This is a genomic window from Bacillus sp. FSL H8-0534, from assembly GCF_038005885.1.
GTDB classification, from domain to species: Bacteria; Bacillota; Bacilli; order Bacillales; family Bacillaceae_G; genus Bacillus_A; species Bacillus_A pseudomycoides.
On the sequence record NZ_JBBOUC010000001.1, the window covers coordinates 1 to 115,343 of the forward strand.

Consider the following 115,343-nt stretch of genomic DNA (forward strand, 5'->3'; position numbering starts at 1 on the left):
ATCCTCTGTATTCATGCAGGGGATTTATTTGTAAGGAATATTACGCATGATTCTAATTTACTAGAAGGTATATTTTATTTTGTAAAATAGGGGGAGAAACAAGTGACGAAAATAGCAATTGTTACAGGAGCGACACGTTTAAATGGAATTGGAGCAGCGATTTGCAAGTCGCTTGCTCAAAATGGCATTGATATTTTTTTCACGTACTGGCCTCGGTATGATAAGGCAATGCCGTGGAGTATGAATGATCAGGAACCATTTTTATTGAAAAGAGAGATTGAAAATTTTGGTGTTCGCTGTGAAATGGCTGAGGTAAATTTAGCTCAGTCCTATGCACCTAACCGCTTATTATATATGGTATCAGAACGATTAGGAGAACCGTCTATTCTGATTAACAATGCTGCGTATTCTACGGATACAAATGTTGAAGGGTTAGATGTAGAACAGTTAGATAAACATTATACGGTCAATGTGCGCGCTACGATGCTATTAAGTACATTATTTATTAAAAATTACACGTTTGAAACGAGTGGAAGTATTGTCAATCTTACCTCTGGACAATCGCTTGGACCAATGCCGAATGAACTTGCTTATATAGCAACGAAAGGAGCGATTGAAGCTTTTACTACTTCAGTAGCACCAGTTGCAATGAAGAAGGGGATTACTGTAAATGCTGTTGATCCAGGACCAACCAATACAGGGTGGATGACAGAAGAAATGAAGGCATATTTAGTAACCAGATTTCCTGCTGGAAGAATAGGAGAGTCGGTGGATGTAGCACGTTTAATAACGTTTTTAGTAAGTGAAGAAGCAAAATGGATAACAGGACAGATCATTCATTCGAATGGTGGATTTTATTGATAATTTATAATTATATTATGTAAACAAAAATGTTGAGAAATAATACGAAGTGAGAAATATTTTATGAATTTATTTTCTGTGTAAAATAATTGTATTGTCAGAAAATGGGGACTTCTGATAGTGAAAAATGTAATTGTGAATATATGGGTTATTTTTCGTGGTTCTTTATAGGTCAATACATCCTCCGATTTTTATTGAAGAAAGTATCGTATAAAGCATGTTATATAGAGTAGAAAAAACGCGGATTTTAAAATTAGATTCATAGTTAAGTGTCGTATAAATATGAAGATTTCTGTCGGAAAGATGATGGTTAGAACAAAAAGGAATTTTTATGGATAAATAGAATCGTAAAGAGGAGGATAAAAATGTAAATATAGGAGGCTTTTTATGAAAATGAAAAAAATAACAATTGCATCACTAGCAATTGGTACAATGCTCTCCATTACAGCTTGTAATACCTCCACAGAAAAAGATCAAGTGAAAAAGGAACAAACGAACGCGCAGGAAGAAGCGAAAACAACGAATGCTGATGAAACATCTACAATGAAAAACGATGAGAAAGAAACAAACACATCTACTAACGAAAAAACAGAGAAAGATCAAAAGAATTCCAAAGAATCATCTGGAACTGAGAGTAGTGCGAAAACAACAAATGAGAAAACGAAAGAAAAAGAAACAAGTACAAAAACAACAGACCAAGCTACTAATGGAAAAACTGAAACGAAAGATACAAATAAAGGCGTGGCTGTGAAAACGAATGTGAAAGCAGTTGCGCAACTTATTGACAGTTTGGATAAACAATTAGCTGCAAACCCTAAGTTAGATACAGTGAACAAACTAGGGAAGCAAATAAATGAAAAATGGGATGTAATCGAAAAAGAGTTAGAAGCGACTCATCCAACTGATTATAAAACAATTGGACAAAGCATGTATCCTTTAATTGTTGCAGCTGAAAAAGAAAAAATAGATGTGAAACGAATAAAATCATTAACGACGAAAACAAAGCAAGATTTGAATCAACTATTAAACAAACTCTCATAATATAATTTGGTTATAAAATAGAATATTTTATAGAAAAGGAGAAACAATATAGGTTTCTTCTTTTATTTGTGTCTATTAAAGCTCGAATTTTCATACTATAAAACGTACATATGATGAAGAAGAAACAATAATTTTTGGATTAGCAGGTAGAAATTTTGCGAAAAAAATTCCGTTCCTACATATTTTAGCCGGTATAGTTTGAAAGTTCTTCAAGAAGATCAAGTGGTAGTAGAAAGTCAGCACTCAAGACCAATTCCGGAAGCTTTAAAAATGGAGGCACATGTATACGCAGATGCAGCGCAAATGAAGTTTAGGCAGAGATGGTTTCAATTTTTAACAAGTGAAGGACGAAATTGCTATTTCGATTGATAAAATAAGAATACCATAAAATTGTTATGTAAACTTTATTTGGAATTATAGCTAAAAGATTATTTAGAAAAAAGTGGCCAACCTTTTAGTAAGCCGTCCTCTTTTGAGATACCCGAATTGGAAAAAGTATATATAAAAATAAGTATGATTTAAATACATTTTTTAATTAATAGGACAGGATAGTTTAGAACAATTATTGAAGAGTGAACCATTGTTCTATTTATTCATATTATCCGTATGATATTAATAAATAGAACAAAATGGAGGAAGATTAATGAAAGTAATTGTGTACACAAATTACGGTCCCCCCGACGTTCTTCAACTGAAAGAGGTAGAGAAACCTGTTCCTAAGCAAAATGAAATACTGGTCAAAATAAAAGCAACAACCGTAACAGCAGGAGATATTCGATCACGGAGTTTTACGGTTCCTCCTTCTGTTTGGTTACCAGCTCGAATCACACTTGGTTTTAGCCAACCTAAAAGAAAAATATTAGGAATGGAGTTAGCTGGAGAAGTTGAGTCAGTAGGGAAAGATGTCAAGCGGTTTAAGGAAGGAGACCAGGTTTTTGCGGCTACCCAAGTGGGTTTTGGTTCTTATGCCGAGTATATTTGTTTGCCTGAAGATGGAGCAGTATCTATTAAACCTTCTAATATAACCTATGAGGAAGCCGCTGCCATTCCAATTGGGGCACGTACAGCCTTGTTTTTTCTTAGAAAAGCTAACGTTCAGAGCGGTCAAAGTGTTCTTGTCTATGGAGCTTCTGGAAGTGTAGGAAGTTATGCGGTACAGATTTCTAAGTATTTCGGAGCAAAAGTTACAGGGGTGTGCAGTAACACAAATGTAGAATTGGTAAAATCTCTGGGAGCCGACCAGGTGATTGATTACACTGCAAAAGATTTTTCTACTACAGACGAGACTTATGATGTTATCTTTGAAGCGGTAAACAAAAGCACATTTTCAGATTGTATCAAATTGTTAAAGAAGGACGGTACCTATATAAATGTCGTTGAACCGTTGCCAAGTGTTCGAATGCTATGGACTAAATTGACAAGTAGTAAGAAACTAATATTAGGTCAAAATGCACCTGAAACTTCCGAAGCATTAGACTTCCTTAAAGAACTTGTTGAGACGGGGAGGATAAAAGCGGTTATTGACAGGTACTATTCGTTTGAAGAGATTGTGGAAGCTCATAGATATGTCGAGCAGGGACACAAGAAGGGAAATGTTGTCATAAATGTGGAGCATAATAACAAATCCTAATAAATAAAGAATGCTCTGAGGTGAATAACAATTTTTTTGGCAGCTGCTAAACAGTATGGCATTTATACATGTGATTAAACCTTCTAATAACACAAAAAACATTGATATAACAATAAAAAAGAAGAGCGAATTCATGTGCGAATTGCTCTGTTTTTTTATCTACTGCGGATACTTCAAAAGAGAACGGCTTAACCTTTTAGGAGGCTACTTTTTTTAAAATAGTCCTTTAAAGTTCCATCTTCAATGCAAGATAGGGGGAGCTTTATTTCGGTACCTTCCTTCATATTACGTAAAACAATGGTTTCTGTAGAGATTTCAGTATCACCGATAATAAGCACGTAAGGGATATTCTCTTTATTTGCGTAATTAAGGGACCGTTTTAATTTACGTCCAGCAAGTTCCAGCTCAACTTTGAAGGTACTTTTAGAACGCAAAAGTTGTGTAATTCGTAAACATTCCACTTCGGTGTTAATAGGAATAATGAAAATATCAGCACAAGTAGATTCCGTTTCTTTTTGCGTAAGAGCTGTATAAATAACATCCAAGCCAAAGGAAATCCCTACTGTTGGATAGGATGTATTGTCGTTACGAAAGGCTCCAATTATATTATCATAACGTCCGCCACTACCAATACTTGAAGTAATGCTTCCATCTGTTAAAAAAATTTCATAAACTGTGCCTGTATACATTGTAAGTCCTCTTGCTAAGAATGGATTGAAAACAGTATTGTCTTGGATACCAAGTGCAAGAAGGTATTGTTGTAATTGCTGTAGTTCATTGATTCCTTCCGTAACAAGTGAATTTGAGAAAATTTGTTTAAACTCATTAAGTTCTAATGTCATACAAGATTCAACTGTATGACAAACAACCTCTATAGTGTCATTTACTATTCCACGGCTTTGTAAATCCTTCCGTACACCGTCAATTCCGATTTTTTCAAGTTTATCTAATGATAAAATAACATCGTTTGTTTGTTCATCTTGAATTTCAACTGATTTAAGAATACCTGTTAATAACTTCCGATTATTATATTGAATTGTAACATCTAAGTTTAAAGTTTTGAAAAGATCAAATGCCATGGCCATTAATTCAGCTTCAGCAATAACAGATTCTACGCCGACTATATCAACGTCGCATTGAATAAATTCACGAAACCTTCCTTGTTTTATTGGTCCATCACGAAAGACCTTTCCAATTTCATAGCGTTTAAAAGGCAGCCTGATATCCGGATTCATTGCTACTACTTTTGCAAATGGAATCGTTAAATCATACCGAAGAGCGATTTCACGATTTCCTTGATCACGTAGTGTGTACATTTCTTTTAAAATTTCAGCACCGCCTCCATATTTATAAGCCATAAGTTCATACATATTTAATGTAGGTGTTTCAAGCGGTTTACAACCATATCGTTCAAAAGTCTCTTCACAAGCACATTTAATTTTATTTCGTAACAACTGTTCCGCGGGTAAATAATCTTTTGTTCCTTTTACATTTCTTACATCCATTTGAATCACTCCTTTTTTAAATTAAAAAAAGCTATGCAGGTATAAAAATACCCACATAGCTTTATGAATGCTTCGTGGGTAACAGGAAAAGCCCTGTACCCACGAAGAAAAAATTCTTCGGATACACGGCATTATGTATGATGATGATGAAGTTGGAAAGAAGTATTAGAATTAAACATATTCAATCTCTCCTTAAGTTTTTTCAAAAGTATAACAAATGATTTTTGAAATATCAATGTTTTTTGAAAATAAAAACAAGATTAATGGATGAATTAATCCTACTGTATATAAACAGTTTGAGTCATAGAATATGCTTGTCATTACTTGTTAAAAAATAGCAAAGTAAGCTACAATACTTATGTATTTGAAATTATATTTCCAACGTCTTTATCTCAATTCATATATTAAATAGTACATATAAATTTGTTGCAGGAGGATTTTAGCACAATGGAATACAAAACGAATGTAATGCGATTATTAGATAAGAAAAAAATCAATTATAAACATTATAGCTATGTGGATACTGATGCGATTAGTGGAATAGATGTTGCTTTGGTATTAGGACAATCTCCTAATCAAGTATTTAAAACACTAGTCACCATGGGAAAATCAGGGCAGCACTATGTTTTTGTTGTACCTGTCAATAAAGAATTAGATTTGAAAAAAGCAGCTTCTAGCATTCGTGAAAAATCAATAAGCATGCTGAAATCTAAAGATTTACTCTCGCTCACCGGCTATATTCATGGTGGCTGTTCACCGATAGGGATGAAAAAATATTTCCCTACGGTCATTGATAATAGTGCTATGGAGTTGGATACAATGATCTTTAGTGCCGGGAAGATAGGGTATCAAGTTGAACTAGGACTAGATGAATTTAAAAAAGTAATTCGCTTTGAACTACACGATATTGTAGTTGAGTAGTATATTATTAATTCCGATGATTGAGTTGGAGATATAATAGATCCATGTACTGGAATGTAATAAAAAGAGCCATTTGGCTCTTTTTATTATTTTATCCCGCATTAACGGGCAGTAAGACCCCCACCTCAAGATTCAGAGAGAAACGAGGAAGATAGGTCGGGGATCAACTGTCCGTAAAAGCCCGATTGGTTCAACTAATAATCAGTGGGGGATGAAGAAAACCCCCACTGATTAAAGTTTCACTTTATTGAGAAGGCTTGCTCTTCTTAATGGAGTGAAGATAGTGGGGCTAGGTACTGAAATTTAATTCGTATTATTTTGGAATTTCGGTATCTTTTTAATGCCTTCGGTTCCTATGATACTGCCAATAAGTGCAATTAATACGCTTGAAGAAATAAATTTGACTACATAATAAATTCCTGTTCCAGTAACCAAATCTAAGATTAAAAACTTTTTTATGGTTGAGCCTTTTATTATATGAATAACAATTTGATCATTTTTTCTATTCAATATTGTCACACCCTTATCCTTTTACAGAATTTGTGAGCGGGAAAGCCCACGTGCTTTAGCTGTGGGAGTGGTCAAAAGGAAAGGTTGTCATATTCACTCATGACTACATAATAGTTATCTAATTTCAGTGTTGATGATTAAAAAGTAAAAAGAGGTTAACTAGCTTTTTAACAAAAGCTTCATTATAAAAACAAAAGAGCAGCTAGCAAAAGCTAACTGCTCAGCCCCCAGGGAAAGGGAGAAAAGATTGTAGGTACTACAAAATTGTATAAAAGCTATTCACCAGCCTTTATACAGTATGTACGGAATTTGAAATATTATGCAGATGGGAAAGAAGCTATAGTATACAAAATTTCGCAATATAAGACAGGTGAAAAATAAAACGACAAGAATATGTAACATATATTGAAAAAGAAGAGAGGGAGAAAGATGTGGAGAACGACAGATCTTTGTGATGCTTTTGAAGGAGACGTACAAGTATGTAAGCCTATTTTTCAATCATATGGGAAGAAAGAACGATTTCATGGAAAGATTGCTACGGTTAAAGTGAAAGATGATAATGTATTAGTAAAGGAAGCACTGCAAACTTTACCAGAGGGGACTGTGTTAGTAGTTGATGGAGGTTCTTCTACGAACTGTGCGTTACTTGGAGATAACTTGGCAAACATTGCAAAGGAACGAAATATAGCAGGGATTATTGTATATGGATGTGTTCGTGATTCTAAGGAACTGCGAAACATAAATATTGGTATTTTAGCATTAGGTACAATGCCGAAGAGAAGTAGAAAAGAAGGAAAAGGAGAAACAGAAATTCCTTTGCAATTTGGAGAAATTGAGTGGATTCCTAATCAGTATGTGTATGCTGATGAAGATGGTATTATAGTATGTAAACAACCGATTCATAGTAACCTGTAGTAGCTATATAATAGAAGCTTTATAATTTAATGTAACCGGCTATTATTCTTAGAAAATAAATCAGAGAAAACATAGACAAAATCTCGTGTCAATAGTAAAATAATACAGAAATTTATAATTTGATGAATGTATAGGTATGTCGTTTATACGATAACTTTAAAAGGAAATTGGTGGAAATAAAAATGGGTTCGCCGCTAAAAGTGAATGTTATCACAATGATACATTCATCAGCTACAGGATCTTTCCTATACAAATACAACCGCTACCTATGCGGATAGGAGGAGGTGTTGTGCATTTTGGTTTAGCACTCACGGTAGAGTGCTATTGCACGCCCTTGAAGGGCCTTTTTTTATGTATATGTAAGCAAAGGGAGGAATAACCAAGGATGGCAATGATAAAAAAATGGCTGCTTACGTTGATAATGGCAGTGGCATTAGTATTTGTTTCATTTACAAATACTGTACATATTACGTTTGCTGAAGGGAAAACAGCAACACTTGCGATCATTGGGGAATCGCAAAAAGGAGTTATTTTATGTCCGAAAGAAGTGTCAATTGAAGATGGGGAAACAGCCTATAGTTTGTTACAAAAAGTTATGGGGACTAAAGTAACAGCTGAGAATACGAAGTATGGTATGTATGTTAAAGGTATTGACGGTTTAATGGCTGGTGATATAAGTGCTACAAGCGGATGGGCATATGATGTAAATGATCAAGCTGCCATGGTAGGGGCAGATAGTTATAAATTAGAATCTGGAGATGTTGTTGCATTTCGTTTTGTTGTAAATTGGGACAATATGAGCATAGAAAAGTTGCAACAAGTACTCGATAAGAATGGAACTTGTAAAAAAGATTCAGGTACAGCAAAACCAGAGGGACAAAAACCAGAAGAACAAAAGCCGGATGGACAAAAGCCTGAGGAGAAAAAACCAGAAGAACAAAAGCCAGATGGACAAAAACCTGAGGAACAAAAACCAGAAGAACAAAAGCCGGATGGACAAAAACCTGAAGCTCAGAAGCCACAAGAACAAAAGCCTAATGAGTTGAAAGAGCCAATCAAAAATGAATTACTAATGAAGCAATTAGATCAAGCGATTGCTAAAACATCAAAAAAAATGATGGAAGATGGAATCGATAGTGATTGGGTAGCAATTGCACTTGCTCGTTCAGGAAATAATATTCCAGTAGAAACAAAGATTAGTTATTTACAATCTTTAACACAAAAAGTGGAAAAACGTGTGGAACGATTTAGCGCTACAGATATAGCAAGGACTGTTTTAGCGGTATCAGCGGTAAATGGAAATCCAACAAATGTTGCAGGAAAGAATTTAGTTCAAAAACTATATCAATCTGAAAAACTAAATTCTGTTACTGGTTATACATTTGCTTTACTTGCACTTGATACAAAAAAATATGAAGTACCGGCTGGAGCAAAGTGGAATCGTGCGGCTTTAGTAAAAGAGATTTTAAATGGACAGCATACAGACGGTGGTTGGACATACAATGTTGAAAGTAGTAAGAAAGAAGCTAGTAATATTGATGTAACGGGTATGGTTTTATCGGCATTAGCGCCATATCAGAAACAACCAGAGGTAAAGCAAGCTGTAAAAAAAGCAGTAAAATATTTATCAAATAAACAATTGAACACTGGCGGATTCGAAGCTGATGGCCAAGAAAATTCTAATAGTGTTGCACAAGCAATTATTGGACTTGCTATTACAGGGATTGATCCAACTAGTGAAGCATTTACTAAAAATAATGTAAACGCAGTTCAAAATTTAATATCATACCAACTTGCAAATGGTGAATTTAAATGGTTGCCAAGCGACGAAGAGGGTAGTAGTATGGCTACTGAACAAGCACTTTTAGCACTTGTTCAATATAAGGCATTTGTAAATGGTAAAGGTTCTATATATGATTGGACAAATTCATCAACTGAAGATGATATAAACTTAGTTGATGAGCCGAAGGAACCTGTAGTGGATGAGAGCAATGTGATTGAAAAGCAAGAAGTCATTCAAAAACAAGAGAAACAAACAAACGATGAGAACTCTCGTGTTGTTACGAAAGATAACACAGTAAATAATGAAAAAACTGCGAAAAATCGTCAGTTACCAAAAACAGGAGCATCTGCTTGGGATACTGCTATGCCAGTAGGAATGGGCGTATTATGTATCGCTTCAGCATATGTTTTATGGAGACGAAAAGCAGCTTAACAAAAATTAGGAGCAATGATTTGCTCCTAATTTTATTAGGAAAGGTGAGAAAAACATGAATATGATGAAATGGTTATTCTCAGTTGTCCTTTCATTTGGATTGCTTGTTGGATGTAGCCAAAATGAATCGAAATCTGAACAAAAAGCAATTTCAAAAACGGAACAAAAAGAGAAACTGAAACAAGAAGAGAAAAAGGAAGAAAGTAAACCGGAAGAACAGCAAGAATCAGTAGAGAAAAAGCAACAAGAAGAGCTACAAAAGGACAATCAGGAACAAAAATCGCAAGAACAACCTGAAATAAAGAACGAAGAGAAAAAAGAGCAAGAACCAGTTGCTCAGCAAAAACAACAAGGACAAACAAAAGCGCAGCAAGAACAACCTGAGCCAGCGAAAGCGCCAGAAGCAAAAGAAGAGGCTAAAGTAGTAAATCAGCCGAAAGAAACACCGAAGCAGGAACAGCAGAAAGATCCCAAGGCTAAAGTAGTACCAAAGCCAGAACCTCAACCTCAACCTCAACCCGAACCAAAGCCAGTACCAAAACCAGAGGAAAAGCAAGTTACCATTTCTGTACATGGAGATCAGGGGTATTTATTAGGTGCGAAAAAAGTAGATATGCAAGAAGGAACTACAGTTTTTGATGTACTAAAGAATACGGGATTGGAGATTGATTCAACTGGATCTGGAAATAGTAAATATATAAAAGGAATCAATGACTTATATGAATTTGACAAAGGACCGAAAAGTGGATGGAAATACCGTGTCAATGGTACTTTTCCAAACCGAAGTGCAGGTGCATATAAAGTAAAACCAGGAGATAAAATCGAATGGGTATATGTGTTAAATTAGGAAAGGGCTTTAGGTAAAGGTTATGAAAATCATTTTTTCTTCTTTACATCCTTTTGTGAATTTTTTCTATTATATTGGGGTGATGATACTATGTACGATGTGTCTTCACCCTCTTTTTTTAATGGGTGCGATTATTATGATTGTACTGTTAAACATCATGCAAGGAAATGGCGAGAAAATAAGAACAATGTTACCAAGCACATTTGTTTTCTTTGTAATGGTGATTGTGTTAAATCCTTTGCTAACGCATAGGGGAGCGACGACATTGTTTCGTTTAGGGGATAATCGAATTACATTAGAAGCGTGCATGTATGGGTTAATAATGGGATTATTATTACTTACTATTATGTTCACATTTACTTCCTACAATGACATGATTTCAAGTCATAAATTTTTGTATTTATTTTCACGGATTTCACCGAAAGTGGCGCTATTGACAATGATAACAGTGCGTTTTGTTCCTTTATTCATCCGGCGTTTAAGACAAATTACACTTGTTCAAAAAACAAAAGGTGTTCAATTAGATTCAGGCTCATTCATAGGGAGAATCAAAAATGGAATGAAACTCTTGCAGGTGTTGCTTGTTTGTTCTCTAGAAGATGCATTACAAACGGCAGATTCTATGCAAGCGCGTGGATTTGGAGTGACGAAGCGTAGTACGTACATTCGATATCGAATGGAAAGGAAAGATTGGTATATACTTGCCTGTTTAGTGATTTTATTACTAAGCTGTTTTGTGTTTAATTATTGTGGTGCTGGTAAACTATTAATCTATCCAAGGGTGGAATCACTTGTATTTCAGCAATATGATGGACTATTATTCGTGTTATTTATACTGTTTATTAGTTTACCAATCATAATGGAAGGGAGGGAATGGTTATGGTGGCGCATGCAGAAATAAAAAACTTAGCATTTACGTATGCTGATGAAAAAGTACAAGCATTAACAGGCGTTTCCTTAGCGGTTTCTCAAGGTGAATTTATTGTGCTCGCTGGTGGTTCAGGATGTGGTAAGACAACACTTTTGAAACATTTTAAGAAAGAGTTACTCCCAATTGGAAAGCGCACAGGTAGTATGTATTATAATGGAACTTCTTTACTGGAGATGCCAGACTTATTGTCAGCACAAGAAGTGGGAATGGTGTTTCAAAATCCAGAAAATCAACTTGTTATGGATACGGTAATTCAAGAATTGGCATTTTCTCTTGAAAATGTTGGTTTAGAGACAAGTATAATTCAAAAGAGAATCGCTGAATTAATTAGTTTTTTAGGTTTTCAAGATTTGTTACACCAGTCTGTTCACACGTTATCGGGAGGACAAAAACAACTTGTTAATTTAGCGGCAGTTCTTGTTTTGCAACCTAAATTGTTACTGCTTGATGAACCGACAGCACAGCTTGATCCAATTGCAGCAAAAGATTTTTTAGGGTTATTGAAACGAATTAACGAAGAACTCGGGATTACAATTATCATGAGTGAACATCGTTTAGACGAAGTAATGCCACTAGCAACTCGAGTTGTGTTTATGAATGCTGGGGAAATTATTTATGATGGAATTCCGCAACAGGTTATATCTAAAATGTGGACAGTAGAAGAATTCCGACCGTTTATTCCTCAAATTCCAAGATTGTTTTTAGAATGGAATGTAGAGCAAATACCCTTTACGGTAAAGGGAGCACAAACACAAATTCATTCCGAGTTACCTATCGAACATGAAGTGCCAGTTATATCGCAAACAGAAAAAAAAGAAGTGATTTTACAAGTAAAACATATATCCTTTCAATATGAAAAAAATAGCCCTTTTATTTTACGGGACTTAACCTTATCAATTGAACAAGGGAAGTGGACTGCGCTTGTTGGGAAAAATGGTACTGGAAAATCAACACTTTTAACCATCTTGGCAGGATTAAACAAAACTAGAAGAGGAAAAGTACGGTGGAACGGAACGGAGATTCATAAAATTGATTCAAAGGAACGATTTAAAAGAATAGGTTTTGTATCGCAACATCCATATTATCATTTTACATTTGAGACGGTGTGGGATGAAGTTTTTGAAAGAGCAAATGAATTATATGGTGATATAGGGAAAAAAATCGCAGGAGATATGTTGAAAAGATTTTGGCTTCATTCTATTCGAGATCGTCATCCACATGATTGTAGTGGGGGAGAACAACAGTTAATCGCACTATGTACGGCTTTATTATCGAAGCCAAATTTATTATTACTAGACGAACCGACAAAAGGGCTTGATCCAGAAAAAAAAGAAAAATTAGGTGTGCTGTTTCAAGAGTTACAAAAAGAAGGAACAACAATTGTGATGGCAACACATGACATTGAATTTGCAGCTAAATATGTTGATCATTGTATGATGTTATTTGATGGGAACGTAATTATGGATGATACACCAAAGAAATTCTTTAGTGATAATTTCTTTTATACAACATCTATTAATCGTTTTATTCGCAAGCAATTACCTTATGCATTAACGTGGGAGGATGTGTACAAATCGTGTCCAAGCGATATTTTGCTCTCATAATGCTTAGTTTCATTATTGTAATAAGTACGCTTCTCTTTACTTCTTTTGTAACAGATAAATATTATATTTGGTGTAGTTTATTTTTATTATCCATTATCATGTTACCTTTTTATATACGATTTGAGAGGAAAGCATTTGTTTCACGTGAAATAGTCATTGTAGCTGTTTTAGCAGCAATAGCAGCAGTTAGTCGTGTACCGTTTTCCATTATGCCGAGTGTACAACCAACATCTTTTGTTATTATTGTATCTGCAATTGTTTTTGGAAGTGAAACAGGCTTTATGATTGGGGCAACGGCAGCACTTGTATCTAATATATTTTTAGGACAGGGGCCTTGGACACCGTGGCAAATGTTTTCTTGGGGAATGATAGGCTTTATAGCTGGTTTACTTCGAAATACATTTATAATGAGAAAGTTATGGGGGAGAGTCATCTATGGGTTCATAGCCGGCTTTGTTTTTGGCTGGATTATGAACTTGTGGGGGATACTTGGCTTTTTAGAAGGATTAACATGGAAAGACTTTATTGCATACTACGCTGCAAGTTTTTACTTTGATCTAGCTCATGCACTCTCAAATGTAATTTTTCTTGTTTTGTTTAGCTCATCGTGGATTAGAATTATTACAAGGTTTAAAAAGAAATATGGAATTTTAGATGATGATAAAGAGCTATTATCTCAAGTAAACAAAGCATAAGTACATATCATAAAGCATAAGAATATAAAGTAGGGTCGCGACTTACATATTCGTTTGCCTCTTTCATGCTTCTTACCACTGGTGAGAAGCATTTTTTCATACATATTATATTGTGAAAAATGTCAAGAAATCGATTTAATATGCTTCGATTTTTATATGAGATTTTTTATATAATAGTAAATGAGAAAAAATTCAAAGAGGAGATGCCTTATTCATGAAGCTAGTTGTTCCAAAGCAGCACGGTGCATGGGGGATGCTGCTGATTCCATTTATACTTAGTGTAATACTTGGTAAAGCTACTTTCTATCATATTCCACTCTTTATCGCTTGGTTATTTATCTATTTAGCAACATATCCATTTTTAATGTACATGAAGCAACCGCGAAAGAAAGCATTTTTACATTCAGCAATTATTTATTTTATTATTGCATGTGTCTTCGGTATACTATCTTTACTATACGAGTGGAGAATTCTTTTCCTCGCAGCTGTTATGATTCCGCTCTTTTTTGTGAATATATATTTTGCTCGTCAAAAAAGGGAACGAGCTTTAGTAAATGATATTTGTGCAATACTTGTTTTCTGCACGGGCGGTTTGATTAGTTATTATTTTTCAATGAAAACAATTGATGAAACAGCATGTTGGATTGCAGCAACTTCTTTTTTATACTTTTTAGGTAGTACATTTTATGTGAAAACTATGATACGTGAAAAGAATAACCCGACATATCGTTATGTATCATGGGGATATCACATTTTCTTAACTGTTGCATTGTTTGTAGTAAACCCATGGCTTTCTCTAGTTTTTATACCTAGTCTAGTTCGAGCAATTATATTATATGGTAAGAAAATATCTATTTTAAAAGTAGGGGTTTTAGAAATCGTTAATTCTGTATATTTTTTAATTGTCACGGCAATACTGTTTTAGTATGCCATTTGAGTTACATCCCATCTAGTAAATAGATGGGATGTATTTATTCTTGTTCCAAAATATGAACCGCATGATCACATTTTTGTAAGGCGTGCTCCACAGCCTGTAAGGATTGTTCTATACGTTCTCGATTATCACTTTTTTCGACTGTTTGTAATGCGTTTTCTAAAGATTGTTTTGCTTCATGTAAAGAATGATAAGAATCTTGAACATATCCACGTGCGTTTTTGCTCATTATATATTACTCCTTTATCCCGCTATTTGTGGGCAGTAATACTCCTACCTCAAAATTCGGTGAAAGAAAAGAAGTTAGGTGGGAGTTAAACTGCCCGTAAAAGCTCGATTGGTCGGGCTAATAATCAGTGGGGGATGTAGAAAACCCCCACTGATTAAAGTTCCACTCTATTGCATACACTTCTAGTATGAACGTTAGAAAAGAAAATATAACTTGTTTTAAATGTTTTATCCCTGCTATTACAGATAGTAATGGTTCAATTGATTAAAGTTTCACTTTATATGATTTGACAATTGAAATGAAAATGGCTATAGTAGGCTATAAAGTGAATATTTTCTTATCCAGAGAGGTGGAGGGACTGGCCCGATGAAACCCAGCAACCGCGATGCAGGTGCTAATTCCAGCAGAACATATTTGTTCTGGGAGATAAGACGAAGATATATACGTAACTTCTTCTTATCGAAGAGGTTTTTTTGTTGCAAAAAAACCGATTCTAAAAACAACAGAATAAGAAGAAAGGGGTTGCAATTGTACTGTGACACTTGAAAAATACGTAAAGCTGCGTAATGCAGTATATGAATATATGATGGAGCAAGATAAACCAATATCACTATTAGATATTCAAGAACATATCGTTTCGCATCATGAAGGAAAATTCACGAAAAAAATGTTACACCAATTTTATTTATCAAGGTTATTAGACGAATTGAAACTGGATGGGAAAATTACTTTAGCTGATGAAGAATACCTCTATGCTGAAAAAGGGGTATATTATAAGGCGCGAAAAGGGAGCTAGGCTCTCTTTTTTCATGCTATAATTTATCTGAAAATTAAAAGGAGTATGTAGAGTAAAAGACTGCAGAAGCAGCCTGATACAAGGGAATGGTGTTGAGTGTGTAGTGTCAAAAGTTGAATATGCCCTGAAAGAGGCATTTCATTCGGCTAAAAACGAAAAGAGACACCTTCGCCGAGTAGGTGTCAGTTGTTGTGTCATGTAGGCTTGCTACTTGACATGTATTAGAATATCATGCAAACCAGGCGGAGTCAAAAGGGAATTTAAGGAAAGGTGTTGTTTGGAGATGAATGTACTAATCATATATGCACATCCCAATCCATCTAGTTTCAATGCAGCTATATTAGAACATGTACAAAAAGGACTGCAAAAAACAAATCATTTTGTTACATTGCTTGACCTATATAAAGAACAATTTAACCCAGTACTTATTTTTAATGAAGATAAGAGAAGACGTGATTTAGCATATGAAGAAGAGACAGAAAAATACAGAAGATTGATCAAAGAGACAGATTTTTTTATTTTTATTTATCTAATATGGTGGTGGGGAATGCCAGCTATTTTGAAAGGGTTTATTGATCGCGTTTTTGTTACAGGATTTTCTTATAAATATGAAGGGGCGTTACCAAAAGGATTACTCATAGGAAAAAAAGCATGGGTTATTAATACTTTAGATTCGCCGTTATGGTACGTGGCACTCTTATATCGCTCTGCTGATTGGGTGATTATGAAAAAGGGGATTTTACGATTTTGTGGTATACGCCAAATAAAACGTTCAGTCTTTCAATCTGTAAAAACAAGTAAAGCGATAAAACGGGAAAAGTGGCTGCTAGAAATGCAAGAAAAGGCTAAAAAATTATGAGTGAAATAGAAAACATAATGAGATGCTGTAATCGTACTGATGAATTGTTCCGTACATATATTGCTTGTTTGCTTCAATTGAAACACCATAGCGAGATGTTTCAAAAAGTGTATCAAGAACTAAGAGTTGATTATTTAGTAAGGGGAATTTGTGAACGGGAAGTCGATGGGGTTATTAAAGAAAGTAAGGAGTATAAGATGTATGACTTACCCAAAGCATTACGGTGGGATCTTTTACGAGCAAACCCTTCGAGTATAGAAAATGTATGTACAGAATTATTTGGGTACGGGAGTTTAAATTTCACTACTAGGGAATGGGGAAATGTGATTATATGTATTGAAAATGAACAATCACAATAATAGTTATTATGTAAAAAAGCTAGTATAAAACTAAGTCATATCGTTTTCAAATCAGCGAGGGGAAAGGGTTACTTTTTCGTTTTTATTGAGATTGTGTAGAAATAATAAAGTTATTTCATTTTTCTTCTAAGAACACTCCCCTTCTGGCAAACGATATATAGGAAATTTTTTTAGTTGTTTCGTAATTGTTTTATTTAGTATCATTTTGATTTAAATAAAAAGAAAGCATAAACTGATGATTACCCCTGCATATAGTAAATTAACAACACAAAACCCTATCATATCGCGCACCTAAACCAACAATGGCTAATACAGGTAATGCCCAGAAAGGCTGTATTAAGTTCGTCCAAGCATCGCCCCAAGCGATTGCCATCACAGTTTTCGCGGTAGGTACACCAAGTTCCGTGCCAGCTGGGATCATTTTAGGGGCTTGAACGACTCATTGTCCGCCTCTAGATGGAACAAAAACATTTACAATTCTCGAGCTTAAAAATGTGAATAATTGAATGTTTTGATGAATCATAAATAAAGAAAAGCTTTCACTCCTGTGAAAGCTTTTCTAAGTGTTTTGCAATTTGTATATACATATTGGAGTAAGTAGAATGGACATCACTGCTCGGACTAGCATTTGATGAAAAGTGTACAATCACCATATTTGCATTTGGATCGATATAGAGGCATTGTCCGTAACTTCCTAACACTTCAAAAGCGCCCTGTTCGTTATGAGGAATCCACCATTGATTATGATAAGAAATAGGTGCACCTGGCCCGATTGCTAATTCGCCTTCTTGTACGCTCTTTACACTTTCCGAAATAGAGGAAGGGAGAACTTGCACGTCATGATAGCGACCGTTATGTAAAATCAATTGCCCAAATCTGGCCATATCTCTTGCAGTGGCATTTAAACCGGCGCTTGCCTGTTCAACTCCTGTTTCATCCGTAATATAATACGCATTTTCTTCCATACCTATTTTGGACCAAATTCGTTCACTTACATTTTCGGCTAATGATTTGCCGGTCACTGTCCGTATAATCCAGCCGAGTGTTTCAGATGAGCCGTTATTATATGAAAATGCAGTTCCAGGTGATGCTGTTTCTTTTGCTTCTCGTAACATATCATAAATTTTCATTGGGCCATCATAGTTTTTAGCACGAGGAAGAATATTACTAGCTAAATATAACTGTGCATCTTGATTTTCTAATCCCGGTTGTATATACCCATGTGTCGGGTATTCAGCAGAAACCTGCATGTCCATTAATTGTTGAATTGTTGCTTTCCCGAAAGGTGTATTTCGTAATTCTTTGACATATGTTTCAGCGGTCTTGTGTACATTGATGAGTCCTTCTTCGGTTAATGATTGTACAAGTGCACCAGTAAATACTTTTGCTAAAGAGGCCATTCCATGCGGCCCATTTTGTTTATATCCATTGAAATAATGCTCGTAAACAAGTTTTTCGTTATGTACAATGACAAATGCATCTGTTTTATTCTCATCTAATAGTTTTTTTAAAGGAATATTGCCTCCATTTTCCTTTTTAACAGAAAAATCATCTAAGTTTTGTAATGCAGTAGGGAATGGGGATACTTGCTCAGGATTATTTTTCACTTCGCTCGTTAACGTTAATTCTTTCATATGTGTGTATGACCAACGTAAGTAGGGGTCTTGTAACCAGTTTTCCTTTGTCACGTTCTCTTTAGAAGGAGAGACTTTGTTTTGTTTGAAAAATGCAAATCCAAGCCCAGTTACTATAAATAGTAGTGTAAGTATGAGCAATAAAAGGGGAGATTTTTTAAAGTTCATCTATGTACCTCCTTGTTATTTCTACAGTAAGTATACGCTCGTTTTCTTAGAAATACAAAATAAGGAAAGTAAACAGAGGAGTTTACTTTCCTTATTAACATTAAGCTGATAATTTTCTGTCTGTATGTTGCTTTTTGAACTTTTGTTTTCTGCCATGTAGACCATAATAAATAAGTAATGTGAATGCAACGATAATGGCAGCAATGAAATACATATTATGATAACTTGATTTTGCAGCTACTATACCTAATATGAAAGAACCGAAACCAATACCGCTATCAAAGAATGAGAAATAAGTGGCTGTTGCTGAGCCGCGTCGATGGTTTGGAGCCGCGGAAATAGCAATGGTTTGGAAACTTGGAATTAATGTTCCGTAGCCTAAACCAATTAATACACCTGCACCAAGGAACCAAAATGACGTTTGTGCTTGGCTTAAGATGAACATTCCAATTGTAAAAATAATAATCGAAGGATAAACAAGTATATTTTCACCGAAACGATCAAATATTTTCCCTGTGAATGGACGAGAAAGTACAACAACGAGTGCGTACACAATAAAGAAGTAGCTTGCAACTTCTCCTAAACCAATTTCTTTTGCATAAATAGGAATAAAAGATAAAATGCCACTATAAGAAAATGCTAAAACAAATCCTGTTAGAGCAATTGGAACTGAAGAAGGTTCAATTAAATCTTTCCATTTCATTCGTTCACGTTTTTGTTTACTTACTGGCTTTTCATGTGGAATATTAACAAGTAAACCTAATAGAAATGCTAGTAATGAAAATACAGAACAAACGATAAATAGAATAGTAAATGAAAAGTGCGAAATAATCGTTAAACCTAAAAAAGGACCGATTACCATCGGCAGACTCATAAATACACCAAAATAGGCAAGTGCTTCACCGCGGCGATGCGGTGGTGCGACATCTGTTACAATTGTACCTGTTGCTGTAGTCGCCATTCCAAACCCAATCCCGTGAAGGAAGCGCAGGGCAAGTAATAAAAATAAACTTTGTGCACCGAAATACATCACGGTAGCAGCTAAAAATAACGAAAGTGAAATAAATAATATTTTCTTTCTCCCTAAATCGTCAAGCCACTTTCCGGTAAATGGGCGGCATAGGACAGAAGAAATAAGGAATACTGTTGCGACTAAACCAATTTCTTCTGGTTTTCCTTTCAATCCGTCTATTACATAGACGGGCAGGGTGGTCATAAGCATGTAAAACGTTAAAAAGAGAAACAGACTACTAAAACAAGTTCCAAGGAAGTCCTTCGTCCAAAGTCTCTCACTTTGCATCGTCATCCCTCCAATTAATCATCTAAATTTTTAATAATAGCTTCTAGTACTTGAAATGCTCGCTGCAAGTCTTCTTCATTAATATCCTGCAACGTTTTTTCTTCAAAAGTATCAACTTCTTCTTGCCATACTGGAATCATTTCTAATGCTGTTTCTGATAAGGAAATGAGCTTTTCACGGCGATCTTTCCCCTCAGTTCGAATGATCCATCCCATCGTTTCCATACGTGTTAATGTACGAGTCATCGTTGGAGATTCAACGTTTAAGTATTGACATAGCTCAGTTTGTGTACAAGGCCCCGTTTGATTGATTCGGAAAATAACAGCCCATTGTGCACTAAATAAACCTGTTGGTGACACACGTTCATTAAATTTCTTAGTAAACTTTCGAGAAGTTTGACTGACAATGTGAAAAAAATGTTGTTTTTCGTCCATGTATTTAATCCTTTCAAATTAGTTACCTAGCTAACTATATACCTCTTTACCATAATTGTCTAGCAATAGATATGTTGTTTTATGTAAAAATTTTGTATCGTTTTCGTATTGAGAACATACATTCTATATGGTATTCTGAAAATAAGTTTACAATTTTCTTTCTATTATAGTTGGATGGGGGAATGTGTGATGATTAAGCCTGCAACAATGGAATTTGTTTCGTTATCAAATGGAGAAACAATCGCATACCAAGAAATTGGAAGGCGAAATAAAGAAATACTTATACTCATCCACGGGAATATGACATCTTCACAGCATTGGGATTTAGTCATTGAGAAATTACAAGATGAATATCATATTTATGCCATTGATTTAAGAGGCTTTGGGAAATCAACATACAATAAGCCAATAGATTCATTGCAAGATTTTGCAGATGATGTAAAGTTATTTATAGACGAGCTACAATTGAAGAAGTTTTCACTGATGGGCTGGTCAATGGGTGGTGGCGTCGCAATGGAGTTTACGGCTTGCCATACGGAGCTTGTAGAGAAACTAATTTTGGTAGAATCAGTCGGAATGAAAGGATATCCGATCTTTAAAAAGGATATTAATGGTCAGCCTATCGTATCCACGTTATTAAAAACAAAAGAAGAAATTGCACAAGATCCTGTTCAAATTACTCCTGTACTAGATGCCATTAAAAATATGAACAAGCTCTATTATCGAACGGTTTGGGACTTACTCATTTATACACATAACAAACCAGATCCAGAGCGCTATGAAAAATATTTAGATGATATGTTAACGCAGCGTAATTTTGTTGATGTAAACTATGCTTTAATTACATTTAATATTTCAGATGAACATAATGGAGTCGTTCCTGGAAATGGATATATCCACCGTCTGCAAGTTCCAACTCTTGTCGTACAAGGAGATCGTGATTACGTTATACCGCAAGTGGTAGGAGAAGAATTAGCAAAACATCTCCCGGATGCTGAGCTAGTCATATTAGAGGATTGTGGGCATTCGCCGTTTGTTGACTGTTTAGATGAATTTACGCAGCATGTTACAATTTGGTTAGAGAAATAGTACATTCCCAAAGACCCCAATGTTACATATACTATAATATTTGTATCTAAAGGGGAATTTGCAATGAATGTTTTTACAGAAAGAATACATGAACCTTCTCTTATATTTCACTCACCATATAGTAGTCATGCATATACAAAAGTATTTGTCCATCCTATGTATATACAAGTTTATGAGCAACCTTTTGCTCCACAATCGCAAGTACAGCTTATACCAAGTGTTGCTATGTATAATTTCTTTTATGGTCCTATCTTATATGGAAGTCCGTTTTTTAAACATTTTAATCATATTGTAAAAGCACAAATTTGGGATGGCTAAGAAGTTAGAAGAGTAATCTTTTAACTTCTTTTTTATGTTGATATTCACACAATCATTCTTGAAAAAAGTTTATCCCGCTATTTGCGGGCAGTAAGACCCCCACCTCAAAATTCAGCAAGAGCAAAGAAGTTAGGTGGGGGACGGGCTGTCCGTAAAAATCCGATTGATGAGGGCTAATAATCAGTGGGGATGAAAAAAACCCCCCACTGATTAAAGTTTCACTTTATAATGAAAATTGGTGAGCTTGAAAAGGGAGAGGGAACAGGATGTCAATACGATTTACATTTTGGATTATGGTGGGGATTGTTGCGATTTCTGGATTATCGCAAGGGATGCTTCTACCAGCTATCGCAATGATTTTTGAACAAGAAGGAATTCGTTCCAGTATTAATGGAATCCATGCAACTGCGTTATATATTGGAATATTATTTATTTCGCCATGGCTTGAAAAACCGATGCAACGGTTTGGAATGAAGCCAATTATCGTAATCGGTGGATTTCTCGTTATCATTTCATTATTCTTTTTTACACAAACATTTTCATTCTGGATATGGTTTTTACTTCGCTTTCTAGTAGGAATAGGGGATCATATGTTACATGTTGGAACGCAAACGTGGATTACAACGACATCTGATCCAAGTAAAATTGGAAGACAAGTATCTATATATGGAGTGTTTTTTGGTATCGGTTTTGCAGTAGGACCATACTTAGCGAGTACTGTTCAATATGGACTTGCAACTCCATTTATTGTATCGACGATTCTTTGCTTAATAGGGTGGTTGCTATTACTTCCAACTAAAAATGCTTTTCCAGCTCAAGATGAAACAGGGAAAGAAAATGAATCATCGCTTTCTCGTTATAAGCAAGTATTTGTACTTGCGTGGATTGCACTTATGGGACCTTTGGCATACGGTGCGTTAGAAGCAATGCTGAATAGTAATTTGCCAGTATATGCACTTCGAAAAGGTTGGTCTGTTTCTGATGTATCCTTCTTATTACCCGCATTTGCAATCGGGGGAATTATTACACAAATTCCACTTGGTATATTAAGTGATAAATATGGAAGAGATCGCATTTTAACGTGGACATTCAGCATCAGTACAGTAGTTTTCTTACTTGCTGCGGTGTTTGACGGGTATTATTGGATTGTATTTGGGTGCATGCTCTTAGCTGGAATGGTAATCGGTTCATGTTTCTCATTAGGACTTGGCTTTATGACGGATTTATTACCAAGACACTTACTGCCAGCAGGGAATATATTATCCGGAATTGCCTTTAGTATAGGAAGTATTATGGGACCTGTATTAGGAGGCGTATTTATAGAAAAAATACAGTATACAAGCTTTTTTATAGCAGTTATGATAATAATGGCAATTATTGCACTTCTATATATCACATATATGAAAAGTCAATTCGCATCAAGAAAAATAGAAAGTAGGTTAGGGCATGACAAAACAACCTAATAAGAAAAAATTTGAAGTACAAGAGAACGAAAGCATTACAGATTGTTTAGCACGTATGGAACGTGAAGGATATGCACCTTCGCGCCGCATGGAAGAGCCGATCTTTCATGAAGTGAAGAAAGATGGACAAACAGTTGTAGAACCGTGCGGAAGAAAAATTGTTTTTGAAGGAAAGTTGAAATAAGGAGAGGTTCTTTGTACTGAACCTCAAAAGTTAGACTTTAATCGGAGTGATTCCTCACTCCGATTTTTCTTTTCGTTTTAATCCAGTTTCGATACGATTTCAAGTATGACTCTTGGGGTTTTATGGAATCATAGTTTGATCCAGTAACGCTGAACAATTTCGCCAGTATTCTGGGAAATTACTTCATCTTCTAAGATACCTCCAACTTTTTGAATGGTTTTGGCAGAGGCGATATTTGCTTTGTCACAAGTTATCAACACTTTCTCCAATCCTAATTTTTTCGCTTCAAATAAGGAAAGCTGAAGTTGCCCAGTGGCGTAACCCTTTCGACGTTCGCCCGGGTGCACGCTATAACCGATATGTCCGCTCTCCATCAGTAATTCTGGTGTTAATCGATGGCGGATATTGATGAAACCGATTAATTTCCCCTTTTCAATGCTCAAAAACTGAGTAGATGGAACTCGATTTAGTGGTAAATTTTCTCCCTTTTCTTGGATTGTGACTTTTTCAAGCCATCCGTCAAAGGAATCAAATTGTTGTAAGGAACAACTACCATGCGGTTGTTCTCTTGCATCTAGGAATGCTTGCCGATAAGCCATGATTTGTTTGCTATGCTGGTGTGTTGGTTTCACTAACTGCATTGTCATCATCTTTCTCCTATATCATTTTTTTACATTACACTGTCTTACTTACTTGCTCTAACTCATTATAGTTTATAATATTTAGAATAAATCGAACAGAGTAAGCAGGGGAGTAGTTTAATTTTCTAGCACTAAACCTTTCAGACAGTTTCATCCATTGACTAACCAGTTCAAATGAAGGAATACCGTATTTTTTCAAAAGAGTAGAATAACCATAACTCGAATTAAGAGATTCTTCAACAAGACGCATTTTTAACCTGCTATTCGCTGGCAGTAAGTATTCTACTGATGGAAGTTTCTGGGTTGTATAGCTTTATAAAATTACTTGCTATTTACAAAGTGGGCATGATGAAGTGTTCTATCTTAATAGATAGTGAAATGACTATCATTTTTTGGTAAAATATTGATATAAAAAAAGATTCATTATATATTAATAAATCAGAATATAATCGCAAGAAATTCTATACGAAATATATTGAAAAATATATTATCTTATCAAGGTAAATAAGGGGGATCATGATGTCGGGAAGTTTGGTGGATTCGTTTTTAGAGTTTTTCGGGTATACAGAAAGTAAACGGAAGCGTGATCAATATGATAAATTGCATGATTACTTAAAAAGTAAGGAAAAAGAATTAGAAAAATTGATTGAAGAGATTGAATCAGCAAAGAAAAGGTATGATGCGAAAAATGGTGGATTATCATCTGATAAAATTCCAGCTCGTGAATTTGAAGTAAAACGTCCTCAAAAGGATCAAGAATACTCCAAGACAATCAGTTATTTTCGCGAAGCCCTAGGTAATGTAAGGTCTGCTAAAAGCAGGGCATATCAAAAATGGGAGGAATATAAGGCACAAGCAATTTCAGAAGAACAAACAGCTGCAGCAGCTATAGAAGCAGAAAAAAATAAGTTAAAAAACTCTTAGAGATAGTGGAGTAGAAAATTGTATAAAGTATTGAAGGAAAAGGGGAATGGGAATGCATCGTCAAGAAATTGAGATTCATGGAAATGAAATATCGAGTGCCATTTCTTATGCAGAGCAGATTGAAAAGGGAGTAAAAGAATCACTCCAGCAAGCAAATGAACTAAAATCACATGTAACCGGTTCTCGTTGGAATGGGAAAACACGAGATGCCTTTTTATGTTATTTAGAATTGCTCATCCAGTACAATTCTGAAGTCGCAGATGCACTTGAAGGACAGACAAAGGCGCTTAAGGAGCTTGATAAGAACATTCATTCCTTTACAAATAGGGATGAAGTAGAAAATATAAAAAGATTGAAATAGAGAGGAGGATAAAACAGATGGGAAGAGAAGTGTGGAGCTTTACACCTGCTGAACTGTACACATTAGCTGGTGCAGCTGGAGTCACGTACATATTTGGCTTACAAGAGCGTGAAATTCTTGCTTTAACCGATGAAGATTGCATAACGAAAGCAACAGCGGAATTGAAAGAGAAAGGGCTTATTACAGAGAATAATGGGCTGACACCAGCGGCTTTTCAGCTGATTGAATTACTGAGGGCATATCAAGAAAGCCAAGAGTATACGCGAATTAATAATCTATTAATTGGATTTTTGCCACAAGATAAAGACAGAGTAGCTGTCTTAACAGAACGAAAACAAAATGAAGAATATGAAATTCATTACATAGCGAAGCGAGATGTCTATTTTTCATTATTAGAACGGATTCCGTTTTTAATGCGAAAACCAAGAGAAATTGAAGATACCTTTTTTACAAAGAAGATGACAGAAAAAGAGCAGCGAACATTTGAAGAAATGGATTTATCTGAAAAGGATTTACTAGCTATCGAAACAGTGTCTCGCCCGCGGAGCCGAAGAGCAGAAGATAGAGGGAAATGGGAATGCTTCTTGTACTTTACAGAGGGGGAAGACTTTATTCAAATAGAAGTAGAACGTAAGCGTTATGAATGGGCTAGTCTGTATGCGGTGAACAAGAAATTATATGATGTTTTAAAAATGCCGTATAAGAAAATAAGTGATCCACGACAATTCTCGTTAGGAGGACGAAATTAATGCAAATACCAATGGAAGATGGCGGAGCAAGTAGCAGTTCAGAAATTGTATTGAATTATGATGAGATAGAAGACATTATAAGACGTCTTCAAAGCATATATAACATTTATTCAGGTGCTATAGCGACAAATGCGAAAAATCTAGAGAAGTGTCAATTCTATCTTGAAGGAGAAGCGATGCGAGTTATAGACGTGTATCCGAAAATATTAAATAAAATATTGGAACTAGCAGACCATTATAACCGAGCGGCATCCATTGTAGAGGTTGTTCGCCAAGAAATGAAAACACAAGATGAAGAATTACATAATAAATTACAACCTCAAGAATAACTACGGCTGATATGGGAATGGGGGATGGAAGAAAAATGGATGTTAGTTATAAGCCGAAAGATTGGGTAGATATGAAAGATGGCTTGAACCAAATCACAAAAGATACATTCGTAAAATTACATCAAGCGAATGGTCTTTTAAAAGATGTACAGGAAAGAATACATGACCTTGATTCAGATGGAAGTATTTATTTTCATCATAAAGATCAGACTGAAACAATTGCGGAATTACATGTTGCATATACGACTCTACAAAAATATTGTGATGACGCAGGGCAAGTCGTTTATGATCATATTGATAAACCATTTTTAGTAACAATGGATCAATTTGCACAAAAAATGAGAGATTTATCAATTAAAAACTTTGAAACTACAAACCGAATTGGCTCTACAACAACAACTACAGTACCAGGTTCATATAGTTACGGTAACACACCGCAAACGATCACAACAACAAAACCTAAAATAACGGTGGATGATATTTTCAAAGACTCACGTGCATTTGATAAAGTTCTTCATGCTGAATATGAAGAATGGAAAAGAAAAGATCCAAACATGAAGCTTGAATATGAAGAATACAGAAAACGTGTTCCTTCGACGCGAGGGTTTGAATACAGATCAATAGAGGATGAGCAAAAACAACTAGAGGCATGGCGTGACTTTGGATTAGGAGTTCTAACAGTCGGAGCAATGTTCATTTGTCCACCATTAGGGGTTGCAGCATCACTGGTATTTGGCGGGCTCCAAGTAAAAAGTGCCCATGACGGAGAAGACTGGGGAACACACCGGAAATTAAGTCAAGGAGAAAAAGTAGAAAGATATGTTTCAGGTGGCCTTGATGTTTTCACGGGTGGTGTCGGAGGAATTGTAAAAGGATTCAAAACCCTTGGATCATTTGGGAAATTGCAAGGGGAAGTAAAGAGTTTCAACCCAAATGTAGGGAAAAATATGGTACAATCATTGCAAGACGGAAAAAATATTACGCTTGACCGCATGAGACTAGCAGGCCTAAAAGCAGAAAAATACGGAAATGAAAAAATGTATCAGCTTGGCGGAAAAATGGCTGGGGGTGTAGATTATGTAACAGCTTCCTTCAAAGGCGTTGAAGCAGCTGGAGACGGTACATTGATAGGGAAGAAAGTTGGCCCAGGGAAAGTTACTGAGTGGGTTAATGCACGCCATGCAGAGAGCAGTAAGTTTATGGATGGTAAATTAGATTTCGCTAATTGGGATACAAAAAGAGTTAGTGGGAATGTATTTAAATTTGATAAAAATGGAAATAGAATAATGCGAGTAGCTGATTTTAAAGCCTATAGAGAGGGGTTAAGTAAACAGGGAATTGAAGTTGTAATTGATAAAAAAATAGTACCAAGAGGAAAAGCAGGTGGTTTCGATCCTGAGACAGGTAAAATTTATTTTAGAGGAAGACCGTCACAAATCGCTGCTTATCATGAAAATGTACATGCACAACAATGGTTAGAGTTGGGAAAAGAGAATTACTTGAAACAAACCGTTTTACAAAGAGAAGAGCATGTATACAATAAAATTATGGAGAATAGAGCAAACTTCACAAGGGCTGAGATAATTGCTACTGAACGTTATATTTATTCGCTTAGAAATGGACATTGGCCACCGTATGGATGGCCACCTGCTGATTCTGAAATATTTAAGGGGTGTTTAGATGAGTAATGAACCAAAACTAACTGTAACGAAAGCACTACATGTTGCACAAGAATATTTAAATGAACGTAATAAGAATTACCTTCCATGGACAATAAATAATGATACAAGTCAATCAATTCAATTTTATAATAAGTTTTTTGCAATTGATGGTTGCGTATGGCTTGCTGAACTAGATTTTCAGGATTTTGACAAATTTTTGGTTATTTCTGATAAAAAAAAAGCTATTGAGTTTTTAATAATAGGAGTTGATAAAAACAAAATACCAAGTATACATCCTAAATTAAATATAGACAGAGTGATTCAAATTTCTCAAGATTACAATGATGAGAATCATTTGGAAGGGGTACTCCCTACAAATATTAGAGAATCGATAGCTTTTTATGAACGTTATGATGGTTTTAATGGCTATGCATGGCAAGTTAAAATAAAGGTACCACCTTCACGTTTTGGTGGTGATGATAATGTGTCTCTTATTATTTCTGATGAAAAATCATGTGTTGAATATATATATGATCCATCAGGCTACCCTGTAACTCCGCATTTAGATGATGAATCAGATGAATATGATGAGTAATCAATTAATATTTCGCAGAAATAATGAATTATCAACCATGGAGTACCAGCTTAAAGACAAAGTCTTCATTGAGACTGAATTTGAGTCAATATCGTGGACATAAAAAAGTTGAATTTAAGCGATTTCTTTAACTCAATTTTTTATTGCCTGAGGAGTTTTATAATGGGTGTAAATATAGATTCGCTTACAGTTATAAAATCTCTCAATGTATTGCAATGATGCTAGAGTTGCTTGCTTAAACGTGACATATTGTGTGCAGTGTACTTCTTTTTTTAGAATGGCATGAAACGACTTGATACAAGTGTTATCCATACGGACACTTCCTCTTTGAAATCTATTGTAAAAAGTAAGAACTTCATGAAATTGAGTCCATAGGACCATACGGATATACATGAACTTAAAGCACTTGATTGTCTACTAAAGGCAACAAGTGCTTTTTGCGTTTAAGCATAAAATTTAAAGGGTTCATTATAATTTTATAAATGCACCAAGTGTTAAACTTTTTATAGTAATTTTTATGGTTTGTAACGGCTATATACAGTGTATGACGGCTGTAGAGAAAATTGTAAAAGAATCAAATTAATAATTAGCCTTGCGTTATGACCAAAAAGATGAGATGAGGAAACTACTTTTCATTCAAATATAGTACAATCATTGCAAGACGGAAAAAATATTAGGCTTGACCGCGTGAGACTAGAAAGCCTAAAAGCAGAAAAATACGGAAATGAAAAAATGTATCAGCTTGGCGGAAGAATGGCCGAGGGTGTGGATTATATAGGTAAAAGTATTGGGAAAGTTCCTGCAGAAAATGGAAATGTGCTTAAGACGAAAACAGTACAATCTTTTGAGAATTTAAATCTGAATGGCGAAGCTAAAAAGCCTCTTAGCAATTTAGAGGAAGCACATGAATGGGGAAGTAAGCATTTTGATAATTGGATAGAATCTTTAACTGAAAGTGAAAGAAGTGCTATTAGACAATATACTGGGGATGATTATAGAAAAATTAATAATTATCTTAGGGGAATTGCAGACTCTTTGAATGATGTAGAATCAAGTGTAATTGATAATATTAAAAGCGGTTTAAATAAAGCAAGTGTTCCTTACGATATACAAGTATATCGTGGAACTGATTTAAAACCATTTAAAAATCTATATAAAATAGATGATGAAGGCAAAATTGTGGTAGACTCTTTAGTAGGGAAAACAGTTAAAGATAATGGATTTGTCAGTACTGCAATGGTGAAAGAATCATCTTTTGATCATATGAATGTTTCGTGGGAAATTAATGTTCCTAAGGGAGCTAATGCAGCTTATGTAGGTAAGATTAGTTATATCCCTACCGAAGCAGAATTACTTTTTAATTCAGGACAAGAGATGGTTATAAAAAGTGCAAATGTTGATAGTGATGGAAAGATACATTTGATTTTAGATTTAATAAAGTAGGTGATAGAAATGGCTGGCAGAAGAATGATTGATAGATGGGAAGATGATAATAAGTCTTTTCTTAGCTTGAGCATTAAACAAAGAGTTTTCCCCACAATATATGGTGGAATTACTGGGGATCTTTTAGGCGTTCCAGTTGAATTTAAGCAAAGAGACACATTTTATATAGATGAGGTGAGTGGATATGGAACCTATAACCAACCACCTGGAACATGGTCAGATGATACCTCTTTGACTTTTTGTCTAATGGAAAATCTGATAAAAGAAGAAAACATAAGTATTTTAATGGATAAATTTATTAAATATAAAAAGGAGGGATATTGGACTCCGTTTGGAAAAATGTTTGATATTGGAAGAACTACAAATGATGCTATTATTCGTTTTGAAGAAGGATATTCACCAGAAAAATGTGGTGGAAAAGCTGAGTTTGATAATGGTAATGGTGCAATAATGAGAATAGCACCATTGGCTTTTATACTATATAATGAGTTTGACTTTATAAAAAAAGTAGAAATGATAAAAAAATATACTGAAATTACTCATGCTCATCCTCGTGCTATAGTAGGTTCCATTATTTATATTGAATGTTTGATAAGGCTTTACCATAATGATAATCCTCAAGAATCATTAGAAGTAGTTAAAAGGCTATTTGATAAAAATTTTGATAAAAGCCATAAATACCAAGATGAATTGAAACATTATTCAAGGCTTTTTGAAAATGATTTTTTTAGTATACCTATAAATGAAATCTTATCAGATGGATATGTAGTGCATACTTTAGAGGCTGCCATTTGGTGTTTGGGAAATTCAACATCATTTAAAGAAGCGGTTTTAAAGGCAGTGAACTTGGGTGGAGATACGGATACAGTAGCTGCTATAACAGGAACATTAGCAGGAATGTATTATAACATGGATGGAATTCCAGAAGTGTGGTTAGAAAAAATAGTAAGAAAGCAAGATATTGATGAATTGATAAAAAATTTCTATAAGTTTTGTGCGGATAAAGCAATTATAGAAGAATATGGTAGTCTCTAAAATAAAGAGAAGTAAGGCGAAAAGCATTAAATAAGGATTTATAATCCAAATATTTAATGCTTTTTGTTTATTACGAGTTAATTTTTTAATCCTAAGGAACTATTAAAGTTAGAAGTAAGACAAGGGTTAGTGAAAACTTAAAGGCAGGGTTTGAGGCATATAAGAAGGAGCATCTGAAAAGCATCATGTCCTGTATGGATCTGAGTCAATATATTGGGCACAAAAAAATTAAATCTAAGCAACTTACAGGGGTAATAGAGACAAATGCGAATGATAGAGGTGTATCCAAAGATAGTAGATAAAATATTGAAACTAGCAAAACATTATGAGCGAGCGGCAGTGATTGTAGGAAATGTTTGCGAAGAAATGAGAAAACAGGATGAAGAATTGCATAATAAATTACAACCTCAAGAGTAACTTTACCTGATATAGGAATAGGAGATGAGGAAAATGGATGTTCACTATAAGGTAAGGGCTTGGCAAGATATGAAAGACGGTATGAATAAACTCACAAAAGATGCATTTGTCAACTTACGTCAAGCTAATAATCTTGTAAAAGATATTCAGGAAAGAATACAAGAACTAGATTCAGATGGAAGTATTTATTTTCATCATAAAGATCAGCTTGAAGCAATTGGTAAACTGCATAATGCCTATACGGATTTGAAGGACTACGAGGTGAATCACTATGTACGCTTAAACCACCGCCAGACCCAGAGGTGAAACGTATTTTAGATGAGGTGGGTGTAAAAGGGATCTAATATAAGAATGGAGTTCCTGATTTTTCACCAGTATCAAAAGCTCAGATGGAAATTGACCGTATGTACGGTGGGACTGGTAGCAAACACGGAAATAAAGCTAGACGGTCTAATTTTGCTTAAGCAAAATTAGCTGAGCAGCTTAATAAATCTCCTGAATTAGCGAGCAAATTTGGAATGAAGCTAGGGAATATTACAGCAAGCGATATAGAAGATTTCCGACTCACAAACAATTTAACATGGTATGAATTAAATGATGTGAAAATGATTCAACTTGTACCTTCAAGCATAAACAGTACATTTGGACATCTTGGTGGGGTTGGAGAGATAAATGCAGGGAGGATTTGCTACAAAATAGAAATGTATTAAAGGAGAGTGCAAAATGATAATAAATGATGCAGTTTTTGGGGAACTCGAATATGACTATGTATGGTTTAAGGACACTAATGTTGAGTTTTGTGGAAAAGAAGTTGAAATTTCTTTATCGGTAAGCGGTGAAAAGGATGGTAAATTTTTAGAAAAACAATATATAGCATATAATTCATTCATTCAAAACTGGGAGCAACTACAGCATAACATTTTACAACCCTTGTTAGATTATTACAAACAAAAACGAAATGAACTTGGTTATGATGATACGTTTAATGAAAATTATCCTTTGATTGAAACGATTGATCAACTTCTTGATAGAATAAGTTTAGTTGGAATTTCTGTACTATATGCGAAAAGCCTTGAAGGTAGATATATTGGGTTATCCTTCGACTGTACGTGGGATACAGAAAATGGGTTAGGTATACTGCTAATAAATGAAGAAGTGGGTAAAGTAGGATATCAAGATGTTGCAATGTAAGTGAAGTATTTCTCCAAAAGAGAGAACTTGTTATGACGTATAAAAGATGCCATGATGTTACTATGAAATATTGATACTTATAAACACTTAAAGCACTTGATTGTCTACAATAGACGACGAGTGCTTTTTTGCGCTTTAGCATAGAAAAGATACAATAAAATTTAATGCTGTTTTATAGATTTTAATGACTATGTACAGCGTATGACGATAGTAGAGACAAAATTGTAAAAAGGATCAAAGTAATAACTATCCTTGGATTATTAGTGAAATTTGTGCCGGAGAAACTACTTTTCATTCAAATATAGTACAATCATTCCAAGATGGAAAAAATATTACGCTTGACCGCGTGAGACTAGAAAGCCTAAAAGTAGAAAAATCTGAAAAAGAAAAAATGTATCAACTTGGCCAAACAATAGCCGGGGGTGTAGATTATGTAACAGCTACACTCAAAGGCGTTGAAGCAGCTGGAGACGGTACATTGATAGGGAAGCAAGTTGGCCCAGGGAAGGTTACTGAGTGGGTTAATGCACGCCATGCAGAGAGTACTAAGTTTATGGATGGTAAGATTCAGGGGATTGAGGCTTCGCTTGCGGAGAGGATAAGAAAAACTGGAATAGGTGTTACTGGTGAAGGGATTCCTATAGAAGAAGTAAGTGAAAAGGTACTTAAAGAAATTCATGTTGATAAAAAGGCAGCATATGGTTATTCACCTAATGAAGGTACAACATATTCAAAGTATGATTTTACAGATATAGAGGCAACTAAAAATAATCATATTATTAGAAAAGAATACCTAGAACAATCACGGAAGATACAAGGAGAAATTGATTTAATGGTTGTAAATGGAGCCAGTAAACAAGAAATAGCCAATAAAGTGGTCGAAATGAGAAATCAAGATAAAATATTGTCAAGAGCAAAAATGAACCCAGAAGATTTAGCACCTATTGAAGCAAGGAATATGAAAATGTATGGAAATAAGGTAGGTCCGGATGCAACATGGTTATTTAAATCTAAGAAGGCTAAGTTGGAAGATTTGAAATTGAATCCTACTGATGATGAAGTATGGGATGCAGTTATAAATGGTTCTATGAAAAAAGATGATGTATTGAATACTTTGTTAGGATTAAAGCATTAAAGGAGGATATATAGTGTGATTATTTTAAGGAATTATTTTGATATAGATTCAAAAATAGTATTGCATGACAACGAGTACAAAATAGAGAATATTAATAGTATTATAAATGGAGTTGGAGGGATAACGGATAATAATATATTATATGGTTTATATGTTTATAATAAAAAATTATTTTTTGTAATAAATACAAAATCATATGAGCTTAATAAAAATAATATCAATTGTAGTAATAAATACATTACTAAAACTGATAGATTATTTATTATATTAAGTTCGAATCAAAAGGTATGTGAAATTCAATATGAACCAGTTGTTGACCCAGGAATGATGTATTATGATATTGACGAAGAGGAATTTGATGTTTTGTTATATATTAGTAGTTTGTTAAAGGATAATGAAACAATTAGTAAATTTGTTGAGGCAATGAGTAAAAGGGGTTAATTGCTAGTATAGATTTTGATAAAAAAATATAAAATAAGATGTATTATTAAGGTATGTGTGAATTTGAGTCAATAGCGTGGACACAAAAAAGTTAAATCTAAGCGATTTCTTTAACCCAATTTTTTATTGCTTGAGGAGTTTTATAACGGGTGTAAATATAGATTCGCTTACAGTTATAAAATCTCTCAATGTATTGCAATAATGCTAGAGTTGTTTGCTTAAACATGACATATTGTGTGCAGTGTAATTCTTTTTTTAGAATGGCATGAAACGACTTGATACAAGTGTTATCATACGGACACTTCCTCTTTGAAATCTATTGTGAGAAGTAAGAACTTCATGAAATTGCGTCCATATGACCATAAGAATATAAATGAACTTAAAGCACTTGATTGTCTACAATAGACGACGAGTGCTTTTTTGCGCTTTAGCATAGAAAAGATACATTATATTTTTATAAATGCATGAAGTGTTAAATTTTAATGCTGTTTTATAGATTTTAATGGCTATATACAGTGTAAGACGATAGTAGAGAAACATTGTAAAAAGTGTCAAAGCAACAAATAATCTTAGAGTACTAGCAAAATTGTGAGATGGAGAAATTAGTTTCAACCTAAATGTAGTGCTCTCATTACGAGATAGCAAAAATATTACGCTTGACCGTGTGAGACCAGAAAGCCTAAAAGTAGAAAAATCTGAAAAATAAAAACTGTATCAGCTTGGCAAAAAAATAGCCGGGGGTGTACATTATGTAACAGTTACACTCAAAGGCGTTGAATTTACTGAAGACGGTACATTGATAGGGAAGCAAGCTGGCCCAGGGAAGGTTACCGAGTGGGTTAATACGCGCCATGCAGAGAGTACTAAGTTTATGGATGGTAAGATTCAGGGGATTGAGGCTTCGCTTGCTAAGGGTACGGATAATCTTAAATTTAAAGAAGGCTACTATGTTGAACATTTGCAAGCGCAAAATGCGAACCGGTTATCTGGGGAGAAAGTTCCAGAAGAGGGGATAAGAAAAGCTGGAGTAGGTAAAACTGGTGAAGGAATACCCTTAGAAGAAGTAAAGCCAGATGTACTTAAGCAGATACACCCTGATGATAATGGAGCATATGGGTATTTACCAAATGAAGGTACTGCATACCATAAACCAGAATATGATTTTACTGATGTTGATTGGGTAAAAGGAATGAAAAATGTTAGGAAGGATTATCTTGAAGCATCTAAACAATTAGAAATTGATATTAAAAGAATGACTTCGGAAGGATTTTCTAAAGAAGACATAGCAAAACATGTTGTTGATGCACGTAATCAACAGAAAGTTACAGCTAGAGCAGACATGACAGCAGAAGAAAGAGCAGGATTAGAAGCGAGGAATATGGAAAAATATGATAATCCAATAGGTCCAGATTCACAATGGTTATTTAATAAAACTAAGAAGAAATTAATTAAAGAAGGCACATATATAAATGACGACGAAATTTGGAGTAGTATTATTAAAAAATCCATGAAAAAAGATGATGTAATAAATACACTATTAGGGTTAATTCATTAGGAGGAGTTAGTTATGATATTTTTAGATAATTATTCTAAAAAGAACACATATATTAATATAACACCAGAAGGATATTCACTAGTTGATGCAAATAGTATAAATGATATAGAAAATGGAGAAGGTGGATTTAGTGAAGATGGTGAGCTATTAGGGCTATATATTGACGATGGCAAATTATATTTCCAATATAATGATAAAAGGTATGAAACTAAGCCAGATGAAATAAATTGCACAAATGAAATATTAGATGATGGTAAGCGTAATTTCAGAATGAAAATAAAGGAAGTCCTTGTCTGTAATATTATATACAAACCATATATAAGCCCATTCGTTTTAACCTTCGGAGATGATGAAGATGAATTTGATTTTTTACTTTATTTAAGTAATTTAATGGCAGATGAAAATTCTATTATAAATTTTATTAAGGGCATAAATAATTTAAAGCAATATTATTCTAATATCTAAGAAAGAGAAATTCTATTTTACAAATAGTTTTTTACTGCAAAATTAAGTAGTACCTAGATGCATAAACTAACAGAATTAATAAATGGTATAAAAACTAGGAGAATACTATATATAGATGAATTCATAATTGTAATAATGCAGTGAAAAGATTAAATGAATCAGCTGAAATTTAAGTAGGCTGATTCATTGTTTTTTTAGTAGTTAACATATGCTATAAATATGGACAGTTTCATAAAAGAGTTTTTAAGAATATGAATAAAAAATGACTAGTTAAAGGTTATTAGATTATAACTCCAATTTCAGGATGCTAACAGATAAAAAATTGGCATAGAAATCATATAATAAATCCAAATATAGGGAGTATGCTCCCTTCATATGAGATTTAACGATTGATAAATATAAAACTCGAAATATCATCGGCATGAAAGAAACAATTGCTGTTCCTATGTCCAAACGACAGAGCGCGTCAAAGACAAAATCACTATGAATGATATCTTCATTTCCAACAATGTGTTTACGACCATTATGATAATTTTATGATTAGAACGGAAAACCTACAAGGTGGCTTTGCTGAACCTTGTGATAATTGTAGTAGAACGTTTTCTGGATTCTATAACATTGATTACTAGGAGGAATGAAAATGAAAATATCAAATAAGACAATAGAAGAATTAAAAAAAGCGGGATGGTACGAGGGGAGAAAAATAGACATATCAGAAAATGTAAAGTTTCTTGAAGAAAGAGGCTTTGAAGTTTTTGAAAGTGCAAAAAAATTTATGGAGGAGTTTGGAGAATTACGAATCAATGTTGAAAAGATTCGTTCAAATGGGTCTAAGACAATATCTGAACATACCACTTGTATTAAGGAAGTGATAGGTGTGTTAGATAGTTCGTGTTTTGGCTTAGATGATTTTATTGATGATAAAGTTATTCCTATAGGTTCACTATATGATTTCGGGCTAAATTTATACATATCGGAATCAGGAAGAATATTTGAATCAACAGGTTGGGTAGGAGACAATGCTTTGGAGGCATTTGATAATATTATTCTTGGAAAAGGAACAGTGATTTGGGATAAATTTGAAGGATAATAATAATTTTCTAATGAAAAATTATGTCCTAACCTACTGCATAATTGTAATTAAGCAGTGAGTAGGTGGAAGAGTAATAGAAAAAAATTAAAAAGTGATTTTAAGTTGATGGAACTGAAAACTAGTTTTAAAATACCTTGCCACTTAATCATCTTTGTAAACGTCAAGTAACTCCAAAATATACAACAAAGGTTGATTTTAGAGTTACTTTTTGTTTTCTTCACTTTTTTCGGTACTTTGCAACTAGATGGTAAATCCATTGACCACGGTAAGACTTTATCAATTTCCTCTTTATTGTTTAAATCGATATTTGGGAGCGTTTCAAACAAATATAGAAGATAATGATAGGGACTTAAATTGTTCTCTTTTGCGGTTTCAACCACACTATACATGATGGCACTTCCTCTAGCACCTCTCGGTGTATTTGAGAACATCCAATTTTTTCTTCCGATCACAAATGGTTTAATAGAGCGTTCACTTTTGTTATTATCGATTTCTAAACGACCGTCTAATAAAAAAGCTTCAAGATGATTCCATTGATTCAAACAATAAGTGATAGCTTTTCCTAGAGCGCTTTTTGGTAAAACACGATCTTTCTGTTCATGAAGCCATACCGAAAAAAGGTCCAGAATGGGCCTGCTTTGCTTAAGACGCTGCTCATATCGCTCGGTAGGGTTGACATGTTTGAGCTTCCTTTCGATCGAATAGAGTTGATTACAGAAGTGCAAACCTTCGCTCGCCTTCACTTTTTTCCCCTTCTGTGAATCAGGTAAAGCCTTTAAGGCTTCATCAAACTTCCGTCTGGCATGCGCCCAACATCCCACAAGAGTGACATCCGGTACTTGATGATAACCACTATATCCATCTACTTGTAAATACCCTTGAAAACCAGTTAAAAAACGCTTCGGATGTTCTCCTGCTCTTGTGGGCTGATAGTCATAGAGAACAATAGAGGTATCCTCTCGTCCTGTACGATATAACCATAGATAGGACTTGGTTGTTGCGGCCCGCTCGGGTTCGCGTAAGACTTGGAAGGTTATTTCGTCCGCATGAAGAATAGTTTGAATAAGTAGATGTTCATGCATCCTTTCATATAAAACCGCTAACCATCGATCAGCCCCATATAATAACCAATTTCCCATCGTTTGTCGTGATAAAAAGATCCCCATTCGCTCAAAATGCTTTTCCTGACGATAAAGAGGCAACCCTTCTACATATTTTTGTGTCATAGTATAGGACATAATCGATGGGGAAGCGATACTTTTAGGAAAGGCAGGAGCTGGCATCTTGGCCGTTACAATCGGTGTGGATACCTCGTCTAATTCACATTTACGACAAGCGTATACGTATCTCTTATGTTCTGTTACCTTTACTTCCGCAGGAACAATCGTCAGTTCCTTTCGGACTTCTACACTCATCTCATGCAAAGCACCACCACAGCACGAACAAACCTGTTCCTCATCAAGTAAACGATATTCAACCGTTTCAATCGGAAGGTTTTGGACAGACTCAGCCCTATGACCACGTTTCTTTTTGCGACGATAGGTAATCGTTTCAACAGCTGGTTCGGGTGTTTCAGAATCACTTTCTTTCTCAGCCTCATTAAACAGTTCTAAAGCGAGTTGATTATTAGGTATTTTTTCGCTAGACGTACCAAACCGTTTTTGTTGACTCAAACGAAATTATTCTTCATACCATCTCACTTTTGCCGTGAGTTCTTCTACTTGAGCTTGAAGTGATTCAATTGTAGGTTGATTTGAATGAGAAAGTGTTGTTTTCATAGATAAGCACATTCGACAAAATCATCCAAATTCCTTTTCATATATGATTTTTATAAAATGGTTCTCGCATGTACAGCTTGATGCCCTTGTTTTTGGTGAAAAGCAAATCCGTCAAGAAGCCATCTCAATTGTCGCTTTGATATGGTAAGAACGTTCCCTTTTCCAATCTGCGATAGTGTAACCAGAAACCATTATGTTCCCAAACAAGAATTTTTAATTTATCGCGTGAGCGATTGCAAAAAACAAATAAACAAGAAGAAAAGGGATCTAACTCAAATTCTTCTTTTACAATAGCCGCTAATCCATCAATCGATTTACGTAAATCTGTTGCTCCTTGTGCAAGATATACTTTTTCAATCGATACTTCTGATATCATTGTTGTTTCACCGTCTGCATCACTTGTAGGAGTACCTGTGGAGTAAAGGGCACATCCAGTTCAATGGTTGCTTCTTTCATATGAATTCGAATGATGGCACGTATTTTTTCTTCTATGACAGGGACATTCATAGAGAGCCAATCCACACGCTCATTCTTATTCTGATTTTCTGTTTGAGGTGATAATTTTTTCAACCAATAGTAAAGCCGATGAGCCGGTAGGTTCTGTTTTTTACACCAAGCAACTTTTGATAATCCACTGTTTTTATAGTCTTGAATATAAGCTTCTCATTCTTTTTCTAATAGGTGTTTTCCCATAAAAAAACCTCCACATGTAGTATGTAAGGAGATTTTCTCATGGGTTATTTACAAATGACAGGTGGGGAATATTTGACGCTTACTCTTCAGACGAGGTTGTACACATTTTAAATAATAATGAACATATACTCCTTAAAATTGGAAATGAAATCAGTTCATTAGAAATTAAAGGGAAAATGAATGAGATTAGCGCCATAACAGGTTACTCAAAGAATATATCTGAAGCTATTGCAGAGATTAGAATTAAAGAATTAATAGGTAATGATCCCTTAGTACATTCTCAGCTTAAGAATTCTATTGAACAATTTAAAGATACCATTCAGCCTATTTTAACAAAAAAGCAAAAAAGAGGTAATGGGGGTAATTACTCAATGATAGATGTTAAAGTAGGAGACCTAAACACGAAGATTAAATCTTTCAGTAAGTTTTCTAGTCTAGATGATATTGGGAAGGGCGGGAGTTTATCTCCTGCAGAAGTGAAACAATTTGTAGAAAATGAAAATATAGCTCTGTTAAAACCTGAAGATAAAAGAGTTTTCGAGACATCAAAAATAGACAATCAAGATGCACTCTTTGATACAAAAGCTAAATTGTTAGAAAATATCGCCGGAAAATTAGGTGATAACTATGATGTCAAAGGCAGCATTGATTTATATACACAATTATCACCATGTGCTAGTTGTAGAGGAGTAATTTCGCAATTTATGGATAGATATCCAAATATTAAAATTAACCTTAATTATGATAAACAATATCATAATTAAATCTGAAATGGGGGATCGAGAATATGTTTACGGAATACCTTCTTCATTATGAGAGAAGTAATATCGAAGATGAAGTTTTAATTCAAATGGCTAAGGAAATAAATGTTACAATTACAGAAGAGTTCATAGAAGATAAGCTTTTTTTTGGAGGAGAATTTTCTCCAAGTGATTATGGAACTGGTAAAGTATATATTTTGAAAAATGAAGAAACAGAAGAATTCATAGTAATTGATACATTTTTAGTTCCTGACGATCAATTTGAAATGATGTATATCGGAGTAAGATGTGAAACAAGGAAGAAAGAAAAGGTAAAAGATCTTTTACTAGGTTGTTTTGAAGAAGTATCTACAAAACCATTAGGACAGTATTTTAAGATAATAGATAATGATTTACTTTTACAAATATCTAAAATGGATAAGATAGACAGAAGTATTTATTATAGTGACAAGAAGTTTGGGATATACGAAATTGAAGTTGAGCTTATTCCTAATATATGATTACTCTAAATGAAGGCCTTCTAATACGTTCGTGTAGATTCTCTCAATAATTTTTTGGACAGTTTTGAATTTGAAAGGGGTTCCCTAGAAGGTTTAATAACCATGGGGTAGCCTCTTTTTTATCCCTAATTACCACGTATATCAGATTTAACTTGGCGTCATCATCAAATACCTGGAAAAATGCAGTTAGTAATATATGATACTCACAGTGTAAATCATTTAGGTGGAAATAGACTTTGGGGAGGTGGAGTTAGATGACAAAAATACAATGGGATTTTAAAAGAGATGAAGTAAGTGAGAAGGATAGTGTAGAAGTTAGTCGGAAAATTGGAGTGGCTTTTCCGAATGATTATATTGAATGTGTAAAAATAAATCATGGGGCATATCCGGAACCAGAAGTATTCCATGTAAATGGACAAGAACGTGTTTTCGGATCATTATTAAAATATAATTCAGAAAGTCACACGGGAATTTATAATATTTACAATGAATATAAAGATACATTACCAAAGGAACTAGTACCATTTGGAATTGATCCAGCTGGAAATTTAATCTGCTTTGATTATAAAAATTATGAAGACAATCCAATTGTTGTCTTTTGGGAACATGAAGATGCATGGGAAAAAGAAGCACCGATGGAAAGTGAAGGGATTACTGCGGAAGAAGCAGAGGAAGTAGCAAGAGAAAATGTATTTTATGTAGCAAGTACTTTCACTGAGTTTTTAAACAAATTACATGATTAATAGGTATTCAAAATAAAAGGGCTGTTCCATAAGTTGGTTTCACTTGCTTATGGGATAGCCTCTTTTGTTTTAGTGTAAAAATAGTTTCAATCAACAATTCATATAGGTAAAATAATAATTAGATTATTTCCAGCTGGTCAGATTAAAAATAGAAAAACATAGAAAAAACAAAATGTATCAGCTCGGCCAAAAAATAGCGGGAGATGTAGATTATATAACAGCTACACTCAAAGGCGTTGAAGCAGCTGAAGACGGTACATTGATAAGGAAGCAAGTTGGCCAGGGCGGCGAGCGCAAAATGCGAACCGGTTATCTGGGGAGAAACTCGATAATCTTTCGCTGAATATAGAGAAGAAAGCATCTGTGGGAAATGAACCTGTATTGGAAAAGAAATCGGCGGAGTTTTTTGATGAGTTGAATTTGAAGAGTGAGCAGAAAGTTCCTACGGAGGGATTGGATAAAACTTTAAATAACTATCGACGATTGAAGGATAAAGCAGATGCATCTAGAAGTTTATTGCCACCTAAATATCAAAAAGAGGATATGACAGGATTTAAACTTGGTAATACTGCTTATGCTGAGGTAAATATCAAAAATCATTTTGAAGGAGAATTAAAATCCTTTAGCAAATATGGAAACCTTAACAAAAATGGAGAGGTAACGTCAGTACCTGGCTGAGTTTCTTCGAAAAAATTAGAAGATAGAAGATACTATAAAGATGTGCTTAAGGTGAATTCAGACAATCAAATTGATTTAGAGAAAGGATATTTAAGGGATAAAGACACAGAGTATAAGATAATAGAAGGTATTAGTGATAAACTGAAGGATAATTATGATGCTGAAGGAGTAATACATTTATATACAGAAAGAGATGTATGTTTAAGTTGCGATAATGTATTAAAATCTTTTAGTACAGATTATAAAAATATTACCTTAAATATTTATGATGCTTTAGGGAATATATATAAGCTGAGAAATGGTAGCATCATTACAGATTAATTTTATTGAGGAGAGAGGATATATGGAACAAGGTTTTTTAGTGCAATATGAATATGAATTTCCTAACGAATATACTGATGAACTAGTGGAGCAAATAGGCGAGATAATGGGAATTCCCATTGATTTAACAAGAGAAAATAAGATGGAGCACATACAAGATTATGAATCTGAAACAGAGATTATTCGTTTAATAAAGAGTCTTAAAGAACCAAAAAGTTTTATTTTGATTAAATTTAATAAAAAAGATTGGTACTATGCAATTGTGATAAGATGTCGAGAAAGTATACATCAAAGAGTTAAAGAAGTTTTGCTTGATTTGAATGAACAAATTATAGAAGAGTACGGTGATACACCTTATGAAAAAATTGAAAATGTTATATCTAATAAAGATACATTACTAAATAAGTTTTTGGAAAGATACAACTTTTCTATTGATTAAAGAATGCGCTAGTCGAGCGTTTCACAAGGGTTTTGTTTAAATTGATCTAATAAATATTTTCTAACGATATAAAAGATTTACGGGGTAGAAGTAAGTTTATACAGTGCAATCAATAAATTAAATGTAAAAAATTGATAAACATATTTGATGAAATTTCAAAGGCTTGTTCCAACTTGAAAAGGAGAAGGAATGAGCTTTTTGTATGTCAAAAATCAAAAGAAGAAAGGGGAATGGCCAGACAAGTATAGGAAAATGAATTAAATGGAAAAGGTAGACATAGAGTATGGGAAGTTAAAGGAAAACATGATTAAATATTGCTAATATCTTCATTTCCAACAACTTGTTTATGAGCACTATAATAATTTTGTGCTTAGAACAGAAAACTTACCAGGTGGCTTTGCTAAACCTTGTAAGAATTGTAGTAGAACGTTTTTGGATTTCTATAATATTGATTAATAGGAGGAATGAAAATGAAAATGAAAATATCAAATAAGACAATAGAAGAATTAAAAAAAGCGGGATGGTATGAGGATAGAAAAATAGACATATTAGAAAATGTAAAGTTTCTTGAAGAAAGAGACTTTGAAGTTTTTGAAAGTGCAAAAAAATTTATGGAGGAGTTTGGAGAATTACAATTCAATGTTGAAAGGATTTGGCCAGATGGGGTTACTAAGGACATATCTGAACATACCACTTGTATTAAGGAAGTCATAGGTGTGTTAGATAGTTCGTGTTTTGGCTTAGATGATTTTATTGATGATAAAGTTATTCCTATAGGTTCATTATATGATTTCGGGTTAGATTTATACATATCAGAATCAGGAAGATTATTCAAATCAACAGGGTGGGTAGGAGACAATGCTTTGGAGGCATTTGATAATAATATTCTTGGAAAAGGAACAGTGATTTGGGATAAATTTGAAGGGTAATAATATTTTTCAATGCAAAATTCTGTCCTAACCTACTGCGTAACTGTAATTAAGCAGTGAGTAGGGGAAAAGGAGCAGAGTGGTAGATAAAATTAAAAAGTAGTTTTAAGTTGATGAAACTAAAAAAAAGTTTTAAAATATTCTGCTATTTAACCACCTTTTGCTCTAAATTAAAGATGTAATGAAAAGAAGAAATAGATTTATATTATAACTAAGAATAGAACCAATGTTTCTAATAGAAGAAGCGTTGGTTCTATTTTTATGCAAAGAAGCTGGGAGGATTAATAATAATGTATCTGAATGTAGAAAGAAAAACAGATATGACCATATACAAACGTAAAAATAGTTAGAGAAAATCTGGATTCAAGGCTGCAGCCAGCAGGAGCTTTTAAGTGTAGAGTATAATGCAGGTAAAGAAGGAAAAGGCTTTAGTTATAAAGTCTATCAAAGAGGGGATATTGATTGGAATATGGTTCGAACAAAGGGAGTGGGTCCATTATTTGAAACATCGACTAGGTATCATAACATTAGTAATGCCAAAAGGGCACCATTACATCCGTATAAAGGGAAGTTAAATCCATTTTATCCCATGGATGAGCCAATAAGAAGAGCACTCAAAAAGTAGATTCTATAAATTATTGGAAATCTAGAGGGAATGAAGTTTTAGGAGGGAATTACAATGAATGCTTTGCCTGATGAATTAGACCAAGCTCTTGAAGAAGATATTTATAAACGTGAAGATAAGAATAAAGTGAAGGAGACATTAACTAACCTAGGTGTAGAAGTATCTGATACATTCAGAGAATTTTATTATCGATATGCAGGACCTTTTTGGGAAGAACACGTTCCTTACGAGTTACTAGATGTTGTAGATGAAGAGAATAGTATTGAATCATACACAATTATTGCTCGAAATGAACATGGATTTCCTAAAAAGTATCTAGTTTTAAGTGAAATGTCAGCAAATGCTGTACTAGTACTTGATAGTGTAACTGATAAAGTTTACTCGGTTAATTTTGAAGGTGGAGATGAGCTACTTTTAAGCGGAGAGTTAAAGGAAACTTGGCCAGCATTTTATGTGTTTTTAAAAGAATATTTTAACTGTTAGATGGAGATTAAGTTAATGTTGGATAAAATGATTTTATTCATGATGCTAAGTAGGCGCAAGGGGTTATAGTAACTTTATAAGCTTATATATGTATGAAAACGATAAAGCTCTTTAAACATACAGGTGAAGAGAATTTATTTGAAGTTGATAAAAAATGAATCAGTTGTTTAAAAGTAGAGACTCATGATGGTTGTACCATCATGGGCTACTATATGCAATGATTTAATTGAAAGAGGAGTACAAGTTTAGACGAGACGACATTTTACTGGGTAACAAATACAATGACATGGAAGTTAAACTAACGAACTCGTACAAAGTCGTAAGTATTAATGTATTACTTGTTACAACATGTAATAGGTGTCATACTGTCGCTATAAAACTTACGAACTTAAAGCGCTTGATATGAACTGCACCCCAATTGTTAGTCGTGTCTAACAATTGGGGTGCAGTTCATTGTCTACAATAGACGACGAGTGCTTTTTCGCGCTTTAGCATAGAAAAGATACATTATAATTTTATAAGTGCACTAAGTGTTACATCTTTGTTGCTGTTTTTATAGATTATAATGGCCATGTACAGTGTACGATGATAGTAAGGAGAAAGTTGTAAAAAGGATCAAAGTAACAACTGGCCTTGGATTATTTGTGAAACTGTCAGCTGGATGCGGTACATTGATAGAGAAGCAAGGTGGTGGACACCAGGGAAGGTTACCGAGTAGGGTTAATGCACGCCATGCAGAGAGCGGTAAGAAAATCAATGATGAGATTCAGGGGATTGAGGATTCGCTTGTGGAGAGAATAAAAAATGGTGGTTTAGGTAAGGAGGATAGTGGTGTTGCAGGTAAAATAGATCCTCTAAGTAATCCTAAAATAGCAAAAGAAATTGAGGCTAACTCTGATGCTGTTTATGGATATTCACATAAACAAGGGTCGCCTATAGATAAATTCTGAATCGATTAATCTAGAGGAAGTTGCTTTTGCAAGAACTTGAAGTATCTTAAGAAATTGGAATAAAAAAGCAATCAGCTTACAAATGAGGTAGGTTACTAAACTTCAAAATGAAGGAATGTCGATTGAAGAAATTGCAAGAAAGAAGGTTGAAAAGCGAAATTTGGATAGAATACAATCATATCTTGATTCCAATAACCTTGAGGGACTAAATGTAATAAAAGTATGGTAGAGAGAAAGAACCTACACCAAAACAACTTTTTGACAAATATGGTTCATGAGAAGATGTAATATACGGCAGCACAAAATCAACTCCAGCAATAGATGTGTTAATGGGTTTGTATAAGTAGCAGGAGGTTATGATTATGATTGAGGAAAAACAAAATCAAAATACACGGTGGTATGTGGATAATAATTTAAGAATCCGCATACAAGAAATAGAGGATGGAAAGGCGAAACTGTGGATGGCAATTGATAAGTTAAACATTTGTTTTACATTGATTATGTATGATTTTATGGATTGGTGTGAGCGAGAGATAAGTATAAACTTGGAGATTGATAAGAGTTGGAATAATCATAGAGGTTTTATTATAGACAGAAAAGACCAAGTAATAATTATGTCGGAAATAAAAAGGTTCATTAATGAATTTAACGTAAAACCTAATGAAAATGCTGACCAGTTTTCAGATAATGAGTGGTATGCATAAATATGACCTTTTTCTGATGCTATAAAATACTTGGAAAGCAGAACTTTTAGCTAGATATTATTTTTCTAACAAAAGAATCCGGGAGTTAGTCCTCTGGATTCTCTTTCATAATCTTATTATCTTTAAGTTCGTTTGAATCTTTACGTACAATTTTATTCACAGTGCCAGGAAGGATTGAACCAGTATATAGTGGGAAACCTATAAAACGGGATTCGTTCATGGTGGAATATCATATTCAAGGAAAGGAACCGGTTATGCGTGAAATTTTAAATAAAGCAAGAGGATAATACTATGTCATAGAAGAAACTGCTCGAGAAAATATTTTTATATAGCGGGATCATTTACTGAATTTCTAAAAAATTATTTTATGATGAAGATGATGAGTAATATTAAATAAGTAAATGCGGTAATAAAGACATCTAAACAATTTAAGTTATTTAGGTGTTTTATTTTGTAAATTAGAGATAACATAATAGGATAAAAATGGAAAATGTATTAAGGAAGAGTTAGAATTTGATGAATAGGTTTATAGGTATTAATAATTTTCTTGATTAAAATAAAAAAATGAACTGTTCAGTTGGAGTATGTAGATTTTAGACCTTCTCAAACTAGTGACCTTAATAATAGATATTGTTCAAAAAATGTATCGGCTCGGCGGGAAAATGGCCGAGGGTGTGGATAATGCATTTGCCTTCTTCAAGGGCGTTGAACCAGTTGGAAGCGGTGCATTGGCAGGGAGCCCAGGAAATGTTACCAAGTGGGTTAATACGCGTCATACTGAGAGTAGTAAGAAAATCAATGATGAGATTCAGGGGATTGAGGCTTCGCTTGCTAAGGGGCAAGCGCAAAATGCAAACCGGTTATCTGGAGAGAAATCAGGCAATCTTTCGCTGAATATAGAAAAGAAAACATCTGTGGAAAATGCGCCAGTGTTTGAGAAGAAATCGGCGGAGTTTTTTGATGGGTTGAATTTGAAGAGTGGTTCGAAGGATTTAGAATTAAAAGAATCTACTAAGGGTAATCTTGATTTTAAAGAGTGGGAAGATATGCCTGTTGGTGGTCAAGCTCGTCTAACAGCTGATGGATTAAGAATTATGAGTATTCGAGATTTAAAGAAATTTAAGAAAGACATGAATGAAATCGGTATTAAAATTATTCTTGACAAAAAGGAGAAAATTCTCCCTAGAAATGTTGCGAGGGGCTTTGACCCCTATACTGAACAAATGGTTTTGAGAACTGACGCATCACTTTTAAGTGCCCTTCATGAATCCTACCATGCTAAACAATTTAGAGAACTTGGACAAGAAAATTATTTGAAACAATCAAGATCAGAAAGAGAAGAGTACGTTTATAATGAAATTATGAAGAATAAGGAAAAATTTATTGCTGAAGAGATATATGAAGCACAAAGATATATTTTCTTCATTAGAAACAAACAATGGCCATTACCTAATTGGAAAGGATATGAGAAATAGTGATGGAACAAAAGGAAACAAATATAACTGCAAGTCAAGCTATTCAAATTGCTAAGCGATATCAGAAAAAGCATAATATACATGGGATCATACATGAGGATATAGAAAGGTCCGTAAGATTTTATAGTGAATTTTATAGAATTAAAGGAAGTGCTTGGCTCGTTTTGGCAGATATCACACCCAAGACATATGAAGGTGATGATGAAATTATTTTTGTTGTTTCTGATGAAGAAGGTGTTGTAGATCATGTTCTAGACCATAACGGGATACCTCATCGTTATCATCTATCAAGTAATAGAGATTATACTGATGAGGAGTTTGAAGCCATTTTTAATGACGATGAGATTAAGTAAAAAGTACTTATTTATTTTTGGGCTACCAAGTAGTGAATAGATCTTTTTACTAAGAATATAAGGAAATAAATATGTAGAATGAAGAACTCATGATGGTTAGGCAATTATGGAATTATATAACGATATTTATTTATGAAAATAAGAACGATACGTAGACGAAAAGCAATTTTAAATATACGACTTATTTTCGCAGAGAACAAACCATAAACTTACGAAATTAAATAGGACCATTGGTTTGAGGATAAGAATTGTAACAAATTAATTCATATAGTTAGCAAAAAAGCACTTGATTGCGAAAGGCAACGAGTGCTTTTTGCATTTAAGTATAGAATTAAAAGATTCATTAAATTTTTATAGTTTGTAATGGTTATGTACAGTATACGGAGATAGTAGAGGAAAATTGTAAAAGGGGTCAAAGTAATAATAAACTTTGGATTATTAGCGAAAAGGTGAGATGGAGAAACTACTCTTCATTCAAATATAGTACAATCATTCCAAGACAGCAAAAATATTAGGCCTGACCGCGTGAGACTAGAAAGCCTAAAAGTAGAAAAATACGGAAATGAAAAAATGTATCAGCTTGGCGGAAAAATAGCCGGGGGTGTAGATTATGTAACAGCTACACTCAAAGGTGTTGAAGCAGCTGGAGACGGTACATTGATAGGGAAGCAAGTTGGCCCAGGGAAAATTACCGAGTGGGTTAATGCACGCCATGCAGAGAGTACTAAGTTTATGGATGGTAAGATTCAGGGGATTGAGGCTTCACTTGCTACGAGAATAGGGAATGCTGGTTCAGGAGTTAGTAAGGAAGTTAGTGGAGTTAAGGGTATGGGTGAAAATATTATTTTTAAGCCAGGATATGATACCCATTTAATAGAGGTAGAAGGTTTCAAGGCAAAACCAACAATTGGTGTTAAAGGAGGTCACAATTTGACAATTTCAAGAAATTTGTTTTGGATAATTTCGGCAACCAAATAACGGATATCAATCAAGCTATTGTAACCAAGACACCTCACCAAAATATCGATGGTATATACGAGATAAAATATAAACTACCAGCTTATGATGGATTGAGTACGGCAAATGGTGGAAAAGGGAATTTTACAGGTCAGTGGAAAGAGTATAAGAATCCTAAAACTGTTTATGACCCTAATGTAATTTCTGATGAACAAATATTAAAGTGGGGGAGGGAGGCGATGGCTGAAGGAATAAGCAATAACAGAATTTAAATAGATTCTCGGCCTAATGCTGTTTCCAATGAAGTTGTTGGATATGCAGATATAGGAGGAGAAAAGTTACAATTTATAGGGTATATTGATAAAACAACTGGAGAGGTTAAAAATTTCTTCCATGTGTTTCCTAAACAATAGTCTAAGGAGAATGTTGATAATGGATGATGAAATTTATTACGTAGAAAATTTTGAGGAAAAAGTTCAGAATATGGAAGCTTATTTTAATACCATTGGAGACGGATATTTCTTAGAAGCATTACATCATTTTAAACTTGCTAAAGGATTTGGAATTGGATTTACAAGTTGCTACTTTGCTACCGAATGTCAACTACATGATGAGGAGTATTTTGGAGATACTGGAGTCAACTTTACTACGATTCCGCCAGTAACAAGTGTGGAAGTCTATGCAATTGTAGACTATGAAACATTTTATAATTATTTAAAAGAGGTCAGTGAAAATTATGTATCTCGGAATAAACATAATGCAGAGGAAGTTGAAGCTTGCTTGAAAGAAATTAGACATAAATTTAATATTGGATAAACACTATGTACATGAAAATCAATTCGTGGGTTTACTTTTTAGAAGTAGGATTGTACGATACAATCAACAAATCAAACGCTAAAAAATTTGTCAAACACGCTTAATAAATTTAAAAGGCTTATTCCAACTTGAGTGATGAGTTGGAATGGGTCTTTTTTGCATGCAAAAAAGGCAAGGAGGAAAAGGAAAAAGTAGGTATAGCAAAAGTAAGGTCTAATATATAACTTTAAAGTCAGCTGGTTTGAGTGATACACAAGCTCAGAAGGCCGTTCAACGAGCAACAGAACAACAATTGTTTTATAAATTAGCTGGAGACGATTTTGTTCCAAGGATTCCTGGTAGAATTAATTTACCAAAACTTAAATAAAGGAGCATTTACATGGAATTAAATACTTCTGTAGTGGAAGCGGTATTGTCTAGTAATTGGTTAAAACATTGTGGAACAGAGAGTAATTTGCCTCAAGGAATTGAGTATACCTATTTATCAAATAAAAAGAAAATGGTTAAGAGTGTGAATGGGATAGAATGGGAAAATATTTGTCTTGAAGAAAGTAATAATTTAACGGGTTATTTAGCAAAGAATGAACCAGAAATATATAATAAAAATTGGAACACCTTAGTTAAAAAAATCAAAGCAGAGGTATTACCAAAAATTACTGACAATATTGAAAAACAAATAACGATATTGGGGTTACCAAAAGATATATTAAATGCTATTAAATTCGATATAGTAAGTATAATAATGGTACTATCTTATGAAGAATATTATAAGTCAGCATTTTATAACGAAATGCTAGAAATCTATTTAAGTGGACATATTCCTTGTGGATGGAATGGAAAGTATCCAGAAGGAAATATATTTATATATTAGGGGGACAAAAATGACTAATGATGTAGAATATTACAGTGAAGTGAAAAAAATGATTCAGCAGTTTTTAAATACTTCACAATTGGTTCCAGAAATATTAAACGAACAAGAAAAGCAAATAATAGCAACATTTTGTTTTGGTATGATAAATGGTTATTCTTTAAAAAATAAAAAGAACGCCATACAAATACAGGGAGCTACAATTGATATATTGATAGAAATGTTCTTTTATTCTCCAGCAGCTAGTGCGGAATTCTGTAATTTTTTAATTGAGTGTACAGATAAATCATTTCATCCAACTATGCATTCTATCATTCATAGAGGAATTCAAGGGTATTATCAATATGAAGAAGCTAAAAATAATGAGTTAAAAGATAATATTGAGAATGTGATTGAAGTAGTAAAGAATCATTAAAATTAAGGGCATTGACTGAGGAAATTTAATCTTAGTTAATGCCCTTTGTGCATAGCACCAATAAAAGGGATTGTAGGCTGGTCTGGATTAATATGGAAAGTGGAACTTATACTAAAATTAGTGATCATCGTATATACGCATTGGATCAAAAAATGTTAAGGGAATAGATGGATAGAAAACTTTTTATTATTGGTGAAAAAGATTATTAAGGAAAGAGATAGAGAGGCAAAGCGGATAAAGGTTTAAAGAAATCGGTATATAGCATTACAAGGTTACCGTTTCAATAAATTAAGGGCAATGCACTCTGCTAGATATCCTATTCAAAGTATTCGTGATTTTTACTAAAAATATTAGATATAATGGTAAATTTACAAATAAGTAAAGAAAGGATTTGTTAATTGCAAGGGATACCGATCAATTTAAATCTTGCACCAATGCTTTGAAAAAGGAAATAGAAGATGGGAAAATATCAAAAGATTTGTTTACAGTCAAACAATTGAGATTAATTGATCAAGAAGCAGCGAGAATCCCTGATTTAATATGGCATCATCATCAAGGGGCGGGTAAATTACAGTTAGTTGTGCAAGATGTGCACGAATCAGCACGTCATTTAGGTGGTAAAAAATTATGGGGAGGTAAACGATAATGAGGGATGATTTAAAATGGTTATATCCAGATAAAGAAGTTAGTGAAGAGGTTATTAAAAAATTCGCCGAGAATTTAAAAATTGTATATCCTAATGATTACATTCAGTGTGTGAAAAAATATGGGGGGGCTATTGTCGAGCCTTCATCTTTTGATGTGAAAAATAATGAAGAAGGTCGAGTATTCGGTTCACTATGTAGTTTTGATAAAAATGCTACATCCAACATTTATAAAACATATAGTAATTTGAAATCTAGTTTACCTAATCAAATAATTCCTTTTGCAGATGATCCTGCTGGAAATAAAATATGTTTTGATTATAAGAATCATGAAGATAACCCAATTGTTGTCTTTTGGGATCATGAAGAATCTGAGAATAGGGAGACACTTATCGAAGAAGGATTATCAGTTCAAGAAGCAGATGAGGTTATGAGAGAGAGTATTTATTATATTGCTGACAGTTTTACGAGCTTTTTAGATATGCTTTATAAAGAAGAATAAAATGTCATTAAGATATTCGAATAACAAAAATTTATTACCTGATTTTATGGATATATATTAAAAGCGGTGTTTGTTAGTGAATTAGTAACCCTTTGATTCCTATTGCGTGTAATAAAGTTAAAGTAATATTCCTCATAATCAATAAAGTATGCCATTCAAGAACATATTTTGGTGTAGACCCAATTTTATTTTAAATAAAATTATTCTATAAAAAAGGATTATTTATTATAGGAATAAGTTGAAAAATTTACTTTTTATAAATTTCGGATAATTTCCTGGGTATTGAGTAAAGGAAAAGAATTAAAAGAAGAGTTTATGGAGGAAAAATTGTGACTGATATTAAATATGATTTGATTGGTTATCCGCTATTTATTGGAGAAAACCAAAAATTTATGCTAAAACTAAAAGGAGATATACTAAATGGGTCAGATGAAAAATTATTTTCTACTTGTACGCATGAGTTAAGAGAAGCAATAGAAAACAATGAAATTTCAAAAGACCTTTTTACTTCAAAACAGCTAGCACAAATAGAGGCAGGAAATTCAAGAATTTAAGGGTTAACTTGGCACCTTCATCAAGTAGTCGGAAAAATACAACTCTTACCTTCTAGAAAACATAAGATAAGTTATCTTGGTGGCGAAAAGCTATGGAGGGATGAAAATTAATGGGTCAATTACAGTAGCAATTTGCTGATAAACCAATAAGTGAAGAGGTTGTTTTAGAGGTTTCTAATAAGCTTGGGGTATCTTTCCCTAAAGACTATATAGACTGTGTTAAAAAGAATAATGGTGGAAACGTTGAACCAAAATTATTTGATGTCAATAGAAAAGAAAGAGTATTTGGAACGCTTCTATCATTTGATATTGAGAATGATGAATTCATTCTTTCAGTTTATGCTGATTATAAAAAAACTTTACCAAATAGGGTCATCCCTATAGCTTTTGACCCAGCAGGAAATTTAATATGCTTTGATTATAAAAATCATGACAGTAATCCTAATGTAGTATTTTGGGAGCATGAAGGTGCTACTGAAAAGGAGGAATTAATAGATGATGAAGGTATGACAGAAGAAGCTGCCAGAGAAAATGTATTTTATGTAGCAAGTACTTTCACTGAGTTTTTAAACAAATTGCATGATTAATAGATAGTTAAAATAAAGGGGTTGCCCTATAAGTCGGTTTTGCTTGCTTATGAGGTGGCCCTTTTTGTTTTAGAAGAAAATGATTTGATTTTAAATAAAAGATTCATATAAGAAAGCTGATAGCTAGTTTATGTAAAACTGATCAGCTTAAAGATAGAAAATCTGCAAATGATAAGATGTATCAGCTTGGCCCAAAAATAGCCGAGGGTGTAGATTATGTAACAGCTTCCTTCAAAGGCGTTGAAGCAGCTGAAGACGGTGCATTGATAGGGAAGCAAGGTGGCCCAGGGAAGGTTACCGAGTGGGTTAATGCACGCCATGCAGCGAGTACTAAGTTTATGGATGGTAAGATTCAGGGGATTGAAGCTTCGCTTGCTAAGGGTACGGGTGATAGTGGAGGTAGATTCCCTACCAAATTGATTGATCCAGAAGCTGATAAACATATTATTGATAAGGTGGCTGAAGCAAGAGGAGGATTATCTAATAAATATAAAGAACGGGGTAATTTTGCATATGCAGAAGTAAATGTTACAGGTGTTGATAAGACAGATTTCTATGCACATAGTGGCATTCATAACTCAGCAAAAGGAATTCCAGGAACAGAGGAGTTTTCATTCAAACCCGAGAACCCGGTATACAAGGCAACTGAAGCACCTGACAATGCAGGGGATATTTACCTTAGAGATGCAGATACAGAGTATAAAATACTAAATGACGTAGCAAATAGATTAGGTGGTAATAAAGATGTGACGAGAACTATCAGATTGTTCACCGAAAAGGATACATGTGGTAGTTGCAATAAAATCATTCAGCAATTTCAAAAAGACTATCCTAATATTAAAGTTGAAGTACTTCATAATGGTGATACACCTATTCCGCTTGAAAATTCAAAATAATAAAATTCGGAGGTTTTATAAATGGCTTATAGCTGTGACGAGTATTCAGAATATATATATGAGACGTATAGTGAATATGTAGAAGATGAAAAAATGAGCAGAAAGGAGGCAGTTGCACGAACATTTAATGAGTATGATATGTTAATGAAAAAAAGCGTGACAGATAAATTAATTATCAGTGTAATATTTGCAGAAATTCTAGTTTCGCATTCTAAAATTTCCAATACATTCAAAAATTATATGATTGAAACGATATCAAATATTAACTTTATGTTAATAGAACAGGAGCATAAACTTACACAGGAACAGTACAATGATTTCCTCTTTCGTAAGGGGCAGGTACTTAAACAATTAGAAGCAAAGCCGTCAGACTATTATCCAAGAGTATGTTGGTACTATGAAGAATTAACAGACGAAGTTAATAAATTTTTTGATGAAATCAACTCTAATGATACAGATGAAAATGAAGTAGTTGCTAAAGTATTCAAGTGTTTTGAGCGTGACTGCAAAAATACAGCAAGTGAAAAAATTATAGTGTATACAACCTTAGCTGAAAATTTATTACGATATAATTTGATGCCACAAATAGAAGACATGAGTTTTATAAACGAATTGAAGAAGTTTACATTAGACAATATTCAAGGTGAACAGCTATCTGATGATGAGAAAGAAAAGTTGGCACAGCGTATACAAGTGGTTTTGGATTGCGGAGCATGAAAAATGCAAAACTAAGTTAAAAATTGTAAAAAATATTCAATGAGAGTGTAAATTAAACTGTGTAAGTTCCAAAAAAGAAGCATACGCAGTTTAATGGGAAACTTATATGAATTAAGTAAAAGGATAGCCAGCTTTCGAAAAAACATTGCGGGCTATCCTTTACTATAATCTCAAAATCATCAGGATTATCGGGGATTCTTTCAATAGAATTGGGAAGTATCTACATTTACTTTAGAACATCCAAGGTACGGATGGCCATTACGTCTTTTACAAAACTTTGGTGAAGATGTTATGCGAAATGGATATTGGTTAGGACAGTGGCTTGAGAAAAAAACGGCATAGTTTTTTTCGAACTTGAATTTGAAGAGTGGGCAGAACGTACCTATAGAGGAGGCGGGGAAAGCCCCGAAACGATACGAGGGACCCCCTGTGAAGGTAAAATTAAAGATTGATACAGCGACAGAAAAAAAGGCAGAGTTAATATGAGGAAAGTGTCGCTCAATTTTATAATCTCAAATGGAGTGAATGATATGAATGATGTAATGAAACAGGCAATAACTCGTATTTCTCAGGTTACATGGGGAACCTCTGAAGTGAAAAAGAAATCTAGTGAACTTTTAATCACTGAGTATTTGAGAAGGAGCTCGTTGTTTTTAGAAGTTTATCCATTTGAATGTGGACCATTTTTTAGCCCCGCAAAAGTGTTGGATATTAATCTGGATTTCGAGGATGTTATTACAAGTATTTTTACTGAGCCAGGTAAACCAAATTTATTATGTAAAACAATTTGTCTGCGTTACTTAGAATGGAAAGATCATTAACGGTGATTTTCAAGACGTTTATGAGCCATTAATAAAGTACTTTGAAAGGGGAGGCACTCTTAGAATTGATAAGGGTATCTATTTAGACTATGGATTTGGAGCATTTCCTATAGACAATTGGCGGGAACGATATGTAAAGTTACAAGCTGCTGATATTTCAGATGAAAATTTAGACAATATTGATATTGAGAATAATTGAACTGATTATAATTTACGTTTACAGCCTTTGTGATAAGATTGTGAAATATAACCAAAAAACCAAAAGCTCAACAATTTGCTAATTACTTGATAAATTTTCAAAGGCTTATTCTAACTTAAACGATAAGAAGGAATGAACTTTTTTACATGTAATCAAACTGCGATCTAGATACAACCTAAAATATGAACTAACATTGGATGATGATTTCTTTGTTAGTCTTTTTTTATGCTTAAAAGCAATAAAGGGAGGAATAAGTGTAATGATAATAATAGTAGGGCAATTCAACACACATATAATTGAAGATGGGAATAGTTCTTTTTCCGTATGAATGTTTTTTTCAGTGCTCTTGTATTGTTTCGGTTTTATTTTCTTTAGTAGTCATTGATGTGATGATAATTTAAAGATTGTAAAAGGGTCTATGCTACACTTGTTCTTGAATTTGGATAATTTTGTAGTATATGTACCGAAGGATTGATAAATTACTTCCTAAAAAATATTATTTGTTTGGTGGTAGTTTGAAAAAGGCGTAGGATTTGCTGGCAGAACGGGTGCAAAATGTGGAAAGATTGTTAGAGAAGAAACTTGAAAATCATTCGCTGAATATGGATATTTAAATGGGTACTTAATTTGTGGTGAAGCATCAAACGGAATGAAGTTTATGGGATATTTTAGGGACGGGGAAATTGCAAATTTCCACCCAGTAACAAGTTTTGATTAAGATATGTAGTTAGGAGAATGTTTATGAGCGAGAAAAAGATTATGGGTGATGAATGGAATAAGAATTTTATTAGAGGGATTTTTATTAATAAATCAAGAATAATAAAATGTATAAATGTAATTTTAACAAAAGAAGATGTTGTTTTTGATGATGTTTGTATGATAGCTACTTACAGTACCTATGATGACGGTGATTCTGAAAGATGTGAGATGGATGAAGTTGTATTAAGTATGGGATTTCCTGGTTATCCAGAAGAGATATCATGTTTAAAATATAAAGAGTTTTTTAAATTAATAGAGTATGGTTTAGAAGAGAAGATTTCTAGATTTAAGGAGTTAGAAAAAGAAGAAATCTTAAAAGAACTTGAAAAAGCAAGGAGTGGATTTGAGTCAATATTTTGGACACGAGAAAGTTAAATCTAAGCTACCTTTTTAGCTAGATCTTCTATTGCTTGAGGAGTTTTATAACCAATGCTACTATGAATTCGCTTGCGGTTATAAAACCCTTCAATATATTGAAATAGTGCCAGATTTGCCTGTTCAAATGTGACGTATTGTGTACGATATACTTCTCCTTTCTTTAAAATGGCATGAAACGACTTGATACAAGTGTTATCATACGGACACTTCCTCTTTGAAATCTATTGTAAAAAGTAAGAACTTCATGAAATTGCGTCCATAGGACCATACGGATATACATGAACTTAAAGCACTTGATTGTCTACTAAAGACAACAAGTGCTTTTTTGCGTTTAAGCATAGAGTTTAATTTAAAGGATTCATTACAATTTTATAAATGCACTAAGTGTTACATCTTTGGTGCTGTTTTTATGGATTATAATGGTTATGTACAGTGTACGACGATAGTAGAAACAAAGTTGTAAAAAGGATCAAAGTAACAACTAACCTTGGATTATTAGCGAAACTGCGAACTGGAGAAACTAGTTTTAATCCAAATATAGTACAATCATTGCGAGACAACAAAAATATTGCGCTTGACCGCGTGAGACTAGCAGGCCTGAAAGCAGAAAAATACGGAAATGAAAAAATGTATCAGCTTGGCGGAAAAATGACCCAAGGAATGGAGAATACACTTGCTTTCTTCAACAAGGGTCATGAAATAGTTGGAGACGGTGTAGTAGCAGGGAAACAAGGCGGTCCAGGAAAGGTTACCGAGTGGATTAATACGCGCCATGCAGAGAGTAGTAAGAAAATTAATGATGAGATTCGGGGGATTGAGGCTTCGCCTGCTAAGGGTACGGGAGATGCTAAATTTACCTATAAGAATAATCCTATGGATAATCCAAAGGCGGTAAAAGATATACTTGAAAATCCAGATGCAGTTTATGGTTTTTCACCTAATCCTGATTCAACTCGTATAGGTAAATATGCAAATAAAATAGATTGGAGCGATTTTGATCAAGTTGAAATTGCAAAACAGACAAGACAGGCATATCACGAGGCTAATGAGAAAATGTTGAATAATCTTTATAGTCAGGGATATTCTACAGAAGATATTGCAAGAAAGATGGTTAATGAACGCAATGCAAATAGGTTAAATAGCTATATTGAGAAAGGTGATATGGAGGGATATGAATTAGTAAGAAAGAGTAATTTACAAACTTATAATAATGCAGACGGTCCAACACCAGAGTCTTTTTTTGAAAAATATGGTTCATGGGAGGGAGTTGTTAATGCATCTGTAAGTAGTAATCCAGGTATGGATGCTTGTGTTGGATTATATGATATATATCATGGGGGAAAGTTGAAATGATTTGGAAAATAGAAGATAAAAAAGATTTTTTATGGTATACCAGTAATAAGTGTCAATTGAAGATAAAAGTAAATGAAGATAAAGTAAATATTTGGTTGAATTATAATGGGTATAACATTATCATGCCAATGGGAATGTGGGGATTTGATGATGAAGTTTCTGAAAGAGGACTTAAGTATTGTATAGGTGGAGATCATATGCAAGAGTGGTATTATATTGTAGACAAGAAAGACTTAAGACTTTTTGTAGATTTAATTTATTTTTTTATTGAAGAACATGATGCAGATAAGATGATTAACCCTAAATTAGGTATTAAAGGATGGAATTAAAATATACGCATAAATAGTTTTATAATATTGAATGCATTATATAATAAAGTAACAACATAAAAGTGTTGTTTGATAAAATAATAAAATAGTTAATTGTAACTAAAAGTAAATATATGTTATAACAATGAAAAGAGGTAGTGTTTCAAATAAGAAACATTATCTCTTTTTCTCATGCAAAGAAATTGTAGGAAGTAATAACAATTAGAGATAATACATAATAATGGGGAAAGATTAAAACCAAATTAATGGGTAATGGAGAGAGTTTTAATGGAAGACTGGACATACAACGAGTTGTTTGAAACAATTCAAGGGGTATATAAAGAATTTTTATCTCAAAATAGAGGGCATAGACACACAATAGCAAGAATAGTAGACGATTTCAATAACTTAGGTAAAATAGAGGATATTATCGTTGATGTTGCTATAGGAGAGATTTTAATTACTTATGATAAAGTTTTCATTGGTTACGTTGAAGGTATAACAAAGACTTTAAGTTTGTTTAATCCACAAGAAGCAGAAGGTGAATTAACATCAGAAGAAATAAATGATTTATCGAGACGAATAAATAAAGTAATAGAAGGATTAAAAAATGCAGAGGTTGATTATAATCCCTCAGCAGAACAGTGATATTTATAAGAGATTGAGTCCATTAGCTGATTATATAAAAATCGAAAGCTCATGACGGGTGAAACATCGTGCATAACAATAGGATGAGAAAAATAGGCTTAGGCGAGATGACATTATAATGGGCGATGAATGTAAAGGGTGAAAATATTTGGGGAATTTAAACCGAGCAATTAAGCGGATTTCAGCAATTGATTGGAGTCGTATTGGGGAAATAGAAAGAAAATCGAATGTCCAATTGTGCAAAGAGTATTTAAGAAGAATTGCGATATTTTTCCGGACATATCCAGGTAAATGTGTTTACCCCTTTATAAGTATTTCTAATTCAATCACATCACCGCAAGTAAATATAGAAGGAATTGAATTAATTAATGAAGTGAAGAATAGTTATCAAAATGCAATAGTTACAAGTTTCCTTGAACTAAATGCACTTATAGATGAGGGAAATCAAATCGCTATTGAGAACAAAGATCTATTTGAGCCAGTAATAAAACTTTATGAACGCGGTGGTTATTTCTATAAGAGAAGTGGCTTTGTAAATGTAGATGGAGTATCGTTTCAATTAAACAATTGGGAGGAATTTGAACCTTCTGACATAAGTGATAAAACTCTGAATAGTTTAGATGAATTTGAGTGAGTTGAGACATAAGTAAGATAATTCAAAAAGTTATGAAAGAAATAAGAGGCTCTCATTAGATAATCTTATCTGAAAAGTATTTGTACGATTATGAGGAATGAAAATTAGTTTGTTTTGGAAGTTAATGAAAAAAGTAGCAGAGATAAATACTAGAAATCTCTGCTGCTTTTTTATGGTGCAAGTTGTAGAAGCGTGTAATCGGCAAAAATTACAGCAAGGGGAAATATGACTGCAGAGGAGAGAGCTGGTTTAGAGGAAAGAAATATTAAAAATACGGTAATCCAATAGGAACAACAGCTGAGAGTATGTTTAATAAGATAAAAGATTCATACATTGATAAAGGAATTTATGAATGAGATGAACAAGTATGGAAAATTATAATTGAAAAATCAATGCAAAAAGATGCAATAAATACACTATTAGGATTAGTACATTAGGAGGTGTAACTTATGATAATACTGAATAATTACTCTAAGACTGGCACATATATTATATTAGAACCTAGTGGATATTCAATAGTTGAAAAAAATAAAGTACAGTTAGTTAGGCAAGGTGTGGGAGGATTTAGTGAAGATGGACAATTGATAGGTATTTCTGTTGATTCAAATAAATTCTTTTTTATATATAATGAGAAGAAATATGAGGCAATTCCTGATGAGATTATCTGTATAAATGAGAGAACTGATAATGGAAAACGTAATTTTCAAGTTAAAATAACAGATAAGGTTGTGTGTGATATTACATATAAACCATATATAAGCCCATTCGTTTTAACTTTTGGCGATGATGAGGATGAATTCGATTATTTCCTATATCTAAGTAATTTGATGTTAAGTAAAGATTCCATGTTAAGTTTTATTAAAGGAATGAATAGATTAAAAAACTCATAAGAAATTTTAACATCAGGAGTATAATTTTGCTGCAAAGTCATAAATTATCTGAATTCCTAACTTATAATCAAAATAGAAAATAACAATGTATGGCAGTGAAATAATAATGTCTTCTATTTGGAAAGGAGTATAATCATTATGATAACATTGCATAATTATCCAAAACTGGAATCATACATATTAATTGATAATAATACGTATTCAATAAAAGAAACTGGGGATAGGTATAAAACAGTACTAGGGATTGGTGGGATAAGTGAAGATGGACAGGTAGTTGGTATTTATGTTCAAGATGACAAACTATTTTTTTTCTACAATGGACAATCATTTGAAACATCTTTCCAATTTGTAAAAATAGTTATATTTCCAAATTGGAAAGATGTTTTAATATACAAATAGGGGGACAAAATATATGTAATATAGTTTATGAGCCTTTTATCGATCCAGGAATGATATATTATGATGCAGACCCTGAAGAATTTGATGTATTGTTATACTTAAGTGGATTAATGAAGAATGAGGATTCTATTAAGAAATTTATGAAGGGTATGGAAATAATTAAAGCACAGAATAAAAGCTAGTGTTTTAGAGAAAGAAAATTAAGCTTATAGCAATGTCTACCGATGAATGAATCGAGTTCGCAAATATTTTGTGCATATTTTCTAGATAAATGTCCCAAATAAATTGGGTCTCAGTATTATATTTTACGATCCAATTAGCAGGTAGCAGGGGCTTAAAACACAATCAGTAAAATACGAACTAAAAAAATCACATGATTAACAGGTATTTAAAATAAAAGGGCTGTTCCATAAGTTGGTTTCACTTGCTTATGGGATAGCCCTTTTGCTTTAGTATAAAAATGGTTTCAATCAAAAATTCATATAGGTAAAATAATAATTAGATTATTTCACATTGGTTGGATTAAAAACAGGAAAATCCGGAAATGACAAAATGTATCAGATTGGCTAAAAAATAGTCGAGGGTGTAGATTATGTAACATCTACACTCAAAAGTGTTGAAGTAGCTAAAGACGGTACAATGATAGTGAAGCAAGCTGGCCCAGGGAAGCTTACCGAGTGGGTTAATGTACGCCATGCAGAGAGTAGTAAGTTTATGGATGGTAAGATTCAGGGGCTTAAGGCTTCGCTTGCTACGAGATTAGGGAATGGTGGTTCAGAGGTTAGTAAGGAAGTTAGTGGAGTTAAGGGTACGGGTAATGTTGGTAAGGGAGCTAGTGAGGCTGGAAAACATGTAGATGATGTGAAAATCCTTGAAAATATAAAGAAATGGGATTATCCACCTAATGAAGGATTATATAAGAATCCAAAATACTATGACCAAAAAACAGGAGAAATTCATTGGCCGCCTAATGATGGATTTGTTTCGGGAACTCAAAAAGTGGAAACATTACATCCCGAAATGAGACTAGGTAGATATGGTAATTCAGCAGGTTTCTCTTTAGCTCCTGAAAGAGATTCGTTCCCAAGTAGGGTTTTGGCTCCGCATAGTGAATAAGCGCCTTATAATGTTTATGAGGTTATTGATGATTTTGAAGTAACTTCAGAGAAAATTGTTCCTTGGTTTAATCAGCCAAGTGGAGGAACGCAAATTATTAAATATAAATCTAATGGTCGACCTTACTCTATAGAGGAATTAATAGAGCTTAAAGTTATTAAACAAATAAAGCCATAAAGGAGTGTGAAATATGGACTTAAGTGGTATATATAATTTAATTGAAACAGAAATTAAAGTGATCAAAAGGGAAAAAGATATTATTTGTGTTGCACCATTAGGTGGGGAAGATCATCCTGAAACTATTGTTAAGTTAACTTTTAATGAAGCAAATAATCATTATGAGCTTTTTGAAGTTGTTAGAGGAAAAGAATACAAAGTAGATACATTTTCAGATAAATATAAATCAGCATTGGCTTTATATATTTTTTCGAAAAATAAATTAGAAGTAAGAAAATATGATACAAATGTTCAAAATGAAATCGAGATTGCAACATCAATAAATAATATTCAAAAGATATTCAAAACTTTTTCAGATGAACAGTATCATTCTTTTTTCGAACTTAAGCCAGATAGAATAATTTTAGAAAAAAGCACAAATGATAGATATAATGTTTTATTTTTAGGGAAAAGTGGCTCTAAGATTTATATAGATAGATTTAGGAAATTGAATAGTGCCGCGGTTGTTCTATACAATTTTTCTTTTAAACTAAGCCGATTTTATGATCTTATTAATATGATTGAAGTAAAAACGGATTCTGATTTTATAGAAACTCTAAAAGAATTATATCTTTTGGGTTGAAGAATGCAAATATATATCTTTGAAACTATTGAGTAAGCAACAATCTAAAGCAGGTTGTTGCTTACTCATAGGTAGAGTCAGTCCAGAGGATAATCGTGCACCAGGAAATAAAGATATTGCTTCTGATAATCGAATATAGTCTCATTATCCATTGCAAAATGAATAGGTAAAAGGATGGGCTAAAGAGGGAGGCTTTTTGATTATAAGGAAAAGAAAGCTTCTGTAATACTTCTCCCTTCAAGCTTTGGCCGATCACGTGCAATAATTTCTTCTATGCAGAGGAAACGGAGAAAAAATGAAGGCTTGAATACTGATATACGTTATGAATTTAATGAGATCTATAGGCAAATGATTAAAGCAGGATCAAAAAACGGCACGAAAGGCAATGATTGATGCATATAAATATCTTGATAGTTTAGGAGGATTTGTCAAATGATTAATCTATCCAAGGTTCCAGACTTGATAAAAAAAACGGCAGCAAGTGATATTGAAATCCAAGAAGTAGAAGATCGTATGAAAGTTAAATTCCCCAATGTATATAAGGGTTTATTAAGATGTACAAATGGTTTTTCAATCGGTGGTGGGTTAGTTATTTATGGTACGGAGCATATTGTAGAAAGAAATGAGGTTTGGGAAGTAGATGAATATGCAATTGGGTATATCTCGATTGGTGATGACGGTGGAGGTAATGTTTTTTTAATGTCTCAAGATGCAGAGGGGAAAGAGGTATTAGTTATTGATTCTGGGGATATGAATCCAAACCATGCTACTATAATTACCTCTGATTTTAACAAATGGGTGAATAGTGGTTGTTTAAATGAAATAGAACAGAAAACAATAATTAAGCCATCTGATATTTGTAATATAGTGTTAGCAAAAACTCCTAATGAAGGCTTGACAGATTTAATAAGAATAAAGAACGTATTAGGGATTGAGATTTCCACTGCAGATTTGCTAAAGGGTTCAAAAAATCCTCCTTATATATTAGTAGAGAGATTTCCATATGGTAAGGCAAAAAAACTAATTGAAAAACTAGGAACCAGTGGTACGGTACTGAGTATAGAACCTATTGGTAATAACAATTAATATTAGAGAGTAGGATAGAACAACTTTTTAATTGGTTTAAAGTCCTTCAAAGTTTTTAATTTAAACAACTTTATAGCAGAGTAGATTAGTTTTACAATAAAAATAATGTTAATGAAGAGGATGACTTTTGTACTATCAGAGAAGTAAATCTTGGCCCAAGAGATTTTCTGATAAATAAAAAGGGAGAGTTTGAAAATGATAATAAATGATGTGGTTTTTGGTGAGCTTGAATATACATATGGATGGGTTAAGTATATTACCATTGAATTTTGTGGGAAAGAAGCTGAAATAGCATTGATGGTTAAAGGTGAAGAAGACGGTAAGTTTGATGAAGAACAATATACTGCTTATAACTCATTAGTGCAAAATTGGGAACAATTACAGCAAGGTTTTTTACAAGCGATATTAGACTATTACAAACAAGAGCGTCAAGAACTAGGGTATGATATTGAATTTAATGAAAATTATCCACACATCGAAACAACTGATCAATTACTTGAGATGATAACTTTAGTTGGAATTGTAGTTCCATATGGAGATATTTATGAAGAGCGAGATATTGGGATAACTTTTGATTGTACATGGGACACAGAAAATGGACTAGGGATTCGTCTATTAAATGAAAAAGTAACTGAAGTGGGTTACCAAGACGTTGCCATTTAAATCTTAATCGAAATAGCTATTTCCGTATGCCTACTCCATCAAGTGTAGATAGTGGTTATGCAGAACTTGTCATGCATCTGCCAAAAGATTGGGAAGTATCAACATCTGCTTTGGATAGTGCGAAATACGGTTGGCCCTTGCGCCTTTTACGACAGCTTGGGGAAAATGTACGGCGAAATGGATATGGCTTAGGACAGTGGCTTGTATTTCCGAATCAATCAGAGGGATATTTAAAACAGACGTATGGAGTCCAATTAGGTGAAATGAAGTGGGATCCAAATGCGTCAATTCATCCATATGATAAAGAGACGGGATTTTCTGTTGTTATGATTGTACCGCCGCTGCCACAATGTTCAAGTACATTCAAAATGGAATTTCGTGAGGATGTTAAAAGAATAGAGGGTGACTGGCCAATCTACTTCCATACATTATTACCATTATATAAAGAGGAAATCCATTGTTATTGCAAAGATGGACTTGATACGTTATTACAAAAGTTAATGAAAAATGGTGTTGAAGCGGCATTTGATTTTAATCGAGGGAATACTTGTAAATAAGAGAGAACTCCCTCGTTTTTCTAGTATAAGGGAGGAAAAGTTAGTGACAAAAGATGAAATTGCAAATTTATTAGAAAGTATGTTAGATAAAGAACTAGGGGATTTAGATTCCCCTTCAGCTAATGATTGGGTAAAAATTGAGAAAAAGTTTGGATGTCAATTTCCTAAAGAATTTAAATACTTTATTGAACTAATGTCTGAATATGTCTTTCCAGGAGAGATTTTAAATGTTTCTAGTGGTAAAACGAACGGAAATGCTACTATTGAATTTACTTATGATTATGAAATGAAAGAAGGCTTTTGGAAAAACGAACTAATCCCTTTTTACAGTATAGGTAATGGAGACTACTTTTGTCTTCATTCAAAAGAGTGCCACCAAACGGGAGTTTACTATTATTTTCATGAAGAACATGGTGTAACCAAAGAAGCGGATAATTTTGAAGACTGGTTAAATCAATTACCAACCTATTTGAATTAATATCAAAAAATTGATTTGTATCCTAGAAGTGTATTCTTTTATTAAACTATGGATTTTAGGTAGACTAGAAATGGATAAACAAATGAAAATGGCTATAGTCTATTGTTAAGGATTAACAGATGAGATTTTAGCGGAAAAATAACAGAATCCCATAATACTTCTATAGTGAACATTCGAAGTCAGATTTTTAGTGGTTACTGGAGTTTTGAAAGTGGAGCAATCGCAAAAATATTAAATTTAGATGACTCAACCTTGAGAGATACTCCATATTATCCTTATGATATGGTGCATTATCGAGAAAAATAAATGTAAGAATCCACATTGAAAAACTTTTAAACTGTGGATTTTTTATGCTCAATTAAGCATCATACTAAGTCGGTTTATGAAGTTAGTAAAGGAGTTAAAAGGGCTAAGAGGTGAGATGAAGTAGAAATTCAAGTGGATTTTAACTAAAATACTAAATTTGATTCTGAAGAATTTGTAAGACAGTTTAAAGCTTAAGGAAATATTAAAGGTAAATGAATATTTGAAAAATCGTAAACGACTTCTTGATGAAGATAGCGCAATAGAAAGTAAGACATATTAGCAGACAGCTATACATAATCCAGATTAAGTAACTGGGAGATACGCAGCTAATAGTGGGGCATGTAGGATATTAGTATGAACGCTTTACTATGTTCTCCATCAGGGCATCGAATAGAAACTTTGGATGAAAAAATTCAATAAATATCACCGAACATGATGAGGAACAATTGAAAAGGGGGAATAGTTTTGTATAACTAACTTAAAAATAATGAAGGACTTTGAATTGGAAAAAAGAGTTCCTGAAAGTTTAGTCGAAAAGTATTCTAATGTACTTCCTGAAACGTTAATTAATATTTGGGAAAACTATGGATTTGGAAAGGTTTTAAATGGCTATCTTAGGTTGATTAATCCAGAAGAGTACTTTGAAATTGTTAAAGAAACGTATATTAGAAATCAAAATACAATACCGTTGTTTACGACAAGCATGGGGGATATCCTTTTATTTGAGAAGTATGGTGATAAATCATATATTATTCAATTAAATTATCGTAAAGGAAAATCAAAAGTTATTGCCTCTAAATTCAACCTGTTTTTAAGATTTCTTGAGGAAGAAGAATATTTAGAAGAATATATGGAATGGAATCCCTATTTAGTAGCTATTCAGAATTACGGAATTCCAGCTTATAATGAGTGTTTTGGCTATGTTCCTCTTCTTGGATTAGGGGGCGCAGAAAAAGTAGAGAATCTGCAAAAAGTTAAATTGATCGAGCATATTTATTTAATTACTCAATTTATGGGACCGATTGAATAACTGTTAGGTGTAATGCTATTTTCATAATGAAATGGAAAGTATAGATGTAGAAAATATATAAATAGGGCACTTGAGAGCCTATTTGTATGCCTATAATTAAAGAAGGAGGGTTATAAATATACAACAGATGAACTTGGTAGAATAGTAGAAGTTGAGGCGGGAAATTTAATACTTAAAAAAGGAAAACGGAACAAAGGAATGCAAGTTGCAGCAGGACGGCCGAATAGATTGAAGACTGATGATGGTTTTATTAGTGACTTATATAGGTGACTAATAAGATTGAGCAAATTTTTTTGATTTAAAAAATGTTTTAGACTATAGAAAAAAGTAATAGATTATAAAAAATAGTTGTAGATTGAAAAGGTGTTTTCTGTATATGAAAGCACCTTTTGTTAACATAAAGCCATTGTGTTAACAAACCTTTGAAAATCCCTATAGAAGAAATGAAGACTTCAAGGAAAGACACTTTGACGTTGAAGAAGGTGAATGGTACGATATATAGGAATAATATGGATATGGTGGAAGTAACGAAAACGGTTTTAATCAGTAAAATTTAAAGGGGATAAATTAGTCATGAAAGCAAAGAAACTAGTAGGTGTAGCAATTCCAGTTATGTTATTATTCGGTTGTGGGGTATCGGATAAAACTGAATCTCAGGAAACAAAGACAGAAGAGTCTAAATCCGCTAAAGAAGATGAAAAGAAGTCTTCTGTTAAGAAAGTGAAGGTATCAAAAGAAGACTACACAACTAGGGTAGTTGGACTAGTTGAAGAGTTTGATACTATATTTAAGAAGCATAATGATACAATAGGAGAACTCTTTGACGGCAAGAAAAAGAAATCAGACGTATTAGATTCAATAAAAGAACTGGATGGGGTATTAGATAAGATTGAATCTATAGACCCACCTAAAGAGTATATAGAAGAACAGAAAAACCTTGAAAAAGCGACTGGTTACTTTAGAGAGTCCTCCAAAATAGTAGAAGAAGTGTTTACTAGAAAATCAACTAGAGAAAAAGGCGAAAAGACTGACAAAGAAATGGTTGAAGAGTCAGAGAAGATTCTGAAACAAGGTGACGAATACTGGTATAAAGCAATTAACTCACTTAAAGATAAGAATACAAAAGTCGGTGATGGTACAGTATCGGTTAAAGATATTAAAGACTTAGATAAGAAAGCCGGAATCGACTATGATGCGGTACAGAAGAACGTAATAGATGGTACTGAATTAATTGGTAACTGGGGTGTACAGACTTCTGACGGATTTAAACCATCATTTATCTTAAAAGGTGGAAGTCCTAAAACTTTCGAAGTTTACAATGCAGAAGAGTATCCAAAGAAAACGAACCATATAGAAGGTACATGGGAATATGATAAAGCTAGTTTAACATTAAAACTACATATCACAAAACAAATGTCAAACGGTGTAGAAGCAGAGGTTGTTCAAAAAGACATAGATTATAAAGTTCAAAACTATGATAGAAAGAACTTGCAATTATTCAACGATAAATCATTTAATACAACTAGGTATGTGAAACAAAGTTAATAAATGAAATAATAATTGCTGAAGAAGATATTAAATGAATATAAAATAGTTTGTTAACAGGAGAAAGATAAATATAAAAATTAGAAATCCACCTTTAGTGAAGTACACCCCAATTGTTAGACACAGTCTAACAATTGGAGGTGTTTTTCTTATGGCTAAATTTACAATTGAAGAGAAATTATATATTGTTTCTAAAACGAAAACAAACACCTCAACCAGTGGCTCACTATATATGATAGAAGACATGGGGGATGTTTGTTTTGCTATTTCATTTTTTATTATGTATCTCTTTTTTTAATTCGATTTGTTTTTCTATCTCCTTTTTAGCTCCATCGCTCATTTCATAGATATGAGACCAATATTCCCTTGCAATCGGATCATATTCTACCCTAACCGTGATATCTTTTTGGGAATCCGTGTTTAAATATCCATTAATGGTTAGCGCATGAATTGCATTCGATGGTCTATTTTCTTTCTTGTAGGAACTTGTATGCTTATTAAACGTTTTTTCAACAATTGTTAAATCCAAATTATACTCATTTTTCACATATTGAATCGCTTTCGATTCAGCATTGTTACAGATATTTACCTCTTCCTCAGGAGTAAGAGCTAGCTGCTTTTCTACTTCTACAGCACGTTGGTTATCTTTAGATAGACTCATAACACCTGTATTTTCTTTTGAATCATAATCTACCAGCCACTTTTTATCTTTGTAGTATGCTTCGACAGAAGATTCACATGAAAAGCCACTGCCTCTACCATTTTGTTTAGCACAGTTTAATAACTCAAAATGAATGTTTATTTTGGGATATACAGGACTTCCTGAACCTTCATTCGATTGCAGTACACTTTCCCTTGTCACATATGTAATCTGAATGGGACCATTATTTTTTTCAATCGCTTGTTTTATTTTTTCTTCAATACGTTGATCATGAACCTGCTTCGTGAATATGTAGTTCTCCTCATAAAAACCATAAATTTTTAAAGGAAGAAATAAAGCAAGCCCTAAAACAAAACAAGAAAGTGCATAATAAGCCAACATTCGCTCTGAAGTGTATATACGGAAACAGGAAAGTACAACGCGAATATATACTAAAGGCAAAGCAATATAAAAAATAGGCACGGAAAAGTAACATGTAAAGGCTGTTATTAGAGCGATCTCCCCGAGCAACTTGATATATTGCGGAATCCCCATACTGTATGCCGCTAGAATCAAAAACCAAATGTAACTTGTTGATACAAGAAAAGCAATTCTATAATATTTCTTACTTCTTGTTTTTTTCTCTTCCATTTTCCCACCATCTTTGCAAAATTGAACTTCTAATTTCCATCCTTACTTTAAACAAAGGTTTTGTTTAAATTCAGTTTCTCAAATATACAAAGTAAATACAAGAACAAACTCCATTCATTAAATTGGTTTCATACCTCATCTGAAAATGATATGATTGCATTGTCAATATTATCTAATTATTCAAATGTATTATAAGGGAATGAAAAAGAGGAGGAGAAATCATGGGTTTTTTCAATAGATTTTTTAAGAAAGTGGAACAAGTAAACAATAATGAGGCAACCCTCAATGAATTAAATGAAGAATTGTATGTTGAATCCCCATTAGAAGAAGCCAATAGCTATTGGGTCTCAATTGCACAAAATTTAATTATCAATACTGTAAAAGCTGCTGACAATAATGTGGAACGTGCTTTTATATTGCTTAATTTGAAAAATGGTGAGGCTTCATTTGATATTTTTTATCAAATGAACGGGCAATTGTATTTTTGGGATCAGTTAGAAAATCAGACGATTAAAAATAGAATTAAGAATGAGTTGTTACCACAAGCTTCGGAAGTTTCAGATGCAGTAAATCGACAATTTTATGAAGCGGACCATCCTACAATTTCGTTTGCAGAACTGCAATTTGAATGGGAAACAAAGGCCTGGTTTTCACACATCATCTGGGAAGACGACCCTGCCTCACAATTACCAAAAGCTCAAATATTAAACAAATGGTTCAGCATAATCAAAAAGGAAACCCAGGATACACCACTTGATAGTGATACAAAATTTTCTTGGTATCCATCAATCTCTTAAAAATCTAACAGTATTTAGCTAGATAAGGAATAGGCGTGATAGAAATGGCTGGCAGTAGGACGCTCACTGATTAATGTTTTACTTTCTACACGATAATTGTTAATTGACGAAAAATTAATAATAAAATGAATTACATTGGATAATTTGTTTTGATACATAGAATTCAAGGGGGATTATTATGAAGCCAACATTTTTTGCCCAAAATAGAGAACGATTAACGAGAACATTGCCAGATGAATCGATTACTATTTTATTTGCCGGACAGGCACCACATATGTCAGCTGATGCACACTATAAATTTGTGCCGAATCGAAATTTTTACTATTTAACGGGAATCGATGAGCCAAATGTTATTTTTATTTTAAAAAAGTTTGGAGATAGTGTAGAAGAAACTCTTTTCATTGAAAAACCAGATCCAGTGCTTGAAAAATGGGTTGGTAAAACCGTTTCGAAAGAAGAAGCAGAAAATATTTCTGGTATTAAGAAGGTTGTATATATAGAAAGTTTTGAAGTAACAATTGCGAATACACTTTTCGCAGAAAATGTGAAACATGTGTATTTAGATTTAGAACGTCGTAATTGGAAAGGTACTGAGACGAAGGCGCTAGCATTTGCGAAGCACGTAAGAGAACAGTATCCTCATCTTTCAATTGGGAATGTCTATCCGAACATTTGTGAATTACGAGTGTTCAAAACAGATGAAGAAATTAAAAAAATAAAAGAAGCAATTGAGGTTACTCGAGAGGGTATTTATAATGTGCTGAAACAAGCGAAAGCAGGCATAATGGAATATGAATTAGAAGCGCATTTTGATTTCACATTAAAATCGTCTGGTATTAAATATCATGCATTCGATACAATTTTGGCGAGTGGTAAAAATGCTACTGTGCTGCATTATGAAGATAATGATGCAAAAGTGCAACAAGGTGATTTAGTACTGCTCGATTTAGGTGCTCAAAAAGACTACTACAATGCTGATATTAGTTACACATTCCCAGCTAGTGGAACATTCTCTAATCGCCAAAAACAAATATATAATATTGTATTAAAGGCATTAAAAGAAACGACTGAACTTATAAAGCCAGGATTAAAATTCGCCGCATTAAATGAACATACAAAAAAAGTACTGGCAGAAGAGTGTAAAGAAATTGGTTTAATTCAAGAAGATGAGGAACTATCTAAATATTATTATCATGGTGTGAGCCATTTCCTCGGTTTAGATACTCATGATGTAGGAACATACAAAGATAGAGTATTAGAAGAAGGTATGGTCATTACGATAGAACCAGGTTTGTATATTGAAGAAGAATCAATTGGAATTCGTATTGAAGATGATATTCTTGTCACAAAGGACGGGTATGAAAATTTGTCAAAAGATATCATTAGAACGGTTGAAGAGATTGAAGAGTTTATGAGAGAAACTAATGAAAACGTTAAGGAAAGACAAGTTGTTACAAAATAGTAAATGTAAAAGACGCTCAATTTTTGGGCGTCTTTTTATTTTGTTCATTTGGCATCTCCATATTTTCTCGAAAATCGTCTTATATAATAATCTTGAAAAAGCAAAAGGAGGGATTTTCCATGAAGAGATTTGTATTAACAGCAGTTACAGTCTCCGTAATATCTTTAATTGCTGCATGTTCTGCGATCACAAATACAACAAATGATTATAAAAATATGAATGATAAAAAAACAGCACAGACTGAAACGGCTACAAAACCATTGAAAGTTGTAAAAGGATCAGAAGTTACTTTAATAGCGAAAGAAGAAAAACAAAAGCTAAGTAACGGTGTTATTGTTCCAGTCTGGACATTTAATGGTTCATCTCCTGGACCAGAGATTAGGGTGAAAAAAGGTGAAAAGGTTAAAGTGACATTAAAAAATGAATTATCTGCACCAGTATCTATTCATTGGCATGGGTATCCTGTCCCAAATAACATGGATGGAATTCCAGGTGTGACACAAGATGCGGTTGAATCTGGAAAAAGTTTCACCTATGAATTTAAAGTGAACGTACCAGGAACGTATTGGTATCATTCGCATCAAGATTCTGTAAATCAACTAGATAGAGGCTTGTATGGTGCTCTCGTTGTAGAAGATACAAATGAAAAGTATGATAAAGATTACACATTAATGTTAGATGAATGGGTAACAGATAAAAAAGAAATCGATAAGCAGTTAAAAGAAATGACAAAAGGGAAAACAGAAAAAGCAGACGGTAATAAATCTAGTATGGATAATAAAAATACGAAAAAGAATGATGATATGAAAGGAATGGATCATGGGAATATGAGGATGAAAGGTCATGATATGAGCATGTATGACTTATTCACAATCAATGGTAAAAGCGGGGATTTAGTGGAGCCATTAAAAGTGAACAAGGGAGACAAAGTTCGACTTCGACTAGTTAATGCTGGTTACCTATCACATGATATCCATGTTCATGGTCATGATATTAAAGTAATTGCGACAGATGGCCAACCAATTAATGATCCAAAAGTTATTAGGGACAAAGTAATTTCAATTGCACCAGGTGAACGTTATGATGTTGAATTTACTGCTAACAACCCTGGGAAATGGTATGTTGAGGACCATTCAGAAGATAAAGGTGCAAAAGGAATGAAAGCTGTTATTGAATATGATGGCAGCAAAGAGATGAAAGACAAGGCAAATGAAAAAGAAAAACTACCAAAATTAGATATGACGAAATATGGTGCTAAAAAATTAGGTGATTTCACGTTAGACCAGCAGTTTACTGTCACATATAATATGGACTTGAATACTCAAATGAATGGAAATGAAATGGTATATACAATTAACGGTAAAGTATTTCCGGATATCGACCCAATTCCAGTGAAAAAGGGTGACTTAGTAAAAGTAAAATTAGTAAATCGCTCTAAAACAGATGATCACCCGATGCATTTACACGGTCATTTCTTCCAAGTATTAAGTAAAGATGGAAAAAGGATAGAAGGTTCTCCAATTGTTAAAGATACTTTGAACTTGAAACCTGGAGAAGAATATGAAGTAGCCTTTGTAGCAGATAATCCGGGGGAATGGATGTTCCACTGTCATGATTTACACCATGCTTCAGCAGGGATGGTAACAGAAGTGAAATATACAGATTACAAATCTGATTATGTTCCAAACTCTAACATTCCAAATAAGCCAGAATAATATAAAATTCATGTAGTTCATAATAATATAAAGCAGTTATCTTATGGATAGCTGCTTTATTAATTTTGGTTGCTAGTGTTAATGCATATGTTGATCATGCCCGGATGAAGGTGGAGGAGTATGATCTGGGAATGTTACGAATACCTTTCTATAGGTATTATGTTAGAAATTGATAAGAATACATTTAATATTCTTGTAAATTTAGTAGAGAAGAAGGGAACTCTCAAAACAGTATTTGGTTATTTGAAAAACCATTTAAAAGTCTTGTTAATGTCATTATGTGCAAAGATGATACAAAAGCTAGTAAACTCATGGAGAAATACTTGATAGAAGAATGGTATGCTGGGCATAAAGACATGGGGTGGTATGATTGTCATAAACATCATGAAAAACTATATTTTGGCTATTGGATTTTTGAAAGTGGAGCAATTGTAAAAATTTTAGAATTGGATGATAGTATATTAAAAAATGTTCCTTATTATCCGTATGATATGGTGCATTTTAAAGCTAAATAGCTTGATTCTCCAATATAAAGCATGATGATATATTTTTCTATTTTTCGGTCGTTTAATTAGGTAAAATTAGTAAGTTTCCAAATGAAGCAGAATTAGCTTCCTTCAAAGGCTATACCAGTTGAGTTGGAAACGGTACATTGGCAGGAAAGCAAGGCGGTGGACCAGGAAAGGTTACCGAATGAGTCAATAAGTATCATGTAGACAGCAGTAAGAAAATCAATGATGAGATTAAGGTGGAGAGGCTTCGCTTGCGGAGAGGGTAAGAAAAACTGATAAAGGAATATCCTTAGAAGAGGTAAAGCCAGACGTACTTAAACAGATACAGGCTGACGAGGTTTAATTTGAGAAGGTTAAATGCTATGGAGTGATTTTAATAACTGTTATTGTAAACATATAAACGGGTTATAAAGCTAATGGTTCTAAAATTAAAAATAAAAAAGAACATCTTTTTTATCAAGATGTTCTTTTTTTTCATATATCTAAATTAATTCTTTTGTTATATTATTTCGCTTCATCTTCAGGAATTAAAAAGCTTATATCATACTCATCTAACTTCTCAAGTAATGTTTCTCCGTCGATTTTCAATAAATTCATATGAATATTAAATGGTATAAATCCAGCGCGCTTATTAACTCGATACAGTCGTTGTCCTTTTGAAGGTATAGAGGCAATATATCGATCTTCAACATCATCTTCCATCACAAATCCTAAATACTTTTGCCCTTGGATTGCATAAGGTAAAACGCCTAATACATCCTCCAAAGCAATTTTCACAGGATATTTTGGATTGTTAATAATTGTAATGTATTCTTGTTCTAAAATGATGGCTGGTTTTTTCGTAAGCATTTTTTGGATAACTTTCCAAAGAGCAATTAGTACAACGAATGCAAGAGCTCCAAATAAAAATCCAACTATGAAATTAGGCTCCTCAGACGAAAATGCATACATAACAATAAAGAGAAACATCACTTCAACTACCGAAGTCAAAAAAAATAATCCGACTACTTTTCTCTTTGACTCATAAATATCATATTTTCTCATACGATTCCCCCACTCATATAAATCCATCTTGATTTTCCAACATATTCGTCATCGCTATGCAGAACCAAAAGCAAAATGCCTATCCTATATAAATTGAAAAGTTTATGTGCCTTTTCAATTTATATATAATCTATTTCGCCCAACAGGACTGCAACATACAACACACATTCTCAAAGCGGCGATGTTTTAAATCTTCATTTGAAATCCAAAAATATAACATTCTACTTTCCGGTAAACCATTTTGCGTGTTTGTTCGTTGTGCAATTCTTCTAAATTTAATTGAGTGATAAAATGAAGGGGATGCTCTTTATATGTAGGATACATAAATAATACGGGTAAATTAAGAGCTCTCCCCATTTTCGAACAACCTATCGGTAATGCTTCCTCATGTCTTGGCACAACTTTTATACATTTACAAACATCGCCAATAGCTCTTCTTTCATATGTTAGTTGATATTTGCCAATCAATGCCTCCATACGTTTTTTCATAAAAACTTATAATTTAAAAAATTAGTACCTATACATCATACCATGAAAACGCTCATCACTTACTTTGTTTATCTTTATATCAAATTTTTAATGATCGTTTTAAAGAAACGTATGTTCGTATTCGGGTTGATATGATATACTAATAATGTAAATATATTCCGTGTTTTTATATCTGGAATTTCAGATATGCGAGAGAATAGGTTATATCATATGTATATGATATAACGATGAATTTATAAAAGAACTAGGGAGGCAGAGAGGATGGCAGTCAGTACATATCAGTTGTTTCAACACCTTAATATGACAGGAGCACAAGAAGAATTAGCATTGCGTTACTTGCAGACGAGAGATGAAGAAGTTTTAAAGCATATAGAACAAACGACCATTCGCGAAAATAAGCGTAGTGATTTTGCTTGGCAGTTCATGAATGACTTTAGGAAAACATATAAGAAAGATCCAGTGTTTTTTCGGTTATTCTATCATTTACTTGAGGATCAATTGTTGAATGTTCTTCTCGTGCGTTTTTCATATATGAGTTTTCCAGATATAAAGGTTTATTTCGAAAAAAGCGGTCTTTCATTCGATAGACTTGTAGTATTTGCTTGTAAGTATTTAACGAATCTTTCGCGTTCTGTAAATGAAGCGGATGTTTTTCTTAGACAATTAATAAGGGAGAATCCGAAGTATATAGAAGAACAGTTGCAAGTTATAACAGGTCAGCAAAAATTACTTTTGCTTCTAGTTATGTTAGATGCAGATTATGAGAGATTTCTTCCCTATCGTTCTTTACTGGAAGAAGAATTGGAAGAGCATGCGGAGTATATATTGAGGTTAAGTGGAGCGGAAGAGAAGATTGAAGCAGCTCAAAGGTACGTTCGAGGTGAAGCTGTTAGTAAAGTATTTGCTGGGTCATCTTTACCTGACTTTACTTGGCAGCAAATTTTTCGTATGTATCCGCATTCGGATGTTGCAAGAAGATATATGGAATTGTTAGTGAAATGCTCTGTAAAAAATTTTATGAATTATGCAATTTCACATGTCAGCCATACTCTTGAACAGTCTGGAAATTACAAAAAAACAAAAAGTTTTTATGCACAATTGTATGAAACAACTCGAGATTTGTGTGAACAATTCGGTATTTCAGAGGAAAGATTTTTTGCATATCGCCTTACGCAGCATCATTTAGGTGTTGTTGATTTTGATCGCGTATATGAATATCAATTGTTGCTTCGAATGGTGGAAGAACAACCGGAATTTGTGCAGCGTACACTGCAATATTTAAGTCAAAGTCATTACCTTTTCGTATCAATGCTTTTAGCGGAAAAAGGGTACGAGCTACATAGAAACAAAGTACGTGAAGAGTTTTTAACGGTTGTCCTTCAAACGAAATCATCTGACATACGTGGTACATATCGTGACTATCTATTAGGCACTTTATCATTTGAGGATATGAAGCAATGGTTCGAAAGCTCGAAGTTTAGAAATAATTACTGGAGAATGCCTGTTTTAGAAATTGCATTACTTTGGGATATAGAGGAAGCAGCAAAGAGGGAAGCCACTCTTACGCTTCAACTTGGGAAAGGGTATAACTATAGTTTATATGAACTTCTGCAGCGGTATGCTGCTATGGAGAACTCGCCAGAACAGGTGCTGGAAGATCTGCTTACCTACGGTTTATCGATGGAGAAGCTCGTTTCTTATTCCATTGAACAAGCTTCCGGGCATAGTGAGAAGCGAGATAAGGCGACGGAGGCACTCGTTCGTTTGTTTGTAAAAGAACGAGCGTATGTGAAAGGTGAATTTCCTGAGTATTCTGCAGATGAACGGATTTTTATTTTGGATGAGTTGGCAAAGGATAACGCAGTTCAGACGCGTGATCTTCTCATTCAAAGTCTTGGGGATTCCTCTAAAAAGGTACGTACCGCTGCAGTTGAACTTCTTACAAAAGATACGGAAGCTGCAGAAGATGTAGCAAAGGAATTAAATCATAAAAAGAAAGTTGTTCGCGAAAATGCAATGCAAACACTTTTATATTATAAAACTGACAAATATACAAAGCTTGTACAGGAAGCTTTACAAGAAAAGAAAAACGCTTCTTTGACGGAGAAGTTTGCCCCATTGCTTGGTGACGGGGAATTAGAAGGAGCATCAGGAAGTATAGAAGCTCTTTGCACGCGTATTTTAACGCCGCAAAAAAGGAATGCACTTGTGCAGTGGATCGGATTTGAACCGCAAATTCGTCTCCGCGATTCCGATACCATTGCAGATGCAATGATTCCTCTTGCATATTTTCAGCAGTACGTATCAGATTCTGTTATTGAGAAGAAGGAAGTAGCAGAAGCAATAAGCGCTGCTCTTAACGAACAAGATTTGAAGGAAAATATACAAGCGATCTATCAGCTTTGGGTTTCTCAAGGCGCGGAATCGAAGAAACGCGGTATTCTTTCGTTGTACGGTATTTACAGTGATGATGAAATGGCGATGCAACTCAAAAAGCAGATTGATGAGTGGGCGCTTGGTATGCGCGGAGCGATTGCTGCTGCAGCTGTTCAGGCGCTAGCGTTGTCCCAATCACATATTGGGCTAATGTCTATCCATGCGATGGCATTTAAGTATAAACATAAGCAAGTGCGTAATGCTGCGAAAGAAGCGCTGAGTCTCGCTGCTAAAACGCGTGGTATTACAGAAGAAGAGCTAGAAGATCAGCTTGTCCCAGACCTTGGGTTTAATAAGCGCGGTGAAAAGACAATTGATTACGGCAGCAGAACATTTACTGCCTATTTAACTCCAAACTTGAAAATTGAGCTAAAAACGGGAGAAGGAAAACGAATAAAGTCGCTTCCGAAACCAAATGCAAAAGATGATGCGGAAAAAGCTGAGGAGGCTAAGGCGGAGTTATCCTCTATAAAGAAGCAGCTCCGAACTATGATTACGATGCAAACGCAGCGTCTTGAAACAGCACTTTCTCTGAATCGCTATTGGTCACAAAATACATGGAAGTCTCTGTTTGTAGAAAATCCAATTCTGCAGCAGTTTGCTATCTCCCTTATTTGGGGTGAGTATAAGGAAGGAAAGTTGCTTGCGATGTTCCGCTATATGGAGGATGGCACGTTTAATACGATTGAAGAAGAAGAGCATGAACTTACGCCAGACACTGTTATCGGTCTAATTCATCCGTTAGAATTGTCCGAGGACGAAAGGGAATTATGGAAGGAACAGCTAGAAGATTATGAGGTTACTCAGCCATTTCCGCAAATTGACCGCGAAGTATTTCAGGTTGAGGAGAATGAGGAAGTCACTGTGGAAAGGTTTGCTGGTATCCAGATCAATGGCCGTTCGCTGTTTGGTAAGATGACGAAGTACGGCTGGAGTCGTGGATCGGTTCAAGATGCCGGTGTATATTATACATTCTATAAAGAAGATACTCGCGCCGGACTAGGGGCGGAGCTTGCGTTTGAAGGGGCACCGGTTGGATATGAAGGTGAGGAGGATGTGTGCGTTTTTGAAATTCAATTTTACAAAGCAGGCACGGTGAGCCGCGGTTCATATGACTACGACGAAATTGATCATGAGAGACGCGTTTTACCGAAGCAAGTATCGGAACGCTTTTTCAGTGAAATTTTATATGATATAAAACGGGCAACAGAATCGAATCTTGGCCGTGATGAAAACTGGCGCAGCAAGCGATAAGAAAGGAACTGACATATGCAGTCTATTAAACCATTAATGGAAGAATTATATGAAATAGAATTGAATGCGTTAGAAGCGAATGATTCGTTTCCGAAACCACCTAACTGGCGATTGTCACCGCGTGCCGTTCGGACGTTTATTATTGGACAAGAAGAACCGCTTCTTTTAGAAGGAAAAGAAGTGGAAATTAGTCGTAAGTTTTATGGTAATGATGCGCTTGTGGAACGAGCAATTGTCACATTAGCAGGAAACCGAGGACTTATGTTAATCGGAGAGCCAGGAACAGCAAAGACGATGCTAAGCGAGCTGCTTTCTGCCGCAATATGCAGAAATAGCCGTAACACTGTGCAAGGAACAGCTGCTACGATGGAAGATACGATTAAGTATTCGTGGAACTATGCACTTCTTCTTGCGAAAGGGCCTGTAAGGGGGGCGCTTGTGCCAGGACCTCTCTTTGTTGGGATGGAACAAGGGATATTAACTAGATTTGAAGAATTGACTCGCTGTCCGCAGGAAGTGCAAGATTCATTGATCAGCGTTCTGAGCGATAAAGTACTAAATATTCCGGAGTTTGGGGAGCAAGGAATTCTTACAGCTAAGCCTGGATTTAATATTATTGCGACGGCTAACACACGAGATCGCGGTGTGAATGAGATGAGTAGTGCATTGAAGCGTCGTTTTAATTTTGAAACGGTGCATCCGATTAAGGATGTAAAGCTTGAAGCAAAAATAATAGAGTCACAAGTAACGCGCTTATTAGGAGCATCAGGCATCACACCCAAAGTGGATGAGACGGTTGTTCAGCTGTTAGCGACTGTTTTTCATGAACTACGGGAAGGTGTAACTGCTGAAGGAAAACGAATCGATCAGCCATCTTCTGTTATGAGTACTGCAGAAGCAGTATCGGTATATTATCAAAGCGCAATGGATGCGTATTATTATGGAAGCGGACAAGTGAAGATGGATGCGCTTGTTCGGTATTTATCGGGCACAATTGCGAAAGAAAACAAGGATGATTTAGAAAAGCTGCGCAGTTACTTTACAAGCATCGTTAGGGCGCGAGGTCAAGTAGGAGGAGAGGTATGGAAGTCGTTTTTCGAAGCTCGCAATCAGCTGAAGTAAATGCATTGTTTCAAAGAGCTTACAATTTAGATCACAATGTCGTATATGTGCCGATTCGCCATCATAGTCCTGCGTGCTCTTTTCATGTACAAAAGATCGTTAAATTCTATAAACCGGATGCGATTCTTATAGAAGGACCGATAGATTGCAACCCTCTTATTCCGCATATTGTGAGTGCAGAAAGTGAGGCTCCAATTTGTATATATTGCAGTTATGATGATAAAACGGATGTGCTTGAAAGAGGAGAAAGTGGAAAGTACCGTGCGTACTATCCCTTTCTCGACTATTCACCGGAACTTGTCGCGCTGCGGGAAGGAGCTGCGCGCAATATTCCAGTTTCATTTATTGATCTTCCTTATAAAGAATATTTGTTTGCAACGAAAAATGAGGAAGAGAATGGGAAGTATGACGAGCAATATTTCCGGCACAGTCAATATGTCCGTATGCTTTCGGAAAAAACGGGGTGCCGAAGCTTTCATGAATTTTGGGAGAAATACTTTGAGTTGCAAGGCTTTCATATGACAAGCGAGGAGTTTGTCCGTCAGCTCTTCGATTATTGTTATTATACGCGCGCGGACTATACGCAGGAGATGTTGACAGAAGACGGATGCGAAGCCAGGGAGATACACATGGCAAAGGAAATTGAAAAAGCGCGTAAAGTGTATGACAAGGTGCTCGTTATTACCGGAGGCTTTCATGTGAAAGGGCTTCTTGAATTGGAAGGGAAAAAGAAAAAGAAAAAGCTGTCCAAAAGCCCATTATCTAAAGCGTATGCCAAAAACTATCTTATGCCGTATTCCTTTTTGGAAAGCGATCAGATGCGTGGCTATGAGAGCGGTATGCCTGCACCTGCTTTTTACCAACATATTTGGGAGAACAGGGATGAAGCGGTAGCTGAGCAATTTATGATACGAATTGCTAGACAGCTAAAGGCAGAAGGAATATCAATGGCAGATAAGATTGAAGCTGCGCGAATGATACGTGAACTTGCACTGCTTCGGGGAAAGATGCAACCTGGATTGTATGAACTGATGGATGCAGTGCGTAGTGCATTTGTGAAAGGTGAGATATTCTCGGCAGATAAACCTTTAACGCTGCTTCAGAAGAGTTTGCAAGGGACGAAGCGCGGAAAATTGTCAAAAGAAGCGGATGTGCCGCCGCTCGTGCATGATTTTCGTGCTTCTGTTCGTTCGTTTCGTCTTCCGGCACGTTCTACTGTACCACAGGAGACGATTCTTGACATATACAAGAAAGAAAGGCACTTGCGTTTAAGTCAGTTCTTTCATTGCCTCGCTTTTTTAGGAGTTCCGTTTTGCGAGAAGCTGCGCGGTCCGAACCTAGCTAGAAAGCAGAATATTAATCTTATACGAGAAACTTGGAAATATCGTTTCTCAGCGCAGGTGGAAAGTGCTCTTATTGATTTATCTGTGTATGGCGGAACGGTGAGAGAAGCCGCGCAGGAAATGCTAAGAGCAAAGCTGTATAAGGCGAAAGTGCGTGCGGGAGAGGTGGCTCTTTTATTGCTAGAAGCCTACTTAAGTGGTTTGTTTTCCGATTTCGCTATGTACAATCAGTTTATAGATGAAGCAATACAGGCGGATGGAGATTTTGCTTCTATGGCAGATTGTGCTTACTATTTATCACAAATAGAAAAAGAAAATCAGCAAGCGGATCATGCTAGACATAAAGCACTTTCGTTATTTTCTGTTTTAGATGGGGGCGAACCAGCAATTACTGCGGAAAAACTTATTGATTTGTATACAATGCAGCCTGCAGACCAGCAATTTATTGAAGCACTGGAGCTTTATTTGCAAAGGGAAAAACGAGAAAGCCAAGTAGAAGGGGCAGTATTTGGGCTGTTAACTTCTTTAGGGAAGCGGAAAATCGATGAGGTAATGCAAGTGGCAGAAGGATATTTTTATGGAAGTGGCGATATGCAAAAGCAAGCTCCGATATTTTTGAATGGTTTGTTTGCTGGCGCAAAAGATATCTTCTTATATAACGAATCGCTGCTTGACGGAATGTCTCATGTTCTAGAAGAACTTGATGAAGAGACATTTTTACAAGTATTGCCGCATTTGCGCCTCTTGTTCAGTCAATTCACGCCGCTTGAGGTGGATACGATTGCTAAACAGATTGCGCGGTTATATGGAGCCACAGAAGAAGTGATAAAAGAAGAAGCAATTTCCGAAGAAGTGCTGACGTATGCAATACAGTTAGATCGCAAGGCACGGGAAATTTTAATGAGACGGGGGCTAGAAGATGGAGAATAACATTTCTTTAAATCGCTGGCGTCTTGTTCTTGGGAAACATGCAGATGACCAAATCACATTTCAGGAAGAAGACCCTGCATACAGAGCAATGGATGAGGTACTGGAGTTTTTGTACGAGAGAGAACGCGGAGAAGAACGCGGCGGGTCGTTGGATCCCTCTCAGCTAACAGTGCCGACTTGGATTTCGAAAGTGCGGGAGTTATTTCCGAAAGAAACCATTGAGATTATGGAAAATCATGCGCTAGAAAAGTATGAATTAACGGCTCTATTGCAAGATAAGCAAACGCTTGAAAAAATGGAGCCGAATATGAATTTATTAAAATGCATTTTACAATTTAAAGATTATGTAAAACCGGATGTATTAGACACAGCTAAACGTATTGTAGCGAAAGTCGCTGAGGAGTTGCGGCGTAATTTAGAGCAAGAAGTGAAGCACGCATTAAGCGGTAGACCAGATCGAAATCGTTCTAGTCGCGTTCGCACGATGCGCAACTTTGATTTTAAGAAAACGATTCGAAAGAACTTAAAGCATTTTGACAAGGAAACAAACGCCATTCATATTGAAAAACCGTACTTTTATGCTGCCACGAAGCACGTTAGCCCATGGCGTGTGATCCTCGCAGTAGACGAGAGCGGAAGTATGATTGATTCTGTTATTCATAGCGCAGTTATGGCGGGTATTTTTGCAAGCTTACCGACGATTAAGACAGATCTGTTCATCTTTGATACAGCTGTTGTTGATTTAACGGATCGTATTGACGACCCGGTGGAAACGCTTATGAGCGTACAGCTTGGGGGAGGAACATATATTGCTCAGGCGCTGCGCTACGCAACGAATAAAATCGAGATGCCTCATAAAACAATTGTCGTGCTTGTAACAGACTTATATGAAGGTGGCAGTTACAATGAAATGTACCGAGAAGCGATGAAGATTGTAGAATCAGGAGCAAAGCTGATCGTGCTAACATCTCTGGATCCGACTGCACAGCCTTTTTATGATAAACAGGCAGCTAAAAAAATGGCGGCGCTCGGTGCTCATGTAGCGGCGTTAACACCAGGGAGGTTGGCACAATGGATCGCAACAATCATTTCTTAAATGTTCTTTCCTCTATTGATGAAACATACTTAATTGCCATGTCTAACAAAGGAACATATAAGAGAGCAATGAAGGATTTGGCCGTTGTATCAAATGTCAAAATGGACGTAGAAGAGGGTGCAGCGCAAATACATCTTGATGACGGAATTACTGTAACGTTTACGGGTGATATACGCAGTTACTCTTGTAGTTGTGAAGCCCGTTCGATTTGTAAACATGTCATTATGGCTCTATTAGAAGCAAAGAAGATGTACGAAGGTGAAGAGAACATAAAAGTTGATTTCTCTGCTCTTTTGAATGTGAACGTTCGCAATATTGTCTCCGAAAAAATGTGGGCTGAAATGATGTTTCGCGAAACATTTCAGCAAAAGTTTGTTTTAGAAGAAGAGGGGGCTTTAATTGCCACTTTCCGAGAAGAGAATATAACAGTTCGCTTTCTAACAGCTGAATCGGTAGCGGCTGCGATCTGTACGTGCAAAGCAGAGGGGATATGCCGGCATAAGGCGGAAGCGGTATATTGGTATCAAAAAGAGAAGGGAATCTCGCACGAAACGAAACAGATGCATCCTCTTATCATTGCGCCGGATAAGCTATCTATTTTCAAAGAAATGATCGAGCAAATTGTTCACTTTGGATTAACACGCCTTACCGAAAATACAATCTATGAAATAGAACAACTTTCTGTAAAAGCACGTTCTTTGAAACTCGCAAAGTTAGAGAATTTATTTCGTAAGCTCGGGGCGGATATTGGGCTATATCGGATGAAGCATGCATCTTTTCAAATGGCATCTTATCGGCAAACGGTGTCCGCGATTTATGAACACATTTTGTTGTTGGAACGCCACCATCTGCAAGAGAGTCCGTTTCGTTCGGAATATTACGAAGTTCCACCACTTATTTTGCATGCTTTTGGTGCATCTGGCTGGCAAACGAAGTCTGGTTATGTTGGTGTGACGTATTATTTCTATAATCGAGAACAGGAAAAGTGGATTACATACACACAGTCGCGCCCCATGTTTTATGAAGGGAGCAGCACAACTCCTGAAGAACTCCATGAAAGGCAAGTTCCATGGGGAATTGCAGGGAAAGGATACGAACTATCTCGTTCATCTGTCCGATTGAAGCAGGCAAAACTTAACGTCGATTTTCAATTGTCATCTAGCTCACAGACAGTAGGAGAAGTGGAAGGAAAAACAAATGTGGCAGAGTGGCAATCTCTCTTTTTAACCTCATGGGAAGAACTATTAAAAAAAGTAAAAGAGCAAAGGTTAGAGGCAAATAAACAAGGAATCTTTTGTATCGAAGTTGCTGAAATAGGAGAATGGAAGTTTCAGAAGCAAGAACAAAAATGGATCATACCTCTTATCGATAAGAATGGGAAAACATTGCAAATGCAAATGATGAAACGACCAGAAAATGAGCGAATGATTCGACTTGTAAAAATATATATGGACTCGTTGCATATAAAGAGAATGCTAGTTCATCCTTATCAGGAAGGAACAAAGCTCGTTGTTACACCTATCATTTTATATACAGAAGCAGGAGAGATTATAAATACTACACTGAGTGAAGGGGGAACGTTCTATGATCGAGTTAATGCGCCTAATTGATGAATTGGAAGAAGTTCTAGATGAGATGCTTGTCTCAGGAGCAGGGACTGTCCCTCTTTCCTTTTTTCAGGATATAAAACGAGAATGCGAAAAGTATGGTCTTTCTTATGCTGCCACGCAGGTGCTTATCATAGAGGAAGAGCGAAACAAGGCCCGCTTTCTTCATAAAGAAGAAACAAACAAACTGACAGAAGCATTTTGTAAGTTGCAGGAATATATTCAAGTTATAAAGGCTGAAATGCTGCATTTATAAATAGCTGGGTTAGTAGATGAATATTGAATTTAAATAAAAAGGTTTTCGCTAGAAGTATGCTGAAGAAGAAACGAAAACGCTCGCAGTGGGGAGAAATTGTACTGATTTTCCGAAAGTACTAATAATTGCCAAAATATTAATTTGCAAGTATAATAATAGTAAGAACGATGAGTGATAAAAAGAAAAGGGCAGTGTAGGAAAGAATTTCTTCGCCTTTCACGCGGTAGGTCGCAGGTTCGAATCCTTGCCTTCCCTGATGTTTTATTAACATTAGGGGAGTAGCTCAGTTTGGTAGAGCAACATATTGAGTCTTTCCGCCTATCTCCCTTTTTTATAATTCATATTTAATAGATTTGGGCAGTGTAGAGAAGGATTTCTTCGCTTTGGGTGCCGTGTGTCATGGGTTCGAATCCCATCCTTCCCATTTTGGAAGGTAGCTCAGTGGTAGAGCAACGTAATGAGCCTTTTCGCTTATCTCCCAAATCTTTAAACATTATATATAACAGGAACAGTGTAGATAGCCCATGCTTCGTTTGCTAATATTAAGTGCTATAGATTCGATCCTAATCGATGCGGAAAGGTCCGCACCGAATTCGTACTTTTCTTTGATTCATAACACTAAGGTAGGAGTTACTTCGTCATATAGGGATTGTGTTTGTGGGATTCGATTCCTGTTTTGAATATTTCTTAAGTGTTAGGAATGAGTGAAAAAAGGCAACGTATATACGTTGCCTTTTTTATTTGTATTTCAACCAGCAGTGTCAAAAAATCTCTGGGGGTAGATCATAATGTCAAAGTTTAATCATTCTTCTCAAGGAAGCCGTCAAACATATACAAAAGAGGGCGGAAAAGCTTATAAAATGTATGATAAAGATAAATTAGTTACGATGGTATTAACATCTTTCTTTAATGAGCCAAAATTTTATGGTAATAACAGCGAAGAATTAGTTACTACTGCAAAACAAATCATGGACAGAGACCCTAAATTTGTTGCAAGTTTAGCAGTCTATGCACGTGAAGTGTTCTACATGCGTTCTGTTACACATGTATTAGCAGTGGAACTTGCAAACCACCCTGAAGGTCGTAAATATGCTCGTCAAACAGTTTCTCGTATTGCGCAGCGTCCGGATGATGTAACAGAAATAATGGCATATCAATTAGGGGTATATGGTCGGAAAAATCCAATTCCAAACTCTTTGAAAAAGGGGTTAGCAGATGCCTTTTCTACATTTGATGAATATCAATTAGCAAAATACAATCGCACAGGAAAAGACGTTACATTGAAAGATGTATTCCGTTTAGTAAGCCCATCTGCCAAAAAAGGAACAGAACGTTACGAACTTTATAAACGTTTGTTAGAAAACACACTGCAAGTACCATATACATGGGAAACACAGCTTTCTCAAAAAGGAAACAAAAAAGAAGTGTGGGAAGAATTAATTGATAGCGGAAAAGTGGGTTATATGGCCTTACTTCGTAACCTTCGCAATATCGTAAATTCAGGTGCCTCAAATATTGATACAGTATATAACATTCTTCGCGATCCTGAGCGAGTAAAAAAATCAAAACAATTACCATTTCGCTTTTTTTCAGCATATCGTGTTGTGCAAGAAAAATTACCACAAGCAGGAAGCGAATTATTAGATATATTGAATGACGCAATTGAAGCATCTGTTACAAACATGCCGAGATTATCAGGAACAACATTTATGACAGCAGATATCTCAGGATCTATGACATGTTATCCTGTTTCAAAAGATGGGAGTGTTAAATGTGCAGATATTGCTACACTAATGATGGCAATGGCACACTCCTTCTGTGATAATTCTATTACATCTGTATTCGCAACTGATTTCAAAGCGATAAATGTTTCTACCCGTTCTGGTATTTTAGAGAACATGAACACATTTTTATCAGAAGTTAATAAACATGGATATGGAACAAACTTACATCTTTCTATCAAATATTTATTAGATCACAAAATCAAAGTTGACCGCATTCTTGTCTTCTCTGATGAGCAAGTGTACGGAGATAGGTATGGAGACAATTCTTCACAAATTCTTCTTGAAACATATCGTCGTGAAATGAATCCTGATGTTTGGGTTCACTCTTTCAATTTAAATAGTTACGGTAATCAACAATTCGTAGGAGAGAAAACAAATTTAATCGGTGGCTGGAGTGAAAAATGTTTGGACTTCATTCATTATGCGGAAGAAGGAACAGGTTCCCTTATTTCAGCTATCGAAAATTATCAATAATTTTTGTTACACTCTTTTTATTTAGAAGACGGAATAATTAGGATAACGGCAGGTCTAGTTAACCATGATGCAATAAAAAAGAAACTCATAATCTTTATTTTAAGAAACCAATGATTTTCTAATGAAAGCAGGGTTACCTGGAGCTGCTCGTCCATTTCTATGATTTGAGCCGTTAGCTAATCTTGGCGAGGATAGATTAACTACAAAAGCAACTGGATAGTAACAAACAATAAATTGCCTACTGATAAGATAAAACTAGTTTATGAAATTTTAATAAAGCATGCTGTTAATTCCAGTATTAAGGAGTTTGAAAATGAAAATAAATAATAGTGAGTATGGTGGTTTTGTCGTTTCAAAAAATATTCTGGCTGGAAAACCAGTTAGATATTCATTTAGACAAGAAAGTTCTATCCCGCAATTAAATGGCTGGAATTTGTATGCTATAGATGATACTGATGACTATGTGAATCATGCAGAAAATTTTATCATCTTAAACGCGGAATCTATTTTTAAAATCGTCCCTGTAATGTTTGAGATTTTTGAAGCTCCTTTTGGAACGGATCTATGCTGGCTATATGAAGAAGGAGTTCATATTGGATTTTATGATGTAGTCGCCGATAAAGAAGTGACCATTAATGAACTTATAAAACAAAACTAGTTTTTTCATGTAGCTCTATTTTATAAGTTCTTTAGTAGATGACAAACAAGCCCCTTATAAGCCCCTTCCAACCCCCTTATAAACCCCTACCAAGTAATAAATCATTAAATAAACAAAAGAAAAAACAACTACAAGAACTACTATGAAAAAATAAAAAAGTAACATTCTAGTACTAGTAAAAATTATAAAATAAATCCACCAAATTCCTGCCTGCAATCCTATATATAGAAGGAGTAACCAATTCTATATTTACCACTAAAAAGGCGGGAGGAAGAAACATGGGAGTATACCGGAGTGTACAGGTGAATTTTTGGCAAGATGAGTTTGTACTTGATTTAACGCCAGAGGAGCGCTATTTTTATATGTATTTGCTGACATGTTCGAAGACGACACAATGCGGGATTTACTCACTGCCACTACGTTTGGTAGAGATGGAAACGGGGTATAACCGTGAAACTGTTGAGAAGTTGTTGCAAAGGTTTGTTGCGTATGGAAAGATATTATATGACGCGAAAACGAAGGAGTTATATGTTCTAAATTGGTTACGTTATAACCCTGTTACAAATACGAACATAGAAAAGTGTGTGTTACGTGAGTTAAAGACTGTGAAAAATAAAGAGTTTGTACATATGTTTCTTCAAAGATGCCTCGAGGAAGAGTTGAATATTCCGTTATTGTTAGAACATTTCGGAATGCCAGTTGAAGTATCTGATGTGATTCCGCAAGAAGTTTTTCAAGGTTGTGCACAGGATGAGAAAGTAGAAGAAGTAGAAGAAAAAGCGAATCCAGGTAGCAGTGTATTCACATTTTATGAACAAAACTTCGGTAGTTTGTCATCATATGCAGCGAAGGAATTAAGTGAATGGGTTACGGATTTGTCGGAGGAGCTTGTACTAAAGGCACTTCAGATTGCCTATGAAAATAATAAGCGGACGCTTGCTTATGTGAAGGGGATTTTACGAGATTGGCATGGGAAAGGATATACGAAGCTCAGTGAAATAGAGGAAGCAGCAGCGAAGTTTCGAAAGAAGGAGCCGTCTATTCTTTATGAGACGGAGAAGTTTTTGGAGGAGTGTGAAGAGTGGAAGAAGAATGTTCCGTCTGAGGAAGAATTACAGAAGTTCTTGCAGGAACAAGGGTGGCAGCCGTGAGTATTCAACATATCGAGGCGGAACAAATGGTGTTAGGATCTTTGCTTCTTGATGGTGAACTAATTAAGGAGTGTCACCTGATTGAGCGGTACTTTTCTATGGGTGTGTATCAAACTATATTCAATTCGATACGAAAAATAAAGGAAGACGGGCTGCAGTTAGACAAGATAATTTTACTTAAGTAGATTAACTTGCATGCTAGTTTTGGATGGAGCTTGAAGAATTAGAAAAAGGAGATCTTAAAATGATAATAAACGATGCCGTTTTTGGTGAACTTGAATATAATTACGGATGGGTAAGGTACACTACTATAACGTTTTGTGGAAAGGAAGCTAAGATAGCGTTAATGGTAGATGGCGAAGAGGAAAGTGGATTTGATAAAGAACAATATGAATCATATGATTCATTGATGGAAAATTGGGAGCAAGTGCAACAAAGTATTTTGCAACCGATTTTAGACTATTATAAACAAAAAAGGTATGAGCTTGGTTATGATATTGAATTTAATGAACATTATCCTTTAATTGAAACAACTGATCAACTTCTTAATAGGATAAGTTTAGTTGGAATTGTTGTTCCGTATGCGGGTATTTTTGAAGGTCGAGGGATCGGACTCACCTTCGACTGTACATGGGATATGGAAAATGGTTTAGGTCTTCTTCTTATAAATGAAAAGGTAACCGAAGTGGGCTATCAGGATGTTGCGATTTGAATAGGGTGAAGTAATATAAAGATAGCTTAGAGTTTTCTTTTAAAATATGAAATTGATGAAGAAAAGAAGACGCTCAATTATATTATGTGTAAAGAGTTTTAATTTAAATTTAAATTTAAATTTAAATTTAAATGAAGCATGAGGTGAATGAATTGTTTACAAAAGATACATACATTAGCTCGGTAAAAGAAAATCTTGAAAAAAATTCAGAAAGGTTGATTCATAATATAAGGGAAATTCTTAATTTTAATTATTACAGTAAAATAGAGTTAGTAGATTTTATGATTTTTATCGGATCGTTTGACCTTTCTATCATGATGTTTTCTATGAATAGAGAAGCAAGTGAGGTTTTTTACGAAGGAAACGATAGCAGTGTTTTTGCAGGAAGTCATGAATTACTCGAACGTATATCATACTATAACCTTTCTTATGATAAATCAGACGAGTTCTGGGAGTTTTATGAAGAAAACGATGAGATCATATCGGAAGATGAGGAAAAAATCATTGTGGAATGGTTTATTGATTGCTGGAATAAAGCAAATGGAGGAAGTATAAAATTACCTGCCTATTGTGGTTTTCATGATGCTAATCAATCATTTGACTTGCAGAAAAATATATGGGTTTCTGATGAGGAAAAGTGGTGGGATTAATACGCAAAAGATAACGGCTTGTTTTTTAGAGTATCACAGAATAGAGAAAAATGATTTTTACTGAAAGAGGATATGTCTAACGAACTTATGCCGATGATACACAATCAAAAAGAGATGGTGAAAATAATTTACCAAGGAGTGGAACTACGGTGGAGATTGAAGTGATTCATGAAAAATTATCATTAGAAGAGTTAGAAGCTTTTGAGGAAAAACATCAGTTGCGATTACCGAAATATTATAGAGAGTTTTTATTAAAATATAATGGAGGCTATCCAAAGGCAAGTATGTATAAAATCTCTGATGATGCAGGAGAAAGTGTATTAAATATTTTCTATGGAATTGGGAGTATGTATGATAATTTGGATAAAATAATAGATTTTTTTGATGATCTTTTAGATATGGGATTTATACCAATTGCAGATGATCCTGGCGGTAACCAAATATGTTTGGGGATCAATGAGGAATACTGTGAAAAAATCTTTCATTGGGCTCATGATGAAGAGCACGACGGTATGAAAAATATGTATTTTTTAGCCAATAATATAAATGAATTTCTTGATTATTTATATGAGGAGTAAAGTTAAACAGTTATATAGCCTTCAGGGGAATAGAATAAAAATTCATGTGTATAAAGGGGAATTCAAAGAATGATTCATTATGGAGAGCTGTATTATGACCATTATAGTAAATACCTAGGTGAGCCAATCGACCGGGAAGTATTTAAAAATGGTGAGGACATGCCGAGTATACAAATTTTGAAATATGAAAATGTATTTGAAGAATGTCTTGTTTTTCATACACTTGGGTTTAGTAGATATGAAGAAATAGTAGGGGATAATGTTGAAGTTTCCATGGTAGTTGATGGGGCATTTCGTAGTGTAGGATATATTTTGGCAAATGCTTTATTTTATTGTATAGCGAATCGAATAGAAATAGGTCGTGGAACAGCAATTAGTGGCATTGAAAGTATTGATAAGTCTTTTGTTCGAAAATACAATAAAAGTGCAGTTTACTTTACTGAACCGTTCGCTTTCCCAGAGGAATACAGCTATGTACTGACTGGAAATGCAGAAAAGGATGGTAAAGTGTTGCTGGCATTTTTTATTTCGGAGTCGGAATATGAATATTTTCTAAAATACGGAACAGAGAAATTTGAGGAATTATTAGAAGAGAATCATGTGGATCCTTTTCATGTTAGCAGGGAGTCTATAAATTGAGGATTAGCTAGTCCCGATAAAGGTCTATTATGGTTTAAACGAAATAGTACATATCATAGAAAAGATAAATTAAAAAACCGAAACATCACCTCGCCAAAAGAATAAAAGGGGAGTATAAGATGAATGAAAAAGTAACAGTATGGATTGGGAATTTTGAGAGTAATGATGAGTTTGAAAACTATACGAATATTAAATATACAGAAGATGGGGATAGTATACCTTCTATATTCGAACAACATTTGATGGAATAATAGAATTTTAATTGGAGGAGGGATAGTTAAGTTGGTTACTGTGAATGTAGTGGTGCTTCATGATTCGAATTCTAATAAGTATCTGCCTTTGATTAGAAAGAAAACGTCTAAATCGATAAGTGAAATCAAACAAAATATGAAAACAGAAAAGCCTGTAATGGAATGTAATTATGATGATGCAGATCAATTGAGATCTTTAGTGAAATGTGCTGAGGAATTACTTTCAATGGGAGCAAGTATAAAAATTTATGAAGAGGAAGAATGGATTACACTTGAGATGGTAAAAAATTTAATTGGGACAATAGAAGGGATTGCAAAAGACAGGGAAGTAATTGATGATGTAATATTTGGGAATGATTTCGATGAATAGTAGTCCCAAAATAAATAAAAACTAGCAAATTTCATTTTGCTAGTTTTTATTTGTCTTTATTAAATGAACGAAATAAATATCCTCCGTTAGGTCAATTAGTTGACGTGAATGGTGAGAAAATGCATGTGTATACAAAGGGTGAAGGTGAAAATACTATTGTCTTATTAAGTGGTGCGGGTACGGCAGCACCCGCATTGGATTATGAACCTTTAATGAATGAAATATCAAAGAATAATAGAATAGTAGTGATAGAGACATTTGGATATGGCTGGAGTGCTATTACAAATAAGGAACGAACAGTTGAAAACATCGTAGAGGAAATAAGAGACGCACTTAAAAAAGCCCATATAGAAGGGCCATACATATTAATGCCTCATTCCGTTTCTGGCATTTACAGCATGTATTATGCTAATAAATACCCTGATGAAATTGAGGCAATCATAGGTATTGATTGTACTTTTCCGCAAGTGGTGGAGTATTTTAATGAACCTGCTCCAACCATGCCCCGGTATTTGAGCGTTTTATCCCCGACTGGAATTGCAAGGCTAGCAGTAAATATGAATCCAGAGAAGTACCTTCCCATTACGGATAAAGGAACTTATTCTGATGATAATTTAAAGATGATTAAGAGCATTTCTGCCTGGAATCTAGCTAATAAAAATATAGTTTCTGAAGTAAATGAAATGAAACATAATATCGATAAAACGATTAATATGTCATTTCCTTCAGAGATTCCTGTCATGATATTTACTGATAAAGATGCCAGAGTGACGGAAGATGGGAAAACAATTGTATCTTTTTATCAAACGCAAATAAGCCATTTACCTTCTAATAAGCTCGTTGTATTAGAAGGTCATCACTACCTACATTGGTCTCGTTATAAGGAAATGAGTGAAACCGTTAATGATTTTATAGATGCATTTTAATGAATAGAATGCTTAAGTATTTTAAATATGATCAAACTTTTTTATAAAAACTAAACTTAAATGTGCTGGATAATAAGCCACTTTGGTCAGACTTTTTTCATAATGGCTTCTTTTTATGCAGCATAAAATGTAGGTTTGCGAGGTATTTTTGATCAATCTTTTTATAAAAGCTACACCTATGTATTTAAGGATTTTAAAGGGTTTTATATATTTTAGTATTTTCATCACGATATTGAATTTCCGTGCAGCCATAAACATAATAATAATGGTCTAAAGGGATAAAATCCGAATCACAATCACTTAGACCGTATAAATATATGTTTCCATCATCATCAAGTAACCTAAAACGATAATAGTCAATTAAACAAGTACATTGAATCCTATATAAAAGAAACAGGAATAAAACGTGAGGATGAAAATAGATTTCAAGAAGAGACAATATAATAGGGGAACCGTCAGGAAAATGCGGATTTACAACGCTAAGCCGATTGTCCTGACGAATGTGAAGAGTTGTAAGGAACTACCACAGTAATGGTATTTCATTTTTAAATCAATGATTAAAGGAAGGGATAAAAGGATGAAAACAAAAGGAAAAAGGATTGCTTATTGGACGGTCACATTACTACTCGCAGCAGCTATTATGTTAAGTGGTATCGGGCAACTGATGCAATATGGGGGAAACGTCGAGTTAGTGACGAATCTTGGTTACCCATTATACATCTTGACCATTCTCGGAATTTGGAAAGTGCTTGGAGTCATCGCTCTCGTTGTGCCAGGTTTTCCTCGGCTTAAAGAATGGGCTCACGCTGGTATCTTCTTTTTAATGACTGGTGCGGCTTTATCTCATGCATTTGCTAACGATTATGGTGATTACGGGTTTCATATTATCCTTCCGCTTTCATATGCTGCACTCAATTTCGCTTCATGGGCGTTGAGACCACAAAGCCGCATCTTCTACACCAATAAACGAGGCATTGAGCCAAATTGTTAATCAAATCTCTCAAACAAGAAATTAAAGTTTTATATAAAAGAACTAGGAGGCTTTATTTTCAAAAGAATGCGAAATAATGTAGGTGGACTAATTACTAGTGTAAGAGAAGATAATAAGCTTATTTGCATCTGTGTTTTTCTTTTTGGTATTCCATTAAAGGGTGCGATTGTGGAACAACATAGGTAGAAATGATCAAACTTTATTTCAAAATTACACCGAGTTAAATCGTCAATTAAGTCCCTCAGGACTTAATAAAATTCCTATTGAAGTTTCTAATTGACTACAAAGTTGAGTCAGAGAAGTAGTAGCGATTTGCTGATTTAACCATACACACAAAGATAAAAAATGGTGCCCATGGCATTTACGTTTTCGTTTCATTTCGACCACTTCTATGGCTAATTGATTAAGTGTAGCAGGAGACATATATCGATATAACTCTTCGGAAAATAAAGACAACTCTTGTTTTTGATGTATATTCATAAAAAGCACGTCCCCCTTTCTCATTAACATAAGAGAATAGTAACGTGCGTTTAACTTCAAAATTAGTCTAAATCCTTAAGTTGATGGATGTGGAGATACCTCTAAAAGGGATTTATTATTAGATCAATAATTTTTTTGGGGTATCAAGTTCTGAATAAGAAGCTAGGCTTCTGTTATACCGTCTATATTGAAAACTAATTATTCTCTTCCTGAGATAAATTCGTATCGACTTCCTTAAAAATGATGTGATCAGGAACTGCTGCAGAAATAAATTTAGTATAGTTCGAGGAATCATTTTTAATTTCGTTATTATTTTCACAAGGTTTACAATCCATCGACATAACCTCCCTTTTTTCAAATATATATTATATTGCTGCCTTTACATTTTTGTAAGGATGATCTAGTTTATAGAAAGACATTTTGATATTGGTTGGAGAAAGGCTCTGAAATTTTTAATGACCAGTAAACAAGGATTATTTTTTCCTATTCACAACAACAGTCATATTTCTTTTAATCTGGGGTTGTTATGGTAAAAAAAACATCAGGATTATCCCGTTGAATAGCGCCTTGAATAATAACATTACGATTATCACCCCAAGAGTGAAGTAAGCAGTTCCCGGGACCAGCAATAATTTGATTGTAATCCCCCATATAACAATTGGCAGTATCAGGGCTTGGATTCGTAACCGGCACTGGAGAAAATGCAGTACTTACCATTTTCTCTTTACTTAATCCATTACAAAGAGAAAAGCTTTTCAAAAATATCGCAAATGTCCCATCACCTATACCGGCAAGAGTGCCTCCACGGTCATTAAAACGATTATACTGAATATGGGCTCCATTTTTATTAACTGCAACGGACGGGAAGAATGGAAAAGTTCTAGTATTTGAAGTAACATTCACTCTATTCCAAGTATTTCCTTTGTCTGTACTATAAGCTAAAAAGATATCAATAAAGGTCGTATCTCCAACCACTCTGCCAGCGTTCCATACGGCATATAAAGTGCCATCTGGTCCAATCGCTGCATGAGGGAATTCATTCATACGAATCCTTCTGGTGTTATCAACACCGATAGATGGGCGGCCACAAAGTGCTGTATCAGTTGCGGCTGCAGCAAATGGAGTTGAAACTGCCACGTTAATTGGGAAAGTATTCCCACCGTCAGTTGATTTAACCATACGAATGGTCCTGTTTGGCTGCCCCAAAGTATTAAATGCCGATATTTCTTCATAAAAGACATAGATACCTCCGAGATCATCAACGACCACAAAAGACCCTTGAATAAAATTAGTGCCACCAGTGACAATAATCTGATCTGTAATAATTGGAGTTAAGTTGACACCAGTAGTATATTTTGAAAAGCGAATATTAGGGCTCGGAGTAGCAGTGAAATCAGTCCACGTAATATATAGTGCTTCATTCCCTGGATTATCAGCATCGGGACCTACTGTAATCCAATCCTTATCTTGATTAATATTCGCAGAAGGGTTTTGCCCGCGTCCAACGACTTGAGGCGCATTCATTGTGATTGTTTCGTTCGGAGTAATGGTTCCTGTTGAAACACTGATAACACCTTGTATAACACTCCCAATAGTTTCTATTCCGATTTGACCATAATAGAAAACACCATTTCTATCAACAGCTATAACAGGATCACCGGAATTCAAACCCCCTGGATTTACCGGAAGAGAACCACCATCAGTCCAGGTATTACCTAAATCATTGGAAAAAGCAAAGCCTGAAAAACTAAAAGTCCCCAGTCCTCCTGTACCAGCATTACTATCATTAAATCCATAAAGTATAAAATCTTTAAAATGGGCAATGCTTGTCTCACTTTGGGTGATTCGAGGAAAATTAGTTACATCATTTGCCGGATTATTAACCTGTCTCTCTAGTAGTATAGAACAAGCGTCATCATGTTTCTTATCACTACAATCGGAATCTTTTTTTTCATGACAATCATCTTCCCTATTTTCGATTGTATCTGTACATTTACTTTTATATTTATAACTTTTGTACTTGTTTCCTTTATAGTACATAACTTCCCCACCTTTTTTAGTTATTCATTGGTTCTGAAATCATGCTTGAATTTATTGTGGTTTTGAGGTCGCATTCTTTTTGGACAAGAACCAATGTACTTCTATCATATGGTTATTACAAAAAAAGGAATGGGCTTCTATTCTTCTTCATTAGCACATTTTTAATAGAATCCAAGAGTTGTTAGATTGCTGATAATCCTCGATTATGTCAACGAAGAAAGGAGATTGGGTACCTTTTGGATGTCTAAAAGGTACCCAATCTCTTTTTGTTGCTGATAATGATAGGTTATGTAAACTTCACATGAATAAGATATATAATATAAAAATAACGATTAACTGAGGTGAGAGTATGGAAAATACATATGAAATTCCCAAATTAGGAACAAAGCGTCTTTTATTAAAAAAACTAGATTTTCATGATTTAGATGATTTATTTGAAATCTATTCGGATCTTCAAACAACTACATATGTACTTCGAGAGGTACACAAAAATAAAGATGAAACTCGTATTTTTTTAGAAAATACGATTGAAACAGCTAAGAAAGGTCCCTTCGAAGATCTGAAGGGACTTTTTTAAGTTTTTAGATATAGTGACTGCTGGTAAGTGGTGTTATGTTAACGAAGGACAGCTATAAAGTTGTTCTTTTCTTATGTTATAATATTCAAAAACCTTATATACAAATATTAAGAGGTGATTATTTTGTATTATTATAAATGGAGAAGTTTTTATTCGGTTAAACCAACACAAATATATGATGAGAACAACAATATAATAGGTACAATAAAAAAAACGTATAGCAATCAGTGTATAAGGATAATAGATTTAATATTATTCAAAGGGACGTATTTTTTGGAATATGAGATATATGATTCTAAAGAGAATTTACAATTAAAAGCGAAAAAGGATATAGATTTTCGAAAAAGAACACAATTTTTTCTTAACTATTATGCTGAAAGAGAAGAATATCAAATACATTTAATAGATAAAAAGACCTTTGATTTTGGTGAAATAACTAAATTTGAATTTGCAGGAGAAATGTATGAATTAAATCAAAGACCTTTTGAATGGGCAAAAATAACCAATTTAAATACTAATTTGATTATTGCAGAATGGAAAGAGCCTATTAAGCCTCCTTTTAATATTACTTTTAAATTATTAGAGGAATCTTATAAAGATAAAGTTTTATTATTGATAGGTATATTCCATTCATATTTACATGCTGCGGGGCATTAAATTTAAAAGCATTATTATATATCCGATTTGTTTTTTTTTTTTGAGTGAGTTGCTTTTCTTATGGATAAATTTACAATTGAAGAGAAATTAAAAGCTATAAAACGTTATTTAATGCGCTATGAATTATGTAGTTCAGAAATCAATATGATTATTTGGTGTCTCTGCTGCCCCTAGCTGGCTAAGACCAGCTAGGGTGTCCCGATATTGTATCATTCGATAAGAAGTTTTGAGTGGATACACTTAACAATTTTTAGGTTGACTAGGAGGTGGTACCGGGACTGGAATACACGGAGGATTACCTGGTGGAATATTTGGTGGTGGACAATCGCAATCATTATTGGAGGATGGGGGGGTATTAGATGGTGGACCATTGCAATCATTATTGGAAGGTGGTATCAAAAAACTATTATTTAGACTACGCTTAAGATTTCTATGATGTCTTTTTATTTTAATCACCCCTTTCTTTGGTTTTTACATAGTTTTCGTGTCATCATTCTGGGCAATTTCGAAAATACGGGCTATTACTTGCTTGCGCGCACTGTTCAGGTGTCAGTCTATAAGCATTTTCCGATGCCCCTCCATACATAAGGTTGTTTTCATCGTCTACATGTTCCGGTCCTAATAAAACATGTCCTAATTCATGCGCGAGAGTTTGTCCGAATCGGAATTGTCCTTCAGGAGCATTTGATATTACGATAACTGGACCATTAGGAGTGTTATAAGGTGCACATCCTACAAAACCACCTGCAAATGGACCTTGTACAAAATATACAGCAATATCCAGTGTATCAGTTTGTCCATAAGGTCCTGGTCCTGGCGGTCTAACATTCAACCAATATTGAAAATATTCATTGAGGTCCTCGTATCCGATGCATTGGAGTACATCTTGATCAACAAATGGGTCATTGATCTGTGACATAACCGCTTCTCCTTGGTCATTCCTAAAACGCCATCTTATATCGATGTTACATGGATTTGGTGTTCGATCTCCGTAGAAAGTATTAGGGACTCCATAAACATAATTAACCCAATCAATTTGATTGATAAAAAGGTCTTGGGTCATATCTGATCCTGGTGTAATATACACGTCTAAAATTAGACAGGGTACTACCATTCTTTCATCTCCTTTTATTGTAATACTATAAAATATTCAAAGATATAAAGTATGGCTTGTACAAAAAACTAGTGTTCCTACTAAAAGTTACAAATTATATGCAAAATGATAGACTTAAACGGAGCCATAGAAAAGGATTGGGGTTATAGTTCTTTCTACGGGATAGCGTAACTTTATGTTAGCACCTTGCAACGATGGACCATCAAATATCATTTGTTTTAAACGTACCTCTACAAACTTACCTAAATTTACAGTGGGATTTTTAAAGGGGACATTTTCCAGAATAGGTTCTGAAAAATCTACGCCTAATAATTTGTAGGCTTAAAAAAATTCACTTGTTGAATTAATAAAGAATTTAAAAATAAAAATAGAGTAATACGGTGCAGTTAGTTATTTTAGATATACATTATGGAAATGATTTAGGTGACTGGGGGATGGAATGAAATGAGTAAAGTAGAATGGCAATTTGCTGATGAAGCTGTAAGTGATGAATATGTAAAGAAAATTGGGGAAGAATTAGGCTTTAATTTTCCTCATGAGTATGTTGAGTGTGTATCGAAGAATAATGGAGCAAATGTGGAACCAGAACTTTTTGACGTCCAAGGAATAGAAAGAGTGTTTGGTACGTTATTATCTTTTGATGAAAATAGTGGTGAGTATATTGCAGATGTATATAATGACTTCAATGATACATTACCAAATGGATTAATCCCGTTTGCTTTTGATCCAGCTGGAAACTTAATTTGTTTTGATTATAAAAACCATGAAGAGAATCCAATAGTCGTTTTTTGGGAGCATGAAGATGCATGGGAAAAAGAAATGCTGATGGAAAGCGAAGGAATCACAGCAGAAGAGGCAGAGGAAGTGGCGAGGGAAAATGTATTTTATGTAGCTCAATCATTTACCGAATTTCTAAGTAAATTATATGCTGATGAAGATGATGAATAAATTGGAGAAAGAAAAGAGTAATATGTGTAATGAAAAATATAATATTGAAATGAGATGGGTGAAACGATAAGTATGGCTATAGAAATGAAGCCAGAAATAAAAAAGGTTTTAGAAAAAATAAATTTTATTGATAGATATCAAGCGATGTCTAATCGATTTCGAGAGAATTCTAACGATTTCGATGATAGATTAGGAAGTTACAACATTCAAAAAGTGATAGTAGTACTGAAACATTTTGGATATGAGGTAACATTTGATTATAAAGAGAGATTTTTTAAAGTAGGAGTCGTTGATCATTCACCGCAATATATGATCTGGTTTAATATTAGTCTAGAACATGGAATGACAGAATTCATTTGGGTTGCTTATTATAATGGCGAAGTTCGATTAGGGAGTCCTTGGAGTATTTACCCGAGGTTATTAATAAATCCCAGTATGAGAATAAAGATGCCTGTTTTCCGTAGTTACGAAGAATTAGAAGAAATATTAAAAGAAGCTTTTGTACTCTATGAAGATTTTAAACGGGAGTTAATATCATTATATGAAAAAGAATAGGTAATGATTTTTGAGAACAGTTTTCGAGCGTTTCGTTTATGAATGGTCTCAATGAGGTGTAATTAAGCATCAAGAAAGGTGGTTTAATAAGGAATGAACGGTGAGGAATATAATGAATTGGTACAAGAGGTAGTAGATTTCTCAAAAGATTTTCAGTTTGCTTCTTTAACCAAAAAACTTTCGAATAAAATAGCTATCGTTAACGATATGCAGCAAGCGGAATTGCTCGCTTATGAGGAAGCATATGGTGAAGATGAATACACGTGGACAGATATAAGGGAGTTAGAAAAGAGTAAAGTTCGGGGAGTGTATTATAGGTTATCAGAAATTGAAAGACCAAAGGAATTACATACTATGTTAGAGGTTATTGACAATCATGTAAGGCAGAGTGCAGTTAGAATGGATGGATTTTTCAATGATGTCGTAGCTGATCTCAATAATTGTGCTTTTAGCCGTGCTATCAATGGGAAGAAGAATGATTTCTTTGAAACTATGTTTGAAATCTATAAAGCAGGTGGCTTTCCTTGTGGCTGGAACGGAGAGTACCCTGGTAATGGAAGAATCATCGCTTATTTTGAAAAGAGATAGTTCATACAAGCGAGTTATAAAGAAAGAGGATTCAATACATGAATCTTGTAAAATAAAGTAATCCCAAACTCTCCTAAATACGTGAATGTATTTAGGAGAGTTTTTATTATGTAATGTGGGAGAATTTTAGTATGTGTTGACGCAGAGATGAAGTCTTAAAGTCATAATATGTCCACGCTTAACTATCTTCAATGAGTTACAACTGTACATGTTAACAACATGTACATAGGGTAAAAACAGAAAATTAATAATATATTGACCTCTTTATGGTTCGTGCTATAAAATTGAAAGCGATAACAAACGTTTTCTTTAGAATGTTTTTCATGATCTTTTGATATTTAGAGATATAAAAAGGAATAAGTAAGTATTTTTTTTGATATTTAATGCAAACGTTTTCGTTAATTTCTTACTCCTTTATACCTTTGATTTTTCTATTAAAAGATCATTGAAATACATAAGTGAAAACATTCAATACGGAGGTGTTATAAAAGCGATTTTTAGATTAACTTATGCAGGGTTACTCATAATGAATTATTCGTAATATTTTAAGAAAGGGTGAATGGAGTGTATATTACAAAAAAATTAATAAACAAGACGTTTTTATTACTTACTGTAATTGCTATGCTATTATCTGGTTTTTCTTTTCAGAGTGTACAAGCAGAATCAAATACGAAAACAACTGAAATTATCGTTCATTATAAGGAGAAGTCTGGAAATACAAAAGATTGGAATCTTTGGATGTGGGCTGAAAATACGAATGGTCAATCCTATGAATTTACTGGGGAAGATGAGTTTGGTAAGTATGCTAAGGTGAAAATAGATGGTGACTATAATCGTGTAGGATTTATAGTTCGTACGAAAGAATGGGAAAAAGACGGTGGTGATCGTTGGATTGAAAATATTAAGGATGGCCGTGCTGAAGTATGGGTTCTTTCGGGCGATGATAAAGTATACGATTCTAAGCCTTCTTTTGAACTTTCTATTCAGAAAGCAACCATTGATAGCTTCAATGAAATCACTGTAACTACCAATGCTCCATTCAATATTAAGGAGCAAAAAATTGAAATTGAGGGCGTTAACATTGAGAAAGTTAGTCCTTATGATACAAATGATGGAGATAGTACTAATAAGGTTAAAATCATTACAGAAAAGAATCTTGATTTTAAAAAAACATACAAAATCAAAATGGGAAATTCCATTGAAGCTAATACTGAAATTGGTAAAGTAATTCGTAGCGAGGAATTCGATCATTTATTTTATTATGATGGTAGTGATTTAGGTAATATATATACGCCACAGGAAACAAAGTTTCGTTTGTGGGCTCCCACTGCGAGCGAGGCAAAATTGGTTACTTATAAAAAATGGAATGATGAAAAAGGTACTGAAATAAGCATGGATCAAGGTGAAAAAGGAACTTGGACTGCAAAACTGACAGGTGATCAAAAAGGCCTTTTTTATACATATAAGGTGAAGATTGGGGACAAATGGACTGAGGCCGTTGATCCATATGTGCGTGCTGCTTCTGTTAACGGTGATAAAGGTGCAGTCGTTGATTTAAAAGAAACAAATCCAAAAAATTGGAAGGGGAACAAAAAGCCGAAATTTAAAAATCCGGAAGATGCTATTATTTATGAGTTACAAGTACGTGATCTTTCCATTCAACCTGAAAGTGGTATTAAACAAAAAGGAAAATATCTTGGTGTAACAGAAAAAGGAACGAGAGGACCCGAAGGCGTAAAAACAGGTCTTGATCATATTAAGGATCTTGGTGTTACTCATGTCCAGTTTTTACCGATATTTGATTATGCTTCAGTAAATGAAGAAAAATTAAACGAACCACAATATAACTGGGGATATGATCCGAAAAATTACAATGTACCAGAAGGCTCATATTCTACTAATCCTTATGAGCCCACTGTTCGAATTACTGAATTAAAGCAGATGATTCAAACACTTCATGATAATAATCTTCGTGTTGTGATGGACGTTGTATATAATCATATGTACAATGCGGCTGAATCCAATTTCCACAAGTTAGTTCCAGGTTATTATTATCGTTACAATGAGGATGGTTCACTCGCAAATGGAACAGGAGTAGGGAATGATACGGCTTCTGAACGAAAGATGATGAGGAAATTTATGATAGATTCCGTCGTGTATTGGGCAAAAGAGTATAATTTAGATGGATTCCGTTTTGATTTGATGGGTATTCATGATGTCGAAACAATGAATACGATACGTAAAGCCATTAATCAAATTGATCCTTCTATTATTCTTCATGGAGAAGGTTGGGATTTAAATACGCCTCTAGCGCCTGAGTTAAAAGCAAATCAAAAAAATGCGGAGAAAATGAAAGGGATCGCTCATTTTAATGACGATATTCGTGATGGATTGAAAGGAAGCGTATTCGGGGATAAGGATAATGGTTTTGTGAACGGAATGCAAAACATGGAAGAACGCATTAAAAAAGGAATTACGGCTGGTATGGACTATGATAAAAAAGTGTATACTTATCAGGATCCTGAGCAGGTCCTGACATATGTTGAAGCACATGACAACCATACATTATGGGATAAGCTTCAGTTGACTAATCCTGGCGACAGTGAGGAAGTACGTAAACAAATGCACAAGTTGTCTTCTTCCATCATATTAACATCGCAAGGGGTTTCATTCTTGCATGCAGGCCAAGAGTTCATGCGTACAAAATATGGTGATCATAATAGCTACAAATCTCCTGATTCTATTAACCAAATGGATTGGGTGCGCCGTGCAGCATTTGATAAAGAAGTAGAGTATATGAAAGGCTTAATAGAGTTGCGTAACAACCATTCAGCTTTTCGCATGACATCTGTTGAACAAATAAAAAAACATCTAACGTTCATTGATGCGCCAAAAAATGTTGTAGCTTATACATTAGATGGCAAAGCAAATGGTAATAAAAACGATTATTTTGTTGTGGCTCACAATGCGAATAGAGAAGCGGTGGAAATTACTCTTCCATCAAAAGGTCCTTGGAAAGTGCTAGTAGATGGTGAACGTGCAGGAAGTAAAGTGCTGTATGTTTTCCATGATAATAAGATTAAGGTTCCCGCATTAAGTTCATTTGTTTTAAAAACAGAGAAACCGATTAAATAAGAATAGATGATTTAAAACATCCACTAACCATATCTGGAGAGAAACAGGATTCTTATCATAGGCTATAAAGTAAAAGGTAGAAACACTCATACTCCTATTAATAAATTAATTCCAAATATGATAATATAAATTATGGAAAAAAGATGAAAAATTGTAGGGAATATACTAGACTGAAAAGTAGGAAGGTTTTTATTAGACGAACAAAAGTTTAAGGGGAGTTTAAAATGGCTATAAAAGTAATAAGGGCAACAGGTATGATGGGTGGGGCTACAAGAGTAGCTTTAAAAGTGGATAATGAAGTTGTAATGAAATTAGAAAATAATGAAGAGTACACGCTCCCTTCTGATGTAAAAGAAGCGAAGATAAAAGCAAATCAATTATTTTTTGGAAGTAAAGAAAAGCAAGTAAAAAATGGCGATATAGTCGAAATTAAGATTAATGGTCTAGCGATGCTATTGTGTATGGTATCGTTAATAGCAGTATTATTTGGTTCAAAGATTGATCCTAATGCTATTTGGTTTGGTGTAATCGGCTGTTTGGTAACGCTTGTCTATTCAATAAATAATTGGTTCACGTTAGAAGTTAAATAACAGGAAACAGCAGAGGTTTTAAAAACTCTGCTGTTTTTTTCATCATAATTGTTTAAATAGAGTTTCGTATTCTAGTAATTAGTGAGTATCAATAAAATCGGGAGGTACATCATGAGTTATAAAGAACAACTTGCTATTTTATATAAAATGCGCTTTATGGAAAATGAAGGCGATGATATTGAAGAATTTGAAGAAATATTAAATGAACTATCATTTCATGCAGGAAATGAAGTGATTCCAGAACTTTGTAAAATATTTGAAGACGAGGTAGCGGAACCTTCTGCAGACAGCGATGTAATTGAAACCATTTTTTATATTGCAAGCCGGAATGGATTAGAGGATGGACTTGTACAGTTAGCGAATGGAATAACAAATATGTTACCCCAGGCAGAATTTTGGGCAGATAGAATTCATCGAACACTTTTAAATTCAGAAGAGTTAATTTTGCCATATATTAAAGCTTTACAACAGGTTGATGAGCATACGAAACAAATAGTGAAAGATATTTTATGTAATGTAAAGAGTGAGATGCCGGAGTTATTTGCGGAAAAGGTTGATTTTATATTAAGTCATTCCGCAATCAATGAAGTGAATTGAAACTGTACAAAAGAAATTTGAGTGGCAATAAATGAGAGGAAGGTAGCTATAAAAATGTACTCAAATTCGCTAATAAGAATATAATCAATATCACTTTAGGAGTGATAGAAATGAAAAAAATGAGTCAACTCATTGCACAAATAGAGTCTTTATCTGATTGTCGTGTGCTTGAGCCTGCAGGATTACCGATAATTAATGAGAAGAAGCATATCCTACCTGAGGATGTAAAGGGATTTTACAGTCTTTGCGGAGGAGCGGTTTTGTTCGAGAATGAGGAGTATCCGATTTATATTGTCTCCTCACAAGAATTTATTTTAGCAAATCCAGTAATAATAAGTGAGCTGTGTGAAGATGATATTACTTCCAATTGGTATATTATATGTAATGATGGAAAAGAGGAATACTTAACAATTGACCTAAATCGAAATAGATTGGGGAAATGTTATGATAGCTTCTTTGATCGTCATGGAATTGCAGGGGAATCACAAATCATTGCAACATCGTTTATAGATCTACTTGAAAGATTTATACATAATAAGGGGAAGTATTGGTATTGGATGCAGAGTGATTTTGTATCACTTGGAGATGCTTATGATGGACTCATATAATCATTTATAAATTTTTAAATAAACAGTAGTAAAAAACTTGATTGTACAATGCCTTTCAAGTTTTTTGATTTGAAAATTGCTAGGATTGTAAAATGTAGTGGTAGATAATCAAAATGATGGGAGAAAGATACGAAAAGGAGAACTGACATGGTGATTTTAAATTAGACTTAGCTTTTCATACCTAAACAATTACTTTAAATTCAACATGATAATTAATGCCTAATGGAGGAATCTGAAATGGAAAACTGGGAATACAATGAATTGTTTGAAGCCATTAATGAAGCCTATAATGACTTTTTAACTTTAGATAGAGGACAGAAAGATGCAATTGCGAGAACTTGTTATGAGTATATAAATCTCGGAGAAATAGAAGACGTAATTGTTGATACAGCTGTAGGTGAAATAGTGTTAACTCATGACAAAGTTTTCATTGGGTATATAAAAGGTATAACAAAGAGATTAAGCAAGTTTAATCCACTAGACGCAATGGGGGAATTAACACAAGAAGAAATAAGAGATTTATCCAACAGAATACATAAAGTATTGGAAGGTCTTGAAAAAGTAGAGATTGATTATAATCCTTCAGCAGAATAGCTCGGTTTATTCTCTTTCGTGCTGAAGAGGAAGTATTTGAAGGTAAGGGAGTGGGAGAAAAGCTTTATCTTTGTTTTGCTCAAAATAAATGAGAAAGCGGGAATTTGAGTGGGGAGCTATTTTATTAAGATAGATGGGTTTGAATATCCAGAAGCATATAGAAAAGCAATTGAATTACATTTAGTGGATTTTGATTTATGGTATATGATGGAATCAGTACAAGCAACTAGACGCTTTCTTGATTTGAAAGAAAGGTATCCAAATAGAAAATTAGTTCCTTTTGCTAGAAGAGATGATAATGATGATATTGCCTGCTTTGAATTTGGAAAAGGACAAAAGGTTCAAGTGATTCATGACTTCGCTACGGAAGGGTTTGAACAGAGGAAGGAATTCGGTGATTTTTGGGAATGGCTGGAGTTCGCGATTAGGGAAATGATTGATTTCAATAGAATGGAAGAGGAGTAAATTATGGGGATGAAAAAAGGAAAGGGGTAATGAAATGATTGCACCTAAAGAATTTTGTGATAGATGGAATGAAAAAAGAGACGGGACATTAAACAAATTGGATAGAGAGATAATGCAGCATGCAAATTTATCTAGTGATAAGAGAAGGTTTTTAAGCGAAGCGGGTCTTCCAGCATCGGCTGCTCCATTTATAGAGTTTGATAACGCAACTGAATTAATGCAGAATGTAACTCGAAAATTTGGCATGCCAATAGATTTTGAGTTTTATTGGTTTATAGGTACGACTGGTTCTGGAGATCCTCTTTGTATTGATGAAAGAACAAATAAGGTAGTCTATTTACATCACGACAACAACTATGAAGAAATCTTCATTAATTCTTCCATTCATCAATTTGCAGAAAGCCTTCTATTGTTTTCTAAGTTAATAGATGAAGCGATTCAGATAAATGGTGAATTTGCATTTTTAGATAATGAAATTCCGGAATCAGTGCGTATCTGGTTTGAAAATGAAGTAAGGCGTATCGATTCAAAGGCTGTAGAAAAGAATACATTTTGGTCTGAGGAACTTGAAAACCTTACTGAATAAAAGAATGTATTTTATAGATGATGTACTTCATCTTTGGGACATCTATCGGGATTTCATAATTAATGTTTCTCTACATATTTTTCTCTGAATTTTGAGATGGAGCTCCATTATTTTGAAAAGAAAATCGAAGAAAGTAAGGCATATAAAAATGATTAATCAACTTAAAATCTTAAATCCTCAAGCACTTATAAGTATTTTTGGAATGATACCGGAGTTTGAACAATCAGAGTTATTAGATGTTCACCTTAAAAGAGATGGTCCGACTTTAGTTATTCGAATCATGACAAAGGAACCTGTTGAAAATAAACCGAAACGATGGAATAAATGGGATGTAATTTATATAGAAATTACATTCTTTTGTATTCAAGATTTAATAATCAAAGATATAGGAACAGACAATATAATTCATCAATTTGGAATAAATGCTATTGAAGAAGAAGGGGTATTAAAAATTAAGTGTAGAAATCAAATGCAAGTTGAATGCTTATTTAGATGGGCAAAAATAGAGAACATAACCCCTGGTTTAATAGGGCTACACTGACCTAGTTTTAGTAGCTAAATCTAAGAACGCCTATTTTTTATAAAATGTAACATTTGAGGAGGGCTGCTACTTGGCTACATATTCCGTCATTCTTGAATCGAGTATTAAAGGTCGCTTATTAATGAAAATAAAAAACTATACAAATTGCTCTTTATCTGAAATTCAATCCAATATAAAAAATAAATATCCGGTAATGGCTGTTAACCGTCGGAATTCAGAAAAAATGAAGGATTTAATTGAGGAATTGTCTTCAAATAAGCTGCAATTTAGGATTTTTAAGCAAACGGATGAGGGGAATAGAGAAATAACAGTTGCAGTGTTTACAAATGGCATGGAAACTTCCAGGCAGACTGCAAAACAAAGGGAGCGTTTGGATGCATTATTAATAGAAGAGGACGATGCTAGCAGTTGGTGGGGAGAATTCAAAATAAAACGACCCCTAATAAACGAGTAAGAATGAATAAAGGAGGGTTAATATCGAAAATCCAGGCGTAATATCGCTATGGCTAGGGAATTTCAAGAGTAAAGAAATGCTGCAAAAGTATGTGGAAATAAAATTTGATGAACAGGGAGATAGAATCCCATCACAATTTATGAGAGATTTTCAAATTGATTTTATAAATTATAATGAAGATCTATTGGAAATCACATTTATTGATATTTCAACTACATCTTTACAGTTGTTATTAGAAGGCGCATCTTATTATGAAAAGATTATATCTCAATTCATAGATTATTATGGGGAACATATGTTAGAGAGTTATAACACAGTGATTAGAGTGTATGATTTTGAATATAACGAAGCTAATGCTGTTGAAAATAAGCACCTTGTTTATGCTGGTGCAGTTATTTATGAAGAGTGGGAAGAATAATATTGGTGAAGACATTTATGGTCAAAGTATCTGCTGCTTATAATGTGGTGAAACGCTCAAAGCATAAAAAGTGTGTTTTAAATTTTTCGTTTAATCTTTAATGAAAAATATAGGGCTACTAGAAATATTCGGAGAGTATGAACGCATGAAAACTTCCTCTATTTAATTTTTTGAAAAGGATATATTTTCTTGTATATCATAATACATTATAGAAAAATGCTGAGAGGGGTGTATGTGATGGGTTTCCCGCCTCAACAACAAGGTAGACCTGGCATTGAATCATTAATGATACCCAGACCTATATTTGATAACCCCAATTACAAACCAGCCGGTAAGCTTATAAATAAGGTAGCACTTATAACTGGTGGAGATAGTGGAATTGGTAGAGCTGTCGCTGTAGCATTCGCGAAAGAGGGTGCAGACATAGCAATCTCATATTTAAATGAACACAGCGATGCAAAAGAAACGGCGTTCTATGTCAAAAAGTACGGCCGTAGTTGCATTACCATTCCAGGTGATATTGGGTATGAGCAGCATTGCCAACAAGCAGTAATGCAAACCATTCACCAATTTGGCCGTATTGACATTTTGGTGAATAATGCCGGTGTACTATACATAAGGAATAGTCTACTTGATGTAGATTCGAACCAACGAGCAAGTACCTTTCACACAAATGTTTTTTCTCAGTTTATTTTTACGAAAGCTGCTTTGCCATACATGAATTCAGGGAGCTCCATAATAAATACAACATCCCTTAGTGCTTATGATGGAGATCAAGATGCAATTGACTACGCGGCATCTAAAGGGGCTATTGTTTCATTTACACGTTCGCTGTCATCGTCACTGGCATCGCAAGGGATTCGAGTTAATGGTGTGGCCCCAGGACCAATTTGGACGCCATTAATTCCATCTTCCTTACCTCCAGAATGGCTTGCCACATTTGGAGACCATGTTCCTATGAAGCGAGCTGGTCAACCGTTTGAAGTGGCACCTGCTTATGTATTCTTGGCCTCCGATGATGCATCTTACATATCAGGGCAAATTCTGCACGTGAATGGTGGGGAAATTGTAAACGGCTAAATACTTACAAAACTAATATTAATTGTTATTATTCAAACTGGGTATTTCCCCCACACTTTATATTCATTCAACTCTCTTTTCTTCTTCATAAGGAGTAAATATCCTATTTGAAACATGATGGAAGACCAGAGTAGAATGGCAATCAATTGCCAATGTTAATGCTAGCAGCTGTTGTAGGGATTTTTCATCACTGTTTATGTACAAAGCGATAACACGTAAAAATGAAGTGTACAAATATCATTGCTAATCAGCTTTATAAGTTAATAGAAGAAATCATCTGGAGCACTGGTGTAACGCAAGGTCATTTTAACAATATTGTAAAACAGTCAAGGGAAGAAGAGTAGTATTTCAAGGAAGTAATAAAGAATATTTAGTGATGAAGAGGCACTTTAACAAGCTACAATAAAATTGTTAAGGTGCCTGTATCGTTTGTGAATAGATATTATAATTGAAGGGAAACAAAAATACCGGAGGAATCACGATGCCAACTTACAATAAACTCGTACGTGACCCAATCCAAGAAATGATTACAAATAATAGTAAAACACTTACTTACAACAAGAATACTAGATGAAAAGAATACATAGAAGAAGTATGCAAGAAAACAGGGGGAAGAGTTAACGAAGTATTTAGAGGCGAAAAATAAAGACTATAAAGTAGAAAAACTAGCAGATTTATATTGCTTTCTTATTGTTCTTTGTTTTTAGTTGGTTTGAGTCTAGTTTCAAGTATACAATTTAAACAGGGAGGAGGAAAAATTGAAAGAAATGGACAAGTAATTCAAGAATGGGGTCCAATTGATTATGGTTTCAAATCTTAATTGAGTAAAGTGGAAGTTCTTCAATTTTACAATGTAGATAACGATGAATATGTTGGGACAAATGAGAAAGATATACTATTAAACTTTATGAAAGTGCCTGTTTTCCAACAAACAGTAGATCGTGTCTTTTGGTGTAGTTTTTAACGTATGTTTTGGTTATGTTCCGTTAGGGAATGTATTTGTATTTCGGTATAAATAATCAGCAAAAAAATAGAATAGTAGTATCCGATAGGAGAATGAATAGATGAAAAAAATAAACCATAAATTATTTGGTGAACTTATCTATGATGGATATTGGACCGGAAAACAAAAAATAGCTATTTTGGGTCATGACAAAATAGTTCCTTTAACTATTGATGAGGAAGAACATGATGTATTTTCTGCAATTCAAGAAGAAGCTTATAGCAAATTCATCGCTGATACGAATAGACTTATACAAGAAGCTGAACAAGCTATATTCGAATATTATCAAGAAGAATGTTTAGAGTATAGAGCTATGTTAGGTGATGAGTCTGCTGATGAAATAGTACCAATTATAACAACTACTCAACAATTAGGAAAGTTGGTTGATCCTATAGGACTTACTATTTTACCAGATTTCGAAGATGGAGTTAGAAGGCTAGGATTAATATTCAATTGTACATGGGAAGAGGACGGTATTGGTGTAAGATTTGAGAATGAAGAAGTTATTGAAGTTGGTTATCAAGATATTGTTATTTAAATTGTAGAACGAGAAAACTTACATATGAATAAAGTTTTGCAAGATAAGGGCGTTCACAGTAAGAGAACAGGTTTCTATACGATGGAGAGTATAATAAGGAGAGGCAATATGGAATATAAAGGAATGTCTTCGTTGTGGCTTGGAACAAGTCAATCATATCAGCATCTTCAAGAATATGTTGATATGGAATATACAGAAGATGGAGATAGTATAGATTCAAAATTTGGAGTGAATTTCGGTTTTGGTTACTATGATGAAGATCAAATCGAAATTATGTTTTATGAGGAACATAAAATACATATAGAAGAGATTTTACAGGATTTCTCTTATAGTGAGATTATTATTCCGAAATTTAAAGATTTGATGAAACCAGAAAATGTAGCGGCGAGTATGAATTCTGTTATAGTGCTTTATGATTTTCAATACGATGCAGAGAAAGCGAAAGATACATATGAGGGGTTAGAATTTATATTTGTTGGTGCTGTACCTTATTATGAATAGCTTTAAGAGGTTGAGTGATGTGAAAAGCCAGATGGGAAGAGAGGAACTTATTGAACTTGTAAAAAAGATCTATAATCTTGATTTACCAGAAACAGAACATAGCGAATATGTGAAACAATTCAATAATAGCGGTGTTCCACATCCAGCACCTAGTGATTTAATATTTTGGAATGATATAGAATTAACACCTGAAGAAGTAGTAGAATTTGCATTAAGTTATAAGAAAGAAAAAGAATAACTTTAATAAGTAGATGAGAGAGTTTAGAAGGAGATTGTATTAGTATTTACATAGAGAAATGTTGTAAATAAGGAGAGGGTTAGATGGAAAGTTCAAAAGTTGTATTATGTATACCTGGTTTATGGAAGAATAGAAGTGAACTTATTGAGGCGATTGTAAGAAAAAGTGAGGGATATATGTTTGCTGGGAATTATATGAGTAAACTAGGGAATCCGAGTATTTTTTTTGAAGTTGATATATATGAACATGACGAGCGAGTAGCAGAAGCGTTTGAAATTGCTGGATACAATTCATTTACTGAGGAAGACCTTGATCTTATTAGAAAACATTCTTTAGCACTGTATTTAATTGGGGAAGGAGGTTCCATTGAAAAGATAAGGAAGTTAGTTGATGCTGCAAATGCACTTGTAAAAGCTGGAGGGCTGGGCGTGAAAGTTGAATCCTCAGGTACTGCAAATACAATTGAAAGTTGGAAGGATATGTATCATACAGATGATGAAGTCCAATTATTCAAAGCTTTTGTAACAGTAGTCGCAGAAGATGATTTTTACTATACGTGTGGTATGCATTGCTTTGGGCTGCCGGATGTAATTACTTTTAAAGATCAAGTAACCCCGCAATATGCTCAAGAATTAATGAACGTTTTTTGTCTGTATAATCTGAT

132 protein-coding genes, 13 pseudogenes and 1 riboswitch (1 of these 146 running past the window's edge) are annotated in these 115,343 nt (G+C 34.3%); of the genes and pseudogenes, 124 read left to right on the forward strand and 21 right to left on the reverse strand.

Annotation, left to right across the window (positions count from 1 at the left end):
• Positions 1-102: 102 nt before the first annotated feature.
• The 4 genes and pseudogenes from MHH71_RS00005 (at position 103) to MHH71_RS00020 (ending at position 3,532) form a co-directional block, all read left to right on the forward strand.
• The gene (locus MHH71_RS00005; RefSeq protein WP_003198630.1) at positions 103-861 is read left to right on the forward strand and encodes an SDR family oxidoreductase; all 759 of its coding nucleotides are present in this window, start codon (positions 103-105) and stop codon (positions 859-861) included.
• Positions 862-1,248: 387 nt separating this feature from the next.
• The gene (locus MHH71_RS00010) at positions 1,249-1,902 is read left to right on the forward strand and encodes a hypothetical protein (protein WP_006095300.1); all 654 of its coding nucleotides are present in this window, start codon (positions 1,249-1,251) and stop codon (positions 1,900-1,902) included.
• 112 nt (positions 1,903-2,014) lie between these two features.
• A pseudogene (locus tag MHH71_RS00015) lies at positions 2,015-2,271 on the forward strand (aromatic ring-hydroxylating oxygenase subunit alpha); the annotation flags it as partial.
• Positions 2,272-2,545: 274 nt separating this feature from the next.
• Positions 2,546-3,532, forward strand: a complete 987-nt coding sequence (locus MHH71_RS00020; protein ID WP_006095302.1) for an NAD(P)-dependent alcohol dehydrogenase — start codon at positions 2,546-2,548, stop codon at positions 3,530-3,532.
• A 188-nt stretch (positions 3,533-3,720) separates the two neighbouring features.
• On the opposite strand, the gene MHH71_RS00025 is transcribed toward MHH71_RS00020, so the two are convergent.
• A complete protein-coding gene (locus MHH71_RS00025) occupies positions 3,721-5,037 on the reverse strand; it encodes a histidine--tRNA ligase (RefSeq protein WP_033798970.1) in 1,317 nt (438 codons plus the stop codon).
• A gap of 447 nt (positions 5,038-5,484) precedes the next feature.
• Between MHH71_RS00025 and ybaK the strand changes: the two genes are divergently transcribed.
• On the forward strand, positions 5,485-5,958 hold the full coding sequence (gene ybaK, locus MHH71_RS00030) for a Cys-tRNA(Pro) deacylase (RefSeq protein ID WP_006095305.1): 474 nt from the start codon (positions 5,485-5,487) through the stop codon (positions 5,956-5,958).
• Positions 5,959-6,261: 303 nt separating this feature from the next.
• Here the strand turns inward: ybaK and MHH71_RS00035 are convergent, their stop codons facing one another.
• A complete protein-coding gene (locus MHH71_RS00035; RefSeq protein WP_033799665.1) occupies positions 6,262-6,471 on the reverse strand; it encodes a hypothetical protein in 210 nt (69 codons plus the stop codon).
• Positions 6,472-6,897: 426 nt separating this feature from the next.
• Here MHH71_RS00035 and rraA point away from each other — a divergent pair, with 426 nt between their 5' ends.
• From rraA to MHH71_RS00070, 7 genes are all read left to right on the forward strand, one after another.
• A complete protein-coding gene (gene rraA, locus MHH71_RS00040; protein WP_033798971.1) occupies positions 6,898-7,383 on the forward strand; it encodes a ribonuclease E activity regulator RraA in 486 nt (161 codons plus the stop codon).
• 385 nt (positions 7,384-7,768) lie between these two features.
• A complete protein-coding gene (locus MHH71_RS00045; protein ID WP_033798972.1) occupies positions 7,769-9,598 on the forward strand; it encodes a DUF4430 domain-containing protein in 1,830 nt (609 codons plus the stop codon).
• Between the two features lie 55 nt (positions 9,599-9,653).
• A complete protein-coding gene (locus MHH71_RS00050) occupies positions 9,654-10,445 on the forward strand; it encodes a DUF4430 domain-containing protein (RefSeq protein WP_006095310.1) in 792 nt (263 codons plus the stop codon).
• A gap of 22 nt (positions 10,446-10,467) precedes the next feature.
• Positions 10,468-11,346 carry an energy-coupling factor transporter transmembrane component T gene (locus MHH71_RS00055; RefSeq protein ID WP_033798973.1) on the forward strand — a complete coding sequence of 293 codons (879 nt, stop codon included), beginning with the start codon at positions 10,468-10,470 and terminating at the stop codon, positions 11,344-11,346.
• Positions 11,319-12,980: an ABC transporter ATP-binding protein gene (locus MHH71_RS00060; protein WP_170959248.1), complete on the forward strand. Its 1,662-nt coding sequence runs from the start codon at positions 11,319-11,321 to the stop codon at positions 12,978-12,980. Before MHH71_RS00055 ends, MHH71_RS00060 begins: the two co-directional genes overlap by 28 nt.
• Positions 12,953-13,675: an ECF transporter S component gene (locus MHH71_RS00065; protein WP_018766309.1), complete on the forward strand. Its 723-nt coding sequence runs from the start codon at positions 12,953-12,955 to the stop codon at positions 13,673-13,675. The genes MHH71_RS00060 and MHH71_RS00065 overlap by 28 nt, the downstream gene beginning before the upstream one ends.
• Positions 13,676-13,889: 214 nt before the next feature.
• Complete coding sequence (locus MHH71_RS00070; RefSeq protein ID WP_006095315.1) at positions 13,890-14,600, forward strand: YwiC-like family protein; 711 nt, start codon at positions 13,890-13,892, stop codon at positions 14,598-14,600.
• 46 nt (positions 14,601-14,646) lie between these two features.
• Here the strand turns inward: MHH71_RS00070 and MHH71_RS00075 are convergent, their stop codons facing one another.
• A complete protein-coding gene (locus tag MHH71_RS00075) occupies positions 14,647-14,838 on the reverse strand; it encodes a hypothetical protein (RefSeq protein WP_006095316.1) in 192 nt (63 codons plus the stop codon).
• Positions 14,839-15,172: 334 nt separating this feature from the next.
• Positions 15,173-15,271, forward strand: a riboswitch (SAM riboswitch).
• A gap of 102 nt (positions 15,272-15,373) precedes the next feature.
• Between MHH71_RS00075 and MHH71_RS00080 the strand changes: the two genes are divergently transcribed.
• The 3 genes from MHH71_RS00080 (at position 15,374) to MHH71_RS00090 (ending at position 16,852) form a co-directional block, all read left to right on the forward strand.
• Positions 15,374-15,634, forward strand: a complete 261-nt coding sequence (locus MHH71_RS00080; protein WP_003202914.1) for a hypothetical protein — start codon at positions 15,374-15,376, stop codon at positions 15,632-15,634.
• 283 nt (positions 15,635-15,917) lie between these two features.
• Positions 15,918-16,493: an NAD(P)H-dependent oxidoreductase gene (locus tag MHH71_RS00085; protein ID WP_006095317.1), complete on the forward strand. Its 576-nt coding sequence runs from the start codon at positions 15,918-15,920 to the stop codon at positions 16,491-16,493.
• The gene (locus MHH71_RS00090; RefSeq protein WP_033798975.1) at positions 16,490-16,852 is read left to right on the forward strand and encodes a hypothetical protein; all 363 of its coding nucleotides are present in this window, start codon (positions 16,490-16,492) and stop codon (positions 16,850-16,852) included. Before MHH71_RS00085 ends, MHH71_RS00090 begins: the two co-directional genes overlap by 4 nt.
• A 210-nt stretch (positions 16,853-17,062) precedes the next feature.
• On the opposite strand, the pseudogene MHH71_RS00095 reads toward MHH71_RS00090, so the two are convergent.
• From MHH71_RS00095 to MHH71_RS00110, 4 genes and pseudogenes are all read right to left on the reverse strand, one after another.
• Positions 17,063-17,354: pseudogene (locus tag MHH71_RS00095) on the reverse strand (TIGR00366 family protein); the annotation flags it as partial.
• Between the two features lie 37 nt (positions 17,355-17,391).
• Positions 17,392-18,654, reverse strand: coding sequence for a serine hydrolase domain-containing protein (locus MHH71_RS00100; RefSeq protein WP_006095321.1), 1,263 nt, complete (start codon positions 18,652-18,654; stop codon positions 17,392-17,394).
• Positions 18,655-18,754: 100 nt separating this feature from the next.
• On the reverse strand, positions 18,755-19,954 hold the full coding sequence (locus MHH71_RS00105; protein ID WP_018766314.1) for an MFS transporter: 1,200 nt from the start codon (positions 19,952-19,954) through the stop codon (positions 18,755-18,757).
• Positions 19,955-19,968: 14 nt separating this feature from the next.
• Positions 19,969-20,388, reverse strand: coding sequence for a MarR family winged helix-turn-helix transcriptional regulator (locus MHH71_RS00110; RefSeq protein ID WP_003202902.1), 420 nt, complete (start codon positions 20,386-20,388; stop codon positions 19,969-19,971).
• Between the two features lie 174 nt (positions 20,389-20,562).
• Here MHH71_RS00110 and phaZ point away from each other — a divergent pair, with 174 nt between their 5' ends.
• From phaZ to MHH71_RS00130, 4 genes are all read left to right on the forward strand, one after another.
• A complete protein-coding gene (phaZ, locus tag MHH71_RS00115; RefSeq protein WP_006095323.1) occupies positions 20,563-21,477 on the forward strand; it encodes an intracellular short-chain-length polyhydroxyalkanoate depolymerase in 915 nt (304 codons plus the stop codon).
• Between the two features lie 63 nt (positions 21,478-21,540).
• The gene (locus MHH71_RS00120; protein ID WP_050774409.1) at positions 21,541-21,795 is read left to right on the forward strand and encodes a hypothetical protein; all 255 of its coding nucleotides are present in this window, start codon (positions 21,541-21,543) and stop codon (positions 21,793-21,795) included.
• A 266-nt stretch (positions 21,796-22,061) separates the two neighbouring features.
• Entirely contained in the window at positions 22,062-23,258 is a 1,197-nt protein-coding gene (locus MHH71_RS00125; protein WP_018781751.1) for an MFS transporter, read from the forward strand.
• Positions 23,242-23,442: an NETI motif-containing protein gene (locus MHH71_RS00130; RefSeq protein ID WP_018766317.1), complete on the forward strand. Its 201-nt coding sequence runs from the start codon at positions 23,242-23,244 to the stop codon at positions 23,440-23,442. Before MHH71_RS00125 ends, MHH71_RS00130 begins: the two co-directional genes overlap by 17 nt.
• A 128-nt stretch (positions 23,443-23,570) precedes the next feature.
• On the opposite strand, the gene MHH71_RS00135 is transcribed toward MHH71_RS00130, so the two are convergent.
• Complete coding sequence (locus tag MHH71_RS00135; RefSeq protein ID WP_303047176.1) at positions 23,571-24,083, reverse strand: GNAT family N-acetyltransferase; 513 nt, start codon at positions 24,081-24,083, stop codon at positions 23,571-23,573.
• A gap of 519 nt (positions 24,084-24,602) precedes the next feature.
• Here MHH71_RS00135 and MHH71_RS00140 point away from each other — a divergent pair.
• From MHH71_RS00140 to MHH71_RS00165, 6 genes are read left to right on the forward strand one after another with little or no spacing between them, the layout of a single operon-like run.
• Complete coding sequence (locus MHH71_RS00140; protein ID WP_018766319.1) at positions 24,603-25,007, forward strand: hypothetical protein; 405 nt, start codon at positions 24,603-24,605, stop codon at positions 25,005-25,007.
• A 52-nt stretch (positions 25,008-25,059) separates the two neighbouring features.
• Positions 25,060-25,368: a WXG100 family type VII secretion target gene (locus MHH71_RS00145; RefSeq protein WP_018766320.1), complete on the forward strand. Its 309-nt coding sequence runs from the start codon at positions 25,060-25,062 to the stop codon at positions 25,366-25,368.
• A gap of 17 nt (positions 25,369-25,385) precedes the next feature.
• Positions 25,386-26,117: a DUF5081 family protein gene (locus tag MHH71_RS00150; RefSeq protein WP_003207688.1), complete on the forward strand. Its 732-nt coding sequence runs from the start codon at positions 25,386-25,388 to the stop codon at positions 26,115-26,117.
• Entirely contained in the window at positions 26,117-26,446 is a 330-nt protein-coding gene (locus MHH71_RS00155) for a hypothetical protein (RefSeq protein ID WP_006095325.1), read from the forward strand. The genes MHH71_RS00150 and MHH71_RS00155 overlap by 1 nt, the downstream gene beginning before the upstream one ends.
• Before the next feature lie 35 nt (positions 26,447-26,481).
• Positions 26,482-28,134 (forward strand): zincin-like metallopeptidase toxin domain-containing protein, encoded by a 1,653-nt coding sequence (locus tag MHH71_RS00160; RefSeq protein ID WP_240516995.1) that lies wholly within the window; start codon positions 26,482-26,484, stop codon positions 28,132-28,134.
• Complete coding sequence (locus MHH71_RS00165; protein WP_224796210.1) at positions 28,127-28,702, forward strand: hypothetical protein; 576 nt, start codon at positions 28,127-28,129, stop codon at positions 28,700-28,702. The genes MHH71_RS00160 and MHH71_RS00165 overlap by 8 nt, the downstream gene beginning before the upstream one ends.
• A 132-nt stretch (positions 28,703-28,834) precedes the next feature.
• Here the strand turns inward: MHH71_RS00165 and MHH71_RS30450 are convergent.
• Positions 28,835-29,033, reverse strand: a pseudogene (locus MHH71_RS30450) (IS3 family transposase); the annotation flags it as partial.
• Between the two features lie 323 nt (positions 29,034-29,356).
• Between MHH71_RS30450 and MHH71_RS00170 the strand changes: the two are divergent.
• The 8 genes and pseudogenes from MHH71_RS00170 (at position 29,357) to MHH71_RS00205 (ending at position 34,364) form a co-directional block, all read left to right on the forward strand.
• A complete protein-coding gene (locus MHH71_RS00170) occupies positions 29,357-30,145 on the forward strand; it encodes an ADP-ribosyltransferase (protein WP_003207682.1) in 789 nt (262 codons plus the stop codon).
• A 9-nt stretch (positions 30,146-30,154) separates the two neighbouring features.
• On the forward strand, positions 30,155-31,180 hold the full coding sequence (locus MHH71_RS00175) for an ADP-ribosylglycohydrolase family protein (RefSeq protein ID WP_006095328.1): 1,026 nt from the start codon (positions 30,155-30,157) through the stop codon (positions 31,178-31,180).
• 264 nt (positions 31,181-31,444) lie between these two features.
• Entirely contained in the window at positions 31,445-31,597 is a 153-nt protein-coding gene (locus MHH71_RS00180; protein ID WP_006095330.1) for a hypothetical protein, read from the forward strand.
• Between the two features lie 33 nt (positions 31,598-31,630).
• Positions 31,631-31,903 (forward strand): hypothetical protein, encoded by a 273-nt coding sequence (locus tag MHH71_RS00185; protein ID WP_003209387.1) that lies wholly within the window; start codon positions 31,631-31,633, stop codon positions 31,901-31,903.
• Positions 31,843-32,307: pseudogene (locus MHH71_RS00190) on the forward strand (HNH endonuclease); the annotation flags it as partial. The gene MHH71_RS00185 and the pseudogene MHH71_RS00190, both read left to right, overlap by 61 nt.
• Before the next feature lie 13 nt (positions 32,308-32,320).
• Positions 32,321-32,788 carry a DUF6985 domain-containing protein gene (locus tag MHH71_RS00195; protein ID WP_003209390.1) on the forward strand — a complete coding sequence of 156 codons (468 nt, stop codon included), beginning with the start codon at positions 32,321-32,323 and terminating at the stop codon, positions 32,786-32,788.
• 346 nt (positions 32,789-33,134) lie between these two features.
• Positions 33,135-33,923 carry a hypothetical protein gene (locus MHH71_RS00200; RefSeq protein ID WP_006095331.1) on the forward strand — a complete coding sequence of 263 codons (789 nt, stop codon included), beginning with the start codon at positions 33,135-33,137 and terminating at the stop codon, positions 33,921-33,923.
• A gap of 15 nt (positions 33,924-33,938) precedes the next feature.
• Positions 33,939-34,364, forward strand: a complete 426-nt coding sequence (locus MHH71_RS00205) for a hypothetical protein (protein WP_003209504.1) — start codon at positions 33,939-33,941, stop codon at positions 34,362-34,364.
• Positions 34,365-34,461: 97 nt separating this feature from the next.
• On the opposite strand, the gene MHH71_RS30455 is transcribed toward MHH71_RS00205, so the two are convergent.
• Positions 34,462-34,680, reverse strand: a complete 219-nt coding sequence (locus tag MHH71_RS30455) for an IS3 family transposase (RefSeq protein WP_367946541.1) — start codon at positions 34,678-34,680, stop codon at positions 34,462-34,464.
• Positions 34,681-35,160: 480 nt separating this feature from the next.
• Between MHH71_RS30455 and MHH71_RS00210 the strand changes: the two genes are divergently transcribed.
• The 3 genes from MHH71_RS00210 to MHH71_RS00220 all read left to right on the forward strand — a co-directional run bounded on the left by MHH71_RS00210 (position 35,161) and on the right by MHH71_RS00220 (position 37,474).
• Positions 35,161-35,919: a hypothetical protein gene (locus MHH71_RS00210; RefSeq protein ID WP_006095333.1), complete on the forward strand. Its 759-nt coding sequence runs from the start codon at positions 35,161-35,163 to the stop codon at positions 35,917-35,919.
• A 12-nt stretch (positions 35,920-35,931) separates the two neighbouring features.
• On the forward strand, positions 35,932-36,384 hold the full coding sequence (locus MHH71_RS00215) for a hypothetical protein (protein WP_003209509.1): 453 nt from the start codon (positions 35,932-35,934) through the stop codon (positions 36,382-36,384).
• A 640-nt stretch (positions 36,385-37,024) separates the two neighbouring features.
• Complete coding sequence (locus MHH71_RS00220; RefSeq protein WP_033798977.1) at positions 37,025-37,474, forward strand: SUKH-3 domain-containing protein; 450 nt, start codon at positions 37,025-37,027, stop codon at positions 37,472-37,474.
• A 233-nt stretch (positions 37,475-37,707) separates the two neighbouring features.
• Here the strand turns inward: MHH71_RS00220 and tnpC are convergent.
• From tnpC to tnpA, 3 genes and pseudogenes are all read right to left on the reverse strand, one after another.
• Positions 37,708-39,267: pseudogene (tnpC, locus tag MHH71_RS00225) on the reverse strand (IS66 family transposase); the annotation flags it as partial.
• A 112-nt stretch (positions 39,268-39,379) separates the two neighbouring features.
• Complete coding sequence (gene tnpB, locus MHH71_RS00230) at positions 39,380-39,631, reverse strand: IS66 family insertion sequence element accessory protein TnpB (RefSeq protein WP_003209515.1); 252 nt, start codon at positions 39,629-39,631, stop codon at positions 39,380-39,382.
• Positions 39,628-39,909 (reverse strand): IS66 family insertion sequence element accessory protein TnpA, encoded by a 282-nt coding sequence (gene tnpA, locus MHH71_RS30460; protein WP_412676844.1) that lies wholly within the window; start codon positions 39,907-39,909, stop codon positions 39,628-39,630. The genes tnpB and tnpA overlap by 4 nt, the downstream gene beginning before the upstream one ends.
• A 215-nt stretch (positions 39,910-40,124) precedes the next feature.
• On the opposite strand from tnpA, the gene MHH71_RS00240 reads away from it, so the two are divergent.
• The 26 genes from MHH71_RS00240 (at position 40,125) to MHH71_RS00365 (ending at position 58,019) form a co-directional block, all read left to right on the forward strand.
• Positions 40,125-40,712, forward strand: a complete 588-nt coding sequence (locus MHH71_RS00240) for a deaminase domain-containing protein (protein ID WP_003209517.1) — start codon at positions 40,125-40,127, stop codon at positions 40,710-40,712.
• 23 nt (positions 40,713-40,735) lie between these two features.
• Positions 40,736-41,209 carry a hypothetical protein gene (locus tag MHH71_RS00245; RefSeq protein ID WP_003209520.1) on the forward strand — a complete coding sequence of 158 codons (474 nt, stop codon included), beginning with the start codon at positions 40,736-40,738 and terminating at the stop codon, positions 41,207-41,209.
• Positions 41,210-41,347: 138 nt separating this feature from the next.
• Positions 41,348-41,467 carry an HNH endonuclease gene (locus MHH71_RS00250; RefSeq protein ID WP_113745401.1) on the forward strand — a complete coding sequence of 40 codons (120 nt, stop codon included), beginning with the start codon at positions 41,348-41,350 and terminating at the stop codon, positions 41,465-41,467.
• A complete protein-coding gene (locus MHH71_RS00255; RefSeq protein ID WP_006095336.1) occupies positions 41,464-41,952 on the forward strand; it encodes an SMI1/KNR4 family protein in 489 nt (162 codons plus the stop codon). Before MHH71_RS00250 ends, MHH71_RS00255 begins: the two co-directional genes overlap by 4 nt.
• A gap of 363 nt (positions 41,953-42,315) precedes the next feature.
• The gene (locus tag MHH71_RS00260) at positions 42,316-42,630 is read left to right on the forward strand and encodes a hypothetical protein (RefSeq protein WP_006095338.1); all 315 of its coding nucleotides are present in this window, start codon (positions 42,316-42,318) and stop codon (positions 42,628-42,630) included.
• A 51-nt stretch (positions 42,631-42,681) separates the two neighbouring features.
• A complete protein-coding gene (locus tag MHH71_RS00265; RefSeq protein ID WP_003209524.1) occupies positions 42,682-42,951 on the forward strand; it encodes a deaminase domain-containing protein in 270 nt (89 codons plus the stop codon).
• Between the two features lie 22 nt (positions 42,952-42,973).
• Positions 42,974-43,390 (forward strand): hypothetical protein, encoded by a 417-nt coding sequence (locus MHH71_RS00270; RefSeq protein ID WP_003209525.1) that lies wholly within the window; start codon positions 42,974-42,976, stop codon positions 43,388-43,390.
• A 476-nt stretch (positions 43,391-43,866) separates the two neighbouring features.
• Positions 43,867-44,319 (forward strand): SUKH-3 domain-containing protein, encoded by a 453-nt coding sequence (locus MHH71_RS00275; protein WP_033798978.1) that lies wholly within the window; start codon positions 43,867-43,869, stop codon positions 44,317-44,319.
• Between the two features lie 679 nt (positions 44,320-44,998).
• Positions 44,999-45,427 carry an SMI1/KNR4 family protein gene (locus MHH71_RS00280; protein ID WP_006095340.1) on the forward strand — a complete coding sequence of 143 codons (429 nt, stop codon included), beginning with the start codon at positions 44,999-45,001 and terminating at the stop codon, positions 45,425-45,427.
• Positions 45,428-46,005: 578 nt separating this feature from the next.
• Complete coding sequence (locus MHH71_RS00285; protein ID WP_003209528.1) at positions 46,006-46,377, forward strand: hypothetical protein; 372 nt, start codon at positions 46,006-46,008, stop codon at positions 46,375-46,377.
• Positions 46,378-46,739: 362 nt separating this feature from the next.
• Positions 46,740-47,081, forward strand: coding sequence for a hypothetical protein (locus MHH71_RS00290; protein ID WP_018781703.1), 342 nt, complete (start codon positions 46,740-46,742; stop codon positions 47,079-47,081).
• A gap of 674 nt (positions 47,082-47,755) precedes the next feature.
• Entirely contained in the window at positions 47,756-48,556 is an 801-nt protein-coding gene (locus MHH71_RS00295; RefSeq protein WP_255262399.1) for a zincin-like metallopeptidase toxin domain-containing protein, read from the forward strand.
• 2 nt (positions 48,557-48,558) lie between these two features.
• Positions 48,559-48,909, forward strand: coding sequence for a hypothetical protein (locus tag MHH71_RS00300; RefSeq protein ID WP_006095345.1), 351 nt, complete (start codon positions 48,559-48,561; stop codon positions 48,907-48,909).
• A 525-nt stretch (positions 48,910-49,434) separates the two neighbouring features.
• The gene (locus MHH71_RS00305; protein ID WP_006095346.1) at positions 49,435-49,887 is read left to right on the forward strand and encodes a hypothetical protein; all 453 of its coding nucleotides are present in this window, start codon (positions 49,435-49,437) and stop codon (positions 49,885-49,887) included.
• The gene (locus tag MHH71_RS00310; protein WP_033798979.1) at positions 49,863-50,138 is read left to right on the forward strand and encodes a CdiA family toxin C-terminal domain-containing protein; all 276 of its coding nucleotides are present in this window, start codon (positions 49,863-49,865) and stop codon (positions 50,136-50,138) included. Before MHH71_RS00305 ends, MHH71_RS00310 begins: the two co-directional genes overlap by 25 nt.
• A 160-nt stretch (positions 50,139-50,298) precedes the next feature.
• The gene (gene cdiI, locus MHH71_RS00315; RefSeq protein WP_006095348.1) at positions 50,299-50,682 is read left to right on the forward strand and encodes a ribonuclease toxin immunity protein CdiI; all 384 of its coding nucleotides are present in this window, start codon (positions 50,299-50,301) and stop codon (positions 50,680-50,682) included.
• A 379-nt stretch (positions 50,683-51,061) separates the two neighbouring features.
• Positions 51,062-51,553, forward strand: coding sequence for a hypothetical protein (locus MHH71_RS00320; protein WP_006095350.1), 492 nt, complete (start codon positions 51,062-51,064; stop codon positions 51,551-51,553).
• 10 nt (positions 51,554-51,563) lie between these two features.
• The gene (gene imm48, locus MHH71_RS00325) at positions 51,564-51,965 is read left to right on the forward strand and encodes an Imm48 family immunity protein (RefSeq protein WP_006095351.1); all 402 of its coding nucleotides are present in this window, start codon (positions 51,564-51,566) and stop codon (positions 51,963-51,965) included.
• A gap of 391 nt (positions 51,966-52,356) precedes the next feature.
• Positions 52,357-52,611, forward strand: coding sequence for an HNH endonuclease (locus tag MHH71_RS00330; RefSeq protein WP_139358608.1), 255 nt, complete (start codon positions 52,357-52,359; stop codon positions 52,609-52,611).
• Complete coding sequence (locus tag MHH71_RS00335) at positions 52,611-53,111, forward strand: SMI1/KNR4 family protein (protein WP_006095353.1); 501 nt, start codon at positions 52,611-52,613, stop codon at positions 53,109-53,111. Before MHH71_RS00330 ends, MHH71_RS00335 begins: the two co-directional genes overlap by 1 nt.
• A gap of 329 nt (positions 53,112-53,440) precedes the next feature.
• Positions 53,441-53,665 (forward strand): HNH endonuclease, encoded by a 225-nt coding sequence (locus MHH71_RS00340; RefSeq protein ID WP_006095354.1) that lies wholly within the window; start codon positions 53,441-53,443, stop codon positions 53,663-53,665.
• 146 nt (positions 53,666-53,811) lie between these two features.
• On the forward strand, positions 53,812-54,252 hold the full coding sequence (locus MHH71_RS00345) for an SMI1/KNR4 family protein (protein WP_240517002.1): 441 nt from the start codon (positions 53,812-53,814) through the stop codon (positions 54,250-54,252).
• A gap of 176 nt (positions 54,253-54,428) precedes the next feature.
• On the forward strand, positions 54,429-55,148 hold the full coding sequence (locus MHH71_RS00350; RefSeq protein ID WP_006095356.1) for a deaminase domain-containing protein: 720 nt from the start codon (positions 54,429-54,431) through the stop codon (positions 55,146-55,148).
• 21 nt (positions 55,149-55,169) lie between these two features.
• Positions 55,170-55,865 (forward strand): Imm3 family immunity protein, encoded by a 696-nt coding sequence (locus tag MHH71_RS00355; RefSeq protein WP_006095358.1) that lies wholly within the window; start codon positions 55,170-55,172, stop codon positions 55,863-55,865.
• Between the two features lie 530 nt (positions 55,866-56,395).
• Positions 56,396-56,686: a hypothetical protein gene (locus tag MHH71_RS00360; protein ID WP_240516997.1), complete on the forward strand. Its 291-nt coding sequence runs from the start codon at positions 56,396-56,398 to the stop codon at positions 56,684-56,686.
• Positions 56,687-57,626: 940 nt separating this feature from the next.
• Entirely contained in the window at positions 57,627-58,019 is a 393-nt protein-coding gene (locus MHH71_RS00365; protein ID WP_018766330.1) for a hypothetical protein, read from the forward strand.
• 2 nt (positions 58,020-58,021) lie between these two features.
• On the opposite strand, the pseudogene MHH71_RS00370 reads toward MHH71_RS00365, so the two are convergent.
• Positions 58,022-58,240 (reverse strand): annotated as a pseudogene (locus MHH71_RS00370) (IS3 family transposase); the annotation flags it as partial.
• A 214-nt stretch (positions 58,241-58,454) separates the two neighbouring features.
• On the opposite strand from MHH71_RS00370, the gene MHH71_RS00375 reads away from it, so the two are divergent.
• The 18 genes and pseudogenes from MHH71_RS00375 (at position 58,455) to MHH71_RS00455 (ending at position 69,834) form a co-directional block, all read left to right on the forward strand.
• On the forward strand, positions 58,455-59,375 hold the full coding sequence (locus tag MHH71_RS00375) for a hypothetical protein (protein WP_006095360.1): 921 nt from the start codon (positions 58,455-58,457) through the stop codon (positions 59,373-59,375).
• Complete coding sequence (locus MHH71_RS00380; protein WP_240516998.1) at positions 59,372-59,704, forward strand: hypothetical protein; 333 nt, start codon at positions 59,372-59,374, stop codon at positions 59,702-59,704. Before MHH71_RS00375 ends, MHH71_RS00380 begins: the two co-directional genes overlap by 4 nt.
• A gap of 267 nt (positions 59,705-59,971) precedes the next feature.
• Positions 59,972-60,331 carry an Imm3 family immunity protein gene (locus tag MHH71_RS00385; protein ID WP_078211690.1) on the forward strand — a complete coding sequence of 120 codons (360 nt, stop codon included), beginning with the start codon at positions 59,972-59,974 and terminating at the stop codon, positions 60,329-60,331.
• 148 nt (positions 60,332-60,479) lie between these two features.
• Positions 60,480-60,965 carry a hypothetical protein gene (locus tag MHH71_RS00390; protein ID WP_006095363.1) on the forward strand — a complete coding sequence of 162 codons (486 nt, stop codon included), beginning with the start codon at positions 60,480-60,482 and terminating at the stop codon, positions 60,963-60,965.
• Between the two features lie 449 nt (positions 60,966-61,414).
• Positions 61,415-61,855, forward strand: a complete 441-nt coding sequence (locus MHH71_RS00395) for a hypothetical protein (protein ID WP_018766334.1) — start codon at positions 61,415-61,417, stop codon at positions 61,853-61,855.
• Between the two features lie 138 nt (positions 61,856-61,993).
• Positions 61,994-62,254 (forward strand): hypothetical protein, encoded by a 261-nt coding sequence (locus MHH71_RS00400; protein ID WP_006095365.1) that lies wholly within the window; start codon positions 61,994-61,996, stop codon positions 62,252-62,254.
• A 639-nt stretch (positions 62,255-62,893) separates the two neighbouring features.
• Positions 62,894-63,370, forward strand: a complete 477-nt coding sequence (locus MHH71_RS00405; protein ID WP_033798980.1) for a hypothetical protein — start codon at positions 62,894-62,896, stop codon at positions 63,368-63,370.
• A gap of 15 nt (positions 63,371-63,385) precedes the next feature.
• Positions 63,386-63,547 (forward strand): annotated as a pseudogene (locus tag MHH71_RS00410) (glycohydrolase toxin TNT-related protein); the annotation flags it as partial.
• Positions 63,548-63,560: 13 nt separating this feature from the next.
• Positions 63,561-64,169, forward strand: coding sequence for a hypothetical protein (locus MHH71_RS00415; protein ID WP_006095368.1), 609 nt, complete (start codon positions 63,561-63,563; stop codon positions 64,167-64,169).
• Between the two features lie 225 nt (positions 64,170-64,394).
• Positions 64,395-64,562, forward strand: a complete 168-nt coding sequence (locus MHH71_RS00420; protein WP_176134303.1) for a hypothetical protein — start codon at positions 64,395-64,397, stop codon at positions 64,560-64,562.
• 39 nt (positions 64,563-64,601) lie between these two features.
• The gene (locus MHH71_RS00425; RefSeq protein WP_006095369.1) at positions 64,602-65,255 is read left to right on the forward strand and encodes an SMI1/KNR4 family protein; all 654 of its coding nucleotides are present in this window, start codon (positions 64,602-64,604) and stop codon (positions 65,253-65,255) included.
• Between the two features lie 195 nt (positions 65,256-65,450).
• The gene (locus MHH71_RS00430) at positions 65,451-65,918 is read left to right on the forward strand and encodes a DUF2004 domain-containing protein (RefSeq protein ID WP_006095370.1); all 468 of its coding nucleotides are present in this window, start codon (positions 65,451-65,453) and stop codon (positions 65,916-65,918) included.
• Positions 65,919-65,944: 26 nt separating this feature from the next.
• Complete coding sequence (locus tag MHH71_RS00435; RefSeq protein WP_006095371.1) at positions 65,945-66,475, forward strand: suppressor of fused domain protein; 531 nt, start codon at positions 65,945-65,947, stop codon at positions 66,473-66,475.
• 43 nt (positions 66,476-66,518) lie between these two features.
• Positions 66,519-66,953: an SMI1/KNR4 family protein gene (locus MHH71_RS00440; protein ID WP_006095372.1), complete on the forward strand. Its 435-nt coding sequence runs from the start codon at positions 66,519-66,521 to the stop codon at positions 66,951-66,953.
• A gap of 174 nt (positions 66,954-67,127) precedes the next feature.
• A pseudogene (locus MHH71_RS00445) lies at positions 67,128-67,259 on the forward strand (PoNe immunity protein domain-containing protein); the annotation flags it as partial.
• Between the two features lie 487 nt (positions 67,260-67,746).
• A complete protein-coding gene (locus MHH71_RS00450) occupies positions 67,747-68,289 on the forward strand; it encodes a T6SS immunity protein Tdi1 domain-containing protein (RefSeq protein ID WP_006095373.1) in 543 nt (180 codons plus the stop codon).
• Positions 68,290-68,385: 96 nt separating this feature from the next.
• Positions 68,386-68,535 (forward strand): annotated as a pseudogene (locus tag MHH71_RS30465) (DNA/RNA non-specific endonuclease); the annotation flags it as partial.
• Between the two features lie 327 nt (positions 68,536-68,862).
• Positions 68,863-69,834 carry a DUF3994 domain-containing protein gene (locus tag MHH71_RS00455; protein ID WP_006095374.1) on the forward strand — a complete coding sequence of 324 codons (972 nt, stop codon included), beginning with the start codon at positions 68,863-68,865 and terminating at the stop codon, positions 69,832-69,834.
• Positions 69,835-70,102: 268 nt separating this feature from the next.
• On the opposite strand, the gene MHH71_RS00460 is transcribed toward MHH71_RS00455, so the two are convergent.
• Positions 70,103-71,125: a hypothetical protein gene (locus MHH71_RS00460; RefSeq protein ID WP_006095375.1), complete on the reverse strand. Its 1,023-nt coding sequence runs from the start codon at positions 71,123-71,125 to the stop codon at positions 70,103-70,105.
• 221 nt (positions 71,126-71,346) lie between these two features.
• Here MHH71_RS00460 and MHH71_RS00465 point away from each other — a divergent pair, with 221 nt between their 5' ends.
• The 5 genes from MHH71_RS00465 (at position 71,347) to MHH71_RS00485 (ending at position 75,614) form a co-directional block, all read left to right on the forward strand.
• A complete protein-coding gene (locus MHH71_RS00465) occupies positions 71,347-71,922 on the forward strand; it encodes a hypothetical protein (protein WP_006095376.1) in 576 nt (191 codons plus the stop codon).
• Between the two features lie 178 nt (positions 71,923-72,100).
• Positions 72,101-73,384 (forward strand): aminopeptidase P family protein, encoded by a 1,284-nt coding sequence (locus MHH71_RS00470; RefSeq protein ID WP_006095377.1) that lies wholly within the window; start codon positions 72,101-72,103, stop codon positions 73,382-73,384.
• A gap of 119 nt (positions 73,385-73,503) precedes the next feature.
• Positions 73,504-75,099, forward strand: coding sequence for a multicopper oxidase family protein (locus MHH71_RS00475; RefSeq protein WP_033798981.1), 1,596 nt, complete (start codon positions 73,504-73,506; stop codon positions 75,097-75,099).
• Between the two features lie 120 nt (positions 75,100-75,219).
• A complete protein-coding gene (locus tag MHH71_RS00480) occupies positions 75,220-75,426 on the forward strand; it encodes a hypothetical protein (RefSeq protein WP_033798982.1) in 207 nt (68 codons plus the stop codon).
• Complete coding sequence (locus MHH71_RS00485) at positions 75,375-75,614, forward strand: PoNe immunity protein domain-containing protein (RefSeq protein ID WP_255291956.1); 240 nt, start codon at positions 75,375-75,377, stop codon at positions 75,612-75,614. Before MHH71_RS00480 ends, MHH71_RS00485 begins: the two co-directional genes overlap by 52 nt.
• 501 nt (positions 75,615-76,115) lie before the next feature.
• Here MHH71_RS00485 and MHH71_RS00490 read toward each other — a convergent pair.
• Together MHH71_RS00490 and MHH71_RS00495 are read right to left on the reverse strand one after the other, a co-directional pair.
• Positions 76,116-76,655, reverse strand: coding sequence for an STM3941 family protein (locus MHH71_RS00490; RefSeq protein ID WP_033798983.1), 540 nt, complete (start codon positions 76,653-76,655; stop codon positions 76,116-76,118).
• A gap of 186 nt (positions 76,656-76,841) precedes the next feature.
• On the reverse strand, positions 76,842-77,144 hold the full coding sequence (locus MHH71_RS00495) for a hypothetical protein (RefSeq protein WP_003202614.1): 303 nt from the start codon (positions 77,142-77,144) through the stop codon (positions 76,842-76,844).
• A 261-nt stretch (positions 77,145-77,405) separates the two neighbouring features.
• Between MHH71_RS00495 and MHH71_RS00500 the strand changes: the two genes are divergently transcribed.
• The 18 genes and pseudogenes from MHH71_RS00500 (at position 77,406) to MHH71_RS00585 (ending at position 96,372) form a co-directional block, all read left to right on the forward strand.
• Positions 77,406-80,834 (forward strand): DUF4132 domain-containing protein, encoded by a 3,429-nt coding sequence (locus MHH71_RS00500; protein ID WP_033798984.1) that lies wholly within the window; start codon positions 77,406-77,408, stop codon positions 80,832-80,834.
• A gap of 15 nt (positions 80,835-80,849) precedes the next feature.
• Entirely contained in the window at positions 80,850-81,956 is a 1,107-nt protein-coding gene (locus tag MHH71_RS00505; RefSeq protein WP_006095383.1) for an ATP-binding protein, read from the forward strand.
• The gene (locus tag MHH71_RS00510; RefSeq protein WP_033798985.1) at positions 81,917-84,229 is read left to right on the forward strand and encodes a DUF5682 family protein; all 2,313 of its coding nucleotides are present in this window, start codon (positions 81,917-81,919) and stop codon (positions 84,227-84,229) included. Before MHH71_RS00505 ends, MHH71_RS00510 begins: the two co-directional genes overlap by 40 nt.
• Complete coding sequence (locus MHH71_RS00515) at positions 84,219-85,325, forward strand: VWA domain-containing protein (protein ID WP_033798986.1); 1,107 nt, start codon at positions 84,219-84,221, stop codon at positions 85,323-85,325. The genes MHH71_RS00510 and MHH71_RS00515 overlap by 11 nt, the downstream gene beginning before the upstream one ends.
• Positions 85,301-86,935, forward strand: a complete 1,635-nt coding sequence (locus MHH71_RS00520; protein WP_033798987.1) for an SWIM zinc finger family protein — start codon at positions 85,301-85,303, stop codon at positions 86,933-86,935. The genes MHH71_RS00515 and MHH71_RS00520 overlap by 25 nt, the downstream gene beginning before the upstream one ends.
• The gene (locus tag MHH71_RS00525) at positions 86,910-87,188 is read left to right on the forward strand and encodes a hypothetical protein (RefSeq protein ID WP_018766753.1); all 279 of its coding nucleotides are present in this window, start codon (positions 86,910-86,912) and stop codon (positions 87,186-87,188) included. The genes MHH71_RS00520 and MHH71_RS00525 overlap by 26 nt, the downstream gene beginning before the upstream one ends.
• 788 nt (positions 87,189-87,976) lie before the next feature.
• Positions 87,977-89,446: a TROVE domain-containing protein gene (locus tag MHH71_RS00530; RefSeq protein WP_006095388.1), complete on the forward strand. Its 1,470-nt coding sequence runs from the start codon at positions 87,977-87,979 to the stop codon at positions 89,444-89,446.
• Positions 89,447-89,759: 313 nt separating this feature from the next.
• Positions 89,760-90,104 (forward strand): immunity protein Imm33 domain-containing protein, encoded by a 345-nt coding sequence (locus MHH71_RS00535; protein WP_033798988.1) that lies wholly within the window; start codon positions 89,760-89,762, stop codon positions 90,102-90,104.
• 278 nt (positions 90,105-90,382) lie between these two features.
• Positions 90,383-91,255 (forward strand): DnaD domain-containing protein, encoded by an 873-nt coding sequence (locus MHH71_RS00540; protein WP_006095390.1) that lies wholly within the window; start codon positions 90,383-90,385, stop codon positions 91,253-91,255.
• Entirely contained in the window at positions 91,252-91,440 is a 189-nt protein-coding gene (locus tag MHH71_RS00545) for a DnaB-like helicase N-terminal domain-containing protein (RefSeq protein ID WP_033798989.1), read from the forward strand. The genes MHH71_RS00540 and MHH71_RS00545 overlap by 4 nt, the downstream gene beginning before the upstream one ends.
• 59 nt (positions 91,441-91,499) lie before the next feature.
• Positions 91,500-91,967 carry a DUF6985 domain-containing protein gene (locus tag MHH71_RS00550; RefSeq protein ID WP_033798990.1) on the forward strand — a complete coding sequence of 156 codons (468 nt, stop codon included), beginning with the start codon at positions 91,500-91,502 and terminating at the stop codon, positions 91,965-91,967.
• Between the two features lie 143 nt (positions 91,968-92,110).
• Complete coding sequence (locus MHH71_RS00555) at positions 92,111-92,617, forward strand: hypothetical protein (RefSeq protein WP_240516999.1); 507 nt, start codon at positions 92,111-92,113, stop codon at positions 92,615-92,617.
• 149 nt (positions 92,618-92,766) lie between these two features.
• Entirely contained in the window at positions 92,767-93,195 is a 429-nt protein-coding gene (locus MHH71_RS00560; protein ID WP_006095393.1) for an SMI1/KNR4 family protein, read from the forward strand.
• 69 nt (positions 93,196-93,264) lie between these two features.
• Positions 93,265-93,834 carry a suppressor of fused domain protein gene (locus tag MHH71_RS00565; RefSeq protein WP_003202662.1) on the forward strand — a complete coding sequence of 190 codons (570 nt, stop codon included), beginning with the start codon at positions 93,265-93,267 and terminating at the stop codon, positions 93,832-93,834.
• 119 nt (positions 93,835-93,953) lie between these two features.
• Positions 93,954-94,070: pseudogene (locus tag MHH71_RS00570) on the forward strand (immunity 22 family protein); the annotation flags it as partial.
• Between the two features lie 55 nt (positions 94,071-94,125).
• Positions 94,126-94,455: a hypothetical protein gene (locus MHH71_RS00575; protein WP_240517004.1), complete on the forward strand. Its 330-nt coding sequence runs from the start codon at positions 94,126-94,128 to the stop codon at positions 94,453-94,455.
• Positions 94,456-94,574: 119 nt separating this feature from the next.
• Positions 94,575-95,381: an alpha/beta fold hydrolase gene (locus tag MHH71_RS00580; RefSeq protein ID WP_244268583.1), complete on the forward strand. Its 807-nt coding sequence runs from the start codon at positions 94,575-94,577 to the stop codon at positions 95,379-95,381.
• A 553-nt stretch (positions 95,382-95,934) separates the two neighbouring features.
• A complete protein-coding gene (locus MHH71_RS00585) occupies positions 95,935-96,372 on the forward strand; it encodes a DoxX family protein (protein WP_006095397.1) in 438 nt (145 codons plus the stop codon).
• A gap of 231 nt (positions 96,373-96,603) precedes the next feature.
• On the opposite strand, the pseudogene MHH71_RS00590 reads toward MHH71_RS00585, so the two are convergent.
• From MHH71_RS00590 to MHH71_RS00600, 3 genes and pseudogenes are all read right to left on the reverse strand, one after another.
• Positions 96,604-96,852: pseudogene (locus tag MHH71_RS00590) on the reverse strand (IS4 family transposase); the annotation flags it as partial.
• A gap of 194 nt (positions 96,853-97,046) precedes the next feature.
• Positions 97,047-97,187, reverse strand: coding sequence for a hypothetical protein (locus MHH71_RS00595; protein WP_006095400.1), 141 nt, complete (start codon positions 97,185-97,187; stop codon positions 97,047-97,049).
• A gap of 175 nt (positions 97,188-97,362) precedes the next feature.
• Positions 97,363-98,892 carry a sialidase family protein gene (locus MHH71_RS00600; RefSeq protein WP_006095401.1) on the reverse strand — a complete coding sequence of 510 codons (1,530 nt, stop codon included), beginning with the start codon at positions 98,890-98,892 and terminating at the stop codon, positions 97,363-97,365.
• A gap of 349 nt (positions 98,893-99,241) precedes the next feature.
• On the opposite strand from MHH71_RS00600, the pseudogene MHH71_RS00605 reads away from it, so the two are divergent.
• Together MHH71_RS00605 and MHH71_RS00610 are read left to right on the forward strand one after the other, a co-directional pair.
• Positions 99,242-99,439 (forward strand): annotated as a pseudogene (locus MHH71_RS00605) (GNAT family N-acetyltransferase); the annotation flags it as partial.
• A gap of 144 nt (positions 99,440-99,583) precedes the next feature.
• Entirely contained in the window at positions 99,584-100,126 is a 543-nt protein-coding gene (locus MHH71_RS00610; RefSeq protein ID WP_006095403.1) for a tubby C-terminal domain-like protein, read from the forward strand.
• A 490-nt stretch (positions 100,127-100,616) separates the two neighbouring features.
• On the opposite strand, the gene MHH71_RS00615 is transcribed toward MHH71_RS00610, so the two are convergent.
• Complete coding sequence (locus tag MHH71_RS00615; protein WP_003207559.1) at positions 100,617-101,240, reverse strand: ImmA/IrrE family metallo-endopeptidase; 624 nt, start codon at positions 101,238-101,240, stop codon at positions 100,617-100,619.
• A gap of 444 nt (positions 101,241-101,684) precedes the next feature.
• Here MHH71_RS00615 and MHH71_RS00620 point away from each other — a divergent pair, with 444 nt between their 5' ends.
• The 19 genes and pseudogenes from MHH71_RS00620 to MHH71_RS00705 form a co-directional block, all read left to right on the forward strand.
• Positions 101,685-102,188: an SMI1/KNR4 family protein gene (locus MHH71_RS00620; RefSeq protein WP_033798994.1), complete on the forward strand. Its 504-nt coding sequence runs from the start codon at positions 101,685-101,687 to the stop codon at positions 102,186-102,188.
• Positions 102,189-102,260: 72 nt separating this feature from the next.
• Positions 102,261-102,743: a hypothetical protein gene (locus tag MHH71_RS00625; RefSeq protein ID WP_033798995.1), complete on the forward strand. Its 483-nt coding sequence runs from the start codon at positions 102,261-102,263 to the stop codon at positions 102,741-102,743.
• A 93-nt stretch (positions 102,744-102,836) separates the two neighbouring features.
• Positions 102,837-103,331, forward strand: coding sequence for a hypothetical protein (locus MHH71_RS00630; RefSeq protein ID WP_006095407.1), 495 nt, complete (start codon positions 102,837-102,839; stop codon positions 103,329-103,331).
• A 564-nt stretch (positions 103,332-103,895) separates the two neighbouring features.
• Positions 103,896-106,466: a type I pullulanase gene (pulA, locus tag MHH71_RS00635; protein ID WP_033798996.1), complete on the forward strand. Its 2,571-nt coding sequence runs from the start codon at positions 103,896-103,898 to the stop codon at positions 106,464-106,466.
• A 224-nt stretch (positions 106,467-106,690) separates the two neighbouring features.
• Entirely contained in the window at positions 106,691-107,056 is a 366-nt protein-coding gene (locus MHH71_RS00640; RefSeq protein WP_006095409.1) for a hypothetical protein, read from the forward strand.
• Positions 107,057-107,167: 111 nt separating this feature from the next.
• Positions 107,168-107,653: an Imm30 family immunity protein gene (locus MHH71_RS00645; protein WP_006095410.1), complete on the forward strand. Its 486-nt coding sequence runs from the start codon at positions 107,168-107,170 to the stop codon at positions 107,651-107,653.
• A 110-nt stretch (positions 107,654-107,763) separates the two neighbouring features.
• Positions 107,764-108,261 carry an SMI1/KNR4 family protein gene (locus tag MHH71_RS00650; RefSeq protein ID WP_033798997.1) on the forward strand — a complete coding sequence of 166 codons (498 nt, stop codon included), beginning with the start codon at positions 107,764-107,766 and terminating at the stop codon, positions 108,259-108,261.
• A gap of 237 nt (positions 108,262-108,498) precedes the next feature.
• The gene (locus tag MHH71_RS00655) at positions 108,499-108,855 is read left to right on the forward strand and encodes an Imm3 family immunity protein (RefSeq protein ID WP_018783308.1); all 357 of its coding nucleotides are present in this window, start codon (positions 108,499-108,501) and stop codon (positions 108,853-108,855) included.
• A 108-nt stretch (positions 108,856-108,963) separates the two neighbouring features.
• Positions 108,964-109,320, forward strand: a complete 357-nt coding sequence (locus MHH71_RS00660) for a hypothetical protein (RefSeq protein WP_006095413.1) — start codon at positions 108,964-108,966, stop codon at positions 109,318-109,320.
• A gap of 34 nt (positions 109,321-109,354) precedes the next feature.
• The gene (locus MHH71_RS00665; RefSeq protein WP_006095414.1) at positions 109,355-109,906 is read left to right on the forward strand and encodes an SUKH-4 family immunity protein; all 552 of its coding nucleotides are present in this window, start codon (positions 109,355-109,357) and stop codon (positions 109,904-109,906) included.
• A 148-nt stretch (positions 109,907-110,054) separates the two neighbouring features.
• Positions 110,055-110,447, forward strand: coding sequence for an immunity 50 family protein (locus MHH71_RS00670; RefSeq protein WP_006095415.1), 393 nt, complete (start codon positions 110,055-110,057; stop codon positions 110,445-110,447).
• A gap of 70 nt (positions 110,448-110,517) precedes the next feature.
• Complete coding sequence (locus MHH71_RS00675; RefSeq protein WP_240517000.1) at positions 110,518-110,901, forward strand: hypothetical protein; 384 nt, start codon at positions 110,518-110,520, stop codon at positions 110,899-110,901.
• 22 nt (positions 110,902-110,923) lie between these two features.
• On the forward strand, positions 110,924-111,319 hold the full coding sequence (locus tag MHH71_RS00680) for an immunity 22 family protein (RefSeq protein WP_033798998.1): 396 nt from the start codon (positions 110,924-110,926) through the stop codon (positions 111,317-111,319).
• A gap of 237 nt (positions 111,320-111,556) precedes the next feature.
• Complete coding sequence (locus MHH71_RS00685; protein WP_006095418.1) at positions 111,557-112,399, forward strand: SDR family oxidoreductase; 843 nt, start codon at positions 111,557-111,559, stop codon at positions 112,397-112,399.
• A gap of 152 nt (positions 112,400-112,551) precedes the next feature.
• Positions 112,552-112,643: pseudogene (locus MHH71_RS30470) on the forward strand (DUF4870 domain-containing protein); the annotation flags it as partial.
• 820 nt (positions 112,644-113,463) lie between these two features.
• Positions 113,464-113,940 (forward strand): DUF6985 domain-containing protein, encoded by a 477-nt coding sequence (locus tag MHH71_RS00690; RefSeq protein ID WP_006095420.1) that lies wholly within the window; start codon positions 113,464-113,466, stop codon positions 113,938-113,940.
• 108 nt (positions 113,941-114,048) lie between these two features.
• Positions 114,049-114,441, forward strand: a complete 393-nt coding sequence (locus MHH71_RS00695; protein WP_033798999.1) for an immunity 22 family protein — start codon at positions 114,049-114,051, stop codon at positions 114,439-114,441.
• On the forward strand, positions 114,434-114,679 hold the full coding sequence (locus MHH71_RS00700; RefSeq protein ID WP_050774411.1) for a bacteriocin immunity protein: 246 nt from the start codon (positions 114,434-114,436) through the stop codon (positions 114,677-114,679). The genes MHH71_RS00695 and MHH71_RS00700 overlap by 8 nt, the downstream gene beginning before the upstream one ends.
• A gap of 83 nt (positions 114,680-114,762) precedes the next feature.
• A protein-coding gene (locus MHH71_RS00705) for a DUF4261 domain-containing protein (protein ID WP_006095423.1) crosses the window boundary here: on the forward strand, positions 114,763-115,343 show its 5' portion. It continues 151 nt past the right edge of the window; the window shows 581 of its 732 coding nt (coding positions 1-581); the start codon lies at positions 114,763-114,765; its stop codon lies beyond the right edge, outside the window.

Excerpts from the sequence above, each read along its gene's own strand:
- MHH71_RS00010 (WP_006095300.1), top strand. The coding sequence starts at position 1,249 with ATGAAAATGAAAAAAATAACAATTGCATCACTAGCAATTGGTACAATG.
- MHH71_RS00020 (WP_006095302.1), top strand. The coding sequence starts at position 2,546 with ATGAAAGTAATTGTGTACACAAATTACGGTCCCCCCGACGTTCTTCAA.
- MHH71_RS00025 (WP_033798970.1), bottom strand. The coding sequence starts at position 5,037 with ATGGATGTAAGAAATGTAAAAGGAACAAAAGATTATTTACCCGCGGAA.
- ybaK (WP_006095305.1), top strand. The coding sequence starts at position 5,485 with ATGGAATACAAAACGAATGTAATGCGATTATTAGATAAGAAAAAAATC.
- rraA (WP_033798971.1), top strand. The coding sequence starts at position 6,898 with ATGTGGAGAACGACAGATCTTTGTGATGCTTTTGAAGGAGACGTACAA.
- MHH71_RS00045 (WP_033798972.1), top strand. The coding sequence starts at position 7,769 with ATGGCAATGATAAAAAAATGGCTGCTTACGTTGATAATGGCAGTGGCA.
- MHH71_RS00050 (WP_006095310.1), top strand. The coding sequence starts at position 9,654 with ATGAATATGATGAAATGGTTATTCTCAGTTGTCCTTTCATTTGGATTG.
- MHH71_RS00055 (WP_033798973.1), top strand. The coding sequence starts at position 10,468 with ATGAAAATCATTTTTTCTTCTTTACATCCTTTTGTGAATTTTTTCTAT.
- MHH71_RS00060 (WP_170959248.1), top strand. The coding sequence starts at position 11,319 with ATGGTTATGGTGGCGCATGCAGAAATAAAAAACTTAGCATTTACGTAT.
- MHH71_RS00070 (WP_006095315.1), top strand. The coding sequence starts at position 13,890 with ATGAAGCTAGTTGTTCCAAAGCAGCACGGTGCATGGGGGATGCTGCTG.
- MHH71_RS00075 (WP_006095316.1), bottom strand. The coding sequence starts at position 14,838 with ATGAGCAAAAACGCACGTGGATATGTTCAAGATTCTTATCATTCTTTA.
- MHH71_RS00085 (WP_006095317.1), top strand. The coding sequence starts at position 15,918 with ATGAATGTACTAATCATATATGCACATCCCAATCCATCTAGTTTCAAT.
- MHH71_RS00090 (WP_033798975.1), top strand. The coding sequence starts at position 16,490 with ATGAGTGAAATAGAAAACATAATGAGATGCTGTAATCGTACTGATGAA.
- MHH71_RS00100 (WP_006095321.1), bottom strand. The coding sequence starts at position 18,654 with ATGAACTTTAAAAAATCTCCCCTTTTATTGCTCATACTTACACTACTA.
- MHH71_RS00105 (WP_018766314.1), bottom strand. The coding sequence starts at position 19,954 with ATGCAAAGTGAGAGACTTTGGACGAAGGACTTCCTTGGAACTTGTTTT.
- MHH71_RS00110 (WP_003202902.1), bottom strand. The coding sequence starts at position 20,388 with ATGGACGAAAAACAACATTTTTTTCACATTGTCAGTCAAACTTCTCGA.
- phaZ (WP_006095323.1), top strand. The coding sequence starts at position 20,563 with ATGGGGGAATGTGTGATGATTAAGCCTGCAACAATGGAATTTGTTTCG.
- MHH71_RS00120 (WP_050774409.1), top strand. The coding sequence starts at position 21,541 with ATGAATGTTTTTACAGAAAGAATACATGAACCTTCTCTTATATTTCAC.
- MHH71_RS00125 (WP_018781751.1), top strand. The coding sequence starts at position 22,062 with ATGTCAATACGATTTACATTTTGGATTATGGTGGGGATTGTTGCGATT.
- MHH71_RS00130 (WP_018766317.1), top strand. The coding sequence starts at position 23,242 with ATGACAAAACAACCTAATAAGAAAAAATTTGAAGTACAAGAGAACGAA.
- MHH71_RS00135 (WP_303047176.1), bottom strand. The coding sequence starts at position 24,083 with ATGCAGTTAGTGAAACCAACACACCAGCATAGCAAACAAATCATGGCT.
- MHH71_RS00140 (WP_018766319.1), top strand. The coding sequence starts at position 24,603 with ATGTCGGGAAGTTTGGTGGATTCGTTTTTAGAGTTTTTCGGGTATACA.
- MHH71_RS00145 (WP_018766320.1), top strand. The coding sequence starts at position 25,060 with ATGCATCGTCAAGAAATTGAGATTCATGGAAATGAAATATCGAGTGCC.
- MHH71_RS00150 (WP_003207688.1), top strand. The coding sequence starts at position 25,386 with ATGGGAAGAGAAGTGTGGAGCTTTACACCTGCTGAACTGTACACATTA.
- MHH71_RS00155 (WP_006095325.1), top strand. The coding sequence starts at position 26,117 with ATGCAAATACCAATGGAAGATGGCGGAGCAAGTAGCAGTTCAGAAATT.
- MHH71_RS00160 (WP_240516995.1), top strand. The coding sequence starts at position 26,482 with ATGGATGTTAGTTATAAGCCGAAAGATTGGGTAGATATGAAAGATGGC.
- MHH71_RS00165 (WP_224796210.1), top strand. The coding sequence starts at position 28,127 with ATGAGTAATGAACCAAAACTAACTGTAACGAAAGCACTACATGTTGCA.
- MHH71_RS00175 (WP_006095328.1), top strand. The coding sequence starts at position 30,155 with ATGGCTGGCAGAAGAATGATTGATAGATGGGAAGATGATAATAAGTCT.
- MHH71_RS00180 (WP_006095330.1), top strand. The coding sequence starts at position 31,445 with ATGCGAATGATAGAGGTGTATCCAAAGATAGTAGATAAAATATTGAAA.
- MHH71_RS00185 (WP_003209387.1), top strand. The coding sequence starts at position 31,631 with ATGGATGTTCACTATAAGGTAAGGGCTTGGCAAGATATGAAAGACGGT.
- MHH71_RS00195 (WP_003209390.1), top strand. The coding sequence starts at position 32,321 with ATGATAATAAATGATGCAGTTTTTGGGGAACTCGAATATGACTATGTA.
- MHH71_RS00215 (WP_003209509.1), top strand. The coding sequence starts at position 35,932 with ATGATATTTTTAGATAATTATTCTAAAAAGAACACATATATTAATATA.
- MHH71_RS00220 (WP_033798977.1), top strand. The coding sequence starts at position 37,025 with ATGAAAATATCAAATAAGACAATAGAAGAATTAAAAAAAGCGGGATGG.
- tnpB (WP_003209515.1), bottom strand. The coding sequence starts at position 39,631 with ATGATATCAGAAGTATCGATTGAAAAAGTATATCTTGCACAAGGAGCA.
- MHH71_RS00240 (WP_003209517.1), top strand. The coding sequence starts at position 40,125 with ATGAATGAGATTAGCGCCATAACAGGTTACTCAAAGAATATATCTGAA.
- MHH71_RS00245 (WP_003209520.1), top strand. The coding sequence starts at position 40,736 with ATGTTTACGGAATACCTTCTTCATTATGAGAGAAGTAATATCGAAGAT.
- MHH71_RS00255 (WP_006095336.1), top strand. The coding sequence starts at position 41,464 with ATGACAAAAATACAATGGGATTTTAAAAGAGATGAAGTAAGTGAGAAG.
- MHH71_RS00270 (WP_003209525.1), top strand. The coding sequence starts at position 42,974 with ATGGAACAAGGTTTTTTAGTGCAATATGAATATGAATTTCCTAACGAA.
- MHH71_RS00275 (WP_033798978.1), top strand. The coding sequence starts at position 43,867 with ATGAAAATATCAAATAAGACAATAGAAGAATTAAAAAAAGCGGGATGG.
- MHH71_RS00280 (WP_006095340.1), top strand. The coding sequence starts at position 44,999 with ATGAATGCTTTGCCTGATGAATTAGACCAAGCTCTTGAAGAAGATATT.
- MHH71_RS00290 (WP_018781703.1), top strand. The coding sequence starts at position 46,740 with ATGATTGAGGAAAAACAAAATCAAAATACACGGTGGTATGTGGATAAT.
- MHH71_RS00300 (WP_006095345.1), top strand. The coding sequence starts at position 48,559 with ATGGAACAAAAGGAAACAAATATAACTGCAAGTCAAGCTATTCAAATT.
- cdiI (WP_006095348.1), top strand. The coding sequence starts at position 50,299 with ATGGATGATGAAATTTATTACGTAGAAAATTTTGAGGAAAAAGTTCAG.
- MHH71_RS00320 (WP_006095350.1), top strand. The coding sequence starts at position 51,062 with ATGGAATTAAATACTTCTGTAGTGGAAGCGGTATTGTCTAGTAATTGG.
- imm48 (WP_006095351.1), top strand. The coding sequence starts at position 51,564 with ATGACTAATGATGTAGAATATTACAGTGAAGTGAAAAAAATGATTCAG.
- MHH71_RS00335 (WP_006095353.1), top strand. The coding sequence starts at position 52,611 with ATGAGGGATGATTTAAAATGGTTATATCCAGATAAAGAAGTTAGTGAA.
- MHH71_RS00350 (WP_006095356.1), top strand. The coding sequence starts at position 54,429 with ATGTATCAGCTTGGCCCAAAAATAGCCGAGGGTGTAGATTATGTAACA.
- MHH71_RS00355 (WP_006095358.1), top strand. The coding sequence starts at position 55,170 with ATGGCTTATAGCTGTGACGAGTATTCAGAATATATATATGAGACGTAT.
- MHH71_RS00360 (WP_240516997.1), top strand. The coding sequence starts at position 56,396 with ATGAATGATGTAATGAAACAGGCAATAACTCGTATTTCTCAGGTTACA.
- MHH71_RS00365 (WP_018766330.1), top strand. The coding sequence starts at position 57,627 with ATGAGCGAGAAAAAGATTATGGGTGATGAATGGAATAAGAATTTTATT.
- MHH71_RS00380 (WP_240516998.1), top strand. The coding sequence starts at position 59,372 with ATGATTTGGAAAATAGAAGATAAAAAAGATTTTTTATGGTATACCAGT.
- MHH71_RS00385 (WP_078211690.1), top strand. The coding sequence starts at position 59,972 with ATGGAAGACTGGACATACAACGAGTTGTTTGAAACAATTCAAGGGGTA.
- MHH71_RS00395 (WP_018766334.1), top strand. The coding sequence starts at position 61,415 with ATGATAATACTGAATAATTACTCTAAGACTGGCACATATATTATATTA.
- MHH71_RS00400 (WP_006095365.1), top strand. The coding sequence starts at position 61,994 with ATGATAACATTGCATAATTATCCAAAACTGGAATCATACATATTAATT.
- MHH71_RS00405 (WP_033798980.1), top strand. The coding sequence starts at position 62,894 with ATGATAGTGAAGCAAGCTGGCCCAGGGAAGCTTACCGAGTGGGTTAAT.
- MHH71_RS00415 (WP_006095368.1), top strand. The coding sequence starts at position 63,561 with ATGGACTTAAGTGGTATATATAATTTAATTGAAACAGAAATTAAAGTG.
- MHH71_RS00425 (WP_006095369.1), top strand. The coding sequence starts at position 64,602 with ATGATTAATCTATCCAAGGTTCCAGACTTGATAAAAAAAACGGCAGCA.
- MHH71_RS00430 (WP_006095370.1), top strand. The coding sequence starts at position 65,451 with ATGATAATAAATGATGTGGTTTTTGGTGAGCTTGAATATACATATGGA.
- MHH71_RS00435 (WP_006095371.1), top strand. The coding sequence starts at position 65,945 with ATGCCTACTCCATCAAGTGTAGATAGTGGTTATGCAGAACTTGTCATG.
- MHH71_RS00450 (WP_006095373.1), top strand. The coding sequence starts at position 67,747 with ATGAAGGACTTTGAATTGGAAAAAAGAGTTCCTGAAAGTTTAGTCGAA.
- MHH71_RS00455 (WP_006095374.1), top strand. The coding sequence starts at position 68,863 with ATGAAAGCAAAGAAACTAGTAGGTGTAGCAATTCCAGTTATGTTATTA.
- MHH71_RS00460 (WP_006095375.1), bottom strand. The coding sequence starts at position 71,125 with ATGGAAGAGAAAAAAACAAGAAGTAAGAAATATTATAGAATTGCTTTT.
- MHH71_RS00465 (WP_006095376.1), top strand. The coding sequence starts at position 71,347 with ATGGGTTTTTTCAATAGATTTTTTAAGAAAGTGGAACAAGTAAACAAT.
- MHH71_RS00470 (WP_006095377.1), top strand. The coding sequence starts at position 72,101 with ATGAAGCCAACATTTTTTGCCCAAAATAGAGAACGATTAACGAGAACA.
- MHH71_RS00475 (WP_033798981.1), top strand. The coding sequence starts at position 73,504 with ATGAAGAGATTTGTATTAACAGCAGTTACAGTCTCCGTAATATCTTTA.
- MHH71_RS00480 (WP_033798982.1), top strand. The coding sequence starts at position 75,220 with ATGATCTGGGAATGTTACGAATACCTTTCTATAGGTATTATGTTAGAA.
- MHH71_RS00490 (WP_033798983.1), bottom strand. The coding sequence starts at position 76,655 with ATGAGAAAATATGATATTTATGAGTCAAAGAGAAAAGTAGTCGGATTA.
- MHH71_RS00495 (WP_003202614.1), bottom strand. The coding sequence starts at position 77,144 with ATGAAAAAACGTATGGAGGCATTGATTGGCAAATATCAACTAACATAT.
- MHH71_RS00500 (WP_033798984.1), top strand. The coding sequence starts at position 77,406 with ATGGCAGTCAGTACATATCAGTTGTTTCAACACCTTAATATGACAGGA.
- MHH71_RS00505 (WP_006095383.1), top strand. The coding sequence starts at position 80,850 with ATGCAGTCTATTAAACCATTAATGGAAGAATTATATGAAATAGAATTG.
- MHH71_RS00510 (WP_033798985.1), top strand. The coding sequence starts at position 81,917 with ATGGAAGTCGTTTTTCGAAGCTCGCAATCAGCTGAAGTAAATGCATTG.
- MHH71_RS00515 (WP_033798986.1), top strand. The coding sequence starts at position 84,219 with ATGGAGAATAACATTTCTTTAAATCGCTGGCGTCTTGTTCTTGGGAAA.
- MHH71_RS00520 (WP_033798987.1), top strand. The coding sequence starts at position 85,301 with ATGGATCGCAACAATCATTTCTTAAATGTTCTTTCCTCTATTGATGAA.
- MHH71_RS00525 (WP_018766753.1), top strand. The coding sequence starts at position 86,910 with ATGATCGAGTTAATGCGCCTAATTGATGAATTGGAAGAAGTTCTAGAT.
- MHH71_RS00530 (WP_006095388.1), top strand. The coding sequence starts at position 87,977 with ATGTCAAAGTTTAATCATTCTTCTCAAGGAAGCCGTCAAACATATACA.
- MHH71_RS00535 (WP_033798988.1), top strand. The coding sequence starts at position 89,760 with ATGAAAATAAATAATAGTGAGTATGGTGGTTTTGTCGTTTCAAAAAAT.
- MHH71_RS00540 (WP_006095390.1), top strand. The coding sequence starts at position 90,383 with ATGGGAGTATACCGGAGTGTACAGGTGAATTTTTGGCAAGATGAGTTT.
- MHH71_RS00550 (WP_033798990.1), top strand. The coding sequence starts at position 91,500 with ATGATAATAAACGATGCCGTTTTTGGTGAACTTGAATATAATTACGGA.
- MHH71_RS00565 (WP_003202662.1), top strand. The coding sequence starts at position 93,265 with ATGATTCATTATGGAGAGCTGTATTATGACCATTATAGTAAATACCTA.
- MHH71_RS00580 (WP_244268583.1), top strand. The coding sequence starts at position 94,575 with ATGCATGTGTATACAAAGGGTGAAGGTGAAAATACTATTGTCTTATTA.
- MHH71_RS00585 (WP_006095397.1), top strand. The coding sequence starts at position 95,935 with ATGATTAAAGGAAGGGATAAAAGGATGAAAACAAAAGGAAAAAGGATT.
- MHH71_RS00595 (WP_006095400.1), bottom strand. The coding sequence starts at position 97,187 with ATGGATTGTAAACCTTGTGAAAATAATAACGAAATTAAAAATGATTCC.
- MHH71_RS00600 (WP_006095401.1), bottom strand. The coding sequence starts at position 98,892 with ATGTACTATAAAGGAAACAAGTACAAAAGTTATAAATATAAAAGTAAA.
- MHH71_RS00615 (WP_003207559.1), bottom strand. The coding sequence starts at position 101,240 with ATGGTAGTACCCTGTCTAATTTTAGACGTGTATATTACACCAGGATCA.
- MHH71_RS00620 (WP_033798994.1), top strand. The coding sequence starts at position 101,685 with ATGAGTAAAGTAGAATGGCAATTTGCTGATGAAGCTGTAAGTGATGAA.
- MHH71_RS00625 (WP_033798995.1), top strand. The coding sequence starts at position 102,261 with ATGGCTATAGAAATGAAGCCAGAAATAAAAAAGGTTTTAGAAAAAATA.
- MHH71_RS00630 (WP_006095407.1), top strand. The coding sequence starts at position 102,837 with ATGAACGGTGAGGAATATAATGAATTGGTACAAGAGGTAGTAGATTTC.
- MHH71_RS00640 (WP_006095409.1), top strand. The coding sequence starts at position 106,691 with ATGGCTATAAAAGTAATAAGGGCAACAGGTATGATGGGTGGGGCTACA.
- MHH71_RS00645 (WP_006095410.1), top strand. The coding sequence starts at position 107,168 with ATGAGTTATAAAGAACAACTTGCTATTTTATATAAAATGCGCTTTATG.
- MHH71_RS00650 (WP_033798997.1), top strand. The coding sequence starts at position 107,764 with ATGAAAAAAATGAGTCAACTCATTGCACAAATAGAGTCTTTATCTGAT.
- MHH71_RS00655 (WP_018783308.1), top strand. The coding sequence starts at position 108,499 with ATGGAAAACTGGGAATACAATGAATTGTTTGAAGCCATTAATGAAGCC.
- MHH71_RS00665 (WP_006095414.1), top strand. The coding sequence starts at position 109,355 with ATGATTGCACCTAAAGAATTTTGTGATAGATGGAATGAAAAAAGAGAC.
- MHH71_RS00670 (WP_006095415.1), top strand. The coding sequence starts at position 110,055 with ATGATTAATCAACTTAAAATCTTAAATCCTCAAGCACTTATAAGTATT.
- MHH71_RS00685 (WP_006095418.1), top strand. The coding sequence starts at position 111,557 with ATGGGTTTCCCGCCTCAACAACAAGGTAGACCTGGCATTGAATCATTA.
- MHH71_RS00690 (WP_006095420.1), top strand. The coding sequence starts at position 113,464 with ATGAAAAAAATAAACCATAAATTATTTGGTGAACTTATCTATGATGGA.
- MHH71_RS00695 (WP_033798999.1), top strand. The coding sequence starts at position 114,049 with ATGGAATATAAAGGAATGTCTTCGTTGTGGCTTGGAACAAGTCAATCA.
- MHH71_RS00700 (WP_050774411.1), top strand. The coding sequence starts at position 114,434 with ATGAATAGCTTTAAGAGGTTGAGTGATGTGAAAAGCCAGATGGGAAGA.